Origin of the sequence: Ancylomarina subtilis (assembly GCF_004217115.1) — a bacterium.
Lineage (GTDB): Bacteria > Bacteroidota > Bacteroidia > Bacteroidales > Marinifilaceae > Ancylomarina > Ancylomarina subtilis.
In genome coordinates, this window is the sequence record NZ_SHKN01000001.1 from 1,653,211 (window position 1) to 1,768,553 (window position 115,343).

Genomic DNA, 115,343 nt, shown 5'->3' on the forward strand with positions numbered 1-115,343 from the left:
AACTCCAAACGAGAATATCAACTACAGAGGTGAGACAAAAAAACACATCGATTCAAACAAAAAATGGGACTGGGCTTTGAATATGGGAGCTAATATCATCATCTCCGATGAACCCGGTTCACTCATAGACTACTTAAGATGTAAAGGATTTAGAAACAAAAAAGACGTCCAAAAACCTGGTAATAAGGTAGAGGATTCTAAAACTCTAAGTAGAAAAAACAAGTCGATTACACCCAAAATTTAAATATGGACATTCCTGTTTTTAATTCAAAAAATACCTTTATTTTCGAATCGTAAATACAATTCAACCTACAATCAACTGTAAAAAGACATGGATTTATACAATTTTGTATTCCATACATGGTATGGTGGTTTATCTATCATGATCCTCTGCTCCGTTATCATTGCCAAATCGTGCGATGTGTTCGAAACAGCAACTGATTATTTGGGACGAAACATGAGTGAAGGTGTAAAAGGAGCGTCATTAAATGCAATTGGATCCTCTATTCCAGAACTTTTAACAACTGTATTTTTCCTTGCATTTGCATCGCATGCCAATTTAGCTCGAGATTTAGCTGCCAGTATAGGTGGTAATACGGGGTCTGCTATTTTTAATAGTATAGCAATCCCCATGCTGGTTATTGGATCAGTATTGGCAACCGTACCTGGTGTTGTTGGGTTGAAAATAAGTAAAAAAGTAATACTGAGAGATGGCTTGTTTTTAATTGCAGCCGAGATTCTACTCATTATCTTGCTTTCCAGTCAATACATTACACATTGGCATGGATGGGCATTTACCATATTCTACCTCATATATATTGGCTACACAATCCTGTCAATGAAAAAAGGGCAAAAGGCAGAACAACAAAGCGAATCATCTCAAGAAGAAGGCAAGTATCTAAAATATGTTTTAAAGGCAAAAACGGGCAGAAAAGGCAGAAGCTGGTTGCTACTTATCATGTCAACACTTGTTATTGCAGCAGCATGTGCAGGTTTGGTCGAAGGTTGCAAAGGCATTTCTGATGCACTTGGCATCAACCCCCTATTTGTTGCACTAATTTTAATTGCTGCAGCCAGCAGTGTCCCCGATACAATTATCTCCATCAGAGATGCCAAAAAAGGCAACTACGATGATTCTCTGTCAAATATTTTAGGCTCAAATATTTTTGATATATCCATTAGCCTAGGCTTACCACTTGCCTTGTTCCTATTAATCACAGGACAAAGAATTGAATTCACAGAAGCAGGTGCAACTTTAGTCGATATTCGGGTAGTCCTCCTAATCGTCACTTTGATAACAATAGGAATTTTTTACTTCAGTCAAACATTGAAAAAACGTCATGTTTTTATATTAGGAATTCTCTACACTGTATTTATTCTATATGCGATTGGAGCAGCCGAGTATTATACAGGTAGCAAATCTTACCTTGCAGAAACTGCCGGCTCATTTATTAAATATTTAAGACAACCTGGAGGTCTGGGCGAATGGTTACAAGAAATTGCCAACTATTTCACATCTAACTGGTAAAACATTTTGTATTTTTTGATTATCAATTTAACTTTAAAACACATTAGCCACCATAATTCTTAATATCATGTTCAGCTCTTTCGAGATTATCTACAAATTCTCTTTACAACTCCTTCTGAGTTTTTGGATTCTAATGTGGTCGATGTGTTCGTGGTACGGTATAGAATTACTAATGGGAGCAAATATATGGCAGATTCCAGCTTCAATTGTTGGAACACTTATAGCCGTAATATCAGGCATCTATTTCTACACCATACTTTCCATCCCATACAAACTTTCCCGAAAATTTGATAAAATAAAAGATAAGGTCGCCCTTGAAGAATACACAAGTTGCGATGATTTCCAGAAAGAGGTTGCCAATTTTATTATTGATTTCTTTAATTACCCAGGAGCAAATGTCATTGGGGGAAATTTTCATTTCAATAATTGCAAAAGTTATATTCGGAACTCAGGAGAAGACATAAAAAAATTCAGATCGGATACAATTACAAAATTTAAACTTAAATCCGGGAAAAGTGCTGTTTATGTACCCATAAAAATAGCAAACCACAATTTGGGTGACATGCTACTTATCATGGAAGGCCAAACTCTTCCCCTTTTTAAGGGTATGATTGCCGACTTCGAAAATTATTTCCTGGACGATCAACTCTATCATGTCTTGAATTCTGTATCCAGAAACGGTAATAAGAACAAAAAAAACAAAGGAGCTTAAAATCTTTTGCCCGAAAAGTCAGCCTTTCACAGCTGGAAATTAGTCGCTTAAGTTTAACGCTTGTTTTTTCATCATAATTAATCCCCAGTTTCGCTTTCTTTATTGACTTTTTTTACCTACTTTCAAAGTAGAAAGATTAATCAAAATGGCTATTACAAGCCAAGTGTACACATTTATCACCGATCGGTTATTATTTAACGAAATATTAACTCATGCTCTTTCGAGCAATAAAATATAGGAGGAACTGTGATGAATATGAAGATGCAATCCGTAGGTTTTAAAGCAGATAAGAAACTTGAAGCTTTCATCAATCAGAAGTTGAGCAAACTAAATAAATTTGATAATAACATTTGTGACTATAACGTCATTTTAAATATCGAAAATTCAGATCCTAAAGCCAATAAAGTTGTCGAAGTAAAGGTAAATGTACCTGGAAATGAACTTTTCGCAAGAAAACAATCTAATTCTTTTGAGGCGGCAGCAGAGCTTGTTGCTGATGCATTAAGAATTCAGATCTTAAAAAATAAAGAGAAATAATATCTCTACTTTAAATAAGAAAGCCCTGATACATTTTGTATCAGGGCTTTCTTTTTAATCTTCAAAACCAATTTTGTCATGAGTGCCATCACAAAAAGGTTTGTTGGATGATCCCCCACATCGACAAAAGTATGTGTCTCCCATTTTCACACCTCTTTTCCCATTCACATCAACTAATGTTATGGTGCCTTCAACTAACAAAGGGCCTTTACTCAAAACCTGAACTTTTAATCCGGATTCAAGAGCCATAACTTCATCTTTGTTTTCTTCTTTTGGCATATTCACATAAAAAGACAATGCTTTGGTTGGACACTTTTGCACTTGTTGCATAATTTCCTCATTGGTTGCCGCATTCATTTTCACCCAAGGCTGAGATCCTGGCTGAAACACTCCAGGTAAACCTTTTGAACATACTTCAGAGTGAATGCATAAATCAGTACGATAAACCACTGTAATTTCACCATTACTATACTCTTTTTTAGACTCTTTCATATTCGCAATTTTTAATAACAAATCTGTTTAAATCCTTAAATCATAATTTAACACTTTAAATTGAAAAATGCCACATTCTTTTTTTTCAAAAAAATATCAAACCTCTTCTTCAAACTAAAAAGCTCATTCTTAAAACACTAGGAAAATCAATACTTACAGAACGTAAAAAACTTAATCTTTCTTTCTGAAAAGCACTTGCAGGTACCAAAAATTGTTCTACTTTTGTCAGCGAACAATGAGGTTAGAGCCTCAATTACAAACGGGCGTAGCTCAGTTGGTAGAGCACTGGTCTCCAAAACCAGGTGTCGGGAGTTCGAGTCTCTCCGCCCGTGCTAAAAAAAAAGCTTCCAAATTAATTTGGAAGCTTTTTTTATGAACAAAACTAAAACTTGAAAATTTATTCAAGCTTCATATTATAAAAGGCTTCAGCACATCGTTCACCATCCATTGCTGCAGACACAATTCCACCTGCATAACCTGCTCCTTCACCACATGGGAATAAACCCGAAACACGAACATGCTGTAAGGTTTTATTATCACGAGGAATTCTTACCGGAGACGACGTTCTGGACTCTACTCCAAGAATCACGGCATCGTTGGTTAAAAAGCCTTTTGATTTCTCACCAAACTTCTTAAAACCTTTCTGTAGACGAGATCCTATATGCTTGGGCAACCATTCATGCATTGCTGAGCTTTTCAATCCCGGTTGGTAAGATGAAATGGGTAGATCTGAACTGGATACGCCTTTTACAAAATCAAGCATCCTTTGTGCTGGAGCAGTCAGGTCCGATCCGCCTTTTTCAAAAGCCAATTTCTCTAAATCTTCTTGAAATTTAAGCCCTGCTAAAGCGCCGTACTCTTTAAAATCATCTAAATCTTCCTCCAATATCTCAACCGCCATACCAGAATTAGCAAAAGCCGTATTTCGTCTCGAAGAAGACATCCCATTCACAACCTGTTGTTGATCTCCTGTTGCTGCGGGTACAATTACACCTCCGGGACACATGCAAAAAGAATACACCCCTCGTCCATCAACCTGCTGTACAAAACTGTAACTCGCCGCTGGTAAATATTCTCCTCGTCCTTCCGGATTATGGTATTGAATCTGATCAATCAATTTCTGAGAATGCTCGATACGAACTCCCATTGCAAAAGATTTTGCTTCTACCTCAATCTTTTGAGAATCGAGTAAATAATAGATATCTCTGGCCGAATGCCCGGTTGCCAATATCACAGCCTCAGCATTTATTTCTTCACCAGACTCAATCCGAACACCTGAAATCTTATCATTCTTAACAAGCAAATGATTGACTTTTGTTGAAAATCGTACTTCACCACCAGAATTGATAATCGTTTCTCTAATTCTAACAATCACCTTCGGTAACACATCCGTCCCGATATGGGGATGTGCATCAATCAAAATATCTTCCTGAGCACCATGGAAATGCAACACCTCAAGAATTTTCTTCAAATTTCCACGCTTTTTTGAACGGGTGTAGAGCTTACCATCAGAGAATGTTCCTGCTCCCCCTTCTCCAAAACTATAGTTTGAGTCGGGATTAATAAGCCTGTTCTTATGAATTGCAGCCAAGTCCTTTTTTCGGTCTTCAACGCTTTTCCCGCGCTCTAACACAATCGGACAATAACCTAATTCGATCAACCTAAGAGCTGCAAATAAACCAGCAGGTCCTGCTCCCACAACAATCACTTTCTTCTTATCTGACACATTCTGATAGGTAAAGTCAGATAGTTTTATATCAGGAAAGGTTTCGTCATATGCGACACGAAAACGCATATTCATTTTAATATTTCGCTGACGAGCATCTATTGAACGACGCAATATTTGAATGCCGGTTATCCTGTCGCTGTTAACCTTTAGATATTTAGCTACTAGAGGTTTGTAATAACGTTCATCAGAAGCATCACGTGGACTTAAAACCAAATTAATTTCGGTAAGCATAATGATATGTAAAAAAGGTAAGATTTATTCAAAATGAAATGAAAGTGTCACCACCTTCGAACTCATCCTGTTAATAGAATAAGTGTAAAAGTCTGCATCAGGATTTTCTGAATCAAGTTTATGATTGAGAATATCCTGCAAACCAAGAGAGAATTTTAATTCAGTCGCAAATTTAAAATATGGCAGATAAAAGTCAATCCCCGCTCCCAATTCCAAACAAAAGAAATTTGGTTTTAAACTAACCATAACATTCTTTTCAGGGTCTAGATGACCGGGAGCCTGAACATCCATTTTGTAACTAAAGCCACCAACCAAATAAGGCCGGTAGTTATCCAGACGCTTTGCTCTATACTTCAATAATAATGGCAGATTTATAACAACGCTTTCCAAAATATTCTCATTAGCTGGCGTTTCCAAATCATCATCATCTGAATATAAAATTGTACGTTGTCCAAATTCCAATCCGGGTTGAAAACGTAAAGAAAAATTCTCGTGTAGTTTCAGGTCAGAAATAATTCCCACAGAGAAACCTGGAGAAAAAGTCACTTGCTCAGCTCTGACATTATCTTTGGCTGAATTCCTAATGGCATAATCCATGGCATTCAGGCCCAAAGTAAAGCCAAAATGTAAACGCTTCTGATCGACTCTTTGATTATTTAAAATTCGACCAGGACGATAATTTCCTTGTGAATAGATATAACCAGACGATAATAGGAGCAATAATATAACAAGTACTTTCTTCAAACTAAAATATGTTGTTTCAATAAATAACCCAATTATCTTAATATTATTGTTCTATTTGGTTCCAATATAAATCGAAGCAATCCCGAAACTTAATCTTTGCTCTTTAACCGTATCAAACCCACATGATTTGCAAATCTGTAAAAATTTCTCTCCGTCAGGAAAGCTTTCAACTGATTCAGGCAAATAAGTATAGGCAGATACATCTTTTGAGACAATTCGTCCCCAGAAAGGCAGAATTTTAAAGAAATAAAAATTATAGATTTGCTTAACAGGGAACTTGCGAGGTTTTGAGAATTCTAACACGACCAGCTTCCCTCCTTTATCAAGGACACGGTACATTTCACTAATCCCTTTTTCAAGATTCTCGAAATTTCGAACACCAAAAGCGACTGTAATCGCATCAAATGAATTATCGCCAAATTGTATATTTTCAGAATCACCTTCGAAAAGTGATATTTTATCTTGCAGGCCTTTTTTAATAATTTTCTCACGCCCAACAGCCAACATCTCCGTAGAAATATCAATACCTACAACAGAATCCGGATTTAACTTTAAAGCTGCAATAGCAAAATCACCCGTACCGGTTGCAATATCCAGCATGCGTTTGGGTTGATGCGATCGAAGTAATTTAATGGCTTTTTTACGCCACAATTTATCGATTCCCAGGGAAAGAAAATGATTCAAAAAATCATACTTCCTTGCAATATTGTTAAACATTAAGGCAACCTGAGCCTTCTTCCCTTTATCTAAATCTTTATATGGATTGACCACTAAAATATATTTTCTGATGATTAATAAATCTGATAGTTGAGATTCTCTCAACAAACTAAAATTGAGAAACCAGACGCAAATATATTAATTGTCAAGATAAGCCGATTACAAAACCGACTTTTATTTACACGAATCCGATTCAATCAAAAGGAGAACTTAACTTGAAATCAATTTTATAATCATCAATATAACCAAAAGGAATATCATCAATTCGCAATTCTCCTTTGGTAACATGCCCCAAAGTCGAGAATGATACGCCAAATTCCATCATCGCATCGATAAAATCGTCTTCATTTTCCATAGAAACCGAAACCACAACACGAGACTGTGATTCTCCAAACAGAAAAGCATCCTTTCTGACTTCAGCAGGCGAAGTAATATCAAAACCAAAACCTAAAGGCATAGCTGATGAAACCAAATTAAAGAATAAACCGCCTTCGTCAACACTATGGGCAGAGACAATCAACTTTTGCTTAATCAACTTTTGTACACATTCATTCACTTTTTTCTCCTCGTAAAGAGAGAAATGAGGAATCCCTAGTGGTTCGCCTTTATTTATACATTGCAAATATTGTGAGCCGGCAATATCGTTACGAGACTGTCCTATTAAGAATATCATATCTCCCTTCTGCCTAAAGATATAAGACGTGTGATCCTGAGGCATTTCCAATACTCCCAGCATTGCAACAACCGGAGTAGGCTGAATTGGAATTCGATGCCCTTGCACAGTACTCTCATTATAAAAACTAACATTCCCCCCTAAGACAGGTGTTTCATAAAATTCACAAGCTTCAGCCAAACCTTTAACGGATTCGACTAATTGAGCGTAAACTTTTTCATCCAACAAACTTCCAAAATTCAAACAATCATTAATGGCAACTGCCTTTCCTCCCGAACAGGTAATCCGTCTAACAGCCATAGCCATATTAATCTGTGTTCCTACAAAAGCATTGGAATTGCAATAGTTTGAGTTACCCGAAATCGTAAAACACAATGGATTAATCCCCTTATTATACAGAACAATAGCATCCGACGGCGAATGATCTTCTTCTATTTGGTCATGTAACTGAATATTTAATTTAACACCTATATTCTTGTCTTTTAACAGATGCCTGATCAATTTCCAGTAATCATCCGGTTCGGGAATTCTTTCTAAAAAATCTCTATGATTCACTTCAACAGAAGGAACATATACTCGATTTTTTTGAGGGGCAGAATACCCCATGACCAAATCTTCAGGAAAGAATTCAGCAACAACATCATTTTCATCAAAGAAAGTCAGCGTCTTATTCTCAACAATAGTTCCTATTTGGGTACAAATAACTTCAGATCTATTGAAAACATTCATAACATCTTCAATTTTCTTCTGGTCAACAACAAGCATCATTCTCTCTTGAGTTCTTGACAACAAGATTTGCTCAATGGTCAAATCATCCTTCAATAACGGAATTTGATTCAATTCAATATCAATACCATAATCAATTTTAGCAGCAATCGCTGAAGAGGCGGTAACTATACCAGCCATATCCATATTTTCCACATGCAACAAAGCCTTTTGCTTGGTCAATTCTAAAATCGATCTAAGAAGAGCACTTGATAAATCGGGGCTACTTTTGGCCACATCCCCACTCTCATTATCAGTAGAAAGACCATCATCACTGGTCAATTGACCAACTAAAAAAACAGCATTCCCAACACGAATATCTTTACCTAGAATAAGGTTTTCTTTAGGAACCAGGCCGGCAACCATAACGTTAACCAAAGGATTACAATCATACGAGGCATTAAAACAAACATCACTGTTGATATTTTTAACGTATTGTAAAGAAGAATAATCGTAAACTCCTTTTTTAACTTCTCCCATTAACCATTGAGTTCGATCTAAATTTAAATTCCCAAAACGAAAAGAATTCAAAGAAACAATGGGTTTCGCACCAAGAGAAACAACATCACGAATAACATCTCCAACACAAGTAGCTGCCCCTTCATAAGGATCAATTCCAGAAGGATGATTATGACTACCCATTTTAAAAACGCAGCACATGCCATTCCCAATATCAATAGCACCAGAATTTGCGACGCAAGCACCAACGACAACCCGATCATCTTTAGTCGGTAAAGATTTAATCCACTGATAAGAACTTTTGTAAGAGATCGTCTCAGCCCACATAGCAGCATAAATTTGTTGCTCCAATTCATTCAGGTCTCGTCCCATCTTTTCGGATATTGCAAGTAAAACATCCTTATAGCTTTCTAAATTCTCTGTAATCTTTAGTGTATTCGCTTTGTTTTTCATGTGTTTATAATTTTCAGATTAACAGCACATGGAAGTCGCCAAATTAACACCTAATTAATCATGGCTCGTTTCATCTGATTACCATTATTTAACATCTATGTTGTAATTTCCTGAATATCTACTTTAAAAGATCAAAACATGCTCATAACAAAATGCCTTAAAACAAGACACCTAAGTTTAGAAAGCTTGATGATTAACTAAATTTATAAAAAAATAATGAACCCTAACATCAATTAAAGACTTTGTTTCTAAATTTAGGGCTCGAAAACTCTGCTTCTATACTTAACTTTTGCAGAACAAAAGAGATATTCAAAAAAACAACAAAACTCACAATATGAACAAAATAGCCTTAATAACGGGTGCTTCAGCGGGTATAGGTGAAGCCTGTGCTCTAAAATTAGCCGAAAACGGATTTGACTTAATAATAGCTGGCAGACGTCAGAAAAATTTAGAGAGTCTGGCAAAATTAATTGAGGAAAAATTCAATAAAGATGTATTAAGTCTATGTCTTGACGTCAGAAACTACGAAGACGTTGAACGAACGATAAATGCATTACCTGAAAAATGGAAAAACATCGATGTATTGGTAAACAATGCCGGATTGGCCGTTGGTGTTTCTCCTATTGAGCAAGGTATAATTGATGATTGGGATCGTATGATTGATACCAATGTAAAAGGTCTTCTTTACGTAACACGATGTGTAAGCCCGTTGATGACTGCCCGAAAAAAAGGTTTAATTGTCAATATTTCTTCTATTGCAGGCAAGGAAGCTTACCCGGGAGGTAATGTTTATTGTGGCACAAAACATGCTGTTGAAGCGATCACCAAAGGAATGAGAATTGATCTGTTACCTCACAATATTCGAGTCAGTTCAATTGCTCCGGGTATGGTTGAAACAGAGTTTTCTCTTGTGCGTTTTAAAGGGGATGAAAACAAAGCGGAACAAGTTTACGAAGGCTTTAGCCCCTTGAAAGCAGAGGATATTGCCGACAGTTTACTTTTTATAGCAACTCGTCCTGAACATGTTTCAATCAACGATATTTTGATCATGCCTTCGGCTCAGGCATCTGCCAGAGATGTCAATCGCAAATAACTAAGAACGATCAACAATTTTTAAGTATCTTTCGTAATCAATAAAATTGTATTATGGAAAAATTGAGCACTTGCAATATCAAGCGTAACAAGAAACTCCTTGTTTCTGACATTATTAAATTTTACGAGACAAGAGGCTATACGCTTATTGATGCGAATGCATACGGAATGACATTGAAAAAGGGATCATGGTGGGGGAATTTGACCTCACTTAATCCCCTTAAATGGCGCACTCTTGTTCGCCTTGATGTCGTTAAAGTTGAAAAAATGGATTACGATCTATTGGCAAAATATAAGTTCAGTTCAGCAGGTCAATTTTCGTCTTCAAAAACAAAGCTCTTTTTCACAAAAGAAGCCGAAGCTTTTAACGAAGCCATGCTTAACTTCAAAGTCGACATTGATGAAATTGAACAGATCGGAAACGAAGCCCGTTTAGAAAACAGAAAAAAACTGCTCGCGTCATTTTTCATGGGTATTCTAATTGCCATTCTTTTAATTTTTGCATTAAAAATATATTTACCTGCAATTCTGCCCATATGGGTTAATTCAGGCATTACTCTGTTGAGTATCGTTTTCTGTAATTATATACTGAACCAACCTAATAAAACCGATAACTAACACAATCGAAAATTCGACCAAAGTTTTCGACGACCAACTCACACTAGAATGAAATTGATTAAACACATTACACTTTTAAGCTTCCTTTTAGGTCTGGCTTATGGATCTTCTATGGCCTGTACCACAGCAGTTATTTCAGGAAAATCGACCAAAGATGGTCGTCCTATTTTGTGGAAACATCGCGACTCAGAAAGCTATCAAAATAAATTACGCCTTTTCAATGATGGAATATTCACCTACGTTGGCCTAATCAATTCTAACGATACTAATGGTGAACAAATCTGGGGTGGCAACAACGAAGTCGGCTTTGCAATCATGAACTCTGCTTCTTTTAATCTGAGATCCGATAAAGATGCCAGCTTTAAAGATCAGGAAGGTATTATCATGAAAAAAGCCCTGCAAACCTGTAAGACACTTGAAGATTTTGAAAATCTGCTTTCAAACCTTCCAAAACCAATGGGTTTGGAAGCCAATTTTGGTGTTATAGATGCAAAAGGTGGTGCAGCATATTTTGAGACCAATGATGAAGGCTTTGTGAAATTTGATGCTAACGATAAAAAAGTAGCCCCAAACGGATATATCATCAGAGCAAATTACTCGTTTACAGGTAGAGAAAACGAGGGCTATGGCTATATTCGTTATATGAATGCAGAAAAAGAATTCTTTGCAGCAGCAGGAACCAATCAACTTGATCCAACTTTCATTCTTAAAAACCAATGCCGTTCTCTTGAAAATTTCCTGACCGAAGTCGATGTAAAGTCCTATCAAAATTTATCTGAAAATCAGAATAACTTTATCGTTGTTAAAGACTGTATTAATCGTTATATCTCAACATCATCCTTTGTTATTCAGGGGGTAAAAGACAAGGAAGACCCCAAGTTAACTACCATGTGGACTTTGCTTGGTTTTCCTTTGGCATCAGTTGCCGTTCCAACCTGGAGCATAAAAAATGTTGACTTACCAGCAATACTATCTGCAAAACAAGACCAGAATGCTGAATTGTGCAGCAAAACCTTAGAACTCAAAAAAAGATTCTTTCCCGTAGCCAGAGGAGCAGGTGAAGATTATATGAATACGACAGCCGCCTACAACAAGGAGGAGACGGGTATTGTGCAAAAATTGGAAAAAACGGAGAACAAAATTCTTGAATTAAGTAAACTAAATCTTCAAAATTGGAGAAAAAATGGCCTCAATAAAAAAGAATTGGAAGCTTTCTACCAAAAAGTAGATGAACTTATCAATACCGATTATAAGACTCTATTTGATTTGTAAAAACATTAACTAATCACTAAAAGCCTTAAAACACAAAACACTCACTATTTTAGTGGGTGTTTTTTTGTAGATATCCATTGGGTTGATATGGCCTTTATATCAAAAACAAAGCCCACCTACCTTAATGTAGTTGCAAATATAAAATAATTTCAAACGTTTGCGCTATGTTTAACAACTTATTTTCAATGACTAACAAACTCCAAACTTATCACTAGTTTTGACTGTTGATTTTAAATCAAAGTACTGATGAAATCGCGACTAATAATTTGAAGTTTGATGTTTAAAATGGCTGTTCATTCACATGTTCAGCCATTTTTGATTCAAAAAAAAGGGTCTAAAACTTTGATATAAAACCAAAGTGAATTTTAGCCGATTTAAAGTCAACAGACTGCCCATCCTGCTTACCTAAAGCATAGTTTAAGGAAAACACCCCAGAGCCTGCTGAGAAATTAAAACCAAAACCATACCCAATAGGTCGATCAGAAAATATTTCATTCTGGACTTCTCGTTTATACCAAGCGTAATCACAAAAAAGATAAACACTCGTATTTCGACTTGGAACAAAACGAATTTCTTGTTTTGCAATTGCATATTTCGAGGCTCTAAAGGCATCTTCATTAAACCCTCTGATACTCTTCAGGCCTCCTAAACGGAATAAATCATTTTCAAAATAGTTTTTTCTTTCCATCCACGCCCCCATAGCTTGCCAATGATAAACAAATTTTGCCCCCAGAGGAATGTAATTATACAAACTCAACGAGGTTTCAAGAATACGTGTATTCAGCTCCATATCTTTATAAAGTTCATCAGAAATATTTCGGTTCTTTCTGATTCGATTTTGCCCACCAGCAATATCAAAAATCAGTTTCCATCCCCTAAGTGGATTATAGTATCTATCTAACTTCTCATATGTATACTGAAAACCCAGAAAATTTGATTTTGAATCGGCGAAATCAGGCAAAACAGTCAAACCCACGAATTGTTTAGTCGAGATTAATCTTGAAGCTTTCGACTGATAATATAACTTTAAATGACTGTTGCCCCCCTGTTGAAAGTTCAGACCCAATCTTAAATTCGTATTCACATAAGAACTATCCTGCTTCAACAATTGAAAAGCAAAATCAGCCCCTAAATTTGAATTAAAAATATAAGGATACTCGAAAGCAATTTTCAAATACTGGCTACTCTCCTCCAGTTTTCGCCAATTAAAATGAATGCGTTCCCCTCTATGAAAAGAGTTTACCAAAGCCAAATTAACCTCACCTGTAAGCTCAAACTTATCCGTCTTTTTGTTGTTCTGAAACCCTGCAATCCCATCGAATCGATTAGCCGATTGTTTCTTCAAATAATGATATACCTTAGCCTTTTCATCAAAAAATTCAAGCTCAGCAGGTTTAATTTCTGATACGAATTCAAGTTTGTCTATCAATGAAGAAATTGCTTCGAATTTTTCTTCACAATAAACCTCACCAGGCTTCATACCAAGATAATTTTCGATAAATTTTGGATGAATGAGAGCATTTCCCCTGATCAGCACACTATCCCAAACAACAACTTGATTAAGGTTTAAATTACAAGTGCCCCTAATTTCGCCATTGCTAATTTTAATTTCGGATAAATTTAAAGCTGCAAAAGGATAGCCATGATTCAGACAATACTCTAAAATTACTCCCTGCTTATCTACACCAGCATTAAACGAATATTCCTCAAATTGATTCAAACCAAAATTTAATTTACTTGAAGCAAGATTCTTATCAGAAACCAACTCTAAATTTTTCCAGACATAGGGTCTTCCCAGATGGAATACCGCAAAAAGTGTATCAGCAACTTTATAGGTACGATCCACATTTATCTCAAGATACCCATGCTCAATAAAATAAGACTTTAAGTTTTCAAGTTTTAACTTTAAGCCTGTTTCATCATCAAACCGGTAGCGCGCCAATTGCTTAGCTTGCTTCCTAAAAATTGAAATTTGACTTCCTGACACGTTGATATAATGGACCTGATTTTGCGAAAAAAGAAAACCAGTCTCCAAGATCAGGAACAAGATTAAAAAACTTATTCTTAGGGGATAATACAATTTAATGTTTGATGAGTCCATATAATATTTAAAGGAAGTAACGAATTCCTATGACCAAAATATAAGTCAAAAATGATTGATAATTTCTGTAGTTACAAGAATATCATTATCTTTTACGAATTATTGAACAAAATTGCTTTGTTTTTCTTAATAATCCTTGAGTCTAAACTAGAAATATTAAATTTGAGCCTGATTCGAAAAAAATAACATTATGAAAAAATTACTTTATGCACTATGCCTACTTCTTTTGGTAGGAACCGTTTTAAGTTCTTGTGCAACTGACAAAAAATGTCCTGCATATACTAAAGTAGAAACGCAAAAAACATTAAAAACGGTATAAAGAATAAAAAATCTCATCAAATGAGATTTTTTTTTGCCTTATTTTCACTTAATTGCAATCGTTAGAAATTTCAATAACAACCTGAAAAACAAGACCTAAACATGCCACCATCCTCAAAAAACACATGTTTTTTTTTCACTTTTTCCTCTCTTTTTCTTATTTATTTCTCTACTTTTGCCATTCAAGAAACAAAGGGTTTATAAATTAAAACTTTATACACAATGTCAAAGATTAAAATTGGTATTAACGGATTTGGCCGTATCGGACGTTTCGTATTCCGTCAGGCTGTTGCTAAAGGTAACATCGAAGTAGTAGCTATTAACGACCTTATTGATGTAGACTATATGGCCTACATGCTAAAATATGACTCAACTCACGGTAAATTTAACGGTGATGTTGAAGTTAAAGATGGTCAGTTAATCGTAAACGGAAATGTTGTACGTGTTACTGCTGAAAGAAATCCAGCTGACATTAACTGGGGTGCCGTAGGTGCTGAGTACGTAGTTGAATCTACAGGTCTTTTCCTAACTAAAGAAAGCGCTCAAGGTCATATTGACGCAGGTGCTAAGAAAGTGATCATGTCTGCTCCATCTAAGGATGATACTCCAATGTTCGTTATGGGTGTTAACAACAAAGACTACTCAAACGATATGACTTTCGTTTCTAACGCATCTTGTACAACTAACTGTTTAGCTCCTGTGGCTAAAGTATTGAACGACAAGTGGGGAATTATCGAAGGTTTAATGACTACTGTACACGCAACTACTGCAACTCAAAAAACTGTTGACGGTCCTTCTATGAAAGACTGGAGAGGTGGACGTGGTGCTGGTCAAAACATCATTCCTTCTTCTACTGGTGCTGCTAAAGCTGTAGGTAAAGTAATTCCTTCATTGAATGGTAAGTTAACTGGTATGTCTTTCCGTGTTCCTACTCCTGATGTATCTGTTGTTGACTTGACAGTTCGTCTTGAAAAAGGTGCTGACTATGCTGAAATTTGTGCAGCAATGAAAGAAGCTTCAGAAAACGAATTCAAAGGTATCTTAGGATATACTGAAGATGCTGTTGTTTCTAACGACTTTATCGGTGATACTCGTACTTCTATTTTCGATGCAACTGCAGGTATCCAATTGTCTCCAAACTTCGTAAAAGTTGTTACTTGGTACGATAACGAGATGGGATATTCTACTAAAGTATGTGAATTAATTCAGTACATGGATTCAGTAAAGTAATCTACTGAAAACAATATTTCAAAAAAGACTGTCTATTATAGACAGTCTTTTTTTTGCACTATTAAGAACTAAATCTCAGGAACAAAAAAAGCTTGCAGAAACACATTCTACAAGCTTAATATTCTTATCTGAAAGAAAGGCTCTTACTTGACTTCTAACTCTGTTAGATTCTCCATTTTCTTAGTCTCAAGAAACTCAGCAATGCCACACAAGTGTTCTTTCACCTTCTTATTACCAAATTCATATACCTTATCGACTAAACCATTTAGGAAGTCTCTATCGTGGGAAACAAGAATTAAAGTGCCGTCAAATGCCAACAAGGCATCCTTTAAAATATCCTTGGTTTTCAAGTCTAAATGATTGGTCGGCTCATCGAGAATCAACAAGTTAACTGGTTCCAATAACAGCTTAATCATTGCAAGACGGGTACGTTCTCCCCCCGAAAGCACTTTTACTTTCTTAGTTGAATTATCACCTCCAAACATAAAAGCGCCCAACATGTCTTTTATTTTGGTTCTAATATCACCAACTGCAACATCATCAATCGTCTGGAAAACCGTTAAATTTTCATCAAGTAGTGAGGCCTGATTTTGAGCAAAATAACCAATCATGGTATTGTGTCCAAGAGTCAGAGAACCATCATAATCAATCTCATCCATAATGGCCTTAACCAAGGTCGACTTTCCTTCTCCATTCCTTCCTACAAAAGCAACTTTCTCTCCACGCTCTATCGTAAACTTAGCATCCAAAAAAACGAGATTATCACCATAAGTTTTACCCAAACCATCTGCAATAACAGGATAATTCCCTGATCGAGGTGAAGGTGGAAATTTCAAACGCAAAGCCGATGTGTCTTCCTCATCAATCTCCACTAAAACCATTTTTTCAAGCATCTTTTCACGAGATGATACTTGATTGGTTTTTGAGTAAGTCCCTTTAAATCGATCGATGAAAGCCTGATTGTCAGCAATAATTTTTTGTTGCTCTTCAAAAGCCTTCTGCTGATGCAAGCGCCTGTCTTTTCTCAATTCCAGATACTCAGAATAATTCACCTTATAATCATAGATACGGCCCATAGTTACCTCAATGGTACGAGTCGTAATATTATCAACAAAAGCACGGTCGTGAGAAATCACAATCACAGCCTTACCCGAATTCATCAGAAAATTTTCCAACCATTGAATCGATTCAATATCCAGGTGATTGGTCGGCTCATCCAGAAGAATTAAATCGGGCTGTCGAAGGAGAATTTTAGCCAACTCAATACGCATACGCCATCCGCCACTAAATTCCGAAGTAGGACGAGCAAAATCTTCGCGCATAAAACCAAGCCCCAGCAATGTCTTCTCGACTTCAGCATCATAATTGATTTCTTCAATTGAATAAAACACCTCACTTAAAGCTGAAACACGTTCAATTAACTGATAGTATTCTTCAGATTCATAATCGGTACGTGAAGCCATCTCCAGATTCAACTCTTCGATTTCTTTTTCCATTTCAAAAATTCTGGAAAAAGCTTGTGAAGCTTCCTCAAATACGGTTCTCGTATTATCGGTCATCAAATGCTGAGGTAAATAAGCAATTACCGCATCCTTAGGCGCACCAATACGTCCTCGTGTAGGTTTGTCAGCACCAGCAATAATCTTCAATAAAGTCGATTTACCAGCTCCATTCTTCCCCATTAGGGCAATCCTATCCTTCTCATTTATAACAAAGGAAATATCTTTAAATAAGGTAGTGCCACCAAACTCTACCGCCAAACCATCAACTGAAATCATTCTTTTTATTTTTAAACCTGATCTTCATTTTTAAACACGATCAGTAAGCCATATTTATTTTCAAGCTGCAAAGATATAAGAGATCGTCAGAATCCAATTATCTCTTGAAAGATATTCAATGCTTTATGCAACTCTCTAATCAAAACTTATGACAAAAGTTGATAAAATTTCAGTCCCCGATAAGGAATTAGTCTGCATTTAAATCCATATTCCACCAGATTTCTCTTCATTGCTATTTTGTAGTGCCAATTTTTCTTTTACTTTTGTTCTCACAAAATGGAGAGGTGACAGAGTGGTCGATTGTGCGCGCCTGGAAAGCTCGTGTACCGCAAGGTACCGGGGGTTCGAATCCCTTCCTCTCCGCCAGTAAAAAAAGCATCAAGGTTCTAAAACCTTGATGCTTTTTTTTTATCAGCTTCCGAATAGTTAATCTTATTAGATTCCTATTCTTTACTAGAATATATATTTAATCCCTTACATATCACAACCATAACCATCGATAGGCTCTGAATTTAAAGGAATCAAAACAGATTCGCCATTCAGTGTATTTCCACTTGCAGATCCGGCAACACCTTTAAATATCATAGCTCTACACTTATCAGGATGTGTTACTACATTATTTTGAAGTGTCAGATTAGTCATATTTTTGAATATTAAATGACCATCTGTTAATGTGTTATCACGAATTTCCAAGTCAGCACCATCATACATATAAAAACCGCAATTAAAACATGTATTCTCGTATATCTGAGTAACATCATGATTCGTTTTAGGCTCACCATTCGAATACATAATAATACCATTATCCTTGTTTACAGCATCGGTAGCAACATGTATAATCTTATTAAAACGGATGATTTGTTCGGTATTATTGTAATAAACAATTCCAGGGCCTACATACGAATTGCCTTCGCCTTCTTCTAAAACATTGTCTTCAATAAGCAATTTCCTTGCATCAAAATTGACAATATCTCCGCCTTTATTATGATGAAAATAATTAGACAAAATTTTGATGTCTTCGCTAAAATAAATTTCACTTTCCACATCAATACCATATTGTGGCGCAACTCCATTGATATGGTGAATCTCGTTTTCTTCAATCAATACGTTTACACCACCTACGATAGAGACGCCTTGTCTTCTATTTTCAAAAATATTGTTTTTTCTAATTACAATATTCTTAACAAAAGAGCCTTCACCTTCATATCCTTGAAGAAGAATACCATCTCCTGTAGCCTTGCTTAACTCGACATTCTCAACCGTTACATTCTCACTTTCATTAATGATTGCAATCAAATGACCACCATCATGATAAACACTTCCATTTTTATTCGGTGTATATGTATGTTTATCTCTATCGCCTATTATTGTTCCACCAGAAATTACAACATTGGATTGTTTCTTAATTTCGATAACATAGTAATTCCATTTGTCATTCGGAGCCATTTCAATAATAGCATCTTTATCCAATAGGAATGCCATATTGCTTTTCAAATTAATCCCTCTTTGGAAAACTGCATTACCTAACTTCCCAATTAAATAATGTCCTGCTGGCAAATGAATCTTTCCATAACCTTCGGCAGAAGCCCAGTCAATGGCAGCTTGCAAGTTATCTGTCGTTTTTACAGGATCTGTACCATCATTAGGAATATCCCAACGCTCTAAATCAATAATATAATCTTTATCGGGAATTTGACTGTATGGCATCACAGTAATAGGGTCCTTTTCTCCAACCTCGGTACCCGTTTCAGTTTCGTTTTCATCCGGATCCGGAATCACTTCTTCAACTGGTGGTGTTAAAATTTCTTCTTCAATGCTAATAGCCTGATCACAGGCTGCAAATAAAATAGCGGAAATAAAATACAGATAAACTAGATTCTTCATAATAATCTTAATAAAGTTTTTAAACAATAATTACTGACTGATATTCAGCCCTTATCGCATAATGAAATCTTCATTAAAATCAATCTCAAAAAATCTACATCTAAATAAATGCGCAAACACATTTACACATCCATACTAAGAACACTATTAAAGCAACACTTCCTTCAACTTCACTAAATGCTCCTAATTCTTCTCAAAAAAAATTCAAACTAGTTTAAATTGTAATTCACACTAGTCATTAAACAAAAACAATAAATTTTCATCAAAACAACTCAATCCTTACGAATAGTTATTTTTATTACATTAAGACCGAATAATTGTTGATGAATTTAATCCATGATTTTCTTAAAAGTTTGAATAAATAGACACTGATTTTAAATTTCATATGCAATATTGATCATCGTCTATTTCAATTTCCATTCCACTTTTTCTGGAAATTTACGCCAAATCAAACCAAACCCATAAACTACTAAGAATGAGAATCTTTCTTACACAACATCTAATTACGTCTATTATTAAATCCCAAATCAAAAACATTAATTTGGGGAATTAAACCACAAACATTGTAGAATATGACAACATTCATCAACTATTTAAATCGAGCTTATATTCTCAAATTCATGAATTTAAACAAAACTTCAGCTCGTTTTAGACACAAAAAAAGAGGCTATAAAAATAGCCTCTTATCCTGTCTACTTAACCTACAGTTATGGACAAACTAAAATGGAATAATCTTCATTAACTTCTCCATCAACAAATGAATTATTCACTGCATCAATTATTTCATTCAATTCATTCAAGCTAAACCCATAATCCGAAACGCCACCGCCTAAAACTTTATTGGCATCAGCCAAAATTTCACCTACAGTATAACCTTCAAAACCGGTTCCTTCAGCAAAAACCAAATCTTCCAACAGGGAATCTGATTCTGAAAAATCAGGATCATTTTTATCAAATTCAACACTCAATGTTAGTGCAACAACCTGCCCTGCAAAAACATTCTTCAACTCCTTATTGGTAGGATCCTCATAATCCATATCTAAAGCAGCCGGTGTTCCACCTGAAGGTAGGAAATCTTGAACAGCCTGTGATGAATTTAGAAGTAAAGTATAGTCACCTCCTACGGTTAAACCTGAAGGGAAAGCATCATCAAAATGCATTGAACGATACATGCCAGGATTATTTCCTTTTGGCTTAGATCCCCATCCACCTTGGGTTTGTGTTCGGTAACCATCCGGCGTACAATCACAATCGTTCCAACAATAATCGAGGTAGAAATCTCTACTGTTTTCCACATTGTCATTGGTTAGCCACCAAAAATGCCATGTTCCATCATCGTGTCTTAGCAGTAGTTTGATATTCAAAATAAAGCAGTCTCCCCATGCTTCGTCATAAGGAATTTTATAAGTCATAGAACTTGGAAATTCTCCATATGGAAATGTCATCTGATATGGGAAAGAGGTATAGTCGTGATTTATATCAGGATCCCCAATGGGCCATATATTCATTGAAAAATAACGAATTCCCCAACCCTCTTCAGCATTAACCTGAACATACATATAGGTGTCGTCATTAAACAAATGCACCATTCCTGCATCAAAGAAAGGCAGAACCATTTCTTCTTTACACATCTCAATATCTCCTGTTCCATCGCTATACCACCACATTGGATTCTCCATTGGCATCCATTCACCAACAAATCCATTTTTTAGTGTCTTCACATTCGATGAGTCGATAAATTCCGAAAACTCATCTGAATTCTGTTTATCACATCCAGGCAAAACTGCTCCAACTATTAGAAACAGAGCCAGATACTTTAAAATTCTCTTCATAGCTATTATATTTAGTTGGTTAAAAAAATATTCAAAAAATCAACCCCAATAATCTATCGAATAGAAAATCAAGGTGAAACGTCGTTAATTTTGTCTCTTAATGCATTGATAAAATCCCAATCTCTATCATTAACGCCATATCCATTGGTTATTCCCCATAGAATATCTTGAATGGCGTTCGTAATTCTGTTGTACTCATCCATTTCTTCCGGAGAAAACTCACTTACATCAATCATTTTATATTCCAATGCCTCGGTAAGTTTCATTATCCATTCAGACGTTGAAACCCCTCTAACAACATAGGTCACAACACTGGAGCTGCCTTCCATGCCTTTATTGATACAATACAGGTACAACTTGATTTGTATTTGATCATTACCCAATACATGTATCCGAACATCTTGCAAAGCGATACCATGCTGATACCCGTCCTCCTGGGCTTCAAAAACACATCCTGCAGGGATAACAACATCTTGATTAACTGAAGTGGCATTTGCGAAAATTAAGTCGAGTGCCAACCATTGTCCGCCGGAACCCAAAGTAGGAATGTAATCGCTTTTTAACTTTATTACATCCATGCCATATGGACGATTATTTCCTACCCCCGGATCTTCACTAGATCCTCTAATCTCACCTACTAATGAAATCCCATCCGGCAGAACAAAAGGAGCCACAACTTCTAGCTTGCCTCCCGCATTTCCCATTCCAGGGATCTTTCCAGGCTCTTCCTTGTTACTTTTAGAATCATCTTTTTGGCATGATACAAGTGCTATTGAAACACATAACAATGCAACAAAAAGAAATTTAATTTTCTTCATAATTTAAACACATAAAAGGTTGAATAACTAACAGATTATCTCTGAGACTAATCGCTTAAGGTTCAATCAGCATAATCTTAAAAAAAACATACCCGGCTTTATGACCTTAAAATGCCATAAGCTTAAACTTAAAAGATGTTTATCTTTCATTAGGGTATCTATCTAAAGAGGTTTGTATCTATATTGTCAAGGATTTGAAAGTCAAACTCTTTCAAAAGAGAAGTCCAAAACAATAAGAAATACTGGTCAAGGGGGTTTGGTTATATTAATATCCCAACCCTATGTGCAGGTAAGATTTTATAATAGATTTTAATTTAATTCGAATAAATTTATTTTTCAATAAGAGGCAATGAATTGATAAATGTCCAATCCTCATCACTCAGACCAGATCCATTGGTTATAGCCCAAACAATATCCTGAATTGTTTTAGATATTTCCTTAAACTCATTCTTATTGTCAGGAAGATACTCTCTGATATCAATTTTTTTATCCTCTAAGGCATCAACAAGTCTCATCATGCGATCTGAACTTGAAACACCTTTGATTAAATAGGTAATGTCAGGACTACTACCACTCCGGCCTTTATTTATACAGTAAACTAACAATTTACAATTCTTCGTTGTTTCAGCTTCGACTAAAATATCAAGCCTTTGTATACAAATTGCGTGTTGATAGTTTTCTTCCTGACACTCAATAACACTACCTCCCAACAAATAAAAATTAGCATCTTTATCCGTTTTATTTTCTATTGAGAAATCTAAAATAACCCATTCTCCACCTGAGCCTACAGGATTATCTGTTGGTATAACATTAGCTTCGCAGCCGGTAATATCTCCTACAAAAAACGATTCCATTGGGAAAGACAAAGTATCTTCAACCTCTAATTCTCCTCCGGCATCACCCATTCCAGGAATATTTCCGGGATCATCGTTATTATTTTTATTCTTCTGACAGGATAAAAATGAAGCAACAACAAATAAGAATGTAAACAATAAAATTATTTTTCTCATGATAATAAGATTAAGACCTATAAAACACGCCACTTTAATATTCTAGCAATTAGAAATTTATTTCTAACGATGAGAGAGTTGAACTTTTTATAAAAGGAGAACTTCAATTTATTTAAAACCCAGTATCTATTTCCTATAAATTCGACATGATTGCCATCGAATCCTTTTTTAAAGCGAGTGACTCCCTCGCTTCCATTTACAGATATATCATAGAATTCATAGCCTTTTTCTATACTCAATTTAATCATTTCGTTGTGCATAAAATGCCCCAATTTCAAGTCCTTTTTTTCTCTAATAATACCACCATATACATAGGTTAATCGCTGACCGATGTCAAAAACAATTAAGGCACCTTTAAGAACTCCATTGGAGTAACAACAAGGAACAACACACAAATTTTCTTTTATCATTCCCATGATCATACGCTTTGAATCAGCCCATGACCTGAGATCATAACCCTGAATCTTAGCATTCCTTTCAATCACATTATAAGCTGCTGTTACGTCAACTTCAGAGGTTGCATACCGTAACTCAAGCTTATTTTTAAATGCAGCTTTAATATTTCTTTTCGTATTTGAATTAAACTTACTGAACACATATTCGTAAGGACTGAGTTCCTCGTTATATTTTATATAAACGGGCCTAAGGCCATTGATACCATAAACATGTATAAATTCGTTCCCGGCTTTACCGGTAAAAAGAACACTTTCCTTCGGAATATTACTCAGGCAATAAGTTCTAAGGAGTCTGTTATCATCTTTCAGAACAGGCACATTAATATGACAATAAAAAACTTTCTTGGCCTTTGCTCTGTCTAAAAACAATTTCAATATCGGCTCAAATAAATCTTCGAATCCCGAGGATATAATGGGGCCACTGGGTGCTACTAAAACTCGAAAAAAGGGAATTCCGACGATGACAACTCCGAGCCCGGCGACAATCTTCGAGTTTGAATCTTTCACCAATAATAGCTCAAAATCCAGACAGTATATTTTAAATGACGACAACCAATGGCTCACTTGCTGACAGTGCCCTCTGGGATTGTTTCTTAAAAACTCATCCCATTGTTTTAAATCAGCTTCAGAATTGGTCCAGTCCGTTTTAAAATCACTTATCTTCATATTTATTTTAATGATAATTTATTTGAACGAATAATCTCTGCCAAATGCTCAGCTATAACATAATGGCCTTTTGTTCCCCAATGATGTCCTTCCGGTGAGCTATAATCAATATTATCTTTGAACCAATCTTCCGTTTCATAATAAGTCAAATACCCTAAGGAATCCAATTGGGTTACCTCTTTTTTAATTCCCGGGAAAAGATCAATTTCCCTATTAGGCGCTATCATTAACAAAGGAATTCCTTTAGCTTTTAAATCTTTGGAGAAAAGATCCAGCAATTCAGCATAAAATTTTTCTCTCTTATTTTTAATACTTTGCCTATCCGCTTTGGTCGTTTCCCCCATAGCATTATTAAGCATTTTTTTATTCAAAAATGAACCGCTAAATAAAGATCGTCCCAAACTATAAAGACAGCTATATTGAATAAATGAATTCGACAGCATTCTTTTCAATTTGTTTGCCGAACTATTTGAATTATGAAATACAAATCGACCATCCTCAATGTCGGTGACTTTAAAATACAAATTCCCCCAAGGATCGTTTTCACAAAATTGAAGAATCACCAGTTTGGGATTATACAACTGTCCAAATTCGTAGTATCGCCTTATTTGTTGAGTCAGCGCCCAACCCGACACACTCAAATTAATTACATTATATCGATCATTCAACTTTTGATCCAACACAGTAGGATATTCCTCATTATCATTAACACCTTGCCCAAATGAATAGGAATCACCTAAAACAACGATATTATCTTTGTCATATACATTCGAAACACTCAAAGCTTTTCCGCGCGAGTGTTCCTCATTGGTTGTATAGGTAAATTTCCACCTACCCGGCATTTCATTCGTTATCACCTCATTTTTGGGCCAAATGATGCCATATTTCTCAGAATATTTTACTCTGGGCCCCATTATCACTTGAGGATAAAAATTGCGAACCAAAACTTCACCTAATACAGAAATTATAACGACTGTAAAAACACCTGTTAACAGTATAAATAAAACTCTTCTTCTTAAGCTTAATTCTTTTTTAACCATTTTCTTGTATTTTAACGATTTCTTAAGTCGTGATTATTTAATAAACTAGGATCTATCAGTTTTTCTTTTCTAAGTTTCACAATGCTAGTCCTATTCACTTCAACAGGCGTTTCTTTTTTAGTTAGCCCATTCATATTGGATCGTCTCCTATTCAAAGTATCTGAATTTAAAGCTTGAGTTCCCTTTTCTTTGGATTCTATTTTCGGATTTGAAAAAAGTAATAATTCATCTTCGGTTTTGTGATTGGTCGCATCTAACAATTCGTAAACAGAATTCTTCGATATGAACTCAGGGATCAATTCCTTCATTCTGGCTACGATCATCTCATTGTTTTCAACATTCAAATAATACAGAATTTTAGAAATGGCCGTATTCACTTCAGCATATTTATGAGGTCTGACCTGACCAATCATGATTTTATCATTGTGCGTAGGCAGCGTATTTTCATTAGTTGCCAGCAACTCTTCATACAATTTCTCACCTGGTCGCAGTCCTGTAAAATGGATCTGAATATCCACATTCAGTTTTAAGCCCGCCAAACGAATCATTTTCTTAGCTAAATCGAGGATTTTAACAGGTTCTCCCATATCAAAAACAAAGATCTCTCCTCCACGCCCCATGCATCCTGCTTCTAAAACTAACTGACAAGCCTCAGGAATAGTCATAAAATAACGGGTGATATCCGGGTGAGTTACCCGTACAGGTCCACCTTGTTCAATTTGCTTTTTAAACAAAGGAACAACTGACCCATTGGATCCTAAAACATTCCCAAAACGAGTCGTAATAAATGCGGTCTGAATATCACCACGCTGAGCCAAAGATTGAATATAAATTTCACATATTCGCTTTGAAGCCCCCATCACATTTGTTGGATTTACAGCCTTATCTGTCGAAATCATGACAAATTTCTCAATACCAAATTCAACGGATAAATCTGCCAAAATTTTAGTTCCACCCACATTTACGTTCAAAGCCTCATAAGGATTATCTTCCATCAATGGAACATGTTTATATGCTGCGGCATTAAAGACAATTTCAGGGGTAAAATGTTCAAAAATTCTTCTCATTCGTACCGAATTTGAGATGTCTCCAATCACCAATTCAAATGATGCTTTTTTGTATTTGGAATTAAGTTCCTGTTCCAAGTCATATAATGCAGATTCAGCCTGATCCAGAAGAACTAATTTGCCAATAGGAAATCGAAGTAACTGTCGCACAATTTCAGACCCAATGGAACCTGCCGCCCCTGAAACCAAAATTGTTTTACCAATTAAACTCTGACTAATTCGTTGCAAATTCAATTGAATTTCGTCTCGTCCTAAAAGGTCTTCAATTTTTACATCTCTAACATTTTTTGCAGGCATCTTACCATCAATCCAGTCATCAAATGCTGGTAATACTTTTACCTCCCAATTATTTTCTAAACAAAGCTCCGTTATTTCACTAATTTTCTCTTTCCTCATTTTAGACACAGCCAAAACAAGCATCGTCACCCCTTTTTTCATCCCATTTTTCAGGGCTTTAGGAAAACTGCTCACCTGAATGTCTCTCAAATGGGTAGCCCATTTATTTTTATCATCATCTACAAAACCAACAACTTCGTAATTCTCTTTTCTTTCTTTATTCAAAATTTCCAAAGCCAATAATCCCAGGTCACCTGCACCATAAATTATGGTTTTCTTAGTCTTTTCAACCTTTGAGAGATAAGCATATACTTCCCTTACCAATAGTCGAAAACCTGTGAGAAAAAATAAAGAGAATATAAACTGTAAAACTAAAACGAGATAAGGGACATGTATCACCCCTCCATCAAATACTTGATTAATGAAATCGAATATGAAAAGTAAGACAACCGCGCTGAAAGTCGTGTAAATCAAACGAATCAATTCACGAAGCTCGGTATGTCGGATAACCCCTTTATACGAACTGAAAATCAGAAAACAAAATGCGTAAACTCCTATACAACATCCTCCTGCAACCAAAAAATCCCAGACGCTTATATTGGGCAAATTGAAATTCAGACGAACGACATAAGCTATAATAAAAGCAAAAGACACCAGAAATAGATCAATGACAAAGATCCACCATGGGGAAAGAATACGTCTATTAAATAAATCAAACAACTTTTTTTTCATAATATAATAAACTAACAAGGAAGAACATTTTTTTCCCTCAATAAGGGAGCATGCTGAAAAGAACAAAATCTATAATCCCAAACAGAGTATCTGTCTGAATGACTACAAACGATGTCGAAATAGAGGGTAGAACAGAGTCTGATCTTATTATCAAACTCCGATGTATGTCTTAAAAATGAAATATATTCTTTAGAGTTTTGCTTATACGAACCAAATCCTCTTCGGTCATATTACTTCCTGAAGGAAGACATAAACCATGCTTAAATAAATGCGACGAAACGCCCGTCATATAAACAGGGTAATCAGAAAACACGGGCTGCGAATGCATGGGTTTCCAAAGTGGACGAGATTCAATGTTTTCTTTTTCTAAAGCCAAATGAATATCATCTCTTGTTATTCCACCAGTCATTTTAGGATCAACAACTATAGCTGTTAACCAATAATTGGAGAAAAAACTAGCATTCGGTTCCATTTGGAAATGGATTCCCGGCACATCCTTTAATAGGGATTTATACCAAGCATTTATCTCTCTTCGTTTTGTAACTCTATCGTCTAAAACTTCCATTTGTCCCCTACCAATACCTGCAACAATATTACTCATCCGATAATTATAACCTATTTCGCTGTGCTGGTAGTGCAGGGCTTTATCTCGAGCTTGAGTGGCTAAGAAACGTGACTTCTCAATTAAATTCAAATCATCAGAAATAAGAGCTCCTCCTCCTGATGTAGTTATTATCTTATTTCCATTAAACGATAAAACACCCAACTTTCCCCAAGTTCCCATCATCTTATTTTCCAGTTTGGAACCCAAAGCTTCTGCTGCATCTTCAATTATCGGGATAGAATAAAAATCAGCAATATCATGAATCTCTTTCATTTTAGCTGGCATTCCATACAAGTGAACTGGTATGATTGCTTTAGGTTTAATCCCTTTTGCAATTCTATCCTCGATAGCCTCTTTGAGAGCCACGGGGCACATATTCCATGTATCCATTTCAGAATCGACAAGCACAGGCTTTGCTCCAAGATAACAAATGGGGTTGATTGTTGCTGAAAAAGTAAAATCCTGAGCAATTACCTCATCTCCTCTTCCCACACCAAGGAGTATTAAAGCTAAATGAAGGGCTGCCGTTCCGGCACTTAAAGCAGAAGCGTAGGCCGACTGAGTATAGGCAGCTATTGATTTCTCAAATTCATCTACGTTTTGCCCTAGTGGAGCAACCCAGTTCAGATCATATGCCTGCTGCACATAAGCCATTTCACGGCCTCCCATATGAGGTGATGAAAGCCATATTCTATTCTGCATACAAATAAGTTTAAACTAAGTAAAAATGAATCGAGTCAGATGGAAATTTCTTTATCCATTTCTTCTATATAATGGGAAAAATTCGCACTTCTCATCTAAAACACTGCTATTATTAAGGAGTTCTTGTTTTTTAGATTCTACAAGAATGTCATATATTTCAGGATTGTATATTTTTTTACCGACGTAAAAAGGTAAGATTCTTTGAGGAGCAAAGGCCTTTTTGTAATTGAATAAACTATCCATGGGTTTATATCCCCCACCAAGAATATAATCCATTTTACCCGCATCAACTCCCCAATTAATGATTTGATATTTAATAAAATCATTGGGTCGATATTGAAAGGCATCGCTATCAGTTCCTGATAAAAATGAATAAATACGTTGATCAGAGATTAAAACCAAATCTGCTGACACAACTTTTTCATCTTTAATAGCAAGAAAATAAACAAAATTGCCTTTTAGCTTTTCATGGATCCGTTCAAAAAACTCTTTCTTAAAATAGTATTGGTTTTCAGCCTGCCGTCTATCCATTGTGGCATAATAGATATCAAGAAATGCATCAATATTTTCTCCGGTAAAATCTAATTCCAGGCTAATCCCACTCTTAAGCGCTTTTCGAACGTTATTTCTAACTTTAGCTTTGAATTCTTTCCAAATAGTATCTTTCCCCTTTCTTAAATCACAGACAACATTGTCATTATTGTATGAAATCTCTCCATTATACTGAACTCGACTCTGACTAAAAAGATCGAAGCGAATAAATTCACTAATCACATTTTGTGAAACAGCCCAATCACTAAACTTTAAATAAAACTCTTCAATTAAAGATTCAAAATTTCCATTACCTATCTGATACAAGCCTCCATAACCATATGGCGAAATAATATCACTATATGAGATACCATCCATATTTATATTAAGATCCTCAGAAAGGCTTCTCAAACAAAAAGGGTATATAACCATTTGATCATCCTTAGAAACCACAGCACACATAGCATGAGAATAATCATCAAATAGATTAAGATAATCAGGATGAGCAAATATTTCTTTCCCCTCCCATTGCCTCCAAATATTTAACCAAGTCAAATAATCACCTTCTATTTTAGCCGAAAGTATTTTCATCTTATTTTTTTCAGATAATAATTACGTATTGTTTTTTGTTTCCTTACTAAAGAAACCGTTCTAAAAAAATATTAAATTGAAACCAATCCTATTTGGTTCTAATAGATTCTCCAAAAGGCCAAAATTTGTTATTAGCAGGTTCATAATACCTAATAATTCGACCCGGATTTCCAACAACAATCGCGAAATCAGGCACGTCTCTTATAATCACAGCACCAGCACCAATGGTAGCCCAATTGCCGATCCTAATCCCCGGAAGTATTGTCGCTCCGGCACCTATTTGAGTCCCTTCTCCAACTTTCACATTTCCACATAAAGTGGCCTTGGGTGATATGTGCACAAAATCACCTAAACTACATTCATGATCGATTGAAGCTCCTGAATTAAGAATAACGTGCGAACCTACAACACAATCAACCTGAAGAATAACATTATGAAAAACGACTGTTCCTTCACCAATTTTTACGGTTGGTGAAATGCACGAGGATGGGTGGCAGATTGATCCAAAAAGATTTTTAACCTCTTCGACTATCATTTTCCGGATTTTATTGTCGCCTATAGCCACAATCAGGGGATGATTATGATTCTTTATTTTATACTCTCCCAAGAAAGGTAAATTCTTTAAACCTTTAGAATCCGGATTATCATCAAAAACCCCTCCCACTAATTCGTGGTTTGCTTCAATACATTCAGCGATGACTTTAGCATGTCCACTACCTCCGTACAATAAGTATTGTTTATTTTTAGTTACCATACCACTCCTCCATTATGTCTGAGTTTGCCGGACTTTCATCTTTACCTAGCAAAACATGAATAATTGTTTTGAATAATATCTTTAAATCGAGGCCAAAACTGACGTGATCTACATAATAAATATCTAACCTAAATTTCTCATCCCAGGAAATTGCATCTCGCCCATTAACCTGCGCCCAACCTGTAATGCCCGGCTTTAAATCATGTCGACGGGCCTGTTCTTTATTATATCGGGGTAAATATCTCATCACGAGCGGACGAGGACCAATTACACTGATATCCCCTTTTAACACATTTATGAGTTGCGGAAGCTCATCTATTGACGTTTTTCTGATTATTCTTCCTAAAGGCGTTAAGCGATCAGCATCAGGAAGTAAGTTTCCATCTGCATCCTTTTCATCAGTCATGGTTTTAAATTTGATGATGCGAAAAGGTTTTTCATGAAGCCCCGATCGTTCTTGATAGAAAATCGGATTGCCATCCCCTCTAAGAGCAAGCATTATGTACACAAATAAAAGAAGAGGCGAAAATAAAATAAGAAGAAACAATGCTAAAATAAAGTCCAAGACAGGCTTTATGAATGACACATACATAATTAAAAATATTAATATTTTATTTGAATTCCATAACAAAAATTTACAACAGGATATCAAAAACCTTTAAACGGTTTTCATCAATAAACTCCCTTATTGAATAAGCATAATGGATCTTTTTTCTTAAATTATTAATCTTAATATCCCAGGTCAATGTACTTACAATGAGATAATCATCACACAACTCCATAATAGTTCCTTCTTTTAAGTGAGATTTCGAGGATAATATCTGCATTTCAAAAACCTTAAACTTTTCTTTATTATAAAAGAAAAATGCACCTGGACTAGGATTCAACCCCCTTACTAAACAATAAATTTGATTAGCACTCAATGAATTCCATTTTATTCTCAAATCGTTTATTGTTGGATAAGAATAATAACTGGGAGATGCACCATTGACATTAAGATAACTAAGTGTGTTTTTCTGTATTAAAGACACGACTTCAACCAATAAATCCGATCCAATAGAAGCCAATCGACTAAAAAGAGTTCCCGCTGTGTCAACAGGCAAAATTTCAACTTCCTTTTGTGCAATAATCCTCCCCTCGTCAATTTTACCGGACATCTGATGAACTGTAACACCCGTTTTCTTCTCTCCATTTATGATACACCACTTGGATGCATTAGGCCCCTTATATTGGGGTAGTAGAGAATCATGAAGATTGATAGCTGCTCTTTTTGCTAAGTTTAATATTTCTTCGGGAATGATTAAATGAAAACCTGCAACTACAATTAAATCAAACTCAAGCTTCTTGAATAAATCATAAACATACTGACAGTTGATAAACCTTAAAGAATAACACTGTAAATGATTTTTTTTTGCAAAATCAGAAACAGAATATGTTTGAAAAACAGTATCATATTTGGTGACAACACCAACAATTTCAACCTCATCTGTACCAAGTAGCTTTTCCAAAGACCTTTGTCCAATTTCGTGTATGCCAAAAAAAAGAATTTTCATAAAAAACAAATCTTAGTACTCAGTTTAAGAGTAAATTCTACCTGATTTGTACTATTTAATTCCACCTCCCCTTTCATCATTTAAATCTTTTATAACTGATCTGGGATCAACACAGCTTCCGTCAGATAACAAGACCATTCTTATTGTTCTTAATAGAATTATACAATCATTTTTAAAAGTGATATCAGTGACATATTCAACATCCAAAGCCAATCTTGTGTCCCAGTCGAGAGTATTTCCCCCGTTGATCTGAGCTAAACCTGACATACCTGGTTTAACTGTATGCCTCAAATTTTCCTTTTTTGTATAATAAGGTAAATATCTGGGTAACAAGGGGCGTGGGCCAATTATACTGATATCCCCTTTTAACACATTTATGAGTTGAGGAATTTCATCAAACGATAGTTTTCGTATGATTTTTCCTATAAAAGTCAAACGATCTTTATCTGGTAATAAATCACCTGAACGATCTCTTTTATCTGTCATTGTTCTGAACTTGATGATCAAAAAATATTGACCTTTATAACCTGAACGCTCTTGTAAAAAAAATGGCCTATGGATACCTGTTAAAAGCAACAGGAAAAATATGATTAGAAAAATAGGTGAAAGTGCAATCAATAAGACAAACGCTATCGTAAAATCAAATATTGGCTTAAAATATCTTGAGTACATACAAAATCATCAACTATATTTTCAACAACTCATTATTCACAATTTGACTCATCCAAGATATATCAGAACCAGAATAACGAAAATCAATTGGGAGAGATAACATCCTCTTTGAAAAACCGATCACATCATCATTCGCCACTTCATTTCTTATCTCCCAAAGCACTGTCGAATAAATTTTATTCTTCTTTAATGCTTCTCTAATGGCATTTCTATCATGCATTGAGTTGAAGAGTAAAACAAGAGAAAAAGGTGATGCATGATTTTCACCTTTTAAAATCGTGCATTTTTCCTGAGATATAAGTTTAGCCAGCCTGATATAATTATCATATTTCTTTTGGATAATAGAAATCGGAATATTTTTGATCATTTCTTTGGAGACCGATGACAATGCCGGGCATTTACGACTACCTAATTTTTCTTCAGTACGACGAAATATCTCTAGAAATCCCTTTTTATCAACATTCCCTACAGAATCTAAATACATTTTCTTCATATTCATTGCCAAACAACGATCTTTAGAAAGTTTAGAATGATCAGAATATGAGATGGGTTCTTCAATGCATGAAATATCATTTTTAGTCGACCACAGGATACCACCGTCTGGAATGGGTATTGTTTTCCTTAATGAAGCAACACACCAATCGGCATTGCTTTTATATGCCCAATCAGAGAACAAATCATGTGAGTGATCCTCAATCACAGTAGCATCGATATCAGAATTATCCCGAAAATTTCGTAACCCAAAATAATTCATCCTTAATAGGACGTCTCCTTTCTGGAATTTGATCGTCTTTATTAAGGCATTGTCGTTTGCTAAAGGATAATCCGAATATAATACGACCTCAATACCTGTTGATTTGATCGAATCAATAACTTCATAACAGTAGTATTCCGGGACAAAAAGTCTTTTCCAAAGCTTTATTTTCAGATGATATTTAATCAGTGCATTTATGGCACATCTGCCACAACCATAATAATAAGCATTCTTGTGGCAAGAAATAAAATCGGTTTCTTTGGGAAATGTATAGGTATGAAAATTTGAACCAATTTCTTTAATGGTCATATCTGGATTTATTAATAATATCTAATTCCTACCTTCGAAATATTAAAAAGAACAATGCTTTCTAACAATCGGCTATATACGAATACGTCTCCAATGCCTTTTGCCAGACTTTCTGTTGCTCATATTTGGCAACAACATTTTTACGAGTATACCCCTTCATTGAAGCGTATAAGTGTGTATCTAATAGAAGTTTCTCCATCGCTTTAAACAAGCCAATTTCATTTCTGGGTTCAATAAGAAAGCCGTTCTCCATATCCTGAATAATTTCATTACAGCCTGAAATATTCGATGAGATACATGGTATTTCCATAGCTTGAGCTTCCATCAGCGAAATTCCAAACCCCTCTCTATAACTCGGAAAAGTAAATACATTCATAGCCCTTAAAAAAGGCCTGACATCAGATTGAATGCCTGCATAAATGATATGGGGATTGGTTTTAATTTCCTCTTGATTATCAAGAGAAATTGGATCAATTTTGAGCTCAATTTTTCCTACCAATAACAAGTACGTGTTCTTATATTTTTGATTAAGCTCAACAAAGACCTTAATCAACTCATTGATTCCTTTATCTTTTACAATACGACCAACAAAACCAAAAACAAACGCATTCTGCGGAATTCCAAATTGTTCTCTTATACATTTTACATTCTTAATGGTCTCTAAGGAAAACTGATAACTATCAATACCATTGATACTGCCATGATGGATTAGATTGGTTTGTTTTTGTGTGATGCCATCTTTTTTCAAACTCTTCATCACACCCTTACTTACAACGATAATGTCCGTAGCAAACCAACAGGACAAACTTTCCATTTTCATTAACAGCTTTCTCTTCAAGCCAGTTGTCCCCTCATACCTCAACCCATGAATGTAATAGATACGTTTTGAGATTCCCAACAGAAAAGCTGAAAGCATGCAGATGAATCCCCCTTTGGGTGTGTTTCCGTGAACGATATCCGGATGAATTCGGTGCATGGTCACCAACATCCTGAACAGGCTATAAATATCCTTGAAAATTGAGATTTCTCTTTCCATTTCAACGACATGCCCTTTCACGTTTTCTCTTTCACAAATTTTAGTCATCCAATCACCTGAACTAGACAGAATTTCTATTTCAAATTTTTGTTTGAGGAATTGAATTTGTCCACGAAAAAACTGTAGGGATTGCGGAACAGTTGTAACAATTAAAAAAGTCGGCTTTTTCATAAAGTACTTCTATTCAGAATATCGTAATAATTCGATGTATTATTTAAATTATCAGACCTCATTTTAATCAAGTAGTCTGTTTGCTTGGCTATGTGAAACAAAAAATAAATGATCAACTTCAATAAGAGTTTAAAATAAAAAGAGACCCTTTTTCTATCCATGTACTTGTTGTAGATATTAAAGACTACAACTAAGGATTGGTAATACTTTTTAAAAGTGGGTACCCCTACCTCCCTATAAAAAATCATCGGTTCTTCAAGAACATGAAAACCACTGGAATCAACCGTTCTCACCCACAATTCAAGATCCTGAGATCTTCGATATTCAATATTGTAAATATTATTAACAAACCAGGACCTCTTGCCCATAACTGATGGGTGAATAAAACAGCCATTCTGAATAATTTCCTGTTTCGAAAATCCATCTCTTTTCTTACAATTGCGTTTCCCCACAATATTATTCTGGGTATCAATGGATATTGCACAACAACCCAAAACATCCAGGCTTGGATTCTCTTCCAGAAATTTCACCTGTGTTTCAATTCTATGGGGGAACATAATATCATCAGCATCCATTCTGGCATAATATTTTCCTTTTGCCAATAATGAGAGTTCATTCAATCGATAAGGAAGCCCTTTGTTTTGTCCATCAGAGATGACGGTAATTCTGGAATCAGACTCGTATTTTTGGGCTATTGCAAGAGAGGCATCTTCACTTCCATCATCTAATAAAAACAGCTGCCAATGCGTATAAGTTTGATTCAATACTGATCGTATCGCAAAATCCAAATATGCCTCTGAATTGTAAAACGGAATCCCGATAGAAACTAAAACCTTTGAGCTATTCTCCATAGATACCTTCCAATTGTCGGACGCTTTTCGTAACAGAAAACCCCTTCTCAGTTAAGACCTCTTTTATTTTATCCTTAGAAGCCGTCAATCCATTTAAAACACAATCCAAGGCCATATCCCAATCCTTAAAAGAAGCCTTTAAAGAACACCGGTGAACTAAACCCAATCCAAAATCCACATCTTCTGATATCGTATCTGAGATTAAACATGGGGTGCCAGAAGCCTGAGCTTCGACAAGTACCACCGGAAAACCTTCGAACAAAGAAGGCATAATCACGCAGGATGCCTCATTCAGTATTTGAGGAATATCCTCCCGCACGCCCATAAAATGGATACAATCATTCAAATTGAGCTTGTTTACTTTTTGAGAAAGCTCTTCCCATAATTCTCCATTACCGAGAAATGCAAATTGATATGGCTTCCCAATCCCCTTTAAATATGCAGCTAAATCAATCGTGAAATCAAAATTTTTAACCGTGCTTAAACGACCGATTTGAACAATCAATGGCGTAACTGAACTTATTGATAATGAATCCCTGATGCTCAAAAAATGATTCAAATCGGGATTGATGTATGTATTTAAGTTTAATGCATTAGGTAAAATCGTAATCTTCGATTGATCTACTTGAGGAAACAGAAATTGACCTGCGGCATTACCACAGGCAATAAACCGATTCGAAAACCACTGATTTAACCTTTCTGATACTCGCAAATATGCCCTCCCTGTTCTGCTTTTTGAATAAAGAGAATTGGAACAATGCGAATGGGTAATTCGATTCTTCACACCCGCAAAACAAGCGGGTATATGGTACATGAACGAATTGTAGTTTGTGTGCGAATGTATGGCTAAATATGGCCCTTTCTCTCTTAAGATCTTATACAACTGATACATTTTAGCAAGTGCATTCGTCTTTGTAATTCTAAAGATTCGACCACCCAATTCCAAAATATCATTGTCGTAATCACATTCTTTATCGGTGAAATAAATAAAATCAAACTGAAACTTTGTACGATCAATATGCCTAAACAAATTAATCAACATGGTTTCTGCCCCTGCTCGATTCATTCCTCCAACCACATGTAAAATTCTTTTCATATCATACAACGCTTAAAACTCTTATATCAAGAGATTAATCTCCTCACGCCTTCATTCAAAAGTATCTAGGGCTTATGACCTGTATAAGTGGACACAAGCTATTTATTCGCCTTTCCCAATATTATAGGTTTCGAAACCAATCTCATCCAACATCTTTTTCGATAAAATGTTCCGACCATCAAATGTGAAAGCAGGTTTTAGCATATCCTTATAAATTCTTTGCCAATCGTAGGTTTTGAACTCATCCCATTCGGTTAATACAGCTATCGCATGAGCTTTATGCATGGCTGCATATGGATCAGAATGCACATGAACTAATTTTCTTATTCTATCCATTTTAATCGACTCGAATCGACTTGTGTTATTCAAATGATACTCCCTCCTGTTATTCTGCAAAAATTCCAAATCTGAAAAAATTTTCTCTTCACTTACCTGGGGATCATAAATATGTATCTCTGCCCGATCCTGCAACAACTCATCTGCAATATAAATAGCTGCTGACTCACGCGTGTCATTCGTGTTCTTTTTAAATGCCCAGCCTAAAAAAGCAATCTTCTTACCTGAAACTGTATTAAAAAGCGTATCAATTATTTTTTTCGAGAACCGGTGTTTCTGATAATCGTTTAAATGAACGACTTGTTCCCAATAATCTGCAACTTCCGGAAGATTGAAATGACGACATAAATACACCAAATTCAATATGTCTTTTTGGAAACAAGACCCTCCAAAACCAACTGAACTTTTAAGGAATTTTGATCCTATTCGACTATCCATTCCGATTGCGTGTGCAACTTCATCAACATCGGCACCAGTCTGCTCACACAAAGCCGATATTGCATTAATTGAAGAGACCCGTTGTGCCAGAAAAGCGTTTGCTGTTAGCTTAGACAATTCACTTGACCAGATTCTAGTTCTAATTATTCGCTCCTTAGGAATCCAATGAGAATAAATATCAACCAATGCTTCTTCAGCTCGTTTCCCCAGTTCATCATCCTCACTTCCGATCAGAACCCGGTCAGCATTCAGCAAATCTGATATAGCGGTTCCCTCCGCCAAGAATTCAGGATTGGAAAGAACACGAAATTGACACCCATTCTGATATGCGGACAGAATTTGCTTGATAGACTGTGCGGTACGTACCGGCAAGGTCGATTTTTCAACAATAATTTTGTCTTCATTTGCGAGCTCAGCAATTTGCCTAGCACACAGTTCAACGAATTTTAAATCGGCGGCCATTCCCCTACCAACCCCATAAGTTTTAGTCGGCGTGTTTACCGATATAAAAATCATTTGAGATTCTTGAATTGCTTTGGAAATATCTGTAGAAAAGAACAGATTTCTACCTCTGGTTTCTGATATAACTTCACTAAGCCCCGGTTCATATATGGGCAAATTATCCAGACATTTATCGTTCCAAGCTGCAATTCTATCCTTATTTACATCTACAACTTTGACTTTTAGATGCGGACATTGTTTGGCAATAACGGCCATCGTCGGACCGCCAACATAACCTGCACCAATACAACAAATTGCATCAACTTTATTGGGTATCATAACAGATCAATTATTTGTATATTCTAAAGACAGTTTTTTGCCCAAAGACAATTCAACGTCATCATCATCAAAAACGCCAAATCCTCCTTCGGGATGAAAGGTAATCTCCCCAAAAAACACCTTTCCCTGACAATAATAAAAATCAACACGAGCAAAGGGAAAAACTTTAGAGAGCCGTTCTGCCAAACGAACCATTTCATCAAAGCGTTCAGGTTTTTTCACCGCTCTTCCATTGGGATAACAGTAGGTATAGGGTAATAAATTCCAATCAAGGTCATATAAATTGCGGGTATGATTCTCTTCTCTATCCAAATCAACCTGAATCAATTCGACACGACCATTAAGGCAGAAAAGTTTAAAATCGAAAGGAATGCTGCCATCTTCGTTCAGTAATAATTTTTCGGCAATGATACGGGGCTTGATATCCCGATATTGCCATTCACGACCTTGGTCATAATAATTCTGTCTCAGCAAATTATGAAATATCGTCCGTTGATGAGCCCAATCGATGCGATCTTTATTTTTAACAATTGTATATGATCCACTGTTATGATTGCATTTTAAGATAAATTGTTCCTCAGGCAAGTTGCCAGAATCCAATTCTTCTGACGATTCATAAACTCTTAGGATTGGAATTAAATACTCTTCCCCAACAATTTTCCTTACATAGTCTCGTACAGTCAGTTTATCCGCACATTGCACATAAATATCTTTTCTATCGTACAATTTAAGCCATTGCAATTTTTCATGAAAATATTGAGGCTTTCTTAAATCAAGTTTCCGTCCATAGACCTTTTTGTATCTCTTCTTAGCATAAAAAATATCATTTTCTAAAAAGAGCTCAATCTTGAAATATATTCGAAACAGAAAACTCCAAAACTTAGATTCAAAAATCTCTTTTTTCTTAGGAAATTTAATCATAATAATAAAGTATCAAAGTTAACAGAAAGGTGAAAATGCATTCATTATTTCAAAGAACTAAATATTCTCTAAGAATTTAATTATCAGGTGTTGGCACATTCATATACATGAAGACCAGTTGATTTATAAAATAGAGCATGAAAGTAGCCAAGGTCGAAAAAGCAAACCTAAACTTTGGGTTATAATGTTCGGTACCTAAAAACAGCACGATGGGGATAAAAACCCAACTATATATACCAAACCGATCTGAAAAAGGAATGTGAAAACAGAGAAAAAAAACCGAGCTTAAAAAAATATAAAGCTTTAAATAACGATCAAAGGCAATGCTGCTATTTCTCAGAGCCAGAAAGACTAATAAAAATAGCGTATTAAAGAGATAAAAATCAAGCCGAAATCCAACTTTATAGATATCAATTTCTGCATTCATGTAATGATTTAGTTTTTCGATATCAAAATCAAAAATGAAACTAAACGAATGCAATCCAATATTTGCAAAAGCCATTAGTGAACAAGCCAAATAACCAAGCAAATAATACTTTAATGGCAAACGCACAAAATGAATCACTAATAATCCAATAATGGGCAACAGGATACTTTCATGAGAAAGAATAGAAGCTACTCCCCATAAAACAGCATATTTATAATCCTTCTGTAAGGTATAATATGTACAGGGTAAAAAGAACGAAATTGCTAAACCATTTCTTATAATATTGGATAGCATACCTGGAAATGAAAACATACTGGCAACCATTAGCAAAGCTAGTATGGCATGGGTATGATATTTTGCGAGTTTCATGAAAAAAACATAAAACCCCAGCATTGTAAAAAAAGCTATCGAAATAAAATAGAAAGTGACACTCCCCAAGCGAGAAATGTAATAAACAATGAATCCAAAGAAATAGTCGCCACTTATATAATTAAAATAATCACCCAAAGATGAATAACTTATCGCAAAATTAAATCGCCTGATGTAATAACCTGTATCGGTACCGACAGAACTTGGTCGTACGCCCCAATAAAAAATACTTAACAAACAGAATGAGAGTATGAGAACTTTACTCACAACATTCTCTTCATAAGATTTTTGACTAACCATCAGAGCTAAGCATGACAATATGATGCATCCGATTAAAATCCAGTTAAAAAGATCATAATAATCCATCTTTACACGAATCGTTTTTTCATTTAATAAATCTCAGAATCAGGTTTAAACTTTACATGAGAGACTATTTACTCACTTTGATTATCGTAAAATTTTGAAAACTTGAGTTGGAAAAGAAATATTACGAAACTCAAACCACAACAAAATCCTGTAATAAAAAGGAATCATATCTCTGTATAAGATATTAGAATTGACCTCTTTGAATTTATTTCTGACCTGCTCTTTTTTCAAGATATGACTGTTATTAAGCAACTTAATTTTATAGTCCAGTTTAATCTTAACCAAAGACGTTTCAAATACTTTTTTGTCTTTCAACAAATTGTTTATCTGTTGGATAACCTTCTCGATACTTGTGAGCGTTTTTAAACTTGTATTATTCGTCAGTGATGAATTTCTCTGTATGTAGATGTAAACCTCATCATCCAAAAATGAAAGGCTTGGATTTTTAAGTAAGATCTGAGTTAAAATGAGTTTATCTTCCATACAGTTAACGTCCTCATCAAAGGATAATCCATCGTAACAGCTTTTTTTTATCAGTTTATTCCACAAACCGGCATGAAACTCTCCCAAAAGCATTCCCTGTAAAAATTCTTCAGCCGAATGAGTGACTCTGTGCTTAATGACTTTTTCATCATTATTGAGGCTCCTCAAAATATAGTTCGCAACCGTTATATCAGCTTGCGTGTTAATCGCTTTATTGTGCAAATTCTTTAAGGCATCGGGTCGCAAAATATCGTCTGCATCAACATGAAAGATATAGGTTCCGGTAGCATTTCTAATTCCGACATTGCGAGCAGAACTCACTCCTCCATTCACCTTATTTATCAGCCTGACCCGTTTATCAATTTTCCCAAACGCTTCGCAGATATTTTGACTTTGATCTGTTGAACCATCATTTATCAGAAGAAGTTCGAATTCTGAAAACGACTGTGATAAAACACTTTCAATAGTCTCCTTTAGAAACTCTTCGGCATTATAAATAGGAACAATAATAGAAATAGCGGCTGAATCAGACATCATAATCTATTCGAGGTTAGTCTTTAAAAATTCCAATGAATTGTTTTTATTCGTATCCAAAATGGCATTCACCGAGGACCAATCAATGGGTGTATTTATCAGATATTCAGAAAGATCATCAGGAGACAAAATCAATCTATCAGATAGGTTAAACATTTCCAATAGCGATTGAAATCTGGTAAGACCTCTTACTTTATTGCCAATGGCTATAAATGGTTTATTGAAAATAATTGCAAACACGCAACCATGAAATGAGTCAGCGACAATAAATTCAGCATCATCAAAAGCCTTCAACCATTGCGTTAAAGGTGGAAACACATAAGCAGCATCATCTTTTCGAAAGTGCTCGTCAAAAGGCTTAGGCATCACTCTAAATGCTTTCAAATTCAAGACACGTGAAACCCGGTTTACAATCTCTTTATTTCGATCGGACTCATCCAATATGTAAGTAAAAAGGTTACCCGTATTTTGAGGTGTATCGTACTTCTCGCATAATTTGAGATAATCATTTTGAGTTAATAACATCGTGGGATCCAAAACCTGTATGGCTTCAACACCAAATTTGTCTTTACAAATTGATAAGGCTGATTTTTCTCTGACCGATACCGCTCTGAATTTCTGAATTAACGATTTACAGATTTCATGTTGATCATCGGAATATTGCCAAACATCAGTACCCAAAGACGCAGCATAAGCAATTTTTGTTTTGTCTGTAAAGTCTAAAAAGTAGTTTCGAATATTAGGTGTATAATTGGGTCTCCAAACCTGGTCACTTCCTACAATAAAAGCTTCAAAATCAGTCTCTATTTTTTTTAATTCATCGTAAGAATAGACTTTATCTGTAATGGGTTGTATTTCCTTTTTAATAAACTCTAAAGTATGCTTTGAAATAATTTTTCTTTGATGATAATCTGGGTAAATGACAGCATTACCATTCTGAAAAAGGTATTTCTTAACACCTCTTACCATTTTATTTCTAAGCAATTGAAGTGAGGAAGGTATCGGATGATGAAAATCAATCAAACTGGCTTCATGCCCTAAATCAGCTAATATTCGCTGTAAAGCATAAGCTTGTATAATCCCACCGTAATTATACCAAAGTGGTAAAGTTAGAGTTCCAATTTTCATGATGATTAAATATTTGAAAGAATCGACACCAATAAGCCCTGTGTGATTTCAGAATAACCTTTTTGTCTTGAATATTTGTTAATGTATATGGTGTCTCCTGTGCTATTAAAAATGTATCCTTTTTTATTAATCGATCCCTGGAGTAAGGCATTAAATTCTTTAAAATCGACCTTCCGGGAAGCGATCAATCTGGAATAATAAAACATAAGCGTCGCCGAAGTATCAATTGAATTATCATTTGTATGCGCAAAAAACTGAGGCCAGAATAAACCCTTTACTTTTAATGTTTCCAGCTTACTATTAATCGTATCGTATAGCTGTTCAAAAGTTTTGTATTGGTTATTTTCTGCTTGATTAGAGTATTTTACGGCATAGGAAAGTCCGATTAAAAACCATGCTAGACCCCGTGACCAATTAAGTGGTCCAATTTTTAATCCATTTTCTAAATCATAGGCATGAAATGGTAGATGAGTCTCTTTTTCAAAAGCATTCTCAATATAGAAATTAAGTTGTTTATCTGCCAAATTTGATGCTTCAGGACACTTAGCAACCACACTGTATTCATACAAGAAAGGACAAACCATTCCCAAAGTATCAACAAAACAAACCTTCGACTCTTTTCTGTAAAGAACCAATTGTTCGGTCTCTAGTAGAAAATCAGAACAAACCAATTGATAGATTTCATTAGCGCCATTTAGATATTTAGTTTGACTTGTAATTTTAAACAGTCTCAGGAAAACTAAACCAAAGAGTGACTGATCAATTTTATTAAACTTAAAGAGTAAACGCCCTTCCTTATCAATCAGCTTTTCACACTGCCCCTCGACATTACCTAATATATTTACCTCTCCAGATTTTTCATATTCATCGAGTAAACCAATCATTAACCAGGCTCTTGGAAAATTGTAGTACTGATAGGTATTTCTTCTATTAATAATTTTATTCTTCAAACCTGATAACATTACATATAAACTGTCTTCATCGTTAAAAGACATCTTAACTTTATTTGAAGACAACATGCTTTCAGACGCTCTAACGACCAAGTCTTTAATCCGTTTGAGATCTTGAAATTTGACAATACTCTCCTTTTTATACTTCCTTTTTAACAGGGGAAGTATGTTAAGCACAAACAAGATTATAACTAAGAGTATAAGAATATAGAGCATTTGCTATTTCAACTTTAAAAATTTCAGAATAGGTTGCAATCCTCTTATAAATAGATAATAATACACTTTAAGAGGAATCGTGAATTTTATCTCTCGTATTAAGTTCATTATCTCTACTGAAAACACTTCTTTTGATCTGTAAAAATGATATAATGTTTCAGCTAAATACCTGTTTCTATTCTTATTATAATAATCTAAATCAAATACATTTTTGTAGTTGGATAATTCGCCAAGTATATCCAAGGTAACCATTGTCCGTCTGCACTTAAAACATTTTGAACAATTTTCAATTGTCCCGCCCGTTTCATTAACATTCTCATATTCAGATGTTACAATACAAACATTTAAATATTTCTTAGTGATATCGAAATCTGTAATTGCTTTCGTTTTCTCAACTCTATTTTTAAACAATCCGGACATTCTAACTTCCAATGATTCTGAAGATAATCCATATGAGAGAACAAGCTCCTGATCTTCGGGACTATCGCAAAAAACTTGCATATCCTGAAATGGAACAGCATTAGAATAGTAGTAAACGCCAATCTTCTTCTCAAACAATAGAGCACAAGCAATGTTTCTATAAATACAGGTTACACCAAAGGGGATATTTAAAATTTCATTAAAATTTGTATCAACCCATAATAATGGCAAAGACAGTTCATCGGACAAATCCTGGACAATATTCTTCATTACATTAAAATATCGTCGGCTTATTTCGCCTTCGTATTGGCCAAAAGCTCCCGCATTAAAAAGTGCTAAGTGGGTAATCTCATCAAATGCATTATTTTTTTCGAGTAAAGAATAGAAAGAATCAACACCCAATGACATGGCAGTTGCAATCCCACTACCCTCATATTGAGTAGAAACAAGCTCGCATTTTACATTTATTCCTTTTAACTTATCCTGCCCCAGAAGATAAATTTCTTGTAAATATTTCGTGAATCCATAATACAAGCGTTTGGATACCGGCGTTTCAAATTCAATATCTTCCTGATTATGGAATGCAATAAGAAATAGAATTATAAAGAATGGATTACAATTTTCAACTGATATGTAATCTTCAAACTCTGAAGCTGTTTCATACCATAATGTTTGTTTATTTCCATCAGAATAAAAATCACAGGCTATCTTTATTTTTTCTCCATCAATACGTTTATAAACACCGCCTACTTTAATCATAACGAATAATATTAAGATTATAATTTGACTCGACTAACAACAGTTTAAACTGATATAAATACATCTCTATAAGAGATCTTAATCAAATATTTTTTTTGAACTCAACTCTTAAATTGCCATTTAAACTTCAAAATCAGATCCTTAAGAAGGTCTAGAATAATGGTTTTTTCAGAATTATTGATTGCAAAGAAATACATAAGCAAAGCGTAAATGGCTAGAAACAATAGGTTTTTAATCCCAAAATTCAACCAGCCTGTTCCAGGCAATTCTCTGATAAAAGAACCTATTATCAGAATGATTAGGAATGTAGGCAATATCCTCTTAAACAATCCTTTAAAAAATGACAGAATATCTAACTTCAATTTTCTACTGTAATAGACATTAACCACAACAAGAGCAATTAACCATCCTAAAACAATACCATATGTAACACCTAATATTCCTAATGAGTCTATTAAAAACCAGCCTATAATTGTTCCCAGTGTAATAAATAACAGGTAAACAAGGGCTTTGAAATAAAACTTATTATTTGCCTCAAGTAATGAATTGGCAAAGTTTTGAGCAAGAGGTATTGTATAAGCAAGCATAATAACCAAGCCAATTTTCCACGCAATATAATAGGTACTGCCTACCCATAGCAGAATAAACTGTTGGCCAAAAAGGATAAAAGCGCCTAATATCGCTAATAGCACTATGAGAGATAATCGTCCGATCCTAACCATCATTGAAGTTAATTCGGCTCCTGATGCATTGGCAACCATCATTTGAGTTGCCCGGGGTAAAAAAACGGATGATATTGCCCCTGAAAAACTACTGTAATAATTCCCCAACAATATACCTACGGCATAAATAGCGACTGATACGGAATCTAACTTAATACCAATAATAACCTGTCCACCTCTCAATTGAAATTGTTGAACGATTGCAAAAACAAATATCCAAACTGAATATGAAAATATTTGTTTCACAAATCCCATTTCAAACTTGTGAAGTTTGAAAGTCACTCCTAACTTTTTGAGAACATAATAGCCATTAAATAATATAACCATCAAATTCATCAGGGTGTCTAATACTACAAGACCAATGGCATCTCCTCCTAACAATAACAGCCCGACAACTAGAAACGACCGAACTAAATAGCGTAAGATATTTATCATTCTGGGGAACACAAAATGCTCGTAAGCTGAACAAATTGCAGAAAATGCGCCTCCGGGCAAAGTAATTGCCATGTTGAAGACCAACAAAATAAACATGATCTTGGCTTTACCAATCTCACTTTCTGTTAGCGAATCGCTAAACATGACATCCAAAGAAAAATACAATGCAACACCTAATAAAACAACTAAAAGAGAGATTGCACCATAGATCCACATGCTTATGGCCAGAAAATTTTGTTCCCCTTTTTTATCCCCTTCTGCTAAATATTTAGCAACGAAACGAATAATGGCATTATTCAGACCAAAATCTAAAACACTGATGTAACCCACAAATGCTCCAATAAGTGTATATAAACCATATTCTGCATCACCTAACTTATGGATTATAAATGGGGTAAGTACTAAACCAACAATATTCGTTAGAATTATTGATAAATATGAAAGTAAAGCACCTTTCTTTAACTGACTCATTATGGAATGTAATATTTCACAGGTAACTAAATTTATTTTTAATTAATTAGCACATTATTTATTGCAAGTGCAGATCGTTTTAAATGTTCATTGTTCAACTATCCTCACAATATGATAATACAAAATTTCACAAACGAAATAAGTTTTAGTTATTGATATATTCATTATTCAAACTATATCCATAAACATAACTGTAGCCATAACCGTATCTTGGCGTTTTAATACCATTAAGAATAAGTCCAAGATTGTTAATTTTAGCTTCACCCAGCATTTTCATATTATGATCTAAGAATGATTTATGAGTAAACTGATGACGAACAACAAAAATATTTGTGTTGGCATATGGCGTTAACAATAAAGCATCGGTTACAATCCCAACCGGACTCGTATCGATTACGATACAATCATAACGTTTTTCCAACTCCTCAAACAAAATCCGTGTTTGCTTTGAGTCAATCAATTCAGCAGGATTGGGTGGTAGAGGTCCTGAAACGATACAGTCTAAATTTTTATATTCTGTAGTATGAATCACTTCATCAAGATTATTGGAGCCGATTAAATAGGATGTTACTCCCAATTCATCCGAAATATTTAAGTAACCTCCTATTTGAGGTTTTCTCAAATCAAAGCCCAGTAAAATCGTTTTTCTGCCTGCAAGTGCAAGTATTCCTGCAATGTTAACTGCACAAAACGATTTCCCCTCGCCGGCAGTAGATGAGGTGACTAATATGGTCTGTTTATCACTTCCATTCTTAAAATAATCCATACGCGTACGCATTGCTCTAAAAGCTTCGGTTATTGGATCGCGTGGATACATTTGTGTTAAAACACCTCCATCTTTCTTACTGAGAGCGATATTGCCAATAATGGGTACTGAGGTTATCTCTTCAATGTCATCTTTAGTTTGAATTTTATTATTAAAAAACTCTTTCAAAAAGATAAATAAAGCAGGTAACAACACCCCAAATAAGATTCCCAATTGGAAAATGAGAGCTGTTTTGGGCTCGATTATCTCCTCAAAATAGGCCCTTTCAATAATCTCATTATCCGGCAGGTTAGATGCCTTTTGAATTTGAGCTTCCACCCGTTTTTCCAATAGCATCGTATAAAGATTGTTCGTGAGATCAAAGTTTCGTTTGATACTCATAAATTGTTGCTCTTTACCAGGAAGCAGATTCTGCTCTCTCGAGATGCTGGTCTTTTGTTTATTTAAGACCGATTGCTGGTGACTAATATATTCTTGTTGTGAATTGATATTTTCATACAATGTGGCCAAAAGAGTCCCCTCTTGCCTCTCCAGTTTTTCCAAATACGGGTTGTTCAATTTCTCTTTCCCTTTATACTGGAATAATGATGAACGAACTGTTGCCAACTGAGTTATATACTCACTTAGGACAGTTTGTTCCAATCCCACTGATGCTGGTGAAATTAGGTTATTATAATCCTCTCTCTTATTTAAATAACCTTTGAGACGTTTGAAATAGGAGGCCTGCATTTCCAATTTTAACAACTCAGCATCAATTTCTTGTAATCTCGTATATGCCGCTTCGACCTGAACTGTTGGCATCACAACCTTATTGGAGGTTCTGAAGCGTTGAAGTTTCGCACCCACTCGTCCCAAAGTATCACCCAGGCCATAGAGTTGCTGATCAATAAATGAGATCGTATTATTGGCAATCAAATTCTTTTGATCCAAGCCATTCTGTATCCAAACTTCCATCAATTTATTTAGAAAAGCTATTGATTTTTCAAGGCAGGTTCCCGTAGTAGACATATTGGCAATTGATGCTCCTTTTGCTGCATACGAAACGTCTATCTCTTTAAAATCCTCAATCATTCGTTTATTATCGCGAATGACGAAGAAAAAATCATTCTCATCGACTAATTGTAGAAAATCAGGCCGTAAACTCTCAAGCGAAAACCCAAAATTCTTACCCACAATCACCTTCCCTAATTCAAGCTTCTCATTCAGGTCAAAATCATGAACTTCATCTACATCTTCATCCTTTAAAAAACTATGAACAACCAAATCTTCACCCTTGGCAACCAATCTTAATTCCCCATTTTCCCCTTTTTTAATATGGAATTCTACATCTATAAGCTGAGGTTGTGTTGGATCTAAAATAACCTTAAACGGTTTTTCTGAGTAAAATTCATAAGTACCATGTTGTCCTGTTGAAAATAAAAAAGCATTAATCGCATCAAAAATATTATCTGCACTATATTCCTCTATATCAATATTTTTTCTGGAAAAATAGCTCACATTAAAATCCAACTGCTCCAGTGTTTGCAATATTTGAGATTCCGTTTTCAATAAAATAACCTGATTTTCAAAATTTTGCATATCCGGAGTCGAAAACCCACTCATCATTGCCATTTCATCTGACAATTGCCCCTTAGACTCACTCTTAATCAGAACTGTTGAATTTATCTTATAGACAGGTGTCGTATATTTATTTATTAAGAAAGCTGTCAAAAGCCCAATAAATATAAAGCACGCAAACCACATCCACTTATTCAAAAAAAGATAAATCCACTTCTTAATGTTTGGCTTTTCTGTCTTTGAAACGTTCCTCAGACTGAATACGTCATCAGAGATTGATCTATTATGATTATTTGAATGATACATGATCTTTGTTTAAATAGGAATTCTATGTGGAAGACATAAGATTGCTTCCTTGAGAAAAAACAATACGTGTAAGTTTACTTAAGAGAATTGGCCAATAAAAAGAAACTTATAATACTCGTTACCAAGCCTAAAGAGAAGGTTTCTCCAAAACCAAACATTTTAGCTTTTATAGGTTCTACATAAATTAAATCATTAGGCTGAATGTAATAGTTCTGACTATCCACCAGATTTAAATCCGTTAAATCAACGTTTATCGTTTTAGTTCCTTCTGTAGTAGGGCGTACAATTCTAACTCGTTTTCTTTTACCATATATGGTTAAATCTCCGGCCAAAGAGATCGCTTCAAAAATGGTTAATTGATCCTTATTCATATTATACTGTCCTGGCGAATGCACTTCTCCTAAAATTGTAAATTGAGTATTTGTTAATTGCACCTGAAGGGTAAATGTGTCGATATGCTTTTTAAGGATATCCTGCATTTTAACTTTTACCTCCTTTAATGTTAAATCAACCACTTTAACCTGTCCAACATAAGGGAAATCAATATCGCCCTCGTCACTCACCTGATAGCTCTGAAACTTTAGAGTACTAGGATCTCCCATGCTGTTCATATTCATTTGTCCTGCATCCAGATTGTACAAACTTGCCACAGCCTCATCAGGTGTTAAAACTCTAATGTAGATGTAATCTCTTGGCTGGATTGTATAAGCTTCAGTAACCTCAACCGCCTTAGTATAAAGGTTGATATAACTTTTCTTTCCACTCACATCGCGCATGTAAATGGTTCTTTTCTGAGGAATACACGAAACAAACATCGATAACAACAACAGAAAAATGATAAGCCTATTAAATTTCATAATTTGAAGTATTGATTTACAAATACGGATTAACTAATCTTAAATATTTAAACAACATCGATATTTTTCACTTTTTTACCTGAAGCATTCATATGTATATGCTTTGTAAAAGATATCATCTGTGGTATCTTATATGCCGACAAATTCTGACTACAAATTCTCAATATCTTGGATTTCACCATCTCGATTTCGGCTTCACTATTCAATACAATATGAGCTTTAAGGCTCTCACCCAATAATTCATCAGCAACACCTTCGATAGTACAATCAACAACCTCGCTAACTGATAAAATAACAGACTCTATTTCCTTAGGGCTTATCCTTTTGCCACCGAGCTTTATAATTTCTTTTTTACGACTATCCAGAAAGATATAACCATCCTCATCAACCATTCCGATATCGCCTGTGTACAACCACCCCTTTTTTAAAACTTCTTTGGTGCCTGCCGGATCTTTATAATAGCCTTGCATAATGTTATCGCCTTTGGCAACAATCTCACCCAATTCTCCTGAGTCCAAAACATTTCCTTCTGAATCAACAATTCGAAGCTCAACACCAGGAATTGCTTTACCTATCGATCCCATCTTTTCATTGAGTCGCTCTGCTGATAAAATTGATAAACGTGCTGTTGCCTCAGTCTGACCATACATCACAAAAAATGCGATATTGGGAAACGCCTGAATAAAGGTTTCAATAAAAACATCATGCAGTTTACCGCCCGCTTGAGTCACATATCTTAAATGCGGAAATTCTGAGTTCAGGAAGCTTTGTGACTTTTTTAGCAAAATTTGGAAATGACTTGGCACCCCCGCAAAACCGGTACACTTATATTCTTTCAGTTTCTCTATAAACGAACCAATAAAAATGAAATTATTGATTAGAACCAATGCCGCTCCAACTTTTAAGTGTGTATGTAAAAGCGATAAACCATAGCAATAATAAAATGGCAGCACAACGCCCATAATGTCTGAAGCACTCAGACCTAAATTCCCAATTATTGAATGCGTATTGGCAATAATATTTCGATGACTTAACATCACACCCTTAGGTATTCCCGTTGAGCCGGAAGTGTAAAGGATTAAAGCCAGACGACTATCATCAAACGTCTCTCCATTAAGCCCTGGTACAATTATCTTTTGATATATAATCTTTTCAAAATCAAATTCATTAAAACAAACAAACCCTGAATCCTCTGTCGCTGATTTCCTTGCTCTAAAATCGACCATGCAAGCTGCATCAGTCGTCTTTACAATATAGGATAAGTTTGATTCCTCAATTAACGGATCTAAGGGCACACACACATTACCCGATTTTAAAATTGCCAAATAGGCGATGATTGAGAATAATGAATTTTCTGAGATCAATATGATATTTTTATTCTCGCCAATTGTATCTTTCAGATAAGAGGCAAACTTTAGGCTTTGCTGATAAATCTGACTAAAAGATGTGTTACGACTCTCTCCCAGTAAAAAGTCACTAGTCAGATTTTTTGATTCATCAAATAAATAGTCAAATGCATTCATACAAACTTATTTATAGGCTCAGAAAATAGGAGCCGATCTTAAATAACTGGTTGTGTGTTGCTTTCTCTCAAAATTCTTAAAGATATTATGAATTTCGTCTACTGACCTTTGAAGCTCATTAGCAACGTCCTCTTCACTGTATTTATTCTCCCATGCATACCAAATTAAATCCATTTCTTTAAAAGGCATTTGATAGAAAAATTCCTCTTGAGTCTGTTCAGCACTATAGGTATCTGTAGTTGGCGTTCGATCGATTATCTCTTGAGGAATGCCCAAGTATTCAGCTAATTGATAAACCTGAGTCTTATAAAGATGCCCAATGGGCATGAGGTCAGCCCCCCCATCACCAAACTTCACAAAAAAACCTTGCTCAACCTCATGCTTATTAGGTGTTCCTACAACAGCGTAATGAAGACTTTCAGCATGATAATACAACATAGCCATTCTACTACGTTGTTTAAAATTAGTCGCAGCTACAATCTGCAAATATTCATTAACCGGCAAAAGCTTGCTCATTGTCTCCCCCTCAGATGTAATAATTGTCAATGAAAATAGTGAAGGCAGATTCTGAGCAATATTCTGTTTGATTTCAATCTTGGTTTTATCTTTCAAAGGATTAAATTCAGGAAAAACTCTCGTAATAGCCTCATCTCTTCGTTCATAACATCCAAAGCCATTAAGAGCAGAAGTTATATCTTCAACAACTGTTCTGACTCCATACTTATTGGCTAAAGCCTGAGCTAATGTTAAACTTTCCGGACTTGAATCTCTTTCCGGCATTAAAATACCGATCACATTTTCCTTTCCCAATGCTCGACATGCAAGAGCAAGTACAACCGAAGAATCAATCCCTCCACTTATACCTACAACAGCACCTCTGCGTCTCAACTGATTCTTAATATTTCCCCTAAGTTTGCGACAAATCTCTTCACAGACCAATTCGATATTTTCGATATTTAAAATCTCTTTTGAGAAAGCTTTGCTTGTTGTTTCCATGCTAGATTAATTCAACAGGGTTAATTTACAATCAATTAATTCAGATTTATTTAAAGCCTTTTTATGCTTCTTCACAAACAAATCATTTAAGATTTGAGTTGATAGAATTCCCATAAAAGCCATCTTGTCAACTTCTGAGATATTCTTTCCCGAATTCATTTTCATACTCAGTTTTTTCACTCTATCCGGATTAAACAAACCTGCAGATTCAATTGCCTCATTTGATAATAAATCTTTTACATAGTCAGAATCGGCGTAACTGACTGAAGGAGATCGGTAAGCCTGTTTGGGGCGATTTAAAATTGCATCGGGTAACTGCCCACGCATCATTTTTTTCAACAAAAACTTCTCATCCAAACACTTCAGTTTAAACTCAGGAGGAAGTTTCATACAAAATTCTATAATTCGATGATCCAGGAATGGATACCGCCCTTCCACTGAATTTGCCATAGCCATCCGGTCGCCCTGAGATGATAATAAATAGCCAGACATAAATAAATTGATTTCGAGCCACTGTGCTCGAGACAACAGATCAACCCCCTTGAATCTTTCGCCCAGCTTTGCTTCTAATTCCTGAACGGGATCATAATCATTCAGTTCAGACTTAAAATGATCAGATAAATATTGTTTTATCCTCGACGTATTCTTCCATCTAAGCAAATGTGAATAAACCAAAGAATCGGTTTCTGTTAACTTATATGAGAAAAATAGATTCAAAGCCTTTGCCCCATTCATTTGAGACATATAAGGATATAATCGTTTCAATAATAAGGGACGAATCTTAGATTGTGGATTTCTCGCCCAAAACTGCCTGATTATCGCTTCTTTAAAAATATTATACCCCCCTAAAAGTTCATCAGCACCTTCACCGGTAATAACAACTTTTATATCATTTTTCTTAACCAAACCTGACAACAAGCCCATTGGTGCTGGAGCACTTCTTAAAATAGGCGATTCTAAATGCCAGATTATATCTGCAATTCTTTGTGAAATATCATCCTGAACACACTGAATACTTCGATGTTCTGTTTCGAAAAAATCAACAGCTTTCTTTTGATATTCAGCTTCATCGTATTCTTTATCCTCAAAGCTCAACGAAAAAGTTTGTAATTGACTCTGAATATTAGCCTTAATAAATGACGTTGTTATACTGGAGTCAAGTCCTCCACTCAAATAGGCACCCACAGGAACATCAGCTTTCAACCTGATCTTAACAGCATCCGAAAAAAGAATGCGAAACTTATCAATCGCCTCATCAATAGTCAAATCTTGATACTCTTCCGATTTACAAAGAGGCAATTCCCAGTATTTTTCTTCTCTTATCTCCTTATCATTTGCCAAAATAAAGTGGCCGGGTTGTACTTCAAAAATATCTTTAAAAACCGTGAGTGGCGAAAGCGTCGTCCAAAAGGTAAATATTTGACTTAAGGCAAGTGAAGAAATCTGTGCTTCAATTTGAGGATGCTCAAATAAAGCTTTCATTTCAGAAGCAAAAACAATTCCGCCGTCGTGCTTGCAATAAAATAGAGGCCTTATCCCCACCCTGTCTCTGGCAAGAAACAACTCTTTTTTTAAGCTGTCCCAAATAGCAATGGCAAACTGACCATTCAATTGATTCAAACATTCAACGCCATATTCCTCATAAAGATGTAAAACCACCTCGGTATCAGTCGTTGTTTTAAAAACATGTCCCTTTTGTAAAAGGTCTTTTTTTAAGTCCAGATAATTGTAGATTTCACCATTAAAAACAATCCATAAACGATCATCTTCATTGGATAGAGGCATCCGTCCATTATCAATATCGATAATACTTAAACGTACACTTCCTAAACCGATATCTTGGGTCAGTAAAATACCACTCTGGTCTGGTCCGCGATGCTTTATTCGTGTCAGCATACACTTTAAAACCTCAACAGAATCGTTGATTTTGCAACAGGGATAAAATCCAACTATACCACACATTTTATTTTCCAGATATAACCAATTTCTTCGACTCTTCTACTCCAATTCGTTTCGAAATAAATGCAGCGATCCGATTTACAGATGCAAAATTTTCGACTAATAACTCACTATCCTTAGTATCTATATGAAACGTATCTCTTATGAAATCTATCAAAAATAAAAGTCCCATAGAATCAAAGATGCCTTCCTCAAAAAGCAGAGTATCATCTTTAATAGCATCCTTATCTAAAAAGGTAACTTCGATAATGTACTTAAGTAATTTTTCGTGTATTGCTCTATCAATGGTCATAACTTTCTTCATTTAATTTGATTACAGATAGGCTATCTATTCCTTAAAATTTGAGTGTCTTTTTCACAAAACCATCAAAAATTTCTTTGTGTTCCTTCATAAATTCGCGCTGAAGCTTTAGCATGTCTTTGGATCGGTTTCCCAATTTTCTTAAAGGATGTCCCAAATACATCCCCCACTCCGGTAAATTTCTACTGACTAAGGATAATGCGCCAACAGAAGAACCTTGTCCTATAGTGACATCGGGAAGAATAATAGATTCGGCACCTATGATGACATAAGATTCAAGTTTTACAGTGCCACGTTTAACCCCCGTATATTTTTCAGGAATTGTTGGATTCGTAAGGTATTTACCGGTGTAGTCATCAGATCGACTATATATTTTCACGCCTTGCGACAAACCACTAAAGTCATTGATAAAAATTCCATCTCCTGCTGAAAGCAAACAATATCCCCCAATATGAACGTAAGACCCTATTTCCAGGAAACCATCTCCCACTGCACAGATTGTACAGTAGGCATCAATAATAACATTGTCTCCAATAGCAATATTATTGAGGCCCATAATGGTACAATTCTTAGCAATTTTAATATTGTTCCCAAGAGATTTAAAACCCGCATCGGCTAAATCGAGTTCTGTATAATATCCTGTATCAAAAGGATTATTCATATTATTCTAATTTAAAAACCTGAATTCTATATTTTCCACTTTATTGAAACACATACGAACCACCGACTTTGATATACTGAAGATTCTTATATCCAAAGTTGAAAAGTAAACCAACCGGAGAATCAATATCTTTCAGACTATTCATAAACGAATTTTCTTGTTCTTCAGATAAATACGAATGCGTATCCAATCCAACAATAATCTTATCAAAACAAATAAATTCACTACGGTTGTTCTGGATGCCAGAAGAGTCTGTTTTTCTGGCGTAAGGAATATTCCTTAACTCTAATTCAAGCTCTAGCACTTCCTTATAAACATGCTCCTGACAACCATGTCCTAACTGTTTGTAGATATAATTTACTACTTCTATCAATTTATCAACCTCATCTTGATATGTGCGCTTTTCCATGGTAGGTATCGGTTTAAGAATTAATACTGTTTCATTTTTACAATCAACTTCTACAATAATCTTATCTACAGTCAATCCATTCACTTTTTGAGGCGAGTTGAAGATCAGGGTTCCAGAAAAAACAAAATAAATAAGAGTAACCAAATTTTTCGAAGTCCAGAACAAATGATTCGTTCTCACGAAGAGCATCACAGGGGATCTCTTTTACAACACAATCCAAATTCATCCCGAATATCTTGAATTGATTTTGTTGACTTGTTTTCTTATCGCGGGAATTATCATCCCAAGCAAATCGAATAATGGTATCACCGGCCATCTCTAATCTTAAATTGCTTATCTCTCCCAAATTACCTGTCGTTAACTTTAACCGCGTTATATCCGGATAACCATCTGAATCGAAAGCATGCGTGTTGAGTTTGCAAAATAAATTTTGCCCACTCATCGAATTTCGTCTGGCTTCAGGATTCCAATAAGGTCTGATCAACTCATCTAAATTTCGACTTACAAATTGAGTCGCAGCCTTAAATTTCCCACGCTGATTTAGTTGTCCTGGCGTACGAGGGTTTTTAACCCTGCTTGGCTTACTCCTAATGTAAGTTTTACCATAGCGATGAGAAATAATCACTGGTCCGACAAGTCCGGATAATAATTTGTCTTTAATGCTAGCCATCCTTTTTTTTTGAAACAATCAGAAGTAAAAAACTTCCGATTTCATAAATATTTCTTTTTCCTCTTAACTTGTGTATAGTTAAATTTCAGATGAGAATTATTTTTTTTATGTGAGATGTTTTTTTAAAGATATTGAGAGACAGATCAAGATAGTCCGATATTCCTACTTGACATTCTAAGGTCAAAACAGCAAATTAATCTTTAATCCGCCCTATCGACATCTTATCATCCTTGGCTATATCCAAGCTTGTTCAAGAGAGTATCCAGCCTTGTTCCACCCCTGTTTGTTTTCAAAACAAAAAAAATCAAGTCAATTTTCCTTGTAAGAAAGCTCGACTGGTGTCTTTAATCTTTTCACTTCATCCATTGATATATCAGCATGTACACAACAGCCCAAACTAATAAATCGTAGCATAATACGATGCTGACCCCGAAGTTGTACGAGCTCACCACGAACGCCCTTTAAAGGACCAATTGTAATTTCAAGATGATCGCCTTTTTTTAAACTACGAGACGTCAGTTCAACATCTCTCTTGGTATCTTCCAGAAAAAGTTTTAAAGAATCAATTTGAGCATCTGGAATAGGCACAGCACGACCTTCAAAACAGACATAGCGTACTGCCCATGTCGAATTTATTGCATCATAATATTCGCGTTCGCTTACTCTCACAAAAATATATGAAGTAAACAGAGGACTTTCAACCCATTTTTTCCGATCACTCCAAACTCTTAATTCCTTTTTAAGAGGTAAATAGACTTCAATACTTTTGTCTACAAGCTCCTTATACAACTTCTTTTCCGATCGGGATCGGGTGTATATGGCATACCATCTGTAATTTCGTTTGAAAGTCTTCACTATGCGAAAATTTATATTTTAGAACTAATCACATTCAAAGCAAAAAACTGTATAATTTAAGACGAGATAAACACAGCTTCGCTCTTTCAGTCCCATTTATCAGTTCAAAATGGAGCCTATTATTTGATACATTCATAAACTTGATCAAACAGATCAGTCTAAAAATGCCTTTGCAAATACGATTCTGCTTTTCGCAGTAACTTCATTACCCCGAAGGGGTCTTTCTGCCAGCATTATTCCGAAAACACCTTATTTATAAGGCATACAGAACAATTTATTTTCGTATCAAGATGAAAACGTCTGAGTTTTCGTAGAGAGTCGTTACCTTAATCAGAGTCGATAAGATATCGTGCCGTCAAATTCCTCTAGATAAAAAAGACTAAAGGATTCCCATTTACTCTAACTTTAAAAGCTAGAGTTCTATTTTAAAATTTGGATGAGGTGATAAAAGTGCCCAATGAGTATCAACTAGAACAGAACTGATTTTAAAATCAGCAACAGTTTTTCTTGAATCTACTTCAGAGTTTTTCACATTTCTTCGTCCCATCTTATTCTTCAATTTCTGAAAAAAAGTAAAATCAATAATAGTTCCCAACAGGGGTGAGAGTGTAATAGGATCGTATTGCTAATCTGAACACCATTTTTATGGTATTTTTTCACAATCACATTTGAGTTCTAGTAGCTTTGGTGTATTAAATTTATGGCCTTTTATTCAAATTTGAAGAATATATCTTACCCCCATTTGATGAATATGATATCTAATAAGACAAACAAACAAATTCTCCTGATCGACAAAAATGGGATATTGTTAAGGCCTATTAATCCAAATTCTAATCAATTTTGATGCTTATAAAAGTTCAATACAAACGAGTTAATAAACCATACTGATAAGTATATTTTCACAAAATAAGACCAAAACATCCTTAGAAACATTCTAAACAAGTGAATATCTCTACAAAACACATAATCATGCTCTAGGGAAAAGCCTTGCTAAAACAGGACTAAATAATATTTAATTTTAAAGATTATTCTGATAATTTAACATGTAAAAGTGCCTTAAATTTATTAATATAGTAGTAGAAATCGATTTACACTCATTTCACTCATTATCTTTAAATCAATCAATTTATTGAAATCATGACGGAATGTAGAAAATAACGACATCAAGTTCAAAAACTGTAAGCGTATTGCTCTTTAAAACAGTCTATTCAATCCAAAATTAAAAAACAATAATCCAAAATTATATTCATATGAAAGAACTCTTAGAAAAAGGCATTAAAATATTTGGAACCAAAAGTCGTTTTATAAATTGGATTGAAACAGAAAATGAGGCCTTAGGCGATGTAACGCCAGATTCACTTCTTGATTCAACTCAAGGATTATCGATCGTTTATGATTTGTTAATGAAAATTGAAGCTAATAGTATTTCATAATCCTTCTGATTGGACATATCAGCGAATCAACATTCAAGCATAAATTAAGTCTCATAAAGCAGATCTAAATAAAACTCAGTATACTAAAAAGCCCAATCTATTATAACTATAGATTGGGCATTAAATTTTATACGCTAATTATTTTTAGTTAATTAAGACTTATCACAGTCTTCGAAGCTAAGAATTCCAAATGAAGACGGGATATGAAAATCCGGTGTTTTAGAATCAGGCTTAACCCAAGATATCCATCTTAAGTGAGATTGTGGTTCTGGCAATTTCATACAATATCCACGATATAAGCCTGCTTCGAGTACATTATCTTTCAACAATCCCAATTCCTTTAATGAAGATAGACCAATGGCTCCTTCAACCACATACCCCTCTTTGTTTTCTGAGGCTGTTACATATAGCTTATCAACTCCTGGCCACTGCCACTGATAGTCAAAATCACGATAATAACGGGTCGCATAATCCAATACGCGTCCACGGGCATCCATCTCCAAACAATAGTATGGATTTAATTTATCGTTTTGCCTAAAAAAGATTTCCACACGATCAGAATTTACAACTTCCATCTTGTCATCTTCAACTACGTAGGTCAAAACATTAGCATCTTCCACATCGAATCTGAAGTAGAAATTATCATCGTCATATAGTGCCCTAAAACTCGTTTGAGGAGCTGTTTCGTCTTCCCATGGAAAACTGAAATCTGTATTTAAATTGGCCTGTTCCCAGATACTGTCTTTCAATTTACAAGCTGAAATCTGTTGACTAGACGAAAGGCGTCTTACGCAATATATTTTCATTAAAAATGGGATATTAAGTGTTGAACTCGTAAAAGTAAAAAAAAGGATTGAAGGCATAATATCCCCCAATCCTATTCCATTTTAGAGTGTGGATCTAAAACGGATTTTCTTCAACTGCTTTTTCTAAGTCCTGAGCCATTGCTACAAACTCATCAGCATTCATTTCTTTCATATAAACCAGGCCATGCGTTGCACGAACTAAGGGGTGGTTGTTTTCGTAGAAAAAGTTCTTTCCCAACAACATCTGTATCTGTTTCAACTGATTAACCCAAACTTTTTGAGTCAGCTCATTAAATTTCCCATCATATTCATAACTTGGGAAAGATGCATTCACCTGACTCATATAGGCTTCGGTAAAAGAATTCTCAAGTACATCAAGTGCATTCAACGAAACAGGAACAATGGTATCTGCATCAGCAGGATGGTATTTAAACCAAACATTTCGGTAACCGATAATACGTAGGTTTGACAAATCGGCCTCTTCTTTCCATTCTTTCACAGCACCTGCAATGGCTTGCAAAACTTTATAGTGCGTATCAGGTCCTGAACCTTCAGGATCCATGGCCAAACTAATGGTTGTTGGTTTATATTTTCTGAATTCTTCAAGAACAGGAAGCATATCACGATTCTTTTCAGGAGTTTCTGTAAAGACATCCCCTTTATAAAATCCCAATCGCAGATGATGAATATTCTTAACCGGCGTTCCAAAGTGAGCCCATACCAACTCTTCTTCAAACTCACGAATCATTCCCTTCATTCGCTGAACTTCAGGTGAGTTTTTGCCTCCATCGTAAGAATTTTCAAGCTCATCAATAATCTTTTCAATGGTCACATCCAGATTTGCTTTATCTGTGACTTTCCAAGTATCTACAATAGCACGCACCAATCGATGACATAATCCTCTTCGTTTTCCGCTCGTGTTTCGATCAGCCACGGAATTCAAAAAATGATAAACATCCTTATCCCATTTCTTAGTATAACCAAGTTCGAAAAAGTCAGGATAATTCAGCATCTCAATCTTACCTTTTGCGATAAAATCCTGACATTCTTTTAAAACATCAATAACAAAACGATTGGTTACAGCAGTAAAACCGGATGTTAAAACTGAAAAATGAATTTCATTACTAGCCGAACGCATCTGACGATTTGTGTAAGGCATAATACCCAACATGATATCATCGTGGTGAGGTCCGGTATGGTAAATCACCTCATTTTCATCAGGTTTCATTCCCTTCTCCAACTTCTTTTTGATCGAATAGATTACAGACTGAACTGTGTTTTCATTCAAATTGGGAATTAAACGTGTATACGGATCGGCCTTTAAATCTTCAAGTGTTAGGTGGTGTCCATATGTATTTGACTTGTTACAAAGATCGATAATCGATTTTTCAGTCTTTGTATGCGTCCAGTCACCTGACTTATAATAACGATTGACACTATCAGTTAATTTACAAGCTGCACCAGTAGTTAAATAGAAACGACTATTTTTCTGGCGCTGCAACACACTTGCCGGATAAACAGCATCCGGTTCGGTTTCTAATGAGTCTCTAACAATATCAGCCTTAGCCTCACCTGCTGCAAAAATAATTGAAACAGCATCCGGATTATGTGTAATGGTATCCAATCCGATGGTAATAACCAAACGATTTCTCGATACTTCAATACCGCCTAAGTCACCTGCGGCAACAGCCTGGGTCTCAAAATTGGTTTTGGTCAATCGTGTGGTAGAATAATGATCCGAACCTCTTGTATTGAAAGCAATGTGACCATCAGGTCCGATACCTCCCAGGAAGAAACCAATACCACCCTTTTCACGAATTTGATGCTCGTATTCAGTACACCAATTATCGATCATGAAAATTGATTTTTGTTGCATTTCTTCCACAACACTCTTAGCATCACGGTATCGCAATGATAAATCGATATTGTAATCAGGAAAAACTTCCAGAAAATGCTTGTTATCCACCAATGGAATTTCATTGGAATTGATTAATAAAGAGTTCTTCTCTTCCAAACCAAAACCTTTGATATAATAGTTCATCACATAATTGTAAAAACTATTATGCTGAGCCGGATTTATAGGATAAAATTCATCAATCTGAACAAATTCCAATCCGCGAAGATCAGGTTTAGCCATATTACCCAAACCATACTTGCTTCGAATATCAAGCCCCTTATTATTGTTCCAGTTCTCAAGAAGATACTGCGTATATTTAATAAAATACTCAGGCGTTTTACCCGTAGGCAAACTGATAACTCCTTGAGGATTTTGATCAGCCCACTCCAAAAAACGAAGTGAAGTCATCAAACCCAATTTTGGAAAATTATCAACTTCTACATAAGGAATTTTTGTGGTGATCTCCTCAATACCAGACAATTCGTAGAATGCCTTTTCTACTTTTGAATCGAATATATTTTTCATTTGACTAACTATTTTTTAATTGCTGACTACAGGTTTCAACAAAACGTTTCATCTCCTCAAACTGCTCTTCCATACTTGTTAGCAACTTGTATTGCGCATGTGTACGGATTAAGTTATGCTCTGCTGATTTTGTTTTATAATATTTATCCCCATCGATATAATCCATCAGGAAACGAAGCACCTGCTCATAGGTAATATATTTGGCAGAAAAAGCTAAATATTCCAGCTCCGATGCCGTCAAAAATGAAATAGCTTCCTGAAGATAGCCTCTGGTAAACCCCTTGAATATTTCAATATCCATACCGACATTTTCAAGATTCTCATCATCCTCTAATCCTGTATTGGTATACGATCGCATTGCATCTCCAAAGTCATTTAACACAGTACTATTAAGCACTGTATCTAAATCGATCACACACAATACATCGCCTTCTTTATCGAATAGAATATTATTGATTTTTGTATCGTTATGGGTGACCCGAGTAGGAATTGTGCCATTCTCGACCAAAGTCCAAAATTCTAGCATTTCATCTCTTCTATTCTCAACCCAGGCAATTTCCTTACTTAAATTTTTCTTACGTCCTACAGGATCTTTTTGTAAGATTTCATCCCACTGCTCAAAACGATATCTGATATTATGGAAGCCTGGAAGAATATCAACCAAAGGTTCTTTCATATCCGATAACATGGATTGAAACTTACCAATTCCCTTTCCTCCGGCAAAAGCAAGCTCCGGACTATCTGCAGATTCGTATGTCAGGTTATCTTTAATGAAAAGACACATGGTCCAGTAATTTCCTTCCTCATCAATAAAGAACCGTTCATTTTCATCAGTGAAAATAAGTGTCATTGCTTCACGGCTCACATCACCATTGGCAGCAGCAATTTTGCCTTTTAAATGCGTGGTAACTTTCTGGATATTCCCCATCATTCCGGGAACATCTTTGAAAATATTTTTATTCTTTCGTTGCAACAAATAATCAGGATGAATGTCTCCAACTGTTTTTACAAAAAATGTATCGTTGATAAAACCTTCACCTAAAGGACGAATATTTTCGATATTCCCCTCAACCTGAAACTTCGATGCAATATAATTTAGATTTCTATCCATCTGTTTAAATTAATTTCCCGCAAAATATTCTGCTTATTTCCAAGATTTCAGCTTATACCCTTTTATGGAATAAAAAAGGATAAATAAGTAGCAAGGTATCATCACCCAGTAGGCTTGCTGACTTCCAAATGAATCAGAAAGATGTCCCCAAACCAAAGGCATTATTGCACCACCGGAGATAGCCATAATTAAAAGAGCTGATCCTGTATTAATGAATCGACCCAGATTTGAAAGAGCTAGAGGCCAAATTGCCGGCCAAACCAATGCATTTGCAAATCCGAACAAAGCAACAAAAATAACTGAGGTAAGACCTGACGTAAGAATAACTCCCAGGGCGAAAATAACACCAAAAATAGCCGACATTTGAAGTGCGAATCTCTGACTTATTACACGAGGAATTAAAGTAATTCCTAATAAATAACCCACAACCATTGTGACCATGGTATAAGAAGTAAAGGCTTTTGCGACATTTAATTCTATTCCCAAAGAGAGGCCGTAACGGATAATAGTATCACCTGCTACAACTTCAGCACCGACGTAGAAAAACAGAGCTAAAACACCAAGTATTAAATGAGGATAGCCGAAAATATTTTTCTTAGTAGAATGATCCACTGATTCGTCATCTCCATTTTTTGTAACGTCAACTTCAGGAAGAGGGGCCATACGTACGCCAAATCCCATAATCAAAAGTACAATAGTCATCACAATATATGGATTGATTACGCGAGCCGCTAAAGTGTCTAAAGCTGTAACACGGGCAACCTCATTCATCGTCTCTAAACTCTGCTTAAAAGCATCACCATCGTTAAGAATATAATAAGCAAGAATCAAAGGGGCCATGGCACCCGCAAACTTATTACAAATCCCCAAAATACTGATTCGACTCGCCGCACTTTCCTTGGGACCAATTACCGTTACATACGGATTTGAAGCTGTTTGCAAAATTGCAAGCCCCGTCCCCATGACAAATAAACCCGTTAAGAAGACACCATAAGTTCTTGACATAGCCGCAGGAATGAAAATAAGGGTTCCAATAGCCATAACCCATAAGCCTACCATCATCCCATTTTTAAAGCCAGTTTTCTTTAAAATCCAAGATGAAGGCAGTGCCATAATTGTATATGCGATATAGAATGAAAAAGCAACAAACATAGCCTGAAAATCAGTCAGATCACATGCGATTTGTAAATAAGGAATTAGAATTCCATTCAGCCATGTTACAAAGCCAAAAATAAAGAACAAGGCGCCAATGATAATCATTGGAAGAACAAAGCTCTTGAATGAAGATTGAGAAGTACTCATTTTATAAGTGATTTTAGGTTAGAAAATCGAAAAGCAATTCATAAAGATATTACAGGTCGATTCTGTTAATTTTGATTTTTCATTAATTGTTTAACACATTCTGCCAGATCCTTAGCATACTTTTCAGTTGTGGCTTCGGCATAAATTCGAATGATTTGTTCGGTATTGGATTTCCTCATATGAACCCAGCCTTCAGGGAAAACTATTTTCAATCCATCAATGGTATGACATAGATAATCCATAAATTTTCTGCGAACTTGCTCCAGAATGCCATCCAAATCGACTACGCCTTCCAATTCGATTTTTTGTTTCTCGATTTTGTAATCGGGATATGTTGCGCGCATTTCACAAGAGGTCATCTTACTTTTAGCCAGATAAGTCAGGAATAAGGCAACACCCACCAAGGCATCTCTACCATAGTGTAATTCCGGATAAATGATTCCTCCATTCCCTTCACCACCAATAACTGCTGATTGCTTCTTCATTTCTCTTACCACATTGACTTCACCAACTGCTGATTCGAAAAATTCACACCCGTGCTTTTCAGCAATCTCTCGCAAAGCCATCGTCGATGATAAATTGGCAACTAAGCTTCCTTTGCTATGTTGAAGCACATAGTCAGCAACAGAAACCAGCGTGTACTCTTCACCGAAAGGCGTTCCGTTATTGCAGACCAAAGCCAAACGATCAACATCAGGGTCAACAATAATCCCCAAGTCTAATTTCTCTTTTTTAACCAGCTCGCTTATCTCCACAATATTCTCGGGAAGGGGTTCCGGATTATGAGCGAAATGCCCATCAGGCACACAATTGATTTCGGTAACTCGATTAACCCCCAAAGCTTTTAATAAACGAGGAATAGCGATACCTCCAACCGAATTAATAGCATCAACAGCAATAGAAAAATCAGCAGCAGCAATAGCATCAACATCTACCAAGTCTAAATCAAGTATGTGTTGAATGTGCTGATCTAAATAGGTTTCATCCTTTGCATAAGTCCCCAGCTCATCCACTTCGTTGTAGATATAGTCCTTATCTTCAACCAACTGAAGAATCTCTTTCCCATCCTGATCGGAAATAAACTCCCCTTCACTATTCAGCAATTTAAGGGCATTCCAATTTTTAGGATTATGGCTGGCTGTAATGATAATACCGCCTCCTGCATTCATATCGGTTACAGCCATTTCCACCGTTGGCGTTGTTGCCAAGCCAAGGTCGATGACCTCCACTCCAACTGACATTAAAGAGCCAACTACAAGTTGGTTCACCATCTCGCCACTGATTCTGGCATCACGCCCAATCACTAGCTTTTTGTTCGCCCCACTTTTTTGTAGCCAAATACCAAAAGCCCCGGCAATACTAACCACATCCATAGGTGTTAAAGCCTGACCTGGTCTACCACCTATTGTGCCTCTAATTCCTGATATCGATTTAATTAAAGTCATTCTTGTTCTCTTTAGGGTAATTTCATTGTTATAGCCCCATGGCTATCCTTTATTTTAACCAGCAAACGCATTGAATCTTAACTCCAGAGCTTTACGGGATATATGCCTTTCTCAACCAATTCTAAAATAGCCTGGGCTGCTTTTTCTTTATCCTCACGATAGGTTACACCAAACCACTGTGCGTCTGATTTCAAAACCTTAACCTTAGTATTTCCCCCCTCAATTATTTTAGCAACAACTGAAGGAATATAAAACTCCGATTTTAAGGCTTGTCCTTCTGCGGCTAAAAAACTGATAAACTGTTCTTCCAGATGATTAAACAATTGAGGCGTGAATCCCCAAAAATTCATCGACACAGTTGTCTCCCCAGCAAGCGGCATCCACTTTTCATCTTCCTTACAGGCTATTCCCTCTTTCAATTTCTCGATATGCGTTCGCTCAACAACTGTTACCAGATGATCATCTGCATTCGTAGAACAAACACCACGTGACACTGAACCATTTTCGGATATGGTATTAGCCAGCTGATAACCCACCATACCATATTCTTGTTCCGTAATTGAATTCGTTAAGAAATTAGCCATCGTAGTAAATGCTTCCACACCATAATAATCATCTGCATTAATTACAGCGAAGGGTTCATTGATGCAATCTTTTGCCATTAAAATAGCATGACCGGTTCCCCATGGTTTTTCACGATCAGGATTAAACGATGCCCCCTCAGGCACATTCACAATTTCCTGATTCACATAAGCAACATCAATTTTGCCAGCTAATTTTGCATTAAAAATTTCTTTGAATTCCTCTTCAAAACTTTCTCTGATAACAAAAACAATTTTTCCAAAGCCAGCTTCAATCGCGTCATAAATAGAATAATCGATAATCGTTTCGTTTGATGGGCCTATTGGATCAATTTGTTTTAATCCGCCATAACGGCTTCCCATTCCTGCTGCAAGTACAAGTAATGTCGGTTTCATATCTCTTAATTTATATCTTAGCTTATTCTTAAAACTTCTTTCATCACATTAGATAGGGTTCCCATCAGCGCCGCATCATCAATCAGATCAGAACACACAACTTCTGTTTCTGAACTAATTCTATCCATAGCATATTTGTTTAAAGCCATTCTCACAGGATCAACAATATACTTTCCCGTTTGAGCCAATCGTCCACCAATAATTATCATTTCCGGGTTCAAAAGGTGAATCAAAGTCACCAAGCCTTTCCCCAAATAGTCACTCATTTTATTGAGCTGATCAATAGCAAATTGATCGCCTGTATTGATAGCAGCAACAACCTCTCTCAAATCGATTGATTTGCCTTCGTCTTTACGTTGCCGTAAAAAACTTGCCTGCCCTTTTTCAATGCCTTCATTGATATTTCGAACCAGAATCTCACCCGATGTTAAAGTCTCCAAACAGCCAATCTTCCCACAATAACACTGCTCGCCTTCCGGATCAATCAGAATGTGACCAAACTCACCAGCAAAACCATTCTTACCTGAATACAACTGCTCGTTTAAAATAATCCCCAGACCGATTCGGTTGCTTAAATTCAAACATAAAACGTCCTTTTTTCCCTTTGCTTTTCCAAAAGCTTTTTCTCCCAAAGCCATCATTCTCGCATCATTATCCAATACAACGGAGAAACCAAGCTTCTCAGTCAGATAATTTCCTAAGCCCTGCTCTGCAAAAGTTAAGTGTGTAAATGACACGCCATTTTTAGCATCAATCAAACCCGGTATGGAAAGCCCCATAGCTAAAACTTTCGATGCCGAAATATGCTTCTCATTAAGTACATCATTTATCTTACCCACCAACTTATCGGTATATACCGATGAATTTTCAAGATCAAAATTCTTATACTCTTCACGACTAACAAGCTGATTGCTTAAATCAAAAAGTGCAATAGTGAGCGTATGCAAATTGATATCAACCCCAACAACATATTGATATGCTGAATTAATACAATACAAATTTGGACGTCTTCCTCCTATCGATTCCCCAATACCATTATCAAGTAATACACCAAAACCCAATAAATCATCAACCAATGAAGCAACCAAAGGCTGACTTATTTTCGAATGTTTTACAATTTCGGCTATTGAAGCATTCCCTGTTTCATACAAAAACGAAACAATCTTTCGATACTGTTCCTGTTTTCTGTTTCTTGCATTTGCAGTTCCTACTATCTCTTTTTCATATTTGAATTCCGGTCTCAATCTGTTTCTATTTAGTTAGCGATTATTTCGTGATAAAAGTAAATTTATTTTTAAAAGAAATACTGCCTTTTAAAATATTTTTTAAAAGTATTTTTCAAAACAGACTAATCCATTATCACTCTAAGCAGTATCTCCTTTTAATACAGGTAGTTTTTACTATATTTGCCCGCAATAAAAAAAAATTAGATATGAAATATACCCTATTTATTTTAGCCATTTGCCTATTTGTTTCCTGTAGCAAAGATGAGGAGGCTGATTATACCGTGAAAAACGAAACTGAAATTCAGGACTATATTACAACACACAATCTGAATGCTAAAAAGAGCAGCACAGGTTTGTATTATGTGATTGATGAGGCTGGAACTGGTAAACAAGCTATGCCAAATTCCTATGTGAATGTAACATACAAAGGCTATTATACTGACGGACGAGTATTTGATGAAAGTAATTCTGATGGTATTTTCACTCACTTACAACAGGTAATAAAAGGATGGACAGAAGGGATTAGTTATTTTAAAGAAGGTGGTAATGGTAAACTTTTAATACCATCTCATCTGGCATATGGCAATTCAGATTACGGATCTGTACCAGGAGGATCTGTTCTTATCTTTGATATTCAACTTAAAACAGTATACGACAATTTAGAAACCTGTTTGAAAGCTAAAAACGAAACTGAAATAAAGACTTATATAGAGAAGAATAAGCTTGATGCTCAAAAATGTGAATCGGGTCTTTATTATGTGATTGAAGAAGAAGGGACAGGTATTCACCCCAATGCCGAGTCAAACGTGACTATAGCTTACAAAGGCTATTTCACCAATGATAAGGTATTTGATCAAAGTAGTTCTAATGGCATTTCTATTGGTTTGAATGATGTTATTAAAGGATGGACTGAAGGCATCCCTTATTTTAAAGAAGGTGGTAAAGGTAAACTCTTAATTCCATCACATTTAGGATATGGTGCCAATGGTGGAGGACCAATTCCTGGCGGTACTGTTCTTATTTTTGATGTCAACCTTATTAAGGTTAATGAATAATAGACTAATCCGAAGATTAGCTTTATAAATAAAAAAGGCTTGCCCTAAACTTAGGAGCAAGCCTTTCTATTATGCATTAACTTAGGTTGATTTACACGCCATACTTTTGTTTAAGTGGTTGATTAATCACCTCCTTAAGTTTCTCTTGTAAAGCCTCGGTATCTTGTTTTGTCAGTCCTTCTGTTGAAATAGGAGGATGAATAACCACTTCGGCAACACCTGGACAAGCATTTCCCTTAAACAAACTAGCACGCTGAAGTCGTCTCCAATTTGTTGTTTGCGTTACAGGTAAAATAGGAATCCCCATCTGAATGGCAATAGACACTGCACCTGCCTTAAACTCTCCTAATTTTGGTGCATGTGGCGGAATGGTTCCTTCCGGTAAAATAACCAAAGGATTCCCTTCATCAATCACATCTTTCATTTTCATGAAACTTTTCAATGCACCGACTCTATTGTGTCGATCAACCAATATATTCATGCCTGAGGTATAAAATATATGAAACAAAGGCCATTTTTCAATTTCTTTTTTACCTGTAAAAACAAAGTGCTGATCGAAAATAGCATAAAGAGGTGCCGGATCGAGAAATGATGTGTGGTTTGAACAGATTAAAAAAGGCTGATCTCTTAAAATATTTTCCTTCCCTTTTACTCTCAAGTAAATACCTGAACCGTAAAGCCAAACTTTAGCATAAACTCTAATGATTTTAAATGCCTTAGGAAACCTCTCTTTTTTAGCCAAAAAGAAATAAAATAAAGGATAAAATAAGATTAAGGTCAATACAAAATACAGCAGAAAATAGATTTTGTAAATCAGTTTAAACGGGAATAAAATAAAATTCATTATAAAAATCGATATTAAGTTTAAGCTTTAAAAAAAATAGAGAATTGATTTATAAGACTTTAAAAATCTTAACATGCAGATACTTTTACCAAACCAATCCACTACTTACACAAAATTAAAATATCAATTCATAATATCATTCATAATCCAATGGAATATCCAAACTAAGTTAATTAAGTCAGAACATTCGCAAGCTAGGTGCTGATCAAGATATGATATTAGACATACTTCCTCTTTTAGATATTCATTATCTTGTCCGCAAAAACAACACGAAGCTAAAACACAAAAACTATGAAAAAAACATTTGTATTAGCCTTATTGCTGATGGGAATCTCCATTTTTGCAAAGGCACAATATGCAGAATATTTTACCTCTGCTACCATGCGATTGGATTACAATCATGTGGGAAATTCAAATGAAGAACACTTTGCATTCGATCAAATGGTCAACGATGGCGACTGGGCCGGAAGTAAAACCGTTTTGATTGATGATTTGAAATTAGGAAAATATTTTTTCGAAATTAAGGATATTAAAACAGATAAACTCCTTTATTCAAGAGGGTTTTCTAGTATTTATGGCGAGTGGGAAACCACACCTGAAGCCGATACTGAATGGGGAAGTTTTCATGAATCAATTCGTTTTCCCTGGCCCAAAACCGAAGTTAAGGTAATCCTATCGAAACGTAATATTAAGAATGGTTTCGATCCTGTTTGGACTTACAAAGTAAATCCCCAACACTATCGCGCCTTTACAAGCCCTGTTAAAAATTACTATAACACCCTCGATTTAGTTGTAAACGGAAAACCCGAAAATCAAGTAGATATTGTTGTTTTGGGTGAAGGTTATGCAAAAAAAGACATGGCAAAATTTAGAAAAGACGCTCAGCGTTTTGCTGATGTACTTTTGAACACAGAACCTTACGCTTCTTTCAAAGATAAATTCTCGATTAGAGCCGTTGAAACTCCTTCACCGGATTCAGGTGTCAACCATCCTCATCAGGATATTCACACACGTTCAGCGCTTTCAGTAACTTATGGCGCTTTCGATTCAGAACGTTATGCCTTAGGTTTTGATAACAAAACCATTCGCAATGCAGCTGCTGCCGTACCCTATGAATTTACAGCAATTCTAATGAATGACTCAATTTATGGCGGTGGCGGTATTTACAATCTCTATATCACAGCTGCAGTTGATAATGCGTTTCAGGAATACTTATTCGTTCACGAATTCGGTCATCACTTTGCTGATTTGGCTGATGAATATTACACATCAGCTACAGCTTACGAAATGGATGCCAAACACCTTGAACCTTGGGAGTTGAACGTAACAGCCAATGCTGATCCAGAAACCATCAAGTGGAAAGATATTGTGACTGAAAACACGCCTATTCCAACCCCTTGGGAAAAAGAAAAATACGACAAACACAGTATTGCCACTCAGAAAAAACGTGTCGAAATGCGTAAGGCAAAAGTTGACGAAAAAGTGATGGAAGACTTCTTTATCAAGAAAAGAACCTGGGATGACGAACTATTGTCAAATATGAAATATAGTGACAAAGTGGGTGCGTTTGAAGGTGCTCAATATAAATCAAAAGGTTTATACCGCAGTGCTGCCAATTGTATCATGTTCACTCGCCACGATAAATTTTGTCCGGCTTGTCAAAGAGCAATCAAACTCATCATTGATCAGAATACAAAATAAGGTATTAGTCATATACAACTACAAAGGCGATTCACTTAAGGTGAGTCGCTTTTTTTATACACTGTCAATAAAAGATTTTAAACTCTTTAATTGTATTCATTTTAAATCTTAATATCTTAGTATTGAATTTTACAAAATTGAAAATGCTAAGTCAACAACTCATACAATCACCTGTTTTTAGAGGCATCAACGCCGAAGAAATGGAGGAGCTTCTTCAAAAAGTACAATATCGCATTCGAAAATATCAAAAAGGCGACATGGTTGCTTTTCGTGAAGATAGATGTGAAAACCTCATGATTGTTCTCAAAGGTAGCGTTAAAGGTGAAATGCTCGATCCTTCAGGAAAGACAATTAAGATTGAGGATATTATGGCCCCCTATCCTATTGCTTCAGCTTTCCTTTTCGGACAAAAAAATCAATTCCCGGTAAACGTTACAGCCAATGCTGATGTCGAAATATTCTTCCTCGATAAGCAATCGGTCATCGAACTTTTTCAAAACAATAAGACGTTCTTAGTAAACTATCTCAATTCTATTTCAAATCGGTCACAATTCCTGGCTCAAAAGCTGCTTTTCCTCAGTTTTAAAACCATAAAAGGTAAGCTGGCCAACTTTATATTAAAGCAAGCCGCTCCTGATAAAAAGAAAATTGAACTCCCAAAATCACAAGCAGAAATGGCGCAGTTCTTTGGTGTTACACGTCCCTCATTCGCTCGAAGCCTAAAAGAAATGGAACAAGAAGGCATGATTGAAGTCAATCGTCGCGAAATTAAAATTATGAATCGACAAGCCTTATTTAGTCTGATGCAACAATAAGCTTATTCAGGTCGTATATAAATAACAACCAGGCTTAATTCACTCGTCATAAACAACTACCAAACAACCCAATAGCCAAACTCTATTTCGTAAACGGTCGGATATAAAGACATTTTTATCCTTTTCAAGAAAAAAAATAATATTACTTTTGTGCTCTGAAAGGAGACTTGACTTAACGCGTCTTAATATCAGTGCATTCAAGTCAATTTCAACAATAAGAAAACAATATTCAAAACATATAAATCTTTTAGCATGCATAATAGAGTTAACATTAGCGATAAAATTTATTGGGTAGGATGTAATGACAGAAGAACACATCTTTTCGAAAATTATTGGCCTATTCCTAAAGGAGTCGCTTACAATTCATATGTAATTGTTGATGAAAAAATAGCCATTGTTGATACCGTTGAAAAAGGAGCTATGGATGAGTACCTTGACAATATCGAAGCGGTTTTAGATGGTCGCCAGGCTGATTATTTGATCGTAAACCATATGGAACCTGATCACTCAGGATCGATTCGTTCATTAACCGAGCGTTACCCTAATATGCAGATCGTTGGAAACAAGAAAACCTTCCCTATGTTGAGAGGTTTTTATGGTATTTCTGAGAATTTACTTGAGGTAAAAGAAGGCGATTCAATTGATTTGGGAGAGCACAAGCTTAACTTCGCTATGGTGCCTATGTTACACTGGCCCGAGACCATGGTGACTTTTGAATCAACAAAAGGTATCCTATTCTCTGGTGATGCTTTTGGTGCTTTTGGTACTTTGGACGGTAGTATTTTCGACGATGAGTTAGATCTTGATTATCTTGAGGAAGAAATCAGCCGCTACTACTCAAATATCGTAGGTAAATATGGTAGCCCAACTCAACAAGCACTTAAGAAATTAGGTGGATTAGATATTAAAATGATTTGTGCGACTCACGGTCCTATCTGGAGAACGCATATTGCTGATATTATTGCCAAATACGACAAGTGGAGCAAGTACGAAACTGACGAAGGTGTTGTCATTGTATTCTCTTCGATGTATGGTAATACCGAAAAGATGGCTGACAATATTGCACGCCAGCTGGTTAAGCGTGGTATCAAAAAGATTAGAATTCACGATGCTTCTAAAACGCACCCGTCATACATCATCAACGATATTTTCCGTTTCCGTGGTGTTATTTTAGGATCATGTGCCTACAATGGTGGTCTTTTCCCAGCTATGGAAACTCTTATTCACGAGCTGCAGAATATGGCCGTTAAGAATCATGTCTTGGGTATTTTCGGATCAAAAGCCTGGGGTGGTGGCGGCGTTCGCACTCTTAGCAAATTTGCTGAAACCATTAAATGGGAAGTCGTTGCTGAACCTGCTGAAGCGCTATGTGCTCCTGCAAACAAGGATTACAACCAATGTGAAGAAATTGCTGAAAGTATGGCAAATCGATTGAAAGAATTGTATAGCTAGATTTTAGTCTAGACATAAATATATCATTAAGCTCTCTCGTTAATTCGAGGGAGCTTTTTCTTTGTATGCCTTTTGAAATAAAAAATCCCAACAGCACATGACATACTGTTGGGATTAAAAACGAACGAGTTTTTAGAGTCGTTTTATTGTTAGTGTACGAGTTTGTGATTTTATCTTAGCAAGATGCAATCATCACATTATTTAATTTCGATCAAACTGATAGCTGCACCACCACCTGCTGCCAAGTGCATGTCAATTATTGAAGTAGCATCAACAACTTGCTCCTCAATCTTATAATCGGTCGGGTTTTTATCCCAGTGCGCCTTGTCACCATCCAAATAAAGCGTTGCCTTGTATTTTTTTCCAGAAGGAAGAAAATCAAGTTTAAGGCTCATGTCTCTGGCATTTTCATCGGTGATAGTACCAACAAACCAATTATTTGATGCTCTGTCCTGACGCGCAATTGTTACAAAATCACCAATCTCACCATTCAAAACTTTCGTTTGTTCCCAATTCACCACCACATCGCGGATAAACTGAAAAGCCGGATGTCCCTTATAGTTCTCAATTAAATCAGGCACCATCTGGATTGGGCTATTGATGACTACATAGAGAGCCAACTGATGCGCCAGTGTTGTGTTCACCTGATTATTGGCTTTATGCGGCTTCAACTTGATATTGAAAATACCGGGCGTGTAATCGATAGGACCAGCCAGCATACGAGTGAAAGCCACAATTGGCAAGTGTTCTGCTGGATTGCCTCCATCACTCGACCAGGCATTAAATTCTTGTCCACGTAAGCCTTCACGAGAAATCGCATTGGGGTAAGTACGACGTAAACCTGTCGCTTTAATTGGCTCGTGAGCATTTACGGCTACCTTATACTTTGCTCCCATTTCCAATGCACGACGATAATGATTTACCATCCATTGTCCGTGATGATATTCTCCTTTAGGAATCAGTTTCCCCACATAACCGGTTTTCACCGAATGTATCCCTAAACTGTTCATCAAATGATAAGCTGTATCCAATTGTTGATCGTAGGTGCGAGGTGCAGCAGAGGTCTCATGGTGCATAATCAGCTCCACTCCTTTTTCCTTACCATAACGAACCACCTCAGGTAAATCGTAATCATCGTAAGCCGTTACAAAATCGAATACCCCTTCACGATCTTCAAAACCAATCCAGTGTTCCCAACCCGTATTCCAACCTTCAACCAAAATACCACCAATCTTATTTTCGGATGCAAAATCGATTAATTCTTTAGCATATTCAGTCGTAGCTCCATGTCGACCACTAGCTTTATCCCAGGTTTTGGTTCCCAAATGCATGTCCCACCAAATCCCTACATATTTCATCGGTTTAAAATACGAAACATCTCCAATTTTGTTCGGCTCATTTAAGTTGACAATTAAATCTGATTGGATTAGATCACCAGCTTTCTCAGCAATCTGAATGGTACGCCAAGGTGTCTGGAATGGTAAAGATCGTTTCACTTTATAGTCTGTTCTCTCAGATCCAACCAGAGTCGAAACCATCTTCATATTCGAAGTATCTACTTTAAGTGTCATCCCAGAATAATCCGTCAGGTTGGCTTCATGAAAACTCAAATAAATTCCCTCGGCTGTTTTCATACTAACTGGCGTATTCACGGCATTATTAGGGATAGAAGTTTGAGCTAAACTTGCATGTCCTCGCAATTTTGTAGCATCAATCTCAGAAAACTGAGTTGTATGATAAAGATGCTCATAGATATCCCAGTCTCCCGGAATCCACCAAACCTTATGATCGCCAGTTAGATTGAATTCTGTATTCTCTTCCGCAATCAAAAGCTCTTTCATAGCTTCCTGCTCTGGAAACTCATATCTGAAACCAATTCCATCATTATAGGCTTTAAACTCCAGATTCATTTTTCTATTGGGAGCTTCTTTTTCAGATAAAGCTACAATAAGTTCGTTAAAGTGATCTTCAACCACACGCTTTTCACCCCAAGGCATTTCCCATGTAGAATTGCTACTGGTTTGTTTGGCTGATACAATTTCCCACCCCGACTTGATGGCTGGCATATTGGTAAAATCGAAACCCAGTGTTGAAGGTTTAATAACTGATTTCCCATTGAAACTTACTTGATAAGTTGGTTGACCACTCTCAAGATTAATTGAAATAGTAATTATACCATCAGGTGATTTAAGTTCTTGTTTTTGCATATTGCTATTACAAGAAAGCATGGTTATTGATAGAATAATCATGCCAAATAAAAGTCTTTTGATGTTCATGAGTTTATAATTTGATTTTGATTGTTTTCGATAATCAAAATAAGAGCATTCAGTTTCCAATAACTAAAATATAAACCAATATATAGACGATAACTGATAACTCAAAGAATTAACCAACTCATAAACTGTTAATTTAAAAAAACTGAAAATTCGATAAATATAGATGATATAAAGGAGAATTTACACCGACTTAATTGCCATTACCTTTAAATCGAACGCTTCGTTGGGATAGATGGAGCGATTACGAATCTTGGTTTTGTAGGTATAAATGGTGTTGACCGAAAGGTTGAGGATGCTGGCGATTTTCTCGTTATCGGCAACACCAATTCGAATCAAGGCAAAAATGCGCAGATCCGTATTCAGAGATAAATCATCCTTTAAACAGATGCGATCCTTTTCATCGAAAAGCTGATTAAAACGATCAACAAAATCAGGAAAGAGCTTTAAGAAGATTCGATCGAAGTCTTCAAATAAGCGTTGGCGTTCCTTTTTTGAATTGTATTTCTTCAATTCCTGTTCAATATTATCATAGGACTTGGTGATCATCTGTCTGGAGATAGACTTCTTAAAATCTTCAAGTTTATCGATGTATTGCGAACTAAAATTGAAATAATAGCCAATGTACTCTTCTTTAATTCGACTGGCCTCTCTAAGCAGTTCATTCACATGCGTTAAATTTTGATTGCTTCGCTCAATTTCCTTTCGCGCTTGACGCAGTTTCTGCAACTGACGAAGGATAACCAATGAAAAAACCAAAACCAACACACCAATCAGCCCAAGCATCTTTTTTTGCTTATTCTCTTTCTGGAAACGAGCCGATTCAATCAGAGGTAAGATATATGAAATTTCAAATTTGCGTTGTTCCGAACCATAAAAATCGGCATCAGCTTTAGCCAGTAAAATGTATTGATATGCTTTATCAATTCTCCCTTCCTTGTAAAAAAGTTCGGCTAATGATCGGCAGGCTGTGGTTTCTTTTGTCGACGATTTGATATCGGCAATACTGGCTTTCATTAAGTATTCTTTTGCCTTCTCCACTTCCCCCCTGTCCGAATAAATAAAACCCAAACCCGAAGTCACAATCGCAGTTTCATGATCATTCAGTTTGAATTGATTCAACAAGTCGATATAATAGTCTTCGGCTTGATATAACTTACCACTCACCATGCTTTGTAATGCCAATCCCAACAGCTTTTCAAATGAAGGCTCCTTGAACTCATCAATCAGTTTCTGACTGTAGAAATGCCCTAATTTCTTATAGGCTTCACTGTAATGTTTATCTCGTGAATAGCCTGACAAATCGTAATAAGCCCGATATGCCGTGCTATAAAATTCCTTCCTTTTTTCATTAGACAAGTATTGATAATCAACCGTATTTAAAGTATCAATCGACGACGTATACAAACCTTTTAAAAGCATAATCAAGCTGAGCTTCGACTTAGACTCAGCAATTTTCGACTTATCTTTTAATTGATAAGCCAAACCGTTAGCTGCCTGTGCATATTTAAATGCTGAATCGTAAACAAAATATTCGTATGCTCTTACAGATTTCATTAGGGCTGAGAATTCCTTGTCACTATTTTTTTCTTCCCTGGTAGATCGCAAATCTTCCAAAAGATTTTTAATCATCTCTTTCTTGGCAGCATCAATCTCATCGCGTTTCGAGATATAATGATCCAATTGCTTTGACCAATCTGTTTGAGCGATACTAGTCTGACAAAAAATGATCTGAATAAATAAAATAGAAAAGAAAAGCCTTAGCATATTGGACTGTACGTATTAGAATAAATGTTGAATACAAAGTAAAGCATAAAATGTAAAAACAAAAACAGGAGATCAAGTGCTAACCGATCTCCTATTCTTGCTAATTCTAATGGACTTAAACTATAAACTGAAACAAATCTGTTTTATCATTCAGGTATTCGAAAATAAATTTTCGATCCGTCATTCTATCTTGCAAACGCTTTAAGTCTTCAGGTTTTTGCACCTCAATTCCAATGACAGCCGGGCCTTTTTCACGACTACTTTTCTTATAATATTCAAAGTGAGTGATGTCGTCACCCGCATCGAGCACATCGTTCACAAATTCCTTTAGTGCGCCTGATCGTTGTGGGAAACGGACTATAAAATAATGCTTCAATCCTTCATACAGCAGGCTTCTTTCCTTTATTTCCTCCATTCGGGTAATGTCGTTATTGCTGCCACTAAGAACACAAACCACATTTTTCCCTTTGATCTTATCCCCCATCAACTCCAAAGCTGCTATTGATAAAACACCAGCAGGCTCTGCAACTATAGCATCCTCATTATACAAGCGTAATATCGTTGAGCAAATCAAACCTTCGGGCACAATCAGAATGTCATCCAAAACCTTATCGCAAATTTGCCAGGTATAATCGCCAACCTTCTGAACGGCTGCGCCATCAACAAATCGATCGATACTTTCTAAGGCCAGATTACACTTATTATCCAAAGCCAATTTCATGGATGGAGCTCCTTCTGGCTCAACACCTATAATTTTTGTATTGGGGCTGAATTCCTTAATCCACGCACCAACACCCGAAGCCAATCCTCCGCCACCTATGGGTAGAAACAAATAATCGATAGGTTCGGTAAATTGTTGCAATATTTCAAGTCCAATTGTACCTTGTCCTTCTATGGTTTTAGGATCGTCAAAAGGGTGAATAAAGGTCTTACCTTGCTCTTTGGCATCCGCAATCGCCTTTGATGATGCATCATCAAAAGTATCACCTGTCAAGAAAACTTCCACAAAGTCGCCACCAAACATCTTCACCTGCTTAATTTTCTGACGAGGCGTGGTTTCGGGCATGTAAATACTGCCAAAACATTTCAATTTCTGACAAGAATAGGCCACTCCCTGAGCGTGATTCCCCGCGCTGGCACAAACAATTCCCTTATCTAAATTCACCTTGCTCAAACTTGCAATCTTATTGAAAGCCCCTCTTATTTTATAGGACCGAACCAATTGCAAATCTTCTCTTTTTAAATGAACATTGGCTTTATAGCGCGATGACAAATTCAAATTATTAAGCAATGGAGAAGCTAACACCACATCCTGAACCGTTCGATTCGCTTTGACTATCTCCGACATTTTCGGATAATATTCCTTTTTATTTTCTGACACTATTTTCCCTTTTAAAATTCAAATAATGCTCAGGAATTAATCCTGAGCATTGAGTACAAACTTGCTAAGAGGGTAACCACTCCCCAATACACAAGATTAACTACAAACTGTTCTCTTTTATAAAATTGACTAACCAATCACCGACTTCAGTCGTTGAAAAGGCTTTGCCCCCCTCAGCTAAATCTTCAGTCACAAAATTGGCTTCAATTGATTTCTCTACAGCTAGACGAACCAAAGCTGATTCCTGTTTCAACCCAAAAGCATGATCAAGCATCATGGCAGCTGATAAAACGGTAGCACATGGATTCGCAATATTTTTGCCTGCTGCTTGCGGATAAGATCCATGAATGGGTTCAAAAATTGAAGTATGAACACCTATTGAAGCTGAAGGCAACATTCCCAGTGATCCCGAAATCACACTCGCCTCATCTGTCAATATATCACCAAACATATTCTCAGTTACCATCACATCGAAACGCTTCGGCCAGGTGATAATTTGCATTGCTGCATTATCCACAAACATATACTCCACCTCAATTTCCGGGTATTCTGGCTCTAGTTTCTGTGCAATTTCTCTCCAAAGACGGGACGTAGCTAAGACATTAGCCTTATCTACAATTGTTAATTTTTTTCTGCGTTTTCCTGCAAATTCAAAGCCCAAACGCACAATACGTTCCACTTCTTCGGCAGTATAAACACAGGTATCATAAGCCGTTTTTCCATCTTCTGATCTGCCCTGAGGACGACCGAAATAAATACCACCTGTCAACTCACGTATACACAAGAAGTCGACTCCTTCGAGCAATTCTGTCTTGAGGGGCGACTTGTGCAATAAAGCCTTAAAAGGCTCCAAAGGACGAAGATTGGCATACAAGCCCAACTTTTGTCTCATAGCCAACAACCCCTGCTCCGGACGAACTTTTGCATTCGGGTCGTTATCATATTTGGGATCGCCAATGGCTCCAAAAAGAACCGCGTCCGAATTCATACACAGCTTATGCGTTTCATCGGGATACGGAGTTCCATGCACATCAATGGCTGAAGCTCCAATTAAAGCTTCAGTATATTCAAATTGATGGTTAAATTTTTCTGCAATCGCATCAAGCACATTACGTGCTTGTGCAACAATTTCGGGACCGATACCATCACCGGCTAAAACTGCAATTTTATATGACATCTTTTAGATGGTTTATTTATTTGTAAATGTGTTATTAAGTCGAATAGTCTTTAAATCAAAAGAGCCTTCGTTCCAATAAAATAAGTCAGCGCAACCTTTAACCTTTAACCTTTAACCTTTAACCTTTAACCTTCAAAGTCTTGGATCTTTGCCTTTTTGTCAATTAAGTAATCGATATCATCGAATCCATTTAATAAACAGTCTTTTTTATAGGGATTTATCTCAAACTGAAAAGCTTCATCATTATACCTCAGCTCTTGTTTTTCAAGATCAACCCCTACTTTCTGAGAATGATCTTTCTCAATAGCCTTGAATAATTTTCTCAGGAATTCAGCAGATACCTGAATCGGCAACACCCCATTATTCAAGGCATTATTTCTAAAAATATCGGCAAAGAAACTGCTGATGACAACTTTGAATCCATAATCGGCAATAGCCCAGGCAGCATGTTCTCTTGAGGAACCGGATCCAAAATTCTTACCAGCAAGCAGAATTTGTCCTGAATACTCGGACTGATTTAACACAAAATCTTTAATCGGTTCTCCAGAAGAAGAAAAACGCCAATCTCTAAAAAGATTTTCTCCAAAACCTTCACGGCTGGTTGCTTTTAAAAAACGAGCGGGTATAATCTGATCGGTGTCTACATTCTCGTTGGGAAGTGGCACACAGGATGATTCTAAATATGTAAATTTATCTACGGACATTGTTTTATTTTTTGAAATGAATGTAAACTCAGTTGTCGGTTTTCTGTTTTTCAGTATCAGACAAGTGACAAGCTGTTACAAGAATTCTCTGGGATCGGTGATCACACCTGTAATGGCTGCAGCGGCTGCAGTGAGCGGACTTGCTAATAAGGTTCTTGCCCCCGGTCCCTGTCGTCCTTCAAAATTTCTATTGGATGTGGAAACACAATATTTACCAGCAGGTACCTTATCTTCATTCATTGCCAAACAAGCTGAACACCCTGGCTGTCTCAATTCGAAACCAGCCTCTTCCAAAATCTCGACCAAGCCTTCTTCCATCGCTTGCTTTTCGACCTTTTTAGAGCCCGGAACAATCCATGCCGTGATTGAATCGGCCTTTTTGTGTCCAGCCACCAAAGAAGCAAAAGCTCTTAAATCTTCAATTCTGCCATTGGTACAGGAGCCAACAAAAACGTAATCAACTTTCTTACCCAAAATTTTTCTACCAAACTCATATTCCATATAGGCCAATGATTTCTTAAACGATGGCAGCTCCGAAGCTTGAATATCTGCTTGAGCCGGAACACATGCTGTAATTCCCATTCCCATCCCCGGGTTGGTTCCATAAGTAATCATGGGTTCTATATCTTCAGCCCTATAGGTATATTCCATATCAAACTCAGCACCTTCATCGGATTTCAAAGTTTTCCAATAGGTTAATTTCTCATCCCATTCGTCTCCTTTGGGAGCGTATGCTCTACCTTTTATGTATTCAAATGTTGTTTCATCAGGCGCAATCATTCCTCCTCGAGCGCCCATCTCGATACTCATATTACAAACGGTCATTCTGCCTTCCATACTCAGGCTACGCACAGCAGATCCGGCATATTCAACAAAGTAACCCGTAGCTCCGCCTGTTCCCAATTGCGCTATCACATAAAGCGTTAAATCTTTCGCTGAAACGCCTTTAGCTAATTCGCCATCAACGGTAATCCGCATCTTTTTAGGTTTGGATTGCATGATACACTGCGTGGCAAAGACCATCTCAACCTCCGATGTTCCAATTCCAAAAGCCACAGCACCAAAAGCGCCATGCGTTGAGGTATGACTATCGCCACAAACCAAGGTCATGCCAGGTTGCGTATGTCCCAGCTCTGGTCCAACAACATGAACAATGCCGTTGTTGGGATGATTCAAACCGTACATCTCAATCCCGTTCTTCTCACAGTTCGCTTTTAAAGTTTCAACTTGCGAACGTGATTCCATGTCAACGATAGGCAAATGTTGGTTCACAGTAGGGACATTGTGATCCGGTGTTGCGATAGTTCTTTCCGGTCTAAATACGTTTAAACCTCTTGCATTCAAGCCCGAAAAAGCCTGTGGACTGGTTACCTCATGAATCAAATGCTTGTCGATGTAAAGAATGTTTGGGCCACCTTCAACATGTTCGACCACGTGTGCGTCCCAGACCTTATCAAATAATGTTTTTGCTTTCAATGTATATGTTTTGTGAATTCGTGAGTTTATGAATTCGTGAGTTTATAATGAATAATCAAGTCAAATAGTCTGAAAGTCTTAAATGTCAAAATATCTTATTAACAGACAACAGCCAGCGGAACCTTTAACCTTTCCTTAAACCAACTTCGCCAAGGCATTCACCAAGGCTTCAACTGAAGCGGTAATAATGTCGATATTGGCTCCAAAGCCATAATACATTTTCCCTTGGTGCTGCAATTGGACATGAACTTTTCCCAAATCATCGCTGCCACGAGTCAAGGTTTGAACAAGAAATTCTTCCATAGAAAACTTCTGTTTAATCAACTTCTTAACCGCATTGAAACAAGCATCAATAGGACCATTTCCCTCAGCAGTAGCTGCACAGGATTCACCTTTAATCTTAAGATGAACCGTCGCCATAGGAGTCGTCGATTTACCGGCAAGAACCTGTAATAATTCCAACTCAACGGATTGAGTTTCCAACTCATGATCCCCCATCAACTCAGCCAAATCATTTTCATTCACATTCTTTCTCTCATCGGCCATCACCAGAAATTTTGAATAGGCATCATCCAAGTCTTCCTTCGAAAGGGTATAGCCCATTTCATTTAAGTGATGATTTAGTGCCGCACGACCACTTCTGGCTGATAGTATAATGGCCGATTCCTTAATACCAACATCAGCAGGATCGATAATCTCATAATTCTCGCGATTTTTCAAAACCCCATCCTGATGAATACCTGATGAATGCGCAAAAGCATTGCGACCAACAATAGCCTTATTCGCCTGAACCGGCATATTCATTAATGAAGAAACCAAACGGCTGGCCTCGTAAATACCCTTCGTATTAATATCGGTATGGTAAGGCAAATCGTGATGTGTCTTAATCGCCATCACCACTTCTTCAAGAGAAGTATTCCCCGCACGCTCCCCAATTCCGTTTAAGGTCACCTCAACCTGACGCGCTCCATTAATCACTCCACTCAATGAGTTGGCTGTGGCCATACCCAAATCGTTATGACAATGTGTCGACAAAATCGCCTTGTGAACATTGGTTACATTCTCCATCAGATACTTGATTTTCGCACCATATTCACCTGGCAAACAATAACCTGTTGTATCCGGAATATTGATAACGGTTGCTCCTGCTTTAATCACAGCCTCAACCACTCTTGCCAAATATTCATTATCCGAACGTCCCGCGTCTTCAGCGTAGAATTCCACATCCTCAACATAGCGCTTAGCATACTTCACTGCTCGTACAGCACGATCAAGAATTTCATCTGGGTTTGAATTCAGTTTATTGAAAATATGATAAGGCGAAGTCCCAATACCTGTATGAATTCGGCCTCTTTTAGCAAACTTCAGTGCCTGAGCAGCCACATCAATATCCTGTTCAACGGCACGGGTTAATGCACAAATGGTAGGATTGTTCACTGCTTTGGCTATTTCCACCACGGATTGAAAGTCTCCCGGACTTGATACAGGGAAACCCGCTTCGATCACATCCACGCCTAAAGCTTCAAGCGTTCTTGCGACTTCAATTTTCTCAATTGTGTTTAACTGACAGCCAGGGACCTGCTCCCCATCGCGCAATGTGGTGTCGAAAATAAATAATCTATCACTCATTTTTTCTTGTGTTTTGTGGTTAAGTTCTATTCAGTTAATAGCAAAAAAAAAGCCCTTCCTTGTGGGAAGAACTTCGTATAATTTCATCTGTTCTGATTCAAATTATAGCACAGTCTTCCCTGTCGAACTCATAATAATGAGGTCGATAATGAGAATTAATCCGATAAGAATAGAATTCGTATTCATGATATTTTCATTGCTGTGATATAACCAATTAAGACCCTTTCTCAATTGCTGAACAAACCTAAAAACTATACAACTTGAGTGAAAACAATTTATCCGATTCAACTACGATCTTCAAATCAATCTGGCCTTCAGATTCAAACATACAAAAATCAGCCAATCGCTTAAACAACTGAAACTTAAAAACCAGATCTGTTTTGAATAGAATGGGTTATCCAACATTCATTTTTATAAAAAAGATCAAGTCACATTAAGACTATTAGCACCCCAAAATGAGTATGGGGTACCAATAGTTGATTGCAAATTAACAGGGTGCAAACATGTCTTACACCTAATCAACTAAGTCTTCACTTAGTTGTTCTCCGGGCGAAGCTTACGAACCGCTGTTCCGGCTTGCCACATTTCACTATCACGTAACTCCTCTAATTCAGCATCCAATTTCACTCGATAATCCTCTTGTGAGTTCGAATCGATGGAACGTTGCGCTTCATTTCCGGCAGCAACTTCCTTATACAACTTTTCGAAAACGGGTTTGGTTGCATCACGGAAAGGCTTCCACCAATCCAGTGCACCACGCTGTGCCGTTGTCGACGTATTGGCATACATCCAATCCATACCATTTTCAGCAACAAGAGGCATCAAACTCTGTGTCAACTCTTCAACCGTCTCGTTAAAAGCCTCAGATGGCGAATGACCATTAGCACGCAAAACTTCGTACTGAGCAGCGAAGATCCCCTGAATACATCCCATCAAAGTACCACGCTCACCTGTCAGATCAGAATAAACTTCACGCTTAAAGGTGGTTTCGAAAAGGTAACCCGATCCAACACCAATACCCAAGGCAACTACTCGCTCGAAAGCACGACCTGTTGCATCCTGAAAAATAGCATAAGAAGAATTCAAACCACGTCCCTCAAGAAACATACGACGCAAACTGGTTCCAGAACCTTTAGGTGCAACCAAAATCACATCCACATCAGCCGGAGGCACAATACCGGTTCGTTCCTTATAGGTGATCCCGAATCCATGAGAGAAATAAAGGGCCTTACCCGGCTTCAAATATTTCTGAACTGTTGGCCAAACAGCAATCTGGCCTGCATCAGACAATAGATACTGAATAACTGTTGCCTTATCCAAAGCTTCTTCAATCTCGAAAAGATCTTTACCGGGAACCCAGCCATCAGCTACCGCCTTATCCCAGGTTTTGGAATCTTTACGTTGTCCAACGATAACATTAAAACCATTATCTTTCAGGTTTAAAGACTGTCCCGGACCTTGTACTCCATAACCAATAACAGCAATGGTTTCATCTTTCATCACTTCGCGAGCTTTTTCCAATGAAAACTCTTCACGTGTCACAACTTGTTCTTCTGTTCCTCCAAAATTTATTGTTGCCATTTCTTTTAATTTTTATTTGGGATTTAAGATTAAGAAAAGCACATTCATACTTCTTTCATCCCACTTTATTATTTATTCAATTTTTATTCTTTTTATTTTCAATTCTAAATGAGAATTAACTGGCTTCCGCCAATTCCTTCAGATAAGTGGTAAAATCTTTCTGCAAAGTTGATACCGCTACGCGTCCCGATCGTGCGAATTGCAAAACGCCATATTGCTCCAACTCCTCAAACAAATCTTGGTTTTCAGCCTTATAACCAACTCTCTCAATCACCAAAAAATCGGTACTCACCGTTAAGATTTTTGCATTATAGTTTCGGACCAAAGCTTCCAGATTTCCATTCAAGTTTTTTGAATTCGCAATTTTAAACAAAGCCACCTCCTGATGAACAATCTCTTCTGCATCGAAATAAATCGCTTTGAAAACACCAATAATCTTCTCGATCTGAAGCACAATATTCTCAACTTTGCTTTCGTCCATAAAAGCGACAATCGTGTATCGGGACACTCCCTTTACCTCTGACTCCGAAACAGTCAGGCTTTCAATATTGATCTTTCTCCTTGAAAAAACGATGGTTATCTCATTCAGAAGACCGATATTGTTTTCCGAGAATACGGTTATTGTATATTCTTTCATCTCTTTAATTTTTAGTTCCTTTTCAAACTCTAGACTTATCAACTTTACTCCAGTCTCATATCAGAAACAGCCGCTCCCGGTGCGATCATGGGTAGTACATTCGATTCGGTTTCAACAACAACTTCAAGAAAATAGGCATTGGGTGATTCCAGCATTTCTTTAATGGCTGCATCCAAATCTTCTCGCTTACTAACTCTTTTGGCTTGTATGCCGTAGCCCTCAACAATTTTCACAAAATCCGGATTATCCAATCGGGTGCACGAGAAACGTTGATCGAAAAACAGATCCTGCCACTGTCGAACCATTCCCAGAAATGAATTATTCAGTACAATGGTTTTAACCGGCAAACTATATTGTCTGATCACAGCCAATTCCTGCAAAGTCATCTGAAAACCACCATCTCCCGATATGGAAACAACCGTAGCCTCTTTATCTCCAATTTGAGCACCAATGGCTGCCGGCAATCCAAACCCCATGGTTCCCAAACCACCAGAAGTAATTTGCGTATTCGGTTTTTTAAATTGATAATAGCGAGCCGACGCCATCTGATGCTGTCCCACATCGGTACATAATACAGCCTCACCATGGGTTTGTTCCGACACCAAACGAACGACTTCTGCCATATTAATCTGCTCCCTATCCGAATAAGCTTGTTTCCTGATCACCTTATCAAATTCAAGCTGATAAAAATCACTGAAACTCTTCATCCACTCGGATTTAAACTTTCCACTAACCAGTTCATTCAAGGCAGTCAAAGCTTGTCTGGCATCAGCCAATATCGGCACATCAACCTTAATATTTTTATTGTGTTCCGACCGATCAATATCGATATGAATGATTTTAGCCTGCTTGGCATATTTCGCGGTATCACCTGTTACCCTATCGTCGAAACGCATGCCCACAGCAATCAACACATCGCATTCGTTGGTGTTTTTATTGGGTCCGTAATTCCCATGCATGCCCAACATGCCCACATACAAAGGATGATCTGTTGGGAAAGAAGACAAGCCCAAAAGGGTACATGCCACCGGAATCTGAGTCTTTTCAACAAATGCTTTCAACTCCTTTTCAGCCCCTGACAATAAGATACCCTGACCAGCAAGCAGTAAAGGTTTCTTCGCATTATTGATCAATTCGGCTGCGGCTTCAATCTGGCTCATATCTAACTTGGGCGTGGGCTGATAAGAACGGATAAACTCACACTTTTTATACTTATAATCTGCCGTTGCAATCTGTGCATCCTTGGTGATATCAATCAAGACAGGCCCCGGACGCCCTGAGCGCGCTATATAAAAAGCTTTGGCCATCACCTCAGCAATCTCCTCAGCTTTGGTAATTTGAAAATTCCACTTCGTAACCGGCATAGATAAACCAATCATGTTGGTTTCCTGAAAGGCATCCGAGCCCAAAAAGCCACTGGCTACTTGTCCGGTAATGATCACAAGTGGAGTTGAATCCAGATAGGCATCAGCCAATCCGGTTAAAACATTAGTCGCTCCCGGCCCCGAAGTGGTGAAACAAACACCAGGCTTCTTACTGATTCGCGCATAAGCCTGCGCCGCATGAGTTGCCCCCTGCTCGTGGCGCGCTTGATAATGCTGCAGTTCATCCTGATGATCATATAAGGCATCGTACACCGGCATAATCGCCCCTCCGATATAACCAAATATGCTATCCACATCTTCTTCTACCAGACTTCGAACCAATATTTCTGCACCAGATAAATGCTCTGTGGCTTTAGTCATGGTATTCGTATTTTGAGTTATTGTTGCTACTTCCATCTTGTTAGTTATTTGTCAATGATCCTTGTGAATCGTTTATCCTCACATCATCAGACCATCTAATCAACTTTATCCTTGAATATCTTTGACCTTAATTTATAATTGACGTACAGCTCCTTTATCTGCAGAACTGACCAATTTTGAATAGGCTTGTAAAGCTTTCGATACGACTCGTTCTCTGCCTCGTGGTGTGAACGCTTTGTCACCAAAGGCCTCTTCTTCTTTTCTTCGGGCTTGCAATTCCTTATCCGAGATGCAAATGTTCAGACGGCGATTGGGAATGCTAATTTCAATTTCATCCCCTTCTTTAATCAGGGCAATAGCTCCACCAGCAGAAGCTTCAGGTGAAACATGTCCAATTGATAATCCCGAGGTTCCTCCCGAAAAGCGGCCATCAGTAATCAGGGCACATTGGGCTCCCAATCCCATCGCTTTCAGATAAGAGGTTGGATAAAGCATTTCCTGCATACCTGGACCTCCTGATGGGCCCTCGAACTTAATAACTACCACATCGCCTGCATTTACCTGCTTGGTAAGAATGGCTTCACAAGCATCACGCTGTGAGTGATACACCTTGGCTTTACCTTTGAAATTGAAAACTTCGTCTGCCACTCCGGCTGTTTTCACCACACAACCATCAGGGGCAATATTTCCGAAGAGAACCGCCAATCCACCATCCTGAGAATAGGCATTGGTGATGCTTCTGATACAGCCCTTTTCTCTATCCGTATCCACCTGCTTGTATTGGGAATCTTGGGAAGCAAAACTTAGGTTACGACCTTGACGACCCGGTGCAGCATAATAAATCATCCTGGCTTTTTCAGTCAGGCTTTCGGCTGTCAGATCATATTCCATAAGTGCTTGCTTTAAGTTTTTCTGATCAACACGAGTCACATCAGTATTTAGAAGTCCAGCCTTTGCAAGTTCAGCCAATATGCTCATGATGCCACCTGCACGGTTCACATCTTCTATATAATATTGATTCGAATTGGGCGCCACCTTACACAGATTAGGCGTTCGGCGCGACAAGTCATCCATATCCTTCATTGTAAAATCAACTTCGGCCTCATTGGCAATAGCCAAAAGATGAAGTACCGTATTGGTTGAACCACCCATGGCAATATCCAAAGTCATGGCATTCTTGAAAGCCTCACGGGTAGCAATTGATCTGGGTAAAACCGAAGCATCGCCCTGCCTGTAGTAAGCATCAGTTATTTTCACAATACAATCTGCAGCATCCAGAAACAGGGCTCTACGCAACTTATGAGTTGCCAGTATAGTTCCGTTTCCAGGCAAGGCCAATCCCAAGGCTTCGTTCAGACAATTCATCGAATTCGCGGTGAACATACCGGAACATGATCCACAGGTTGGGCAAGCCGATTCTTCAATTTCCTGAAGACGTTCATCGCTTACGCTATCGTCGCCGGCTTTAACCATGGCATCAACCAGATCGAGCTTTTCGCCCCTCGATTCACCAGCTTCCATAGGTCCACCCGACACAAAAACGGTTGGGATATTCAATCGCATAGCAGCCATCATCATACCCGGTGTAATCTTGTCGCAGTTCGATATGCAGATCATGGCATCCACCTTGTGTGCGTTGCATACATACTCCACGCTATCGGCTATCAGCTCGCGGGATGGTAGTGAATACAACATGCCGTCGTGGCCCATGGCGATACCATCGTCAATGGCTATGGTATTGAACTCGGCAGCAAAACAGCCCGACTTCTCAATCTGTTTTTTCACCATCTGTCCAACAGCTTGCAGGTGTGCATGTCCCGGAACAAACTGCGAAAATGAGTTCACTACGGCTATTACAGGCTTCCCAAACATCTCTTCTTTCATGCCATTGGCACGCCAAAGACTTCTGGCTCCTGCCATGCGTCTGCCCTCGGTGGTTTGGCTGCTGCGTAATTGATTTTTATACATCTTGGTTAATCGTTAAGTTATTTGTCCTAATCTTGGTTATCAGTTGTCTGTTATCGCTTATTAAGCGGAGCCGAAGCAAAAAAAACGCTCTTCCGTTTCGGGAAGAGCGCTCATAATTTCGTTAGTTCGAATTATTGTGTGTGCACGCTTTCCCTCATCCTCATTCTAATAATGACGATGACCATAATAATGATAATAATGACTAGCTTACTTGATAACATACAATAATCTGATCTAAAAAAAAGCCCCTTCGTTTCGGAAGAGGCTTAGAATATTTTGTAAAACTTGTTTCGTTTAGTTTAATATGCACAACCTCGATTCATGTCCAATTAGGACGCGAATAATGACGTTGATAATAATAGTTGTATTCAATTGCATATTGTTTTTTCTACTTGCAGATTCCTAACTAATTTATTGAAATCCTTTTGTTTTAATCTTGTCAACGAACCTTTACAATCTCTCTTTCGATCTGATTACGCTGACAAATCTATGCGACAAATATAGCTTATAAAATCTTTTATTTCCAAATCATACGATTCCCAAACCTGATTTCATCCTCTAAAAAAAATCTAAATAAGAATAGGAAACACCAGTATTTACGGGCTTTCTTATTTTCAGAACATTTTCTAATTCATATTACTTTCACAGCTTTTCTTACTGATGAAATTAATAGAGATTAATCATTTTTCAAATTCAATATCATGTAAGCATAGACGATAAATATGACAAACTCAAGAGGAAATTACTTTCCTATCATTATTGGGACAAAAAGCCGAAGTACTTATCCCCCAGCAGTATTTTTATTCATCTAAAAAAAACTTATTCTATCTCTCCCAAATTAGTCACCTCATCGGTTAGTTTATAATCGTATTCGGGGTACTCAAACAGACTCATTCGGGGTTCGGTTTCCCCAATGGAATAGCCCCATATACTTTCATAATCGGCAATATCTTCTCCCATTTCTTCCAACTGGTTTAGATATTCTCCTATAGACTTTGATTCAATAATAATCACCTTATCCATCTCATGCACAGCCGGACTATGAGCACGTGTTTTATCCAACTCAAATTCCAATATTCTTCGCCCATAACGTGTGATCCCAATCGTTCTGAAAGTCATACTCTTTCCTACTCCAGGCAAGTTCAGTACATTCCTATCTGTAGCAAGAAAGGGTAAAGCTGCTTTTCGCATTAAATTTTGAATATTATCAACCAAGACCTCTGCATGACTTGGAAAATCACTTATTGCATCCTCATACTCAGGCGGAACTTGCCCTATTCTCTTTTCCTCGGTTAACTCCTGAACCGATCGCTCATTTGTGGCAAAATTGAAACTGTTTTCCATATAACCTTTTACACTGAAAGTATAGTAATTCAAAATCCCTATCTCATTAAGTGTCTGGCGGAGTTTTGCTGAATGCCCCCGACGCGATGCTGCCGAAGTCAATACCAGTTGGTTGGTAACAGTCCATCCTGCACTATTTAACAAACGCACCGCTTCACGTGCTTCAGGTGTAAGCTCCATGGGCGATTCAAAATGCGTTTGAACAATAAACTTCTTCACGCCCAATTTCGATGCTTTGTGTTTAAAATCCTTCAGAACCTGCACAAACTCTAAGCTAATTCTTTGAGGTAGATAGACAGGTATTCTTGTTCCCAAACGAACTCTTAAAATCTCAGCATATTTCTCTCCATCCTGACGTTTCTCATTCGCTTTCTTTTTTCGTAAGGCCATATCATAAACGGCATCCAAAATTTGTTTTAAAGATAGATTCGAGCACATAAAAGCATCGCCACCAGTAATTAATATATCACGCAATTGAGAATCAAATTCGAAATATTCCAGCAAACGATTTAGTTTATCAGGCCAGCTTTCTTTGGGTTTTAGTTTGTCGAGGTTAAAATTCAGGTTACCTCGCTGAAAATCGAACATGCGTTGACAGGAGGCACAAAGCCCTGCACAGGCTCGTCCCATAGTATCGGGGATTAGGATAGCCACCTCAGGATAGCGACGATGAATATTATGACTCGATGGCAAAATCCAACCTGCGGCATTGGGTTTTCCGGGTTCAACCAAGTCTTCTTTTTCCCAGGCCACAATATGGCCGTATTCATCAATCAATTGCTGGCTATACACCACATAATACCGGATTGCCAAATCGGCACCAATGGCAAAATAGGGGACGCGAACATGAAGCAAGGATAAATAATAGGGATTAACGAAAAAGGGAATGCCTTTCTTTTCTGCTTCGTAAAGAATCTTCATAGAATCGGGATCGAGAGATTCATCCAATAACTCGTTCAACAAATCGGGAGAACGAACGGCAAAACTTAGGTGAAACCTGTAATCATCCCACCATTTAAGCATCAAAAAATATTTTTGCTCATCACTCAAGTTGGGGGGAAACACATACCTGTTACTTTTTATCTCGCCAGAATCAATTTTCTCAATCAGAACCTTAATAATACGTTCCCGATTTTCTTCCCGGAGTTTTATTATTCGGGGATCAAGCCCTGTACTCCAACGATTCATCCACTCTTCAAGTTTTTTACGGCTTGGCATTTCGCGCTTGTAATCGCCACAAAACTGACGAAACAAATAAAGCATATCATTGAAAAAATAGGGTTTTGCCCCACCCGTTCCGAAATTAACAGCGAGCCAAATTAATTTGATAGGATTACTGACGGCCTTTTCTCCTCCAATATTGGGATCATCAAATTCACGGCCCGCATTATCAATATAATCGAGTATTCTGATGGCTGCAAAATCACGCCAATTTAATTTCTCATAAGCTTCCCGACCTTTGACTTCCCCTTTATAAAACAGATAGGCTTCCTTGTGTTTTTTCAATTCTTCGAGCACCCAGTTCCTAACTCCCTCCAAGGCTTCGGTTGAATTTTTGGCGTGATGCATAATTTCTTCTAAAACCGGACTCACTTTTAAGAGTTGCTTTAAAAGCATGTGCGATTTTACCGTAATAGCGATATGATCTAGTTGGTGTACTTTCGATACCATTTTTCATTTTTTTGCATTCTCTTTAAGATACGATTTTTTAAGGTGTTTTACTAATTCATTTCTAAAGAGAAAGCTTCTGATATCTGATAAAATCAGTACTAAAGGCAGGTCAAAACAGATCCTGGTCGCAGTCTGACTTTTATGCTTATCAGAGCAGAATACGATAACCAGGACTTTAAATCCTCTACTTAACACCAAAAAGAAGTGAATAGATAATTAGAGCAATTAATAGAAATCCAATAAACAGGAATAAGAAACCAAAGAGTTTAACAGATCGACTTCTTTCCTTTGTGATTTCCATTTCAACAATTTGTTCTTTCAACTTACCTGAACTCTTGAGTTCTTGATAATCTCTTGGCCGATCTTTCTTATAGTCTTCGAGCAAAACATGCCCTGTAAAGATCACCGTATCCATTGGAAATGATTCGGGACGGAAATGGGTATTAAAGAAATGAATGGTAAAAATGAAACCCACGGCTAGCAATGCTTCGTCGCTATGAATGATTTGGGCAACATTGATCAACCATCCCGGTAGAAATTTGGTGAAAACTTCAGGGAACCACAACATTAAACCTGTAAAACCAATAATTGCAACGCCCCAAAAAACAGCAAAATAATCAAATTTTTCCCAATAGGTCCATCGTCCATATTCCGGACGCTTCCCTATTCCAATAAACCATTTTACACTTGCCCAAAAATCTTTAAGATCCTGGCGATTGAACATGAGAGAATGTCTACCAAATATAAAGGCAGACCACTTCATTCCCATTTTGCGCTTGTTCAGTAACAAACTATACAAATGATAAACAAAGTAAGAAAATGTCACAACAGCCCCCATACGGTGCAAAATTCCTGCTGTCTCAACACCTCCCAATAAGTCAACCAGATATCTGGCCCATTGCATATTAGCAAATTTCAGCATCATTCCTGTTAAAGCCAAAATCACGAAACTTAGAATAACAAAGATGTGTGTGTATCGCTGACTATCGGTGAAACGTCGTATATAAACCGCCTTACCTTTGGGTTTATGCAGTTTCCGTTTCCTTCTCTCCCTTAAGGATTGAGGTAACCACAACAAGGTGTGCAGACCAAAGAATCCGAAAACAAAAATCAACAAGGAAGACATACTCCAAAAAGTGTAATATAAAACGGGGTATTCATCCCGATTATTATGAGTGGCATGCGTCAAAAAACCTGTAAATCCCATATTGGCATCTTCATGACATTTCTGGCAAGTAGCTACTATATTGTTATAACCTACTGCAGAATTCGGATGTCTAACGTTCATATCAGAATGGGCTCCGTGACAATCGGAACAACGAGCAGCCTGTAAATAGCCAAGCTGATAAGCTTTTCCATGGTAGGTTTCCATATAAGTATCCGACAAACGCTTGTGACAGAGACCACATTGATGGGTGATTTCATGCATAAATTTATCCTTATCAATCTCGGATATCAGATGAGCCGAGTGACAGACCGTACACGTCGGGTATTTTTCCTTCCCTTTATCATTCACTATACTATGATCACTCTTGATGTAAGTATTGTAAATGCCCCTATGACAAGTCCCACAGGTTGCTGGTATATTTTTAGGGTAAACCGAAGATCTTTCGTCACTATCTTTCAGCATAAAATGAGTGGTATGGCAATCGGTACAAACGGCACTCGACAAAAGCCCCTTTTTAATCATACCCTTACCATGTACACTTGAAGAATAGTCGTGATAAGCATCCACTTCCTTAAGAGTCGTTTGCGCAATTGCCCTGCCATTTTCACGATGGCAACCTCCACAAAGTGCAGGTATGGAAAGACGATAAACAGGAGACGTTTCATCCTTTTTAGTTTTAATCAGATGCTTCCCATGACAATCTGTACAGTAAGGCGCAGATTCTTTCCCTTCGAGATGTGCGACGCCATGCCCACTTATGACATAAATCTCAGATATCTCCGCATGACAAGAAGAACAATCCACTTTACCAGCAGTCTCACAAGGTCGTTTCTTTCTGGCAGAAACATCGGAGTGGCATTTCACACAGGTAATATTGTTGTGGGCTGAACTTGTCAAAAGATTCACATCAACCTGGAGAGGAATGGTATCCAAACCAACCACTTTATGTATTTCTTCCTTTTCGTGGCACTCCAGACATGAACGATCAGAAATTGTTTCAAGAATATTCTGGATACTAACAATATGAGGCGGATGACAATCGGTACAAGCTGGAATGGCCCCCGGTCTTTTCTCCCACTGTTCTTCGTTTATCACCTTGGTATGGACCTGTTCGATTCTTGCATGGCATTTCATACAGGTTGCAGCAATATTATTGAGTGAAATGCTGGAATGTCGGTTCGTGTGAGGTAAAATCAAATGATTCCCGTGGCAATTGTTACAGGTAGCTGTCACAATCAGACCACTCTTATACAGCCCCTTACCATGAATACTCTGACTGTAATTTTCTAAAATATTATGCTCGGTAATTTTATAAGTTCGGGTCACAGGAGCACCTTCGCGATGGCACTTTCCACAAAGAATGGGAATGTTCATTTTATAAGTCCGACTATCAGGATTAGAATGGGACAAAATATCATGCCATCCATGACATTCCCTGCAATCGGGAGCATATCTTGCGTTTCGGGCAAGAGCTTTACCATGAACCCCCTCTTTAAATTTAGCCATAGCCTCTTCATGACAAGTCCCACAGTCTACAGCTTTCATTTTTGCGGGATGTGGCCAATCATCCCCAACAGCTGCTTCAGGATGACACGAAATACAGGTCACATCCTTATGAATGGATTTAAGTAAGAGCGGATGATCAACCCAAACCGATTGTTTTTTAACATTCCCTTCTCTAACAATATAAGGATCGTCATGACACATCATACAGGTTTCGTCATCCTGGGCAATAAGATGTAGGCTACTGAAGAGAGCCAGTAGAAAGATAAGAATCCAAATGAAGCCTTTAAGTTTGATGAGATAGGAATCATCCATATCGAAGGAAATAATAGCTATTAAACTTATTTCCTAACTAAGTTAATGACTATTCAAATGAAATAAAAAAAAGTGTGGGATTAATTCCACGCAAATGAAAATAGATATTCATATTTTAATATCTCGGATTTAAAACATTTCAATTAATATTTCAAAAAACTCCCTTAAATTTTCACACACTTTATCTTTCGTTAGGTTGTTATTTATGATTTGGTTTTATTTTAATATTGTGAGATAATGATTTTCTGTATATCCTTGCAATTTCAAGATATTTATCTAACTTTTCCTTTATAATCTTTAAATTATCATTGACTCTTCTAATCGATTTCAATAAATTATTCTTGTTTATTTTTAAGGTTGAAGAAGAATTCTTAACCTGCTCTAAGTGAGAAAGCGCTAAATTTAATTCTCCTTCAATATTGTCAAGCATCTTTTTTATTTCTGAATCACTTTTATATGGCAAGTAGTATTTGTTTTGATAATCGATATATTCGTTTAACAAATGTACTCCCTCGCTATAATACTTTAAAGCTAAGTTATACTGCCCTTCATTTAGCTTATCATAATACTCTTTTATAGAAAAGTTCAGATGATTAAGATTATCTAAATCTAAATAACTTGCTATTCCATTGGATTTTATTCTAATACTAGTATTTGTTAATCGCTGGATTTCATTCTGATTATCGAAAACTTTAAGAGTGTCAACAAAATTAAAAAACACCCTTTTTGGGGATTTAGATTTTCCTTTTTGAAACTCTCTTTTTGTAATTGGGTAATTCGAAAATTGCCACAAAGGATCAAAGGGAATATGGGTTTTTATAAAGCGGTCAGGTCTCACCATGAAATTATTATTATCTATTTCCTTTACAAAATGAAAATCTTTTATATAACCAGCACCCCAAGTTGGATCAGTCAAATACCATATTGAGTCAATCATTAAAGCACACCATGCATGTGGACTATAAAGTACTTGACTATATTTCTTTGTATACCCTGTAACAACATAGGTCCTGATCCCTACTTTAGATGCAATAGCCGAATATAAATTCACATAATCACGGCAAACTCCTTTCCTAACCTTAAGAATATCTTCACTTTTCGAGCTTGAATTCACAAACATATTATCACAATCATAATCAATATTTTTAGCTATCCAAAAGAAAATTGCTCTTGCCTTTTGCTTTTGTGTAAGAAATTTCAAGTTGACATAATTAGCAATATCTTGTACAGAAGAAGTTGAGGAATCAGAAATTTGAAGCATGGCTCTTTCAATAAAAGTAAACTTACCACTCTTCTGAGCTTTTAATACTAAAGGAGAACAAATTAGCAAAAGCAATAAAATATTTTTAAACATCAGATTATATTTAGATAACTATTTAACTAAACTTATAAGGTCGTTTTTACATACTTTTATAAACCAATCTTACTTGGGCTATGATGAAAGACAATCAAACAATATAAATCTAAATATTATCTTATTAATATATTTAAAGTGTTTGTTAAATAAGCTTAAAATACAATATACATAATCACAGAACTCCCAATAGGTATTTGGTGTGAGTAAAATGCTATCCAGTCTATTAATAATTTAAATCATAACAGAGACAGGGATCATCCCCAGACAATCAAATTTGAGAGTCTGCTTTTATACTCTCATGAGAAATCATAGAACCAATAGCACTCATATCCAACTTCGATAAACCAATAAACCTGGAGCATCAGCCACTTTCGCGTCCATACTCCAGGTTATCACGATAGAGACTTTAGGCTCTATTAGTAGTTATCCAAACCCTAACTTATAATAGTCCCTATTTCAAATTCTCATTTAAAAAGTCAGTCATCATTCCATAAAGGTGCAAACGAGTTTTACCTCCATAAATACCATGATTTCGATTGGTGTATAAGTGCATTTGGAATTTCTTGTTGTTCTGAACCAATTCTTCAGCTAACTCAAGACTGTTCTGCAAGTGCACGTTATCGTCTGATGTCCCGTGGATCAATAGGAATTTTCCCTTCAGCTGATCGGCAAAAGAAATCGGTGCATACTTATCGTAGCCTTCAGAATTTTCCTGTGGTGTGCGAAGGTAACGTTCCGAATAAATGCTATCGTAGTAACGGTAAGTGGTTACAGGCGCTACAGCAATTCCCGCCGAAAAAACATCGGCTCCGCGGAACATACAAAGCGAGGACATTTGACCACCAAAACTCCAGCCGAACACACCGATTTTACTACCATCAATATAATCCAAACCAGCCATATATTTACCGGTTTCTATCAAGTCTATAGCTTCCAAATTCTGAATTTGCATATAAGTACATTTCTTAAAAGCTTCCCCGCGAGCACCTGTTCCTCGATTATCAACACAAACCACCACGAAACCTTCCTGAGCCAAATATTCGAACCACTCAAAACGGTAACGATCTAAAACACGCTGCGATCCCGGACCTCCATAGAAAGTCAATAGTGCAGGGTAATTCTTCGAAGCATCAAAGTTCGTGGGCTTAATCATAAAGGCATTCAATTCCACATCTTCAGAAGTTTTAAATGAAAAGAACTCTCGTTGTGGTAATTGATAAGCGGCCATTTTCATTTTCAAGTCTGCATTATCTTCAAGCACACGAATTTGCTTGCCTTTGGCATTGTGTAAAGTCACCAAAGTTGGTGTCTTGGTATTCGAAAAATAATTGATGTAATATTTGAATCCTTTGCTGAAAACAGCCGAATTCGTTCCGACATCTGTACTCATTTTTCGGGTGCGTTTTCCTTTTATATCAACCGAATAAATCTCACGTTGCAGAGGCGAAACGGCTGCAGCCTGGTAATAAAAAAGCTTGTGCGCCTCGTCATAACCCAGGAACTGAGTTACATCCCAATCTCCACTGGTAATTTGGCGCTTAAAATGGCCCTCTATATCGTAAAGGTAAATGTGATTGAAACCCAATTTCTCACTCGTTAAAATGATCGATTTTCCATCCTCAGTAAAAGTCAAATCGTCGTTCACATCAATCCAAGCCTTATTCTTCTCTTCGTAGATCAACTTGGTCTCACCCGTTTGGGCATTTGCAAACAAGAGTTCGTAATGGTTTTGATGACGATTCATGCGAACCAGACTCAACACTTCAGGATTGCGTGTCCATTTGATTCTGGGAATGTACTGATCGGTCTCCTCACCCACATTCATCGTCTTAATTTTATCCGAAGCCAAATCATAAACATGAATACTCACCACTGAGTTATCTTCACCCGCCTTGGGGTATTTAAAGGTGTAGTTTTCGGGATATAAGGCATTGGCTTTCTTCTCCGGGTATCTGCCTTTAAAAACAGTCATATTAAACTGTTTCACACGAGATTCATCGAAACGCATAAAAGCAATACGCTTGCCATCGGGAGACCATTGAAAACCTTTACTAAAAGAGAACTCTTCTTCGTAAACCCAATCTGGTGAGCCATTGATAATGTGATTGTATTTGCCATCAAAGGTGAATTGTTTCTCCTTATTGCTCTTCAAATCTTTAATAAATAAATTATTCTCTCGAAAGAAACAAACCTGATCGCCTGCAGGTGAAAAATCAGCCAACTGCTGACGTCCTGAAGATAGTGCCTCTAGTTTCTTATTCTCTCTGTCGTAAACAAAAAATTCAGCCGAATAAGAATGTCGATAAATATTGATTCGATTACTTGCCAGCAAAAGTTTCTTCTCATCTGATGAAAATTGGTAACTATCAATTCGCTTAATCTTCGAATTGTCAATTGTTGACAGATCAAATAAAACTTCTATCAGTTTTCCGGTAGCATAAGCATATTTTTCAACACGTTGCCCATTTTTCAAAATGGTGTAATGCAAGCCATCGTTCATCGAACGCAAACCATAAACCGATTGAGCATTAAACGTTCCGTTTAAAGTCACATCTTCCAATGTGAAGAGTTTGTCACCATTTTGCGCTCCTGCAATAAATGCAATCAGCAATAAAGGAATTATGAGTAATCGTTTCATATATAAGGTTAAAATTATAAGTTTAAAATAGTTGAACTGCCTACAAAGAAGCAATCCAACTATTTACCAAACTAAAAACTAATTGAGTTGATGTTTAAAATTCTGTGTGTTCATTACGGCGGATAATTTCGTTCTGAAGATCCTCCCCCAAATCGTTAAAATAATCGCTGTATCCTGCTACACGCACAATCAGATCTTTATACGATTCCGGATTTTTCTGTGCATCGCGAAGGGTATCGGCACTGACCACATTGAATTGAATGTGATGTCCATCCATGCGGAAATATGAACGAACTAAATTCATAACCTGAGTAATACCAGCTTCATCCTCCATAAACTGAGGACTGAACTTTTGATTCAATAGGGTTCCTCCGGTACGAAGATGATCAATCTTTGCAGCTGATTTCACCACTGCAGTTGGGCCTTTGGTATCGGCACCCTGATAAGGAGAAATCCCTTCGGAAAGTGGCATTTCGTCCAAACGTCCGTCGGCTGTAGCCCCCATGATATTTCCAAAGTAAACATGGCAAGTCGTCGGAAGCATATTGATACGAAAAACGCCCCCTTTTGCAGTGGATCTGCCGTTTATCACCTCGTAAAAGGTTTCAAAAATATCAATAGCTAGATCATCAGCATAATCGTCGTCGTTACCATATTTGGGTGTCTTATAAATCAAATCACTACGCAACTGATCGTACCCCTCAAAATTGGCATCCATCGCTTTTTTCAATTCAGTCAGACTCAGCATCTTCTTTTCGAAAACATTCAATTTAATGGAAGCCAACATGTCACTCAAACTGCCCAGGCCTACCCCTTGAACGTATGAGGTGTTATAGCGAGCACCGCCTGCATTATAGTCTTTCCCTTTACTGATACAATCGTCAACCAAAACCGAAAGGAAGGGCACTGGCAAGTAAGTGGCATACAAACGCTCAATTACATTATTACCTCTCAGCTTGATATCGGCAAAATATTTCACCTGCTTTTGCCAGGCAGCAAATAGCTCTTCATAAGAACTGAAACTTGACAATTCGCCCGTTTGTAAACCAATCAATTTACCCTTACGAGGATCAACACCATTATTCATGGTCACTTCAAGAATTTTAGCCAAATTAAAGTAACCACTCAAACTGTAATTCTCAGTTCCAAAAGCACCCGTTTCAACACAACCAGAACAGCCACCATTACGCGCATCTTCGATACTTTTCCCTTGACGTAACATCTCCTGAATAATTGCATCGGTATTGAAAATTGAAGGCTGACCAAAACCTGTTTTCACAATTCGAAGGGCACGCTTGATAAAGCGATCCGGATTTTTCTTGCTCAACTGAACCATCGAACTTGGTTGCAAGAGACGCATCTCTTCAATCACATTCAACAGAACGTATGACATCTCGTTCACCGCATCAGATCCATCCTCCTTTAAACCTCCAAGATTGATCAAACAGAAATCGGTATAGGTATTACTTTCTTTAGCCGTCACACCCATTTTAGGTGGTGCGGGATGGTTATTGAATTTGATCCAGAAAGCATGCAGTAATTCATACATGTTATCCTCCGATAATTCTCCAGACTTCACTTCCTTCTCGTAAAATGGCAACAAGTGCTGATCCAATCGACCTGGATTAAAGGAATCCCAAGGGTTAAGCTCTGAAATCACACCCAAATGTATAAACCAGTAATGCTGTAATGCCTCGTGCATGGTTTGTGGTGCATGTGCTGGTACCCGGCGACAAACCTTAGCCATCTGCTCCAGTTCTGCTTTTCTCACAGCATCCTTTTCTGCTTTAGCCAAGCCCTCCAATTCTTCAGCATGACGTTCTGCAAAATGGATAATCCCATCGCAAACAATATCCATTGCTTTCAGCTCTTCCTGCTTATCGTAAGCCTCATTGTCCTTGAAAAAATCCAAAGCCTCAATTGCTTTAGCAATATCCTTTTTTACATCAATAAAACCTCTTTGAAACATTTTTTTACCCAAAACCGTATGCCCGGGAGCACGCTGCTCCTGAAACTCAGTAAAAATACCAGACTCATAAGCATTCAACCACTCAGGAGTCATATTGCCAATCAGTTTGTCACGATTGGTTTTGCCGGTCCAGAAAGGGATGATGCTTTCCTCATAAACTTTGAATGTTTCCTCATCCACCTTGAAAGACACTTTTTCTCTTTCGTTCAATATTTTAAGATCATCCAGAGAGTGAATGCAAATTTCAGGATAAGTTGGGCAAGCTTTGGGAGCAGGTCCACGCTCACCAACAATCAGTTCATTGGGATTGATACAGATCGTTTTATTAGCAAAAAAATGTTGGAAAGAAAGAGCACGTTTCACTGGAGTAGAAACCATTTGTGCCTCATCTGATTTATAAAATTCGGTCATTAACAAAGCACGCTCAGGCGATATGCAGTTGATTGCATTTAAACTTTGTTCTCTTAGTTTTTGTATTCTTGTGTTCATGATTTTGTTTCATTAATAATTGACAATTATCAATTGTTTTCAACCTCCTACTTTCACTTTATACCCTTCAGCTTTAAAAACATCCTGTACCCAAACAGTGTCTTCTTCCATCAGAGATGGGATATCGGGCATTAAACTCTCTATACCAAAACGTCGAAACTTATCCTGTCCGGTTCGGTGATAGGGTAGAATATGAAATTCAGGTTTATTGGCTAATTCATTCAGAAAGTCAAGCATTAAATTGATATTCTCTTTCGAATCGTTATAACCAGGAATCATCGGGAAACGAATAATAATTTTCGTGCCTTTTTCCGACAGGTACTTCAGGTTATCAAGAATCAATTTATTGGAGACTCCAGTATTTTTCTGGTGTTCGGCATCAAGCATGTGCTTCAGGTCGAAAAGGAAAAGATCCACATTGTCAGCTATACGATCAATCTTGTCCTTTGATGCATAAGCTGTAGTATCCAAAGCGGTGTGGATTTCTCTTTCTTTACAGGCTTTAAGTATGGCCTCAAGAAAATCAATCTGCATCAATGGCTCTCCACCACTGAATGTTACGCCTCCACCCGATTCGTCAAAAAAGAGTTGATCATTTTCTATTTCAGAAATCAATTGGTCAAGCGTATAGACTTTGCCAATTTCCGACTCATCGACGACTTCAATATCCCCCAGACGATTGTTTCGACAAATTGACTCAACACCTGCCTTATAGGATTCCGGGTTATGGCACCAGATGCAACGCAAAGGACAGCCCTTAAAAAAAACTGAGGTCCGAATCCCCGGTCCATCATGCACGGCATAACGTTTAATATCAAATACAATGGCTTGCATTGTTTCAAACTTAAGCATACAAGATATCAACAAGTTGCAATCATCCCATTAAGGATATGCCCTGATACTCGTATTACAATTAATAAAATGTGATTATAATTATCGACCGATAGGATGTAGTCGAATTTAATTCCAAGAATTAGAATATAGAGATAGATGCAGGATCAACAAATCCAACATTCGTAGAGACCTTTATAGGAAGGTTTTTGTATTACGGTTTTAGCCATTTTGCTTACAGACTTTTTAGTAACTCTGTAAAGTTATGACTTTTTTTGAATTGAAAAACTGATTTTCAGCAGCCTTCGTAAGTCAGACTGTTTCTAATTAATAGGATCTAAAATAAACTGTAAGTCCTTATTCCTTTTTAAACTTAAAGTCATTTCAAAACCTAAGTCTTTATCATTCCAATATGTGGGATGCCATCTTCAAGATATTCCTCGCCTTTTTGGACAAAACCATGACTTTCGTAGAACTTCTTCAGATATTTCTGAGCAGATATTTTAATTCGATCTTCTCTGTAATGTGCTTTTATGGCTTTAATACACTCAGTCATCAGAGCATGACCATAATTATATCGCCTTTCATCTTCTGCAACAATCACACGTCCAATGCTGCAGGTATCAAAATAATCGCCCTTATCAAACAAACGAGCATACGCACAAATCTTCTTGCCCTTAAAGCCTAATACATGCAAGGCTTTTCTGTCTTTTCCATCCTGATCGAGGTAAACACAATCCTGCTCTACAACAAAAATTTGCGATCGTAACTGCAATAGATCATACAATTCATCAAGGGTGAATTCTTTAAACTCTATAACTCGCCAATCCAGAGCTGAGGTTTCTATATTTGCTTTCATCATCATATAAAACGACACAAAGACCACGAATTCGTAAACCCGTGGTCTGACATTTATTAATAAATGTGATATTTTCTATTTTGCATTAGAAGGCAATTCAAGCCCATAGCCTGAAATCTTATCTTCACGCTTGAGCAAAATTGCAAAAAACAGTCCCAGAATCCCCAAAGCTGCAAACATGATTAGGGTATACGTATAATCCAAACTCTTAACCCCTTCGGCATTTGTCTTATCCAATACCACTCCAGCTAAAATAGGGAAAATCCATAAGCCGATATTCTGAATCGAAAACATGAAACCATAGGCCGAACCAATCCGTTTTTCATCAACAATTTTAGCCACAGATGGCCACATTGAAGCAGGTACCAATGAAAATGCAATGCCCAAAATAACCATTAAAACATAAGGATTGATTGTAGTAAACGCGAAGCAGGTATGTACCAAAACCAGTATTAATGATCCATAAATCATCAAACTGGCTGCACGCCCATATTTATCAACAACAAAACCAAAAAGAGGGGTGAAAAACATAGTCCCAATCGGCAACATAGATGAAATAAAACCCGACTCTTTCACACTTAAACCAAACTTATTTAAAAAGAAATCGGCAGAAAAAGATAAAAAAGGAAAGACCGCTGAATAGAATGTCAAACACAACAATGTCACATACATAAACGAAGGATTCATAATCAGTTTCTTCAAATCAGATAGTCTAAATGGATCACTTTTTGCAACTCCACCATCTTGTTGACTTTGTCTATCCAATTTTAAATCCAACATCATGTAAATCATGAAAACAAGTAGCGATGCTGTTACAAAGAAAGCTGCAAACCAGATGGCTGTTGTCCATCCTGCCGGAGATTCAATCAAGATTGGAGACAAATTAAAAGCCAGGAAAGAACCTGTTCGTGCCAAGCCTAGTTTCACTCCAAAAGCCAAAGCCAACTCTTTCCCCTTAAACCATTTCACAATAATTTTGGATATAACCACAATACTGGTCTCAGCACCCAATCCAAAAAGGAAACGCCCTAGAAGCATCATCTTCAATTCCGGAGAATAGGATGGCATAAACGAAGACATAAATCCGTATCCCCAGCCCCCGTTGGTATAAATATCGCTGGCACCATAGGCCGTAATTAAAGCACCAAAAGCCATGAATGATACGAACATGAAACCTGTTCTCCGAATTCCCAATTTATCAAGAATAACACCACCCAATACGGCCATTAATAAAAACACATTGGGAATAGAATAAACGGAAACAAAAAGTCCAAAATCAGTTGATGAAAAACCAAATTCTTCGGTAAGTTTTGATTTTAAAGGTGATAACGCATCATAAAAATAATAGTTGGCTGCCAACACAAAACCTACCATAAGTAGCATTCCCCAACGAATCCATGCATTATCACGAAGTGTCATTTTCAAATTTCCCATATCTGTTTTAACTAAATGTTTGTTGTCTTTTATAATTAGGTTGAATTTTTATCAGCTTCGAAAATACAAATTAAATTGAGACTTATACTTTAAAATACATGTATCCTAATCTTATATTATTCTTTCTATACAGAAAATTATGACTAAGTTTTTTTGTAATTAAATCGATGAATTAAGCGCAATGATTATCTTTAATAAATATTACATCATCAGAACTCAATTCTTTTTAGATATGAAGGCGCGCACACTCCATTTTTTACTCCTGCTTATTATTCCTTTGATTTCATTTTCTCAAAAAGCAAATGATAGTTTAGAGGTTAACAAAGTCAAAGTGTATCAATTCGATATTAAACAGGAAATTGGACCTCCGGTTTGGCGACAAACCAAAGATGCCTTTAATGAGGCTAAAGACTGGAACGCGAATATCTTCCTCATTCATATGAATACCTACGGAGGTATGGTGGTTCATGCCGATTCAATCCGCACCGCAATTCTCAACAGTAGGATCCCTGTTTATGTCTTTATCGATAATAATGCAGCCTCTGCAGGAGCTCTTATTTCTATCGCCTGCGATAGTATTTATATGCGTACGGGGGCTAATATAGGTGCTGCAACTGTAGTCAATCAAACAGGACAAGCCATGCCTGACAAATATCAATCCTATATGCGATCGACCATGCGAGCCACGGCTGAATCTCACGGAAAAGATACCCTGATTCAGAATGGCGATACCCTTATTAAATGGAAAAGAGATCCATTGATAGCTGAGGCAATGGTTGACCCACGCACCTATATCGAAAATGTGATTGACACGGGTAAAGTCCTGACGTTTACACCAAACGAAGCCATTAAGAATGGCTACTGCGAAGGCATCGCTAATTCGATTGAAGAAGTATTGGAACAAGTGAATGTTAAAGAATATGTCATTAAAAAATACGAACCTTCAGGCATAGAAAAATTAATTGACTTTATGCTCAACCCGATGCTTCAGGGTATTTTCATTATGCTTATCGTTGGAGGTATCTATTTTGAATTGCAATCGCCTGGAGTTGGTTTTCCTTTGATAGTCGCAATCATTGGTGCTTTTCTGTATTTCTCACCACTCTATCTTGATGGCCTGGCAGCCAATTGGGAGATTATTCTTTTTGTTATAGGCGTTGTCTTACTTGGAGTTGAAATATTCGTCATCCCCGGGTTTGGAGTTGCCGGCGTATCAGGTATCGTACTCATTATCGCAGGTCTAAGTCTAAGTCTGATTGATAATGTCAATTTTGAGTTTGAACCCCGACACATTAAATCCCTTTTAGGAGCCATTCTGCTAGTCACATTTTCCATGTTAGCATCTATCATCATCTCCATCAATTTAAGTAAAAGACTTTTTGCCGGAAATGGTTTCCTTGGCAAATTGGCTCTAAATACAGAAGGAAAAATCGAGGAAGGTTTTATCGGAGTTGATATGAGTCCTAGAGCATTGATTGGCAGACAAGGTATTTCATCAACGGATCTTCGTCCTTCGGGTAAAGTAATCATCGATGATGAAGTTTACGATGCCAAATCAGAGGATGGTTTTATCAATAAGAACACAGAGGTTAAAGTCGTCAGATACGAAACAGGACAAGTGTATGTAATCAAAAGTGAAAATGGATAGATCTGTTAATTCGCAAAACTTCTATGTTTTTTTCATTGAACTTTGAACATCAACCTTTCGACTTGACACTTTAGCCTTAAAGCCTATCTTTACACTCAAAATAAGGGTCTATGAGTTTCATTGAACATATAATAAATGAACAGAGCATTACCACAGAAACAATAGCCTTCAGAATGCTATTGAGCCTGCTTGTTGGCGCTGTAGTGGGATTCGAGCGGGAATATCACAAACAACCCGCAGGACTTCGAACCCATATACTCATTAGTATGGGGGCTACTCTTATCATGTTGCTCTCTATTTATATTCCTCAAACATTTAGCCAGTATAAGCCAGCAGATCCTGCTCGATTAGCAGCTCAAGTTGTATCGGGTATTGGTTTCTTAGGTGCAGGAGCCATCATGAAATTTGGCTTTAACGTAAAAGGATTAACCACTGCGGCATCCATTTGGGTAATCGCGGCAATTGGTTTAGCTGTTGGTGCCGGTATGTATTGGGCCACGGCTATTGCAACACTCATTTTGTTGTTTGCACTGATTTTCCTCGATATTATTGAAAAATGGATCTTTCCTGCAAAATTCATCAAATATTTAAGAATATATTCTTCAGCAGGTTATGATTTGCAAACTGACCCCATCTCAGATTTATTAAAAAAACATAAGGTAAACATTCGCACGGTAGACATTGAACAAACCTTTGATGATAAACGGACTAGTCTTTATTTTGTTATTCAGATTAACGAGAATGTAAAAATCAACACCCTATCTAAAGAAATCGGTCAGATCGAAGGCGTACAAAGAGTTAAACTACAGCAAATTATCTAATCCTATTCCAACAACACATTACATTTACAAAAAATATATGAACCTAATTAATAATGGGAAACTCGATTTTTCCCAATTGGAAAGTATCACCAAAAAACCCAAGCTTTTCACTAGAGACAAGGTCAACTTTTGGCAAGATCCTTACATCTCCGAACATATTTTATACGCACATTTAGACGATGACAGTGATGAAGGTTCACGGAAATACGAGACAATTATCAAGTCTGTTTTGTGGCTTTCCGAATATATGGATCTGCCCAAAGGTGCACGTCTACTCGATTTGGGTTGTGGTCCGGGTTTGTATAGCGAACATTTCCATGGACAAGGTTTTAAGGTTACAGGGATCGACTTCTCGCAAAACTCTATCGACTATGCAAAGGAAGAGGCCAAAGCTTCACAATACGATATTGAATACCTCTGCCAAAATTATTTGGAGATTGATTACAGCAACGAATTTGATGTAATTACGCTCATTTATGGTGATTTATGTGTCCTTTCGCATCAGGAAAGAGATTTGCTTCTAACAAAAGTCCGGAAGGCACTCAAACCTGGCGGCTACTTAATATTCGATTTATTTACCAAACAATATTTCAACAAAGGACACGAAAACCAATCCTGGTATTTAAGCCGGGAAGAAGGTTTTTGGAAAGAGGACGAACATCTGCTCCTGCACGAACATTTCAAATACAAAAAAGAAAAAGTGCGCTTAGAGAAATACACCCTCATCATGAGCGACGGCGAAATGCAGAGCTACCACATTTGGAAACATTACTTCTCTCTCAAACGTGCCAAAGAAATGCTCCATGAGCATCAATTTATACTCAGGGACTTTTGGAGTGACCTCTGTGGCACCCCCTATAAAATTGAGAGTTCCTGGATAGGAATGATTGCTCAAAAGCCATTAAAATAATGATAATGCTTTCATCAAATCAGGATGAATAAATTCATAATTCAATCTTCTTTTAAGCTTTTCATTTGTGATCAGTTTAAAAGAAGATGAACGTCCCTCCTCTTCGTCGAAAATAGGTAGTGGTACACCAATCAGCTCAGCAGCTTTGGTATAAAATTCTCTTTTTGAAGGATGTGTGTCTGCTGTACAATTGAAGCATTCTTCCCACACATCTTGCTGAATGATTTCATTGATGATCTTTATACAATCGTCCCGATGGATTAAGTTAACAGGAGCGTCACCGCCTTTTACCATTCTACCAGATAAGAAACGCCCGGGTTTTCTGTTCCCTCCAAAGAGCCCCGAGAATCTTAGAATAGCGGTCTGATAATTCAGATTGTCTTTCATTATTTCCTCAATAGAAACCCAAACCGATTCACTCAATTCTGAGTTTTCATCAACTGGTTTTTCTGAATTTCGATAAACACCTGTTGAACTAATCAAGATTAACTTCTTAACAGGAGATTGCTCCAATACAGGTAGAAATTGCTTATAGAGATCAAGATCCTTTATCGTCAAATTTAAAACCAAAATTTCAGAATTCAGAAAGCTTTTCATAGCATCATTCAAATTCTCAAACCTCAATTGGTAAGCATCGATTCCTTGCTCTGACAAACGCTCTTTTTTATCAGGACTTGTAGTCGCTCCTTTTACTATAAAACCTTTATCCAGCAGATCAATAGCCAAAGATTCCCCTAACCAACCACAAGAAAGAATACTGATAGATTTCGAATTGGATATCTGCATGAGTCGATGATTAAAATATAAGTGATAATATGTTTCTCTTTAAGAACAAAGATTTACAAAATTTCTGAATTTCCACCTTTATAAAGGGAACAAGTTTTTGAATTAAGAACTATCAGAAATTTACATAGATAATACTTTAACCAGCGACTCCTCAAGTAAACCGAGTTGCTCTAACATCTCAGGTTGATCAATAAGAGCATTTTTAATAGTCTTTTTATAATCACGGACCCATTCAATTAATAAATCTAATATTTCATCTCTTATCTGAATGGCATGTTGAGCTTCAGTTCGCCCCTCTTCATTCAATTGAAAATAACTTTGAACATTTAAAATTGAGTTTTTAACTGCTACTACTTTCTCTGAATCTTGTCCATAAGCTTCCATTTTAGCTTTAAAATCAGGCTTGCTGATTAAACGGTTGCAAAAATCCAAAGCTTGAGAACACCAACCGCTGTAACTTATCTTGCGATTCTGATTAAGACCTAATGCTTGTTGTGCATTCGCATCATCTTTGAAAGCAACTTTCGAAATTAGGAGCAAATCCATGTAATTCTCATGTGCAATCTCCAATTTGCGTTGAAAATCGTACTCTGTTTGATGGTAATCATCGTACTCTGTTTGCGGAGTATTGTATAGTTCTTCCAACATTGAGATTAAAGATTCAACTTCAACAAATTTAAGTTCGTCATAACCAAATAAACCTACAGCCTGTTTTATGGTGGTATCGCTAATACTTTTATTTAATAGAAATTTTGTGTCAACTAGAAAATCCGCAATTGCTTCATTTAGTTTAATCATATTTGGGATAATTTAAAGAGTACTACTAGTTTGTCTTTTAGGATAATCCTATTCCCGATGAAATCATTATTTTCTCTTGGAGAAAATCGCTCCATTTAACGAATGAATAGTTTCACTTTAAAAGAGAAGACCATTCCTTTCGAAACAGTCTTCTATTTAGACAACATCGTCAATCTAAAATTCTTCTCACTCATCTCTCATATACTTTAGAACGATTTCACTTACAACTACATACATAAAACCAATTGATGAATATATCGATTTATTTTGAGTGACTTTGTTATACCCAAAAGTAATTTTGATTCTAATAGAGAACAACTACCCTAAAGTGTAGTTTTCTAATTGACTGATGCGAGATAAAATTCGGGAAATACTTTGGTTTCTTTATGGTTTGCTATTTTATACAGCAAATTTGTACACACACCAGCAGTAATCCATGAAGCAGGTGCTAATTGAGGGGGTGAATCATCGCATTTTTCCTTTACATAGGCTTCTAACACATTTTCTAACCACCTTAAATCTACATCAGGTTGACTGTTTTGAATAATGTGCTCAACAATGGCGACTTCAGCTTGCTCATCATGCCGAATAATATCTTTTAAGCTTTCACTTGACTGGTTAATAACAAAAACACATCCGGCCCAACCAAAGTTATAAGGATGTAGCACAGGAATATTATTTTTTAAGCAAATTTCGTCAAAAACAAATGGAGCAGTTGAAGTAAAATCAATTGTATTAATAGCAATATCAATACCATCAATATAATCAGCGCAATTGTTCTCCGATAAAAATACATTATGATACTTAATAACTGCCCTGGGATTAATCGTTTTAAGTCGATAGTATAAACTTTCAACTTTAGACTTTTCTATATCATACTCTGTATAGTTCTGACGATTCAGATTAGAATGCTCTACATTATCCATATCGCAAATGGTAATATTTTCAAACCCCAATCGTAAAGCGCACTCTGCAATATTACTTCCTAAACCAGCCCCTGCAATTAAAATTTTGGTATGCTTAATTATTTCTTGTTCTTCCGATGAAATATAGATTCGATTTCTTTGATACATAGTCGTAAAATATTAAAGTCAAGGTGAAAAGGTAAAGTCATAAGACTTACTCCTTAACCTGTTTTTATATATTGATTAAGCTGAATACAAATCTTGCTTCATATAAGAGTAACAAAGACTAATGTTCTGTTCCACAAATTTTTTGACACCTATGGCCGTATTAAACATGGGTACCGTTTCTGATCCCAAATAAGATTTTGAATTTCCAATCTGGGATGAATAAATTTCCATCAATTGTAATTTCTCAAATAACTTCCTGTCACATTCAGCAATTAAAATATTTGTCCTGTCTGCATAGATATGCTGCAAGGCATTGGCCATTAGCATCTTGAGTATGACAATTCTATTCTTTTTTAAAAGTGGGTCATCTTTAATTTTTTGCTGATCAATAGCAAAGCGACCTATATGCCATACTTCGTGAGGCTTATAACTTAATTCACTGACAATATCATCAACTTTAATATCAAAATCCTCTTCAATTGGGAGCTTGCAACTCCCATCCCACTTTTGAGCTTTTATGGTGCCAACAATTTCATGTTTTTTATTCTTTATGGCATAGAAATAAGAACTAGAAAAACTATCCAAATCAAGTTTTCTCGTTTTAATTAAATCAGAATAATTGATAATGTTTGAGTTTAAGTGCACCTGATGATTGACACGCAGAATAAAACGACTCACTTCAGCAAGGTGGTCCTTAGATACTAACCACAGTGAATAATCTTGAAAATCATCTAAAAGAATATCCATATTGATTATAAATTTTATGTGTTTATCTAATATTAGAGTTCTGAATCTTGCAAACAACTCCTCAAAAGTGTAGTTTTAGTTATTGACAGTATAAATTTTTAAGTTATTAAGTCAAAAAAAGGAGGGATATGATTGCAATAGAGAAGTTTTTTGATCCCATAAGTAAAGATGGTTATTTAGGAGACGACAATTACCAAATGATTAAGCAATATATGCTTGCACTTCGGGCTGTATCAAAGTTGATAAATCTGGGTTTTTATATTATCGACTACAACAAACAAGAATTTCTGTACGTATCTGACGATCCATTATTTTTATCAGGCTATAAGCAGGAAGAAGTCTTAAAAATGGGCTACGAATTCTACAATAAAGTCGTGCCTCCTGATGACCTGGATATGCTCTTGGAATTGAATGAAAAAGGATTCGAGTTTTTCTACAATCTACCCGTCGAAAGAAGAGATAAGGCTTCTATCTCCTACGATTTTAGATTAAAAAGAAGGGATACCGGGAGTGAAATATTGATTAACCATAAACTGACCCCACTTATTTTAACTGAAACAGGTAATATCTGGTTTGCTCTTTGTTTGGTTTCTTTATCGGTTGCTGAAAAACCAGGAAATATATTCATCACCTTTCAGGATAAAGATGAAAGATTTGATTATGATGTTATCAGAAAAAAATTTAAACCTGCAAAAGTCAAACACCTTTCAAAGCGAGAGAAAGATGTGTTACGTCTTATGATACAAGGTTATGTCACCTGCGAGATATCACAGCAACTTTTTATATCAGAAGAAACCGTTAAGTTTCATAAACGCAATATCGTTAAAAAGTTGAAAGTAAAAAGTGCTATGGAAGCTGTTTACTTTGCGACAATCAATAAGATTGTATAAATAAAAAAGCCGAAGAATAAATCTCCGGCTTGGGGTTGAAGCTTTGAGGTTGTCCAATTCCATAGCTTCAAAAATGAACTGACCAACAAGTGATCAGTTCAAATTCATAATATGTATTACAGGTCGCGACGCTGATATAGAGCATCTTCCATATCCATTTCGTCGAACTGCATATATTTATAAACTTCTTCTTGATGAGCTTCGATCTTCTCTTTGTAGATCGCCATATACTCCGCAGGAGTTGGTAATTTTCCTAATACAGAAACAACAGCACCAAGTTCAGCAGATCCCAGGTAAACCTGAGCTCCAGTACCCATACGATTGTTGAAGTTACGAGTTGAAGTCGAATATACATTTACCTTATCCGGAACACGAAGTTGGTTACCCATACATAGTGAACATCCAGGAGTCTCAACACGAACACCCAACTGAGAGAAAGTAGCAAAAGTCGCTTCTTCTTTCAATACAGCCTGATCCATACGAGTTGGAGGCGCAATATAAGTCCTTACCTTATCAGATGGCGTTAGACCATTCCAAACCTTCTCACAAGCACGGAAATGGCCAATATTTGTCATACATGAACCGATGAATACATCCTGAATTTCTGTGTTCTGAACATCAGAAAGTAATTTCACATCATCTGGATCATTTGGACAACAAAGAATAGGCTCAGTAATTGCAGAAAGATCGATCTCGATAGTCTCAGCATATTCAGCATTCTCATCTCTTGAGATCAATACCGGATTAGCCAACCATTCGTTACAAGCATCGATACGGTTCTGAATCGTTTGAGCATCTTCGTACCCCATCTTGATCATAGATTCCATCAAGGCAACGTTAGATTTCACGTACTCAATCACACGCTCTTCTGATAACTTAATACAACCAGCAGCAGCAGAACGCTCAGCAGTCGCATCAGTTAATTCAAAAGCTTGCTCGACAGTAATATCCTCAAGACCTTCCATCTCGATAATCTTACCGTTGAAAATATTGATTTTATTTTTCTTAGGAACAGTTAACTGTCCGTTCTGAATTGCAAAATATGGAATTGCATTTACCACATCACGTAAAGTGATACCTGGGTTAAGCTTACCTTTAAATTTGATTAATACAGACTCCGGCATATCCAATGGCATGAAACCTAATGCACCAGCAAAAGCAACCAAACCAGAACCAGCTGGGAAAGAAATACCCAATGGGAAACGTGTATGCGAGTCACCACCTGTACCAACAGTATCAGGGACCAATAGACGGTTTAACCAAGAGTGAATTACACCATCACCTTGCTTCAAAGGTACACCTTTACGCTCTGCCATAAACTTAGGCATAGACTTGTGCATTGCCACGTCAGTTGCTTTAGGATAAGCAGCAGTGTGACAGAAAGACTGCATGAACATTGGCGCTTCAAACTTCAAACATGCCAACTCTTTGATTTCATCGCGAGTCATAGGACCAGTCGTATCCTGAGAACCAACAGTCGTCATTTTAGGTGCACATGATGTTCCTGGCAATACACCTTCAACACCACAAGCTTTACCTACAATTTTTTGAGCCATAGTATAGCCCTGATTAGCTTTAGGCTGTGGATTATTAGCTACAGTAAAAATGTCGGTAGCAGGCATACCAAGTAAAGTGCG

The 115,343-nt window shown here is 36.7% G+C and carries 91 protein-coding genes, 2 tRNA genes and 1 pseudogene (2 of these 94 only partly in view); 20 read left to right on the forward strand and 74 right to left on the reverse strand.

The window, feature by feature from the left end; translation table 11 throughout:
* From EV201_RS06730 to hpf, 4 genes are all read left to right on the forward strand, one after another.
* Positions 1–244, forward strand: the 3' portion of a protein-coding gene (locus EV201_RS06730) for a glycerophosphodiester phosphodiesterase family protein (RefSeq protein ID WP_130306837.1). The gene continues 773 nt to the left of window position 1, outside the view; only the last 244 of its 1,017 coding nucleotides appear in the window; the start codon falls outside the window, past its left edge; its stop codon occupies positions 242–244.
* A gap of 87 nt (positions 245–331) precedes the next feature.
* Positions 332–1,528, forward strand: coding sequence for a sodium:calcium antiporter (locus EV201_RS06735; RefSeq protein ID WP_130306839.1), 1,197 nt, complete (start codon positions 332–334; stop codon positions 1,526–1,528).
* A gap of 67 nt (positions 1,529–1,595) precedes the next feature.
* Positions 1,596–2,240 (forward strand): hypothetical protein, encoded by a 645-nt coding sequence (locus EV201_RS06740; RefSeq protein WP_130306841.1) that lies wholly within the window; start codon positions 1,596–1,598, stop codon positions 2,238–2,240.
* Between the two features lie 249 nt (positions 2,241–2,489).
* On the forward strand, positions 2,490–2,777 hold the full coding sequence (gene hpf / locus EV201_RS06745) for a ribosome hibernation-promoting factor, HPF/YfiA family (RefSeq protein ID WP_130307673.1): 288 nt from the start codon (positions 2,490–2,492) through the stop codon (positions 2,775–2,777).
* Positions 2,778–2,831: 54 nt separating this feature from the next.
* Here the strand turns inward: hpf and EV201_RS06750 are convergent, their stop codons facing one another.
* Positions 2,832–3,269 (reverse strand): (4Fe-4S)-binding protein, encoded by a 438-nt coding sequence (locus tag EV201_RS06750; RefSeq protein ID WP_130306843.1) that lies wholly within the window; start codon positions 3,267–3,269, stop codon positions 2,832–2,834.
* Positions 3,270–3,528: 259 nt separating this feature from the next.
* Here EV201_RS06750 and EV201_RS06755 point away from each other — a divergent pair.
* Positions 3,529–3,601, forward strand: a tRNA-Trp gene (locus EV201_RS06755).
* Positions 3,602–3,666: 65 nt separating this feature from the next.
* Here EV201_RS06755 and EV201_RS06760 read toward each other — a convergent pair.
* The 4 genes from EV201_RS06760 to EV201_RS06775 form a co-directional block, all read right to left on the reverse strand.
* Entirely contained in the window at positions 3,667–5,229 is a 1,563-nt protein-coding gene (locus tag EV201_RS06760) for an NAD(P)/FAD-dependent oxidoreductase (protein ID WP_130306845.1), read from the reverse strand.
* A 24-nt stretch (positions 5,230–5,253) separates the two neighbouring features.
* Positions 5,254–5,973 carry a type IX secretion/gliding motility protein PorT/SprT gene (gene porT / locus EV201_RS06765; RefSeq protein WP_165389606.1) on the reverse strand — a complete coding sequence of 240 codons (720 nt, stop codon included), beginning with the start codon at positions 5,971–5,973 and terminating at the stop codon, positions 5,254–5,256.
* Positions 5,974–6,024: 51 nt separating this feature from the next.
* A complete protein-coding gene (gene ubiE, locus EV201_RS06770; protein ID WP_242610464.1) occupies positions 6,025–6,795 on the reverse strand; it encodes a bifunctional demethylmenaquinone methyltransferase/2-methoxy-6-polyprenyl-1,4-benzoquinol methylase UbiE in 771 nt (256 codons plus the stop codon).
* A gap of 88 nt (positions 6,796–6,883) precedes the next feature.
* Positions 6,884–9,040, reverse strand: a complete 2,157-nt coding sequence (locus EV201_RS06775) for an AIR synthase related protein (protein WP_130306849.1) — start codon at positions 9,038–9,040, stop codon at positions 6,884–6,886.
* 334 nt (positions 9,041–9,374) lie between these two features.
* Between EV201_RS06775 and EV201_RS06780 the strand changes: the two genes are divergently transcribed.
* Genes EV201_RS06780 through EV201_RS06790 form a run of 3 tightly spaced genes read left to right on the forward strand, consistent with a single transcriptional unit; the run spans position 9,375 to position 12,022 of the window.
* Positions 9,375–10,133 (forward strand): SDR family oxidoreductase, encoded by a 759-nt coding sequence (locus EV201_RS06780; RefSeq protein WP_130306851.1) that lies wholly within the window; start codon positions 9,375–9,377, stop codon positions 10,131–10,133.
* Between the two features lie 53 nt (positions 10,134–10,186).
* A complete protein-coding gene (locus EV201_RS06785; protein WP_130306852.1) occupies positions 10,187–10,750 on the forward strand; it encodes a hypothetical protein in 564 nt (187 codons plus the stop codon).
* A gap of 48 nt (positions 10,751–10,798) precedes the next feature.
* Positions 10,799–12,022 carry a C45 family peptidase gene (locus tag EV201_RS06790; protein ID WP_130306853.1) on the forward strand — a complete coding sequence of 408 codons (1,224 nt, stop codon included), beginning with the start codon at positions 10,799–10,801 and terminating at the stop codon, positions 12,020–12,022.
* A 334-nt stretch (positions 12,023–12,356) separates the two neighbouring features.
* Here the strand turns inward: EV201_RS06790 and EV201_RS06795 are convergent, their stop codons facing one another.
* Entirely contained in the window at positions 12,357–14,009 is a 1,653-nt protein-coding gene (locus EV201_RS06795) for a BamA/TamA family outer membrane protein (RefSeq protein WP_165389607.1), read from the reverse strand.
* A gap of 654 nt (positions 14,010–14,663) precedes the next feature.
* On the opposite strand from EV201_RS06795, the gene gap reads away from it, so the two are divergent.
* Positions 14,664–15,671: a type I glyceraldehyde-3-phosphate dehydrogenase gene (gene gap / locus EV201_RS06800; RefSeq protein WP_130306855.1), complete on the forward strand. Its 1,008-nt coding sequence runs from the start codon at positions 14,664–14,666 to the stop codon at positions 15,669–15,671.
* 143 nt (positions 15,672–15,814) lie between these two features.
* Here gap and EV201_RS06805 read toward each other — a convergent pair whose 3' ends face one another.
* Entirely contained in the window at positions 15,815–17,449 is a 1,635-nt protein-coding gene (locus tag EV201_RS06805; RefSeq protein ID WP_130306856.1) for an ABC-F family ATP-binding cassette domain-containing protein, read from the reverse strand.
* A 278-nt stretch (positions 17,450–17,727) separates the two neighbouring features.
* Here EV201_RS06805 and EV201_RS06810 point away from each other — a divergent pair.
* Positions 17,728–17,815 (forward strand) — tRNA-Ser (locus EV201_RS06810).
* 108 nt (positions 17,816–17,923) lie between these two features.
* On the opposite strand, the gene EV201_RS06815 is transcribed toward EV201_RS06810, so the two are convergent.
* The 35 genes from EV201_RS06815 to EV201_RS06980 form a co-directional block, all read right to left on the reverse strand.
* Positions 17,924–19,333, reverse strand: a complete 1,410-nt coding sequence (locus EV201_RS06815) for a right-handed parallel beta-helix repeat-containing protein (RefSeq protein WP_207224406.1) — start codon at positions 19,331–19,333, stop codon at positions 17,924–17,926.
* Between the two features lie 707 nt (positions 19,334–20,040).
* Positions 20,041–21,165, reverse strand: coding sequence for a hypothetical protein (locus EV201_RS06820; RefSeq protein ID WP_130306857.1), 1,125 nt, complete (start codon positions 21,163–21,165; stop codon positions 20,041–20,043).
* Positions 21,166–21,233: 68 nt separating this feature from the next.
* Positions 21,234–21,983 carry a hypothetical protein gene (locus EV201_RS06825; RefSeq protein WP_130306858.1) on the reverse strand — a complete coding sequence of 250 codons (750 nt, stop codon included), beginning with the start codon at positions 21,981–21,983 and terminating at the stop codon, positions 21,234–21,236.
* 329 nt (positions 21,984–22,312) lie between these two features.
* Positions 22,313–22,993, reverse strand: coding sequence for a hypothetical protein (locus EV201_RS06830; RefSeq protein WP_130306859.1), 681 nt, complete (start codon positions 22,991–22,993; stop codon positions 22,313–22,315).
* A 17-nt stretch (positions 22,994–23,010) separates the two neighbouring features.
* Positions 23,011–24,114: a lipid II:glycine glycyltransferase FemX gene (locus EV201_RS06835; RefSeq protein WP_130306860.1), complete on the reverse strand. Its 1,104-nt coding sequence runs from the start codon at positions 24,112–24,114 to the stop codon at positions 23,011–23,013.
* Positions 24,115–24,116: 2 nt separating this feature from the next.
* Positions 24,117–25,154 (reverse strand): SGNH/GDSL hydrolase family protein, encoded by a 1,038-nt coding sequence (locus tag EV201_RS06840; RefSeq protein WP_130306861.1) that lies wholly within the window; start codon positions 25,152–25,154, stop codon positions 24,117–24,119.
* 11 nt (positions 25,155–25,165) lie between these two features.
* The gene (locus EV201_RS06845; RefSeq protein WP_130306862.1) at positions 25,166–27,289 is read right to left on the reverse strand and encodes a nucleoside-diphosphate sugar epimerase/dehydratase; all 2,124 of its coding nucleotides are present in this window, start codon (positions 27,287–27,289) and stop codon (positions 25,166–25,168) included.
* Between the two features lie 169 nt (positions 27,290–27,458).
* On the reverse strand, positions 27,459–28,595 hold the full coding sequence (locus EV201_RS06850) for a DegT/DnrJ/EryC1/StrS family aminotransferase (protein WP_130306863.1): 1,137 nt from the start codon (positions 28,593–28,595) through the stop codon (positions 27,459–27,461).
* A 51-nt stretch (positions 28,596–28,646) separates the two neighbouring features.
* Positions 28,647–29,717 carry a GNAT family N-acetyltransferase gene (locus EV201_RS06855; RefSeq protein ID WP_130306864.1) on the reverse strand — a complete coding sequence of 357 codons (1,071 nt, stop codon included), beginning with the start codon at positions 29,715–29,717 and terminating at the stop codon, positions 28,647–28,649.
* Between the two features lie 88 nt (positions 29,718–29,805).
* Complete coding sequence (locus EV201_RS06860; protein WP_130306865.1) at positions 29,806–30,471, reverse strand: acetyltransferase; 666 nt, start codon at positions 30,469–30,471, stop codon at positions 29,806–29,808.
* Positions 30,461–31,063 (reverse strand): sugar transferase, encoded by a 603-nt coding sequence (locus EV201_RS06865; RefSeq protein ID WP_130306866.1) that lies wholly within the window; start codon positions 31,061–31,063, stop codon positions 30,461–30,463. Before EV201_RS06865 ends, EV201_RS06860 begins: the two co-directional genes overlap by 11 nt.
* 43 nt (positions 31,064–31,106) lie before the next feature.
* Complete coding sequence (locus EV201_RS06870; RefSeq protein WP_130306867.1) at positions 31,107–32,024, reverse strand: methionyl-tRNA formyltransferase; 918 nt, start codon at positions 32,022–32,024, stop codon at positions 31,107–31,109.
* 51 nt (positions 32,025–32,075) lie between these two features.
* Complete coding sequence (locus EV201_RS06875; protein WP_130306868.1) at positions 32,076–32,696, reverse strand: sugar transferase; 621 nt, start codon at positions 32,694–32,696, stop codon at positions 32,076–32,078.
* Positions 32,697–32,709: 13 nt separating this feature from the next.
* A complete protein-coding gene (locus tag EV201_RS06880; protein WP_130306869.1) occupies positions 32,710–33,759 on the reverse strand; it encodes a hypothetical protein in 1,050 nt (349 codons plus the stop codon).
* A 61-nt stretch (positions 33,760–33,820) separates the two neighbouring features.
* Positions 33,821–34,966, reverse strand: a complete 1,146-nt coding sequence (locus EV201_RS06885; RefSeq protein ID WP_130306870.1) for a glycosyltransferase family 4 protein — start codon at positions 34,964–34,966, stop codon at positions 33,821–33,823.
* Positions 34,963–35,817 carry a glycosyltransferase family 2 protein gene (locus EV201_RS06890; protein ID WP_130306871.1) on the reverse strand — a complete coding sequence of 285 codons (855 nt, stop codon included), beginning with the start codon at positions 35,815–35,817 and terminating at the stop codon, positions 34,963–34,965. The genes EV201_RS06885 and EV201_RS06890 overlap by 4 nt, the downstream gene beginning before the upstream one ends.
* Positions 35,807–36,913: a glycosyltransferase gene (locus EV201_RS06895; RefSeq protein WP_130306872.1), complete on the reverse strand. Its 1,107-nt coding sequence runs from the start codon at positions 36,911–36,913 to the stop codon at positions 35,807–35,809. The genes EV201_RS06890 and EV201_RS06895 overlap by 11 nt, the downstream gene beginning before the upstream one ends.
* A gap of 102 nt (positions 36,914–37,015) precedes the next feature.
* Positions 37,016–38,467 carry a nucleotide sugar dehydrogenase gene (locus EV201_RS06900; protein WP_130306873.1) on the reverse strand — a complete coding sequence of 484 codons (1,452 nt, stop codon included), beginning with the start codon at positions 38,465–38,467 and terminating at the stop codon, positions 37,016–37,018.
* Positions 38,468–38,473: 6 nt separating this feature from the next.
* Positions 38,474–39,388 (reverse strand): ATP-grasp fold amidoligase family protein, encoded by a 915-nt coding sequence (locus EV201_RS06905; RefSeq protein WP_130306874.1) that lies wholly within the window; start codon positions 39,386–39,388, stop codon positions 38,474–38,476.
* Between the two features lie 76 nt (positions 39,389–39,464).
* Positions 39,465–40,550: an EpsG family protein gene (locus EV201_RS06910; RefSeq protein ID WP_130306875.1), complete on the reverse strand. Its 1,086-nt coding sequence runs from the start codon at positions 40,548–40,550 to the stop codon at positions 39,465–39,467.
* Positions 40,551–40,631: 81 nt separating this feature from the next.
* Positions 40,632–41,567 (reverse strand): glycosyltransferase family 2 protein, encoded by a 936-nt coding sequence (locus EV201_RS06915; protein WP_165389608.1) that lies wholly within the window; start codon positions 41,565–41,567, stop codon positions 40,632–40,634.
* Positions 41,568–41,573: 6 nt separating this feature from the next.
* The gene (locus EV201_RS06920) at positions 41,574–42,695 is read right to left on the reverse strand and encodes a polysaccharide pyruvyl transferase family protein (RefSeq protein WP_130306877.1); all 1,122 of its coding nucleotides are present in this window, start codon (positions 42,693–42,695) and stop codon (positions 41,574–41,576) included.
* Positions 42,696–42,700: 5 nt separating this feature from the next.
* Complete coding sequence (locus EV201_RS06925; RefSeq protein WP_165389609.1) at positions 42,701–43,690, reverse strand: glycoside hydrolase family 88 protein; 990 nt, start codon at positions 43,688–43,690, stop codon at positions 42,701–42,703.
* Between the two features lie 174 nt (positions 43,691–43,864).
* Positions 43,865–45,040: a hypothetical protein gene (locus EV201_RS06930; protein WP_130306879.1), complete on the reverse strand. Its 1,176-nt coding sequence runs from the start codon at positions 45,038–45,040 to the stop codon at positions 43,865–43,867.
* A gap of 101 nt (positions 45,041–45,141) precedes the next feature.
* The gene (locus EV201_RS06935; RefSeq protein WP_130306880.1) at positions 45,142–46,668 is read right to left on the reverse strand and encodes a lipopolysaccharide biosynthesis protein; all 1,527 of its coding nucleotides are present in this window, start codon (positions 46,666–46,668) and stop codon (positions 45,142–45,144) included.
* Positions 46,669–46,813: 145 nt separating this feature from the next.
* Positions 46,814–49,144: an exopolysaccharide transport family protein gene (locus EV201_RS06940; protein ID WP_165389610.1), complete on the reverse strand. Its 2,331-nt coding sequence runs from the start codon at positions 49,142–49,144 to the stop codon at positions 46,814–46,816.
* Between the two features lie 227 nt (positions 49,145–49,371).
* Positions 49,372–50,154: a polysaccharide biosynthesis/export family protein gene (locus EV201_RS06945; RefSeq protein WP_130306882.1), complete on the reverse strand. Its 783-nt coding sequence runs from the start codon at positions 50,152–50,154 to the stop codon at positions 49,372–49,374.
* 47 nt (positions 50,155–50,201) lie between these two features.
* The gene (locus EV201_RS06950) at positions 50,202–51,677 is read right to left on the reverse strand and encodes a class I adenylate-forming enzyme family protein (protein ID WP_130306883.1); all 1,476 of its coding nucleotides are present in this window, start codon (positions 51,675–51,677) and stop codon (positions 50,202–50,204) included.
* An 18-nt stretch (positions 51,678–51,695) separates the two neighbouring features.
* Positions 51,696–52,673 (reverse strand): NAD(+) synthase, encoded by a 978-nt coding sequence (gene nadE / locus EV201_RS06955; RefSeq protein ID WP_130306884.1) that lies wholly within the window; start codon positions 52,671–52,673, stop codon positions 51,696–51,698.
* A gap of 6 nt (positions 52,674–52,679) precedes the next feature.
* Entirely contained in the window at positions 52,680–54,635 is a 1,956-nt protein-coding gene (gene asnB / locus EV201_RS06960) for an asparagine synthase (glutamine-hydrolyzing) (RefSeq protein ID WP_130306885.1), read from the reverse strand.
* A gap of 1 nt (position 54,636) precedes the next feature.
* Positions 54,637–54,924, reverse strand: coding sequence for an acyl carrier protein (locus EV201_RS06965; RefSeq protein WP_130306886.1), 288 nt, complete (start codon positions 54,922–54,924; stop codon positions 54,637–54,639).
* A 43-nt stretch (positions 54,925–54,967) separates the two neighbouring features.
* On the reverse strand, positions 54,968–55,594 hold the full coding sequence (locus EV201_RS06970; RefSeq protein WP_130306887.1) for an acyltransferase: 627 nt from the start codon (positions 55,592–55,594) through the stop codon (positions 54,968–54,970).
* A 40-nt stretch (positions 55,595–55,634) separates the two neighbouring features.
* Positions 55,635–56,078, reverse strand: coding sequence for a GxxExxY protein (locus tag EV201_RS06975; protein WP_165389611.1), 444 nt, complete (start codon positions 56,076–56,078; stop codon positions 55,635–55,637).
* Complete coding sequence (locus EV201_RS16375) at positions 56,065–56,673, reverse strand: DUF6266 family protein (RefSeq protein WP_165389612.1); 609 nt, start codon at positions 56,671–56,673, stop codon at positions 56,065–56,067. The genes EV201_RS06975 and EV201_RS16375 overlap by 14 nt, the downstream gene beginning before the upstream one ends.
* Positions 56,674–56,982: 309 nt before the next feature.
* Entirely contained in the window at positions 56,983–57,528 is a 546-nt protein-coding gene (locus EV201_RS06980; protein WP_207224407.1) for a UpxY family transcription antiterminator, read from the reverse strand.
* A gap of 1,250 nt (positions 57,529–58,778) precedes the next feature.
* Here EV201_RS06980 and EV201_RS06985 point away from each other — a divergent pair.
* Positions 58,779–58,961 carry an MbcA/ParS/Xre antitoxin family protein gene (locus tag EV201_RS06985; protein WP_130306890.1) on the forward strand — a complete coding sequence of 61 codons (183 nt, stop codon included), beginning with the start codon at positions 58,779–58,781 and terminating at the stop codon, positions 58,959–58,961.
* 152 nt (positions 58,962–59,113) lie between these two features.
* Here EV201_RS06985 and EV201_RS06990 read toward each other — a convergent pair whose 3' ends face one another.
* The 7 genes from EV201_RS06990 to EV201_RS07020 form a co-directional block, all read right to left on the reverse strand.
* Positions 59,114–59,767 carry a carbohydrate-binding family 9-like protein gene (locus EV201_RS06990; protein WP_165389613.1) on the reverse strand — a complete coding sequence of 218 codons (654 nt, stop codon included), beginning with the start codon at positions 59,765–59,767 and terminating at the stop codon, positions 59,114–59,116.
* Between the two features lie 94 nt (positions 59,768–59,861).
* Positions 59,862–62,189, reverse strand: a complete 2,328-nt coding sequence (locus EV201_RS06995) for a glucosamine-6-phosphate isomerase (protein WP_130306892.1) — start codon at positions 62,187–62,189, stop codon at positions 59,862–59,864.
* A gap of 4 nt (positions 62,190–62,193) precedes the next feature.
* Positions 62,194–63,300 carry a phosphotransferase enzyme family protein gene (locus tag EV201_RS07000; protein WP_130306893.1) on the reverse strand — a complete coding sequence of 369 codons (1,107 nt, stop codon included), beginning with the start codon at positions 63,298–63,300 and terminating at the stop codon, positions 62,194–62,196.
* A 33-nt stretch (positions 63,301–63,333) separates the two neighbouring features.
* Entirely contained in the window at positions 63,334–64,602 is a 1,269-nt protein-coding gene (locus EV201_RS07005) for a sugar MFS transporter (protein ID WP_130306894.1), read from the reverse strand.
* A gap of 65 nt (positions 64,603–64,667) precedes the next feature.
* Positions 64,668–66,047 (reverse strand): phosphoglucosamine mutase, encoded by a 1,380-nt coding sequence (gene glmM / locus EV201_RS07010; RefSeq protein ID WP_130306895.1) that lies wholly within the window; start codon positions 66,045–66,047, stop codon positions 64,668–64,670.
* A gap of 77 nt (positions 66,048–66,124) precedes the next feature.
* On the reverse strand, positions 66,125–67,024 hold the full coding sequence (locus EV201_RS07015) for a nucleotidyltransferase family protein (protein ID WP_130306896.1): 900 nt from the start codon (positions 67,022–67,024) through the stop codon (positions 66,125–66,127).
* A 17-nt stretch (positions 67,025–67,041) separates the two neighbouring features.
* Entirely contained in the window at positions 67,042–68,268 is a 1,227-nt protein-coding gene (locus EV201_RS07020; protein ID WP_130306897.1) for an ROK family protein, read from the reverse strand.
* A gap of 188 nt (positions 68,269–68,456) precedes the next feature.
* Between EV201_RS07020 and EV201_RS16490 the strand changes: the two genes are divergently transcribed.
* Complete coding sequence (locus EV201_RS16490) at positions 68,457–69,305, forward strand: FKBP-type peptidyl-prolyl cis-trans isomerase (RefSeq protein ID WP_207224408.1); 849 nt, start codon at positions 68,457–68,459, stop codon at positions 69,303–69,305.
* A gap of 91 nt (positions 69,306–69,396) precedes the next feature.
* Here EV201_RS16490 and EV201_RS07030 read toward each other — a convergent pair whose 3' ends face one another.
* On the reverse strand, positions 69,397–70,149 hold the full coding sequence (locus tag EV201_RS07030) for a lysophospholipid acyltransferase family protein (RefSeq protein ID WP_130306898.1): 753 nt from the start codon (positions 70,147–70,149) through the stop codon (positions 69,397–69,399).
* Positions 70,150–70,440: 291 nt separating this feature from the next.
* On the opposite strand from EV201_RS07030, the gene EV201_RS07035 reads away from it, so the two are divergent.
* The 3 genes from EV201_RS07035 to EV201_RS07045 all read left to right on the forward strand — a co-directional run bounded on the left by EV201_RS07035 (position 70,441) and on the right by EV201_RS07045 (position 74,117).
* Complete coding sequence (locus EV201_RS07035; protein WP_130306899.1) at positions 70,441–71,850, forward strand: M64 family metallopeptidase; 1,410 nt, start codon at positions 70,441–70,443, stop codon at positions 71,848–71,850.
* 122 nt (positions 71,851–71,972) lie between these two features.
* A complete protein-coding gene (locus EV201_RS07040) occupies positions 71,973–72,665 on the forward strand; it encodes a Crp/Fnr family transcriptional regulator (protein ID WP_130306900.1) in 693 nt (230 codons plus the stop codon).
* Between the two features lie 252 nt (positions 72,666–72,917).
* A complete protein-coding gene (locus EV201_RS07045) occupies positions 72,918–74,117 on the forward strand; it encodes an FprA family A-type flavoprotein (RefSeq protein ID WP_130306901.1) in 1,200 nt (399 codons plus the stop codon).
* Between the two features lie 197 nt (positions 74,118–74,314).
* On the opposite strand, the gene EV201_RS07050 is transcribed toward EV201_RS07045, so the two are convergent.
* The 19 genes from EV201_RS07050 to EV201_RS07140 all read right to left on the reverse strand — a co-directional run bounded on the left by EV201_RS07050 (position 74,315) and on the right by EV201_RS07140 (position 106,033).
* The gene (locus EV201_RS07050; RefSeq protein ID WP_130306902.1) at positions 74,315–76,393 is read right to left on the reverse strand and encodes a glycoside hydrolase family 97 protein; all 2,079 of its coding nucleotides are present in this window, start codon (positions 76,391–76,393) and stop codon (positions 74,315–74,317) included.
* Positions 76,394–76,573: 180 nt separating this feature from the next.
* Positions 76,574–78,157, reverse strand: coding sequence for a DUF6377 domain-containing protein (locus tag EV201_RS07055; protein WP_130306903.1), 1,584 nt, complete (start codon positions 78,155–78,157; stop codon positions 76,574–76,576).
* Between the two features lie 115 nt (positions 78,158–78,272).
* Positions 78,273–79,538, reverse strand: coding sequence for a threonine ammonia-lyase IlvA (ilvA, locus tag EV201_RS07060; protein WP_207224409.1), 1,266 nt, complete (start codon positions 79,536–79,538; stop codon positions 78,273–78,275).
* 100 nt (positions 79,539–79,638) lie between these two features.
* Complete coding sequence (leuB, locus tag EV201_RS07065) at positions 79,639–80,715, reverse strand: 3-isopropylmalate dehydrogenase (protein WP_130306904.1); 1,077 nt, start codon at positions 80,713–80,715, stop codon at positions 79,639–79,641.
* Between the two features lie 125 nt (positions 80,716–80,840).
* Positions 80,841–81,419 (reverse strand): 3-isopropylmalate dehydratase small subunit, encoded by a 579-nt coding sequence (gene leuD / locus EV201_RS07070; RefSeq protein WP_130306905.1) that lies wholly within the window; start codon positions 81,417–81,419, stop codon positions 80,841–80,843.
* Positions 81,420–81,494: 75 nt separating this feature from the next.
* A complete protein-coding gene (gene leuC / locus EV201_RS07075; protein WP_130306906.1) occupies positions 81,495–82,895 on the reverse strand; it encodes a 3-isopropylmalate dehydratase large subunit in 1,401 nt (466 codons plus the stop codon).
* 135 nt (positions 82,896–83,030) lie between these two features.
* A complete protein-coding gene (locus EV201_RS07080) occupies positions 83,031–84,524 on the reverse strand; it encodes a 2-isopropylmalate synthase (protein ID WP_130306907.1) in 1,494 nt (497 codons plus the stop codon).
* A 534-nt stretch (positions 84,525–85,058) separates the two neighbouring features.
* Positions 85,059–86,105 (reverse strand): ketol-acid reductoisomerase, encoded by a 1,047-nt coding sequence (ilvC, locus tag EV201_RS07085; RefSeq protein ID WP_130306908.1) that lies wholly within the window; start codon positions 86,103–86,105, stop codon positions 85,059–85,061.
* A gap of 115 nt (positions 86,106–86,220) precedes the next feature.
* Positions 86,221–86,742 (reverse strand): acetolactate synthase small subunit, encoded by a 522-nt coding sequence (ilvN, locus tag EV201_RS07090; protein WP_130306909.1) that lies wholly within the window; start codon positions 86,740–86,742, stop codon positions 86,221–86,223.
* A gap of 44 nt (positions 86,743–86,786) precedes the next feature.
* Complete coding sequence (ilvB, locus tag EV201_RS07095) at positions 86,787–88,523, reverse strand: biosynthetic-type acetolactate synthase large subunit (RefSeq protein ID WP_130306910.1); 1,737 nt, start codon at positions 88,521–88,523, stop codon at positions 86,787–86,789.
* 96 nt (positions 88,524–88,619) lie between these two features.
* Positions 88,620–90,455 carry a dihydroxy-acid dehydratase gene (ilvD, locus tag EV201_RS07100; protein ID WP_130306911.1) on the reverse strand — a complete coding sequence of 612 codons (1,836 nt, stop codon included), beginning with the start codon at positions 90,453–90,455 and terminating at the stop codon, positions 88,620–88,622.
* Between the two features lie 819 nt (positions 90,456–91,274).
* Positions 91,275–93,470, reverse strand: a complete 2,196-nt coding sequence (locus EV201_RS07105; RefSeq protein ID WP_130306912.1) for a KamA family radical SAM protein — start codon at positions 93,468–93,470, stop codon at positions 91,275–91,277.
* Positions 93,471–93,654: 184 nt separating this feature from the next.
* Positions 93,655–96,456: a cytochrome c3 family protein gene (locus EV201_RS07110; protein ID WP_130306913.1), complete on the reverse strand. Its 2,802-nt coding sequence runs from the start codon at positions 96,454–96,456 to the stop codon at positions 93,655–93,657.
* Between the two features lie 199 nt (positions 96,457–96,655).
* Positions 96,656–97,810 carry a transglutaminase domain-containing protein gene (locus EV201_RS07115; protein ID WP_130306914.1) on the reverse strand — a complete coding sequence of 385 codons (1,155 nt, stop codon included), beginning with the start codon at positions 97,808–97,810 and terminating at the stop codon, positions 96,656–96,658.
* A 454-nt stretch (positions 97,811–98,264) separates the two neighbouring features.
* Positions 98,265–100,451 carry a S9 family peptidase gene (locus EV201_RS07120; RefSeq protein ID WP_130306915.1) on the reverse strand — a complete coding sequence of 729 codons (2,187 nt, stop codon included), beginning with the start codon at positions 100,449–100,451 and terminating at the stop codon, positions 98,265–98,267.
* A 94-nt stretch (positions 100,452–100,545) separates the two neighbouring features.
* Entirely contained in the window at positions 100,546–102,909 is a 2,364-nt protein-coding gene (gene hypD / locus EV201_RS07125; RefSeq protein ID WP_130306916.1) for a trans-4-hydroxy-L-proline dehydratase, read from the reverse strand.
* 39 nt (positions 102,910–102,948) lie between these two features.
* The gene (locus EV201_RS07130; protein ID WP_207224410.1) at positions 102,949–103,743 is read right to left on the reverse strand and encodes a glycyl-radical enzyme activating protein; all 795 of its coding nucleotides are present in this window, start codon (positions 103,741–103,743) and stop codon (positions 102,949–102,951) included.
* Positions 103,744–104,131: 388 nt separating this feature from the next.
* Complete coding sequence (locus EV201_RS07135; protein ID WP_207224411.1) at positions 104,132–104,599, reverse strand: GNAT family N-acetyltransferase; 468 nt, start codon at positions 104,597–104,599, stop codon at positions 104,132–104,134.
* A 75-nt stretch (positions 104,600–104,674) separates the two neighbouring features.
* Positions 104,675–106,033, reverse strand: a complete 1,359-nt coding sequence (locus EV201_RS07140) for an MFS transporter (RefSeq protein WP_130306918.1) — start codon at positions 106,031–106,033, stop codon at positions 104,675–104,677.
* Between the two features lie 232 nt (positions 106,034–106,265).
* Between EV201_RS07140 and EV201_RS16655 the strand changes: the two are divergent.
* From EV201_RS16655 to EV201_RS07155, 4 genes and pseudogenes are all read left to right on the forward strand, one after another.
* Positions 106,266–106,952, forward strand: a pseudogene (locus tag EV201_RS16655) (NfeD family protein); the annotation flags it as partial.
* Between the two features lie 63 nt (positions 106,953–107,015).
* Positions 107,016–107,681: an NfeD family protein gene (locus EV201_RS16660; protein ID WP_479722811.1), complete on the forward strand. Its 666-nt coding sequence runs from the start codon at positions 107,016–107,018 to the stop codon at positions 107,679–107,681.
* A gap of 110 nt (positions 107,682–107,791) precedes the next feature.
* The gene (locus tag EV201_RS07150; protein ID WP_130306919.1) at positions 107,792–108,502 is read left to right on the forward strand and encodes an MgtC/SapB family protein; all 711 of its coding nucleotides are present in this window, start codon (positions 107,792–107,794) and stop codon (positions 108,500–108,502) included.
* 37 nt (positions 108,503–108,539) lie between these two features.
* Positions 108,540–109,412, forward strand: a complete 873-nt coding sequence (locus EV201_RS07155) for a class I SAM-dependent methyltransferase (RefSeq protein ID WP_130306920.1) — start codon at positions 108,540–108,542, stop codon at positions 109,410–109,412.
* Here EV201_RS07155 and EV201_RS07160 read toward each other — a convergent pair.
* From EV201_RS07160 to EV201_RS07175, 4 genes are all read right to left on the reverse strand, one after another.
* The gene (locus EV201_RS07160) at positions 109,404–110,198 is read right to left on the reverse strand and encodes a Rossmann-fold NAD(P)-binding domain-containing protein (RefSeq protein WP_130306921.1); all 795 of its coding nucleotides are present in this window, start codon (positions 110,196–110,198) and stop codon (positions 109,404–109,406) included. The two genes, EV201_RS07155 and EV201_RS07160, sit on opposite strands and share 9 nt — an antisense overlap.
* Positions 110,199–110,318: 120 nt before the next feature.
* Positions 110,319–110,996, reverse strand: coding sequence for a PQLLE family protein (locus EV201_RS07165; protein WP_130306922.1), 678 nt, complete (start codon positions 110,994–110,996; stop codon positions 110,319–110,321).
* A 338-nt stretch (positions 110,997–111,334) separates the two neighbouring features.
* Positions 111,335–112,069, reverse strand: a complete 735-nt coding sequence (locus EV201_RS07170) for a ThiF family adenylyltransferase (protein WP_130306923.1) — start codon at positions 112,067–112,069, stop codon at positions 111,335–111,337.
* A gap of 75 nt (positions 112,070–112,144) precedes the next feature.
* Entirely contained in the window at positions 112,145–112,816 is a 672-nt protein-coding gene (locus EV201_RS07175) for a hypothetical protein (protein ID WP_130306924.1), read from the reverse strand.
* A gap of 128 nt (positions 112,817–112,944) precedes the next feature.
* Here EV201_RS07175 and EV201_RS16550 point away from each other — a divergent pair, with 128 nt between their 5' ends.
* Positions 112,945–113,706, forward strand: a complete 762-nt coding sequence (locus tag EV201_RS16550; RefSeq protein WP_130306925.1) for a response regulator transcription factor — start codon at positions 112,945–112,947, stop codon at positions 113,704–113,706.
* Between the two features lie 116 nt (positions 113,707–113,822).
* On the opposite strand, the gene EV201_RS07185 is transcribed toward EV201_RS16550, so the two are convergent.
* Positions 113,823–115,343, reverse strand: the 3' portion of a protein-coding gene (locus tag EV201_RS07185) for a bifunctional aconitate hydratase 2/2-methylisocitrate dehydratase (RefSeq protein WP_130306926.1). It continues 1,032 nt past the right edge of the window; 1,521 of the gene's 2,553 nt are visible here — the last part of the coding sequence; its start codon lies off the right edge, out of view; it ends in the stop codon at positions 113,823–113,825.

Coding starts and splice junctions, on each gene's coding strand:
- EV201_RS06775 (WP_130306849.1), bottom strand. CDS start 9,040: ATGAAAAACAAAGCGAATACACTAAAGATTACAGAGAATTTAGAAAGC.
- EV201_RS07155 (WP_130306920.1), top strand. CDS start 108,540: ATGAACCTAATTAATAATGGGAAACTCGATTTTTCCCAATTGGAAAGT.
- EV201_RS07045 (WP_130306901.1), top strand. CDS start 72,918: ATGCATAATAGAGTTAACATTAGCGATAAAATTTATTGGGTAGGATGT.
- EV201_RS06785 (WP_130306852.1), top strand. CDS start 10,187: ATGGAAAAATTGAGCACTTGCAATATCAAGCGTAACAAGAAACTCCTT.
- EV201_RS07005 (WP_130306894.1), bottom strand. CDS start 64,602: ATGAGTACTTCTCAATCTTCATTCAAGAGCTTTGTTCTTCCAATGATT.
- EV201_RS07015 (WP_130306896.1), bottom strand. CDS start 67,024: ATGAAACCGACATTACTTGTACTTGCAGCAGGAATGGGAAGCCGTTAT.
- ilvB (WP_130306910.1), bottom strand. CDS start 88,523: ATGGAAGTAGCAACAATAACTCAAAATACGAATACCATGACTAAAGCC.
- EV201_RS07050 (WP_130306902.1), bottom strand. CDS start 76,393: ATGAACATCAAAAGACTTTTATTTGGCATGATTATTCTATCAATAACC.
- EV201_RS06835 (WP_130306860.1), bottom strand. CDS start 24,114: ATGAAGATAAGTGATTTTAAAACGGACTGGACCAATTCTGAAGCTGAT.
- EV201_RS07000 (WP_130306893.1), bottom strand. CDS start 63,300: ATGGATAGAAATCTAAATTATATTGCATCGAAGTTTCAGGTTGAGGGG.
- EV201_RS16375 (WP_165389612.1), bottom strand. CDS start 56,673: ATGGCTAGCATTAAAGACAAATTATTATCCGGACTTGTCGGACCAGTG.
- EV201_RS06945 (WP_130306882.1), bottom strand. CDS start 50,154: ATGAAATTTAATAGGCTTATCATTTTTCTGTTGTTGTTATCGATGTTT.
- EV201_RS06790 (WP_130306853.1), top strand. CDS start 10,799: ATGAAATTGATTAAACACATTACACTTTTAAGCTTCCTTTTAGGTCTG.
- EV201_RS06845 (WP_130306862.1), bottom strand. CDS start 27,289: ATGAAAAAAAAGTTGTTTGATTTATTTAATAGACGTATTCTTTCCCCA.
- EV201_RS07140 (WP_130306918.1), bottom strand. CDS start 106,033: ATGGGAAATTTGAAAATGACACTTCGTGATAATGCATGGATTCGTTGG.
- ilvN (WP_130306909.1), bottom strand. CDS start 86,742: ATGAAAGAATATACAATAACCGTATTCTCGGAAAACAATATCGGTCTT.
- EV201_RS06885 (WP_130306870.1), bottom strand. CDS start 34,966: ATGAAAAAGCCGACTTTTTTAATTGTTACAACTGTTCCGCAATCCCTA.
- EV201_RS06925 (WP_165389609.1), bottom strand. CDS start 43,690: ATGTCTTTTAACGATGAAGACAGTTTATATGTAATGTTATCAGGTTTG.
- EV201_RS16550 (WP_130306925.1), top strand. CDS start 112,945: ATGATTGCAATAGAGAAGTTTTTTGATCCCATAAGTAAAGATGGTTAT.
- EV201_RS06850 (WP_130306863.1), bottom strand. CDS start 28,595: ATGCAGAATAGAATATGGCTTTCATCACCTCATATGGGAGGCCGTGAA.
- gap (WP_130306855.1), top strand. CDS start 14,664: ATGTCAAAGATTAAAATTGGTATTAACGGATTTGGCCGTATCGGACGT.
- EV201_RS06825 (WP_130306858.1), bottom strand. CDS start 21,983: ATGAAGAAAATTAAATTTCTTTTTGTTGCATTGTTATGTGTTTCAATA.
- EV201_RS06900 (WP_130306873.1), bottom strand. CDS start 38,467: ATGATACCCAATAAAGTTGATGCAATTTGTTGTATTGGTGCAGGTTAT.
- EV201_RS06890 (WP_130306871.1), bottom strand. CDS start 35,817: ATGGAGAATAGCTCAAAGGTTTTAGTTTCTATCGGGATTCCGTTTTAC.
- EV201_RS06805 (WP_130306856.1), bottom strand. CDS start 17,449: ATGATTTCAGTTGATGGTTTGGCGGTAGAGTTTGGTGGCACTACCTTA.
- EV201_RS06995 (WP_130306892.1), bottom strand. CDS start 62,189: ATGAAAAATATATTCGATTCAAAAGTAGAAAAGGCATTCTACGAATTG.
- EV201_RS06875 (WP_130306868.1), bottom strand. CDS start 32,696: ATGTACTCAAGATATTTTAAGCCAATATTTGATTTTACGATAGCGTTT.
- EV201_RS06780 (WP_130306851.1), top strand. CDS start 9,375: ATGAACAAAATAGCCTTAATAACGGGTGCTTCAGCGGGTATAGGTGAA.
- EV201_RS16660 (WP_479722811.1), top strand. CDS start 107,016: ATGCTTCAGGGTATTTTCATTATGCTTATCGTTGGAGGTATCTATTTT.
- EV201_RS06950 (WP_130306883.1), bottom strand. CDS start 51,677: ATGAATGCATTTGACTATTTATTTGATGAATCAAAAAATCTGACTAGT.
- EV201_RS06740 (WP_130306841.1), top strand. CDS start 1,596: ATGTTCAGCTCTTTCGAGATTATCTACAAATTCTCTTTACAACTCCTT.
- EV201_RS06815 (WP_207224406.1), bottom strand. CDS start 19,333: ATGAAGAATCTAGTTTATCTGTATTTTATTTCCGCTATTTTATTTGCA.
- EV201_RS06990 (WP_165389613.1), bottom strand. CDS start 59,767: ATGAAAATATATTGCGTAAGACGCCTTTCGTCTAGTCAACAGATTTCA.
- EV201_RS06915 (WP_165389608.1), bottom strand. CDS start 41,567: ATGTCTGATTCAGCCGCTATTTCTATTATTGTTCCTATTTATAATGCC.
- EV201_RS07170 (WP_130306923.1), bottom strand. CDS start 112,069: ATGTATCAAAGAAATCGAATCTATATTTCATCGGAAGAACAAGAAATA.
- glmM (WP_130306895.1), bottom strand. CDS start 66,047: ATGACTTTAATTAAATCGATATCAGGAATTAGAGGCACAATAGGTGGT.
- EV201_RS16490 (WP_207224408.1), top strand. CDS start 68,457: ATGAAATATACCCTATTTATTTTAGCCATTTGCCTATTTGTTTCCTGT.
- EV201_RS06935 (WP_130306880.1), bottom strand. CDS start 46,668: ATGAGTCAGTTAAAGAAAGGTGCTTTACTTTCATATTTATCAATAATT.
- EV201_RS07110 (WP_130306913.1), bottom strand. CDS start 96,456: ATGGATGATTCCTATCTCATCAAACTTAAAGGCTTCATTTGGATTCTT.
- leuB (WP_130306904.1), bottom strand. CDS start 80,715: ATGTCATATAAAATTGCAGTTTTAGCCGGTGATGGTATCGGTCCCGAA.
- EV201_RS06840 (WP_130306861.1), bottom strand. CDS start 25,154: ATGGTTAAAAAAGAATTAAGCTTAAGAAGAAGAGTTTTATTTATACTG.
- EV201_RS06920 (WP_130306877.1), bottom strand. CDS start 42,695: ATGAAAATTGGAACTCTAACTTTACCACTTTGGTATAATTACGGTGGG.
- EV201_RS06865 (WP_130306866.1), bottom strand. CDS start 31,063: ATGTATGTGTCATTCATAAAGCCTGTCTTGGACTTTATTTTAGCATTG.
- EV201_RS06880 (WP_130306869.1), bottom strand. CDS start 33,759: ATGACCATTAAAGAAATTGGTTCAAATTTTCATACCTATACATTTCCC.
- asnB (WP_130306885.1), bottom strand. CDS start 54,635: ATGTGTGGTATAGTTGGATTTTATCCCTGTTGCAAAATCAACGATTCT.
- EV201_RS06930 (WP_130306879.1), bottom strand. CDS start 45,040: ATGATTAAAGTAGGCGGTGTTTATAAACGTATTGATGGAGAAAAAATA.
- EV201_RS07120 (WP_130306915.1), bottom strand. CDS start 100,451: ATGAAACGATTACTCATAATTCCTTTATTGCTGATTGCATTTATTGCA.
- EV201_RS07030 (WP_130306898.1), bottom strand. CDS start 70,149: ATGAATTTTATTTTATTCCCGTTTAAACTGATTTACAAAATCTATTTT.
- EV201_RS06830 (WP_130306859.1), bottom strand. CDS start 22,993: ATGAGAAAAATAATTTTATTGTTTACATTCTTATTTGTTGTTGCTTCA.
- leuD (WP_130306905.1), bottom strand. CDS start 81,419: ATGTCCGTAGATAAATTTACATATTTAGAATCATCCTGTGTGCCACTT.
- EV201_RS06965 (WP_130306886.1), bottom strand. CDS start 54,924: ATGACCATTGATAGAGCAATACACGAAAAATTACTTAAGTACATTATC.
- ilvC (WP_130306908.1), bottom strand. CDS start 86,105: ATGGCAACAATAAATTTTGGAGGAACAGAAGAACAAGTTGTGACACGT.
- hpf (WP_130307673.1), top strand. CDS start 2,490: ATGAATATGAAGATGCAATCCGTAGGTTTTAAAGCAGATAAGAAACTT.
- EV201_RS06905 (WP_130306874.1), bottom strand. CDS start 39,388: ATGATTAAATTTCCTAAGAAAAAAGAGATTTTTGAATCTAAGTTTTGG.
- EV201_RS06750 (WP_130306843.1), bottom strand. CDS start 3,269: ATGAAAGAGTCTAAAAAAGAGTATAGTAATGGTGAAATTACAGTGGTT.
- ilvD (WP_130306911.1), bottom strand. CDS start 90,455: ATGTATAAAAATCAATTACGCAGCAGCCAAACCACCGAGGGCAGACGC.
- EV201_RS07130 (WP_207224410.1), bottom strand. CDS start 103,743: ATGCAAGCCATTGTATTTGATATTAAACGTTATGCCGTGCATGATGGA.
- EV201_RS07175 (WP_130306924.1), bottom strand. CDS start 112,816: ATGGATATTCTTTTAGATGATTTTCAAGATTATTCACTGTGGTTAGTA.
- EV201_RS06985 (WP_130306890.1), top strand. CDS start 58,779: ATGAAAGAACTCTTAGAAAAAGGCATTAAAATATTTGGAACCAAAAGT.
- EV201_RS07035 (WP_130306899.1), top strand. CDS start 70,441: ATGAAAAAAACATTTGTATTAGCCTTATTGCTGATGGGAATCTCCATT.
- nadE (WP_130306884.1), bottom strand. CDS start 52,673: ATGGAAACAACAAGCAAAGCTTTCTCAAAAGAGATTTTAAATATCGAA.
- EV201_RS06760 (WP_130306845.1), bottom strand. CDS start 5,229: ATGCTTACCGAAATTAATTTGGTTTTAAGTCCACGTGATGCTTCTGAT.
- EV201_RS07115 (WP_130306914.1), bottom strand. CDS start 97,810: ATGTTTAAAAATATTTTATTGCTTTTGCTAATTTGTTCTCCTTTAGTA.
- EV201_RS07165 (WP_130306922.1), bottom strand. CDS start 110,996: ATGATTAAACTAAATGAAGCAATTGCGGATTTTCTAGTTGACACAAAA.
- EV201_RS07160 (WP_130306921.1), bottom strand. CDS start 110,198: ATGCAGATATCCAATTCGAAATCTATCAGTATTCTTTCTTGTGGTTGG.
- EV201_RS06870 (WP_130306867.1), bottom strand. CDS start 32,024: ATGAAAATTCTTTTTTTTGGCATACACGAAATTGGACAAAGGTCTTTG.
- EV201_RS07135 (WP_207224411.1), bottom strand. CDS start 104,599: ATGAAAGCAAATATAGAAACCTCAGCTCTGGATTGGCGAGTTATAGAG.
- EV201_RS06855 (WP_130306864.1), bottom strand. CDS start 29,717: ATGAAAATACTTTCGGCTAAAATAGAAGGTGATTATTTGACTTGGTTA.
- EV201_RS06820 (WP_130306857.1), bottom strand. CDS start 21,165: ATGAAGAGAATTTTAAAGTATCTGGCTCTGTTTCTAATAGTTGGAGCA.
- hypD (WP_130306916.1), bottom strand. CDS start 102,909: ATGAACACAAGAATACAAAAACTAAGAGAACAAAGTTTAAATGCAATC.
- EV201_RS06895 (WP_130306872.1), bottom strand. CDS start 36,913: ATGAAAAGAATTTTACATGTGGTTGGAGGAATGAATCGAGCAGGGGCA.
- EV201_RS07105 (WP_130306912.1), bottom strand. CDS start 93,470: ATGGTATCGAAAGTACACCAACTAGATCATATCGCTATTACGGTAAAA.
- EV201_RS07080 (WP_130306907.1), bottom strand. CDS start 84,524: ATGAGTGATAGATTATTTATTTTCGACACCACATTGCGCGATGGGGAG.
- EV201_RS07055 (WP_130306903.1), bottom strand. CDS start 78,157: ATGCTAAGGCTTTTCTTTTCTATTTTATTTATTCAGATCATTTTTTGT.
- EV201_RS06970 (WP_130306887.1), bottom strand. CDS start 55,594: ATGAATAATCCTTTTGATACAGGATATTATACAGAACTCGATTTAGCC.
- EV201_RS06860 (WP_130306865.1), bottom strand. CDS start 30,471: ATGGTAACTAAAAATAAACAATACTTATTGTACGGAGGTAGTGGACAT.
- EV201_RS07150 (WP_130306919.1), top strand. CDS start 107,792: ATGAGTTTCATTGAACATATAATAAATGAACAGAGCATTACCACAGAA.
- EV201_RS06735 (WP_130306839.1), top strand. CDS start 332: ATGGATTTATACAATTTTGTATTCCATACATGGTATGGTGGTTTATCT.
- EV201_RS06910 (WP_130306875.1), bottom strand. CDS start 40,550: ATGGATTATTATGATCTTTTTAACTGGATTTTAATCGGATGCATCATA.